Source organism: Variovorax sp., assembly GCF_965279555.1.
GTDB lineage: Bacteria > Pseudomonadota > Gammaproteobacteria > Burkholderiales > Burkholderiaceae_C > Variovorax.
Genome location: NZ_OZ257247.1, coordinates 224,841 through 333,984 on the forward strand (window position 1 = coordinate 224,841; position 109,144 = coordinate 333,984).

114 protein-coding genes and 4 pseudogenes (2 of these 118 only partly in view) are annotated in these 109,144 nt (G+C 66.1%); 55 read left to right on the forward strand and 63 right to left on the reverse strand.

The features are described 5' to 3' along the window. The 3 genes in view from ACQY8B_RS01055 to ACQY8B_RS01065 are tightly spaced (at most 28 nt apart) and all read left to right on the forward strand, a layout consistent with a single transcriptional unit that may run on beyond the window. A protein-coding gene (locus tag ACQY8B_RS01055; protein WP_422085006.1) for a peptidase domain-containing ABC transporter crosses the window boundary here: on the forward strand, nt 1–1,083 show its 3' portion. 735 nt of this gene lie to the left of the window's left edge; only the last 1,083 of its 1,818 coding nucleotides appear in the window; its start codon lies off the left edge, out of view; it ends in the stop codon at nt 1,081–1,083. 28 nt (nt 1,084–1,111) lie between these two features. Further along, a complete protein-coding gene (locus ACQY8B_RS01060) occupies nt 1,112–2,428 on the forward strand; it encodes an HlyD family type I secretion periplasmic adaptor subunit (protein WP_422085007.1) in 1,317 nt (438 codons plus the stop codon). Between the two features lie 11 nt (nt 2,429–2,439). Continuing rightward, on the forward strand, nt 2,440–4,011 hold the full coding sequence (locus ACQY8B_RS01065; protein WP_422085008.1) for a TolC family protein: 1,572 nt from the start codon (nt 2,440–2,442) through the stop codon (nt 4,009–4,011). 21 nt (nt 4,012–4,032) lie between these two features. Here ACQY8B_RS01065 and ACQY8B_RS01070 read toward each other — a convergent pair whose 3' ends face one another. The 17 genes from ACQY8B_RS01070 to ACQY8B_RS01150 all read right to left on the reverse strand — a co-directional run bounded on the left by ACQY8B_RS01070 (nt 4,033) and on the right by ACQY8B_RS01150 (nt 21,030). After that, nucleotides 4,033–5,460: a sigma 54-interacting transcriptional regulator gene (locus ACQY8B_RS01070; RefSeq protein ID WP_422085009.1), complete on the reverse strand. Its 1,428-nt coding sequence runs from the start codon at nt 5,458–5,460 to the stop codon at nt 4,033–4,035. A gap of 48 nt (nt 5,461–5,508) precedes the next feature. After that, a complete protein-coding gene (locus tag ACQY8B_RS01075) occupies nt 5,509–7,497 on the reverse strand; it encodes a TadG family pilus assembly protein (RefSeq protein ID WP_422085010.1) in 1,989 nt (662 codons plus the stop codon). A gap of 82 nt (nt 7,498–7,579) precedes the next feature. Further along, nucleotides 7,580–8,044: a TadE/TadG family type IV pilus assembly protein gene (locus ACQY8B_RS01080; protein WP_422085011.1), complete on the reverse strand. Its 465-nt coding sequence runs from the start codon at nt 8,042–8,044 to the stop codon at nt 7,580–7,582. 44 nt (nt 8,045–8,088) lie between these two features. After that, nucleotides 8,089–8,562: a TadE/TadG family type IV pilus assembly protein gene (locus ACQY8B_RS01085; protein WP_422085012.1), complete on the reverse strand. Its 474-nt coding sequence runs from the start codon at nt 8,560–8,562 to the stop codon at nt 8,089–8,091. Between the two features lie 18 nt (nt 8,563–8,580). Continuing rightward, on the reverse strand, nt 8,581–8,979 hold the full coding sequence (locus ACQY8B_RS01090) for a DUF3613 domain-containing protein (protein WP_422085013.1): 399 nt from the start codon (nt 8,977–8,979) through the stop codon (nt 8,581–8,583). Continuing rightward, nucleotides 8,976–9,911 carry a hypothetical protein gene (locus tag ACQY8B_RS01095; RefSeq protein ID WP_422085014.1) on the reverse strand — a complete coding sequence of 312 codons (936 nt, stop codon included), beginning with the start codon at nt 9,909–9,911 and terminating at the stop codon, nt 8,976–8,978. Before ACQY8B_RS01095 ends, ACQY8B_RS01090 begins: the two co-directional genes overlap by 4 nt. Nucleotides 9,912–9,958: 47 nt before the next feature. Further along, a complete protein-coding gene (locus ACQY8B_RS01100) occupies nt 9,959–10,921 on the reverse strand; it encodes a type II secretion system F family protein (RefSeq protein ID WP_422085015.1) in 963 nt (320 codons plus the stop codon). Next, nucleotides 10,918–11,916: a type II secretion system F family protein gene (locus tag ACQY8B_RS01105; RefSeq protein WP_422085016.1), complete on the reverse strand. Its 999-nt coding sequence runs from the start codon at nt 11,914–11,916 to the stop codon at nt 10,918–10,920. Before ACQY8B_RS01105 ends, ACQY8B_RS01100 begins: the two co-directional genes overlap by 4 nt. After that, on the reverse strand, nt 11,909–13,222 hold the full coding sequence (locus ACQY8B_RS01110) for a CpaF family protein (protein ID WP_422085017.1): 1,314 nt from the start codon (nt 13,220–13,222) through the stop codon (nt 11,909–11,911). Before ACQY8B_RS01110 ends, ACQY8B_RS01105 begins: the two co-directional genes overlap by 8 nt. A gap of 4 nt (nt 13,223–13,226) precedes the next feature. Continuing rightward, complete coding sequence (locus ACQY8B_RS01115) at nt 13,227–14,510, reverse strand: AAA family ATPase (protein ID WP_422085018.1); 1,284 nt, start codon at nt 14,508–14,510, stop codon at nt 13,227–13,229. 40 nt (nt 14,511–14,550) lie between these two features. Then, nucleotides 14,551–15,948 carry a type II and III secretion system protein family protein gene (locus tag ACQY8B_RS01120; RefSeq protein ID WP_422085019.1) on the reverse strand — a complete coding sequence of 466 codons (1,398 nt, stop codon included), beginning with the start codon at nt 15,946–15,948 and terminating at the stop codon, nt 14,551–14,553. 39 nt (nt 15,949–15,987) lie between these two features. Continuing rightward, nucleotides 15,988–16,995: a Flp pilus assembly protein CpaB gene (cpaB, locus tag ACQY8B_RS01125; RefSeq protein WP_422085020.1), complete on the reverse strand. Its 1,008-nt coding sequence runs from the start codon at nt 16,993–16,995 to the stop codon at nt 15,988–15,990. Nucleotides 16,996–17,076: 81 nt separating this feature from the next. Next, nucleotides 17,077–17,556: an A24 family peptidase gene (locus ACQY8B_RS01130; RefSeq protein WP_422085021.1), complete on the reverse strand. Its 480-nt coding sequence runs from the start codon at nt 17,554–17,556 to the stop codon at nt 17,077–17,079. Nucleotides 17,557–17,595: 39 nt separating this feature from the next. Next, nucleotides 17,596–17,784 carry a Flp family type IVb pilin gene (locus ACQY8B_RS01135; protein ID WP_422085022.1) on the reverse strand — a complete coding sequence of 63 codons (189 nt, stop codon included), beginning with the start codon at nt 17,782–17,784 and terminating at the stop codon, nt 17,596–17,598. Nucleotides 17,785–17,845: 61 nt separating this feature from the next. Further along, complete coding sequence (locus ACQY8B_RS01140) at nt 17,846–18,031, reverse strand: Flp family type IVb pilin (RefSeq protein WP_422085023.1); 186 nt, start codon at nt 18,029–18,031, stop codon at nt 17,846–17,848. Between the two features lie 414 nt (nt 18,032–18,445). Beyond that, nucleotides 18,446–19,921 carry a L,D-transpeptidase family protein gene (locus ACQY8B_RS01145; protein WP_422085024.1) on the reverse strand — a complete coding sequence of 492 codons (1,476 nt, stop codon included), beginning with the start codon at nt 19,919–19,921 and terminating at the stop codon, nt 18,446–18,448. Next, nucleotides 19,921–21,030 (reverse strand): tetratricopeptide repeat protein, encoded by a 1,110-nt coding sequence (locus ACQY8B_RS01150; protein WP_422085025.1) that lies wholly within the window; start codon nt 21,028–21,030, stop codon nt 19,921–19,923. Before ACQY8B_RS01150 ends, ACQY8B_RS01145 begins: the two co-directional genes overlap by 1 nt. Nucleotides 21,031–21,168: 138 nt before the next feature. Between ACQY8B_RS01150 and ACQY8B_RS01155 the strand changes: the two genes are divergently transcribed. The 9 genes from ACQY8B_RS01155 to ACQY8B_RS01195 all read left to right on the forward strand — a co-directional run bounded on the left by ACQY8B_RS01155 (nt 21,169) and on the right by ACQY8B_RS01195 (nt 30,191). Beyond that, complete coding sequence (locus tag ACQY8B_RS01155; RefSeq protein WP_081269988.1) at nt 21,169–22,131, forward strand: LysR family transcriptional regulator; 963 nt, start codon at nt 21,169–21,171, stop codon at nt 22,129–22,131. A gap of 120 nt (nt 22,132–22,251) precedes the next feature. Next, complete coding sequence (locus ACQY8B_RS01160) at nt 22,252–22,773, forward strand: hydroxyquinol 1,2-dioxygenase (RefSeq protein ID WP_422085026.1); 522 nt, start codon at nt 22,252–22,254, stop codon at nt 22,771–22,773. A gap of 28 nt (nt 22,774–22,801) precedes the next feature. Continuing rightward, nucleotides 22,802–23,809, forward strand: a complete 1,008-nt coding sequence (locus tag ACQY8B_RS01165) for a hydroxyquinol 1,2-dioxygenase (RefSeq protein WP_301507997.1) — start codon at nt 22,802–22,804, stop codon at nt 23,807–23,809. A 132-nt stretch (nt 23,810–23,941) separates the two neighbouring features. Further along, a complete protein-coding gene (locus ACQY8B_RS01170) occupies nt 23,942–25,405 on the forward strand; it encodes an aldehyde dehydrogenase family protein (RefSeq protein ID WP_422089127.1) in 1,464 nt (487 codons plus the stop codon). A 44-nt stretch (nt 25,406–25,449) separates the two neighbouring features. Further along, on the forward strand, nt 25,450–26,703 hold the full coding sequence (locus ACQY8B_RS01175) for an ABC transporter substrate-binding protein (protein WP_422085027.1): 1,254 nt from the start codon (nt 25,450–25,452) through the stop codon (nt 26,701–26,703). A gap of 1 nt (nt 26,704) precedes the next feature. Further along, a complete protein-coding gene (locus ACQY8B_RS01180; RefSeq protein WP_422085028.1) occupies nt 26,705–27,424 on the forward strand; it encodes an ABC transporter ATP-binding protein in 720 nt (239 codons plus the stop codon). 145 nt (nt 27,425–27,569) lie between these two features. Next, complete coding sequence (locus tag ACQY8B_RS01185) at nt 27,570–28,286, forward strand: ABC transporter ATP-binding protein (protein WP_422085029.1); 717 nt, start codon at nt 27,570–27,572, stop codon at nt 28,284–28,286. Beyond that, nucleotides 28,279–29,145 (forward strand): branched-chain amino acid ABC transporter permease, encoded by an 867-nt coding sequence (locus ACQY8B_RS01190; protein ID WP_422085030.1) that lies wholly within the window; start codon nt 28,279–28,281, stop codon nt 29,143–29,145. The genes ACQY8B_RS01185 and ACQY8B_RS01190 overlap by 8 nt, the downstream gene beginning before the upstream one ends. Before the next feature lie 14 nt (nt 29,146–29,159). Then, a complete protein-coding gene (locus ACQY8B_RS01195; protein WP_422085031.1) occupies nt 29,160–30,191 on the forward strand; it encodes a branched-chain amino acid ABC transporter permease in 1,032 nt (343 codons plus the stop codon). On the opposite strand, the gene ACQY8B_RS01200 is transcribed toward ACQY8B_RS01195, so the two are convergent. Further along, a complete protein-coding gene (locus ACQY8B_RS01200; protein WP_422085032.1) occupies nt 30,169–30,567 on the reverse strand; it encodes a hypothetical protein in 399 nt (132 codons plus the stop codon). The genes ACQY8B_RS01195 and ACQY8B_RS01200 overlap by 23 nt on opposite strands. Before the next feature lie 174 nt (nt 30,568–30,741). Between ACQY8B_RS01200 and ACQY8B_RS01205 the strand changes: the two genes are divergently transcribed. Continuing rightward, complete coding sequence (locus ACQY8B_RS01205; RefSeq protein WP_422085033.1) at nt 30,742–31,746, forward strand: Bug family tripartite tricarboxylate transporter substrate binding protein; 1,005 nt, start codon at nt 30,742–30,744, stop codon at nt 31,744–31,746. Nucleotides 31,747–31,776: 30 nt separating this feature from the next. Here the strand turns inward: ACQY8B_RS01205 and ACQY8B_RS01210 are convergent, their stop codons facing one another. Further along, nucleotides 31,777–32,562: an IclR family transcriptional regulator domain-containing protein gene (locus ACQY8B_RS01210; protein ID WP_422085034.1), complete on the reverse strand. Its 786-nt coding sequence runs from the start codon at nt 32,560–32,562 to the stop codon at nt 31,777–31,779. Nucleotides 32,563–32,685: 123 nt separating this feature from the next. Between ACQY8B_RS01210 and ACQY8B_RS01215 the strand changes: the two genes are divergently transcribed. The 4 genes from ACQY8B_RS01215 to ACQY8B_RS01230 all read left to right on the forward strand — a co-directional run bounded on the left by ACQY8B_RS01215 (nt 32,686) and on the right by ACQY8B_RS01230 (nt 36,465). Continuing rightward, a complete protein-coding gene (locus ACQY8B_RS01215; protein ID WP_422085035.1) occupies nt 32,686–33,387 on the forward strand; it encodes a 3-oxoacid CoA-transferase subunit A in 702 nt (233 codons plus the stop codon). A 60-nt stretch (nt 33,388–33,447) separates the two neighbouring features. After that, a complete protein-coding gene (locus ACQY8B_RS01220; RefSeq protein ID WP_422085036.1) occupies nt 33,448–34,089 on the forward strand; it encodes a 3-oxoacid CoA-transferase subunit B in 642 nt (213 codons plus the stop codon). 34 nt (nt 34,090–34,123) lie between these two features. Beyond that, a complete protein-coding gene (pcaF, locus tag ACQY8B_RS01225; protein ID WP_422085037.1) occupies nt 34,124–35,329 on the forward strand; it encodes a 3-oxoadipyl-CoA thiolase in 1,206 nt (401 codons plus the stop codon). A 122-nt stretch (nt 35,330–35,451) separates the two neighbouring features. Further along, nucleotides 35,452–36,465, forward strand: a complete 1,014-nt coding sequence (locus tag ACQY8B_RS01230; RefSeq protein ID WP_422085038.1) for a Bug family tripartite tricarboxylate transporter substrate binding protein — start codon at nt 35,452–35,454, stop codon at nt 36,463–36,465. 38 nt (nt 36,466–36,503) lie between these two features. Here ACQY8B_RS01230 and ACQY8B_RS01235 read toward each other — a convergent pair. The 3 genes and pseudogenes from ACQY8B_RS01235 to ACQY8B_RS01245 form a co-directional block, all read right to left on the reverse strand. Beyond that, nucleotides 36,504–36,842 (reverse strand): annotated as a pseudogene (locus ACQY8B_RS01235) (ribbon-helix-helix domain-containing protein); the annotation flags it as partial. A 25-nt stretch (nt 36,843–36,867) separates the two neighbouring features. Continuing rightward, nucleotides 36,868–37,446 carry a DJ-1/PfpI family protein gene (locus ACQY8B_RS01240; protein WP_422085039.1) on the reverse strand — a complete coding sequence of 193 codons (579 nt, stop codon included), beginning with the start codon at nt 37,444–37,446 and terminating at the stop codon, nt 36,868–36,870. A gap of 146 nt (nt 37,447–37,592) precedes the next feature. After that, nucleotides 37,593–38,015 (reverse strand): hypothetical protein, encoded by a 423-nt coding sequence (locus tag ACQY8B_RS01245; RefSeq protein WP_422085040.1) that lies wholly within the window; start codon nt 38,013–38,015, stop codon nt 37,593–37,595. Between the two features lie 315 nt (nt 38,016–38,330). On the opposite strand from ACQY8B_RS01245, the gene ACQY8B_RS01250 reads away from it, so the two are divergent. Beyond that, nucleotides 38,331–38,747 (forward strand): hypothetical protein, encoded by a 417-nt coding sequence (locus tag ACQY8B_RS01250; protein ID WP_422085042.1) that lies wholly within the window; start codon nt 38,331–38,333, stop codon nt 38,745–38,747. Nucleotides 38,748–38,769: 22 nt separating this feature from the next. Here ACQY8B_RS01250 and ACQY8B_RS01255 read toward each other — a convergent pair whose 3' ends face one another. Further along, entirely contained in the window at nt 38,770–39,279 is a 510-nt protein-coding gene (locus tag ACQY8B_RS01255) for a DinB family protein (RefSeq protein WP_422085043.1), read from the reverse strand. 122 nt (nt 39,280–39,401) lie between these two features. Between ACQY8B_RS01255 and ACQY8B_RS01260 the strand changes: the two genes are divergently transcribed. Next, the gene (locus ACQY8B_RS01260; protein ID WP_422085044.1) at nt 39,402–40,013 is read left to right on the forward strand and encodes a TetR/AcrR family transcriptional regulator; all 612 of its coding nucleotides are present in this window, start codon (nt 39,402–39,404) and stop codon (nt 40,011–40,013) included. Here ACQY8B_RS01260 and ACQY8B_RS01265 read toward each other — a convergent pair. From ACQY8B_RS01265 to ACQY8B_RS01295, 7 genes are all read right to left on the reverse strand, one after another. Further along, nucleotides 40,004–40,270 carry a hypothetical protein gene (locus ACQY8B_RS01265; RefSeq protein ID WP_422085045.1) on the reverse strand — a complete coding sequence of 89 codons (267 nt, stop codon included), beginning with the start codon at nt 40,268–40,270 and terminating at the stop codon, nt 40,004–40,006. The genes ACQY8B_RS01260 and ACQY8B_RS01265 overlap by 10 nt on opposite strands. Before the next feature lie 135 nt (nt 40,271–40,405). After that, on the reverse strand, nt 40,406–41,365 hold the full coding sequence (locus ACQY8B_RS01270; RefSeq protein WP_422085046.1) for an ornithine cyclodeaminase family protein: 960 nt from the start codon (nt 41,363–41,365) through the stop codon (nt 40,406–40,408). Next, nucleotides 41,362–42,225 (reverse strand): alpha/beta hydrolase, encoded by an 864-nt coding sequence (locus ACQY8B_RS01275; RefSeq protein WP_422085047.1) that lies wholly within the window; start codon nt 42,223–42,225, stop codon nt 41,362–41,364. The genes ACQY8B_RS01270 and ACQY8B_RS01275 overlap by 4 nt, the downstream gene beginning before the upstream one ends. Continuing rightward, entirely contained in the window at nt 42,222–42,797 is a 576-nt protein-coding gene (locus ACQY8B_RS01280) for an exonuclease (protein WP_422085048.1), read from the reverse strand. The genes ACQY8B_RS01275 and ACQY8B_RS01280 overlap by 4 nt, the downstream gene beginning before the upstream one ends. 16 nt (nt 42,798–42,813) lie before the next feature. Next, complete coding sequence (locus tag ACQY8B_RS01285) at nt 42,814–43,338, reverse strand: 2'-5' RNA ligase family protein (RefSeq protein ID WP_422085049.1); 525 nt, start codon at nt 43,336–43,338, stop codon at nt 42,814–42,816. 35 nt (nt 43,339–43,373) lie between these two features. Then, on the reverse strand, nt 43,374–44,993 hold the full coding sequence (gene rtcR, locus ACQY8B_RS01290; protein ID WP_422085050.1) for an RNA repair transcriptional activator RtcR: 1,620 nt from the start codon (nt 44,991–44,993) through the stop codon (nt 43,374–43,376). A gap of 39 nt (nt 44,994–45,032) precedes the next feature. Beyond that, nucleotides 45,033–45,287 carry a hypothetical protein gene (locus ACQY8B_RS01295; RefSeq protein WP_428744994.1) on the reverse strand — a complete coding sequence of 85 codons (255 nt, stop codon included), beginning with the start codon at nt 45,285–45,287 and terminating at the stop codon, nt 45,033–45,035. Between the two features lie 397 nt (nt 45,288–45,684). Here ACQY8B_RS01295 and ACQY8B_RS01300 point away from each other — a divergent pair, with 397 nt between their 5' ends. The 7 genes from ACQY8B_RS01300 (at nt 45,685) to ACQY8B_RS01330 (ending at nt 52,939) form a co-directional block, all read left to right on the forward strand. Continuing rightward, nucleotides 45,685–46,836 carry a slipin family protein gene (locus ACQY8B_RS01300; protein WP_422085051.1) on the forward strand — a complete coding sequence of 384 codons (1,152 nt, stop codon included), beginning with the start codon at nt 45,685–45,687 and terminating at the stop codon, nt 46,834–46,836. 120 nt (nt 46,837–46,956) lie between these two features. Beyond that, complete coding sequence (locus tag ACQY8B_RS01305; RefSeq protein ID WP_422089128.1) at nt 46,957–48,174, forward strand: RtcB family protein; 1,218 nt, start codon at nt 46,957–46,959, stop codon at nt 48,172–48,174. 98 nt (nt 48,175–48,272) lie between these two features. Next, a complete protein-coding gene (locus ACQY8B_RS01310; protein WP_422085052.1) occupies nt 48,273–48,935 on the forward strand; it encodes a zinc-ribbon domain-containing protein in 663 nt (220 codons plus the stop codon). Nucleotides 48,936–48,937: 2 nt separating this feature from the next. Then, the gene (locus ACQY8B_RS01315) at nt 48,938–49,891 is read left to right on the forward strand and encodes a ribonuclease Z (RefSeq protein WP_428744995.1); all 954 of its coding nucleotides are present in this window, start codon (nt 48,938–48,940) and stop codon (nt 49,889–49,891) included. Nucleotides 49,892–49,917: 26 nt separating this feature from the next. Next, a complete protein-coding gene (locus ACQY8B_RS01320) occupies nt 49,918–50,769 on the forward strand; it encodes a nucleotidyltransferase domain-containing protein (RefSeq protein ID WP_422085054.1) in 852 nt (283 codons plus the stop codon). After that, on the forward strand, nt 50,762–51,799 hold the full coding sequence (gene rtcA, locus ACQY8B_RS01325) for an RNA 3'-terminal phosphate cyclase (protein WP_422085055.1): 1,038 nt from the start codon (nt 50,762–50,764) through the stop codon (nt 51,797–51,799). The genes ACQY8B_RS01320 and rtcA overlap by 8 nt, the downstream gene beginning before the upstream one ends. A 75-nt stretch (nt 51,800–51,874) precedes the next feature. Then, on the forward strand, nt 51,875–52,939 hold the full coding sequence (locus ACQY8B_RS01330) for a maleylacetate reductase (protein ID WP_422085056.1): 1,065 nt from the start codon (nt 51,875–51,877) through the stop codon (nt 52,937–52,939). Nucleotides 52,940–52,966: 27 nt separating this feature from the next. Here the strand turns inward: ACQY8B_RS01330 and ACQY8B_RS01335 are convergent, their stop codons facing one another. Together ACQY8B_RS01335 and ACQY8B_RS01340 are read right to left on the reverse strand one after the other, a co-directional pair. Continuing rightward, entirely contained in the window at nt 52,967–53,332 is a 366-nt protein-coding gene (locus tag ACQY8B_RS01335) for an alpha/beta hydrolase (protein ID WP_422085057.1), read from the reverse strand. A 117-nt stretch (nt 53,333–53,449) separates the two neighbouring features. Next, nucleotides 53,450–55,111 (reverse strand): adenylate/guanylate cyclase domain-containing protein, encoded by a 1,662-nt coding sequence (locus ACQY8B_RS01340; protein ID WP_422085058.1) that lies wholly within the window; start codon nt 55,109–55,111, stop codon nt 53,450–53,452. A 65-nt stretch (nt 55,112–55,176) separates the two neighbouring features. Here ACQY8B_RS01340 and ACQY8B_RS01345 point away from each other — a divergent pair, with 65 nt between their 5' ends. Next, a complete protein-coding gene (locus ACQY8B_RS01345) occupies nt 55,177–55,905 on the forward strand; it encodes a Crp/Fnr family transcriptional regulator (RefSeq protein ID WP_422085059.1) in 729 nt (242 codons plus the stop codon). Between the two features lie 12 nt (nt 55,906–55,917). Here the strand turns inward: ACQY8B_RS01345 and ACQY8B_RS01350 are convergent, their stop codons facing one another. After that, nucleotides 55,918–56,391: a DoxX family protein gene (locus ACQY8B_RS01350; RefSeq protein WP_422085060.1), complete on the reverse strand. Its 474-nt coding sequence runs from the start codon at nt 56,389–56,391 to the stop codon at nt 55,918–55,920. Nucleotides 56,392–56,506: 115 nt separating this feature from the next. Next, complete coding sequence (locus tag ACQY8B_RS01355; protein ID WP_422085061.1) at nt 56,507–57,436, reverse strand: LysR family transcriptional regulator; 930 nt, start codon at nt 57,434–57,436, stop codon at nt 56,507–56,509. A gap of 166 nt (nt 57,437–57,602) precedes the next feature. Between ACQY8B_RS01355 and ACQY8B_RS01360 the strand changes: the two genes are divergently transcribed. Both ACQY8B_RS01360 and ACQY8B_RS01365 read left to right on the forward strand, forming a co-directional pair. After that, complete coding sequence (locus ACQY8B_RS01360) at nt 57,603–58,448, forward strand: intradiol ring-cleavage dioxygenase (RefSeq protein WP_422085062.1); 846 nt, start codon at nt 57,603–57,605, stop codon at nt 58,446–58,448. A gap of 93 nt (nt 58,449–58,541) precedes the next feature. Next, nucleotides 58,542–59,300: a sulfite exporter TauE/SafE family protein gene (locus ACQY8B_RS01365; RefSeq protein ID WP_422085063.1), complete on the forward strand. Its 759-nt coding sequence runs from the start codon at nt 58,542–58,544 to the stop codon at nt 59,298–59,300. Nucleotides 59,301–59,400: 100 nt separating this feature from the next. On the opposite strand, the gene ACQY8B_RS01370 is transcribed toward ACQY8B_RS01365, so the two are convergent. From ACQY8B_RS01370 to ACQY8B_RS01390, 5 genes are all read right to left on the reverse strand, one after another. Then, entirely contained in the window at nt 59,401–59,760 is a 360-nt protein-coding gene (locus tag ACQY8B_RS01370; RefSeq protein ID WP_422085064.1) for a DUF1428 domain-containing protein, read from the reverse strand. 70 nt (nt 59,761–59,830) lie between these two features. Further along, entirely contained in the window at nt 59,831–61,294 is a 1,464-nt protein-coding gene (locus ACQY8B_RS01375) for a DHA2 family efflux MFS transporter permease subunit (RefSeq protein ID WP_422085065.1), read from the reverse strand. A gap of 5 nt (nt 61,295–61,299) precedes the next feature. Continuing rightward, entirely contained in the window at nt 61,300–61,719 is a 420-nt protein-coding gene (locus ACQY8B_RS01380; protein WP_422085066.1) for a VOC family protein, read from the reverse strand. A gap of 14 nt (nt 61,720–61,733) precedes the next feature. Continuing rightward, complete coding sequence (locus ACQY8B_RS01385) at nt 61,734–62,261, reverse strand: SRPBCC family protein (protein WP_422085067.1); 528 nt, start codon at nt 62,259–62,261, stop codon at nt 61,734–61,736. Nucleotides 62,262–62,299: 38 nt separating this feature from the next. Further along, nucleotides 62,300–62,743 (reverse strand): VOC family protein, encoded by a 444-nt coding sequence (locus ACQY8B_RS01390; RefSeq protein ID WP_422085068.1) that lies wholly within the window; start codon nt 62,741–62,743, stop codon nt 62,300–62,302. A gap of 132 nt (nt 62,744–62,875) precedes the next feature. Here ACQY8B_RS01390 and ACQY8B_RS01395 point away from each other — a divergent pair, with 132 nt between their 5' ends. Beyond that, entirely contained in the window at nt 62,876–63,529 is a 654-nt protein-coding gene (locus tag ACQY8B_RS01395) for a TetR/AcrR family transcriptional regulator (RefSeq protein WP_422085069.1), read from the forward strand. Nucleotides 63,530–63,543: 14 nt separating this feature from the next. Here ACQY8B_RS01395 and ACQY8B_RS01400 read toward each other — a convergent pair whose 3' ends face one another. The 10 genes from ACQY8B_RS01400 to ACQY8B_RS01445 form a co-directional block, all read right to left on the reverse strand. Beyond that, on the reverse strand, nt 63,544–64,035 hold the full coding sequence (locus tag ACQY8B_RS01400; RefSeq protein WP_422085071.1) for a MarR family winged helix-turn-helix transcriptional regulator: 492 nt from the start codon (nt 64,033–64,035) through the stop codon (nt 63,544–63,546). Nucleotides 64,036–64,071: 36 nt separating this feature from the next. Then, nucleotides 64,072–65,817 (reverse strand): acyl-CoA dehydrogenase family protein, encoded by a 1,746-nt coding sequence (locus ACQY8B_RS01405; protein ID WP_422085072.1) that lies wholly within the window; start codon nt 65,815–65,817, stop codon nt 64,072–64,074. Nucleotides 65,818–65,831: 14 nt separating this feature from the next. Then, nucleotides 65,832–67,565, reverse strand: coding sequence for a tannase/feruloyl esterase family alpha/beta hydrolase (locus ACQY8B_RS01410; RefSeq protein WP_422085073.1), 1,734 nt, complete (start codon nt 67,563–67,565; stop codon nt 65,832–65,834). A gap of 53 nt (nt 67,566–67,618) precedes the next feature. After that, complete coding sequence (locus ACQY8B_RS01415) at nt 67,619–68,353, reverse strand: ABC transporter ATP-binding protein (protein ID WP_081269946.1); 735 nt, start codon at nt 68,351–68,353, stop codon at nt 67,619–67,621. Nucleotide 68,354: 1 nt separating this feature from the next. Next, nucleotides 68,355–70,166, reverse strand: coding sequence for an ABC transporter permease subunit (locus ACQY8B_RS01420; RefSeq protein ID WP_422085074.1), 1,812 nt, complete (start codon nt 70,164–70,166; stop codon nt 68,355–68,357). 210 nt (nt 70,167–70,376) lie between these two features. Further along, the gene (locus ACQY8B_RS01425) at nt 70,377–71,417 is read right to left on the reverse strand and encodes a branched-chain amino acid ABC transporter permease (RefSeq protein WP_422085075.1); all 1,041 of its coding nucleotides are present in this window, start codon (nt 71,415–71,417) and stop codon (nt 70,377–70,379) included. A gap of 31 nt (nt 71,418–71,448) precedes the next feature. After that, on the reverse strand, nt 71,449–72,585 hold the full coding sequence (locus tag ACQY8B_RS01430) for an ABC transporter substrate-binding protein (protein ID WP_422085076.1): 1,137 nt from the start codon (nt 72,583–72,585) through the stop codon (nt 71,449–71,451). Nucleotides 72,586–72,641: 56 nt separating this feature from the next. After that, nucleotides 72,642–73,418, reverse strand: a complete 777-nt coding sequence (locus ACQY8B_RS01435; protein ID WP_422085077.1) for an SDR family NAD(P)-dependent oxidoreductase — start codon at nt 73,416–73,418, stop codon at nt 72,642–72,644. A 21-nt stretch (nt 73,419–73,439) separates the two neighbouring features. Further along, nucleotides 73,440–75,290: a feruloyl-CoA synthase gene (locus ACQY8B_RS01440; protein ID WP_422085078.1), complete on the reverse strand. Its 1,851-nt coding sequence runs from the start codon at nt 75,288–75,290 to the stop codon at nt 73,440–73,442. 55 nt (nt 75,291–75,345) lie between these two features. After that, entirely contained in the window at nt 75,346–76,119 is a 774-nt protein-coding gene (locus ACQY8B_RS01445) for a crotonase/enoyl-CoA hydratase family protein (protein WP_422085079.1), read from the reverse strand. Nucleotides 76,120–76,225: 106 nt separating this feature from the next. Here ACQY8B_RS01445 and ACQY8B_RS01450 point away from each other — a divergent pair, with 106 nt between their 5' ends. After that, on the forward strand, nt 76,226–77,092 hold the full coding sequence (locus ACQY8B_RS01450; protein ID WP_422085080.1) for an amidohydrolase family protein: 867 nt from the start codon (nt 76,226–76,228) through the stop codon (nt 77,090–77,092). Between the two features lie 36 nt (nt 77,093–77,128). Here ACQY8B_RS01450 and kefC read toward each other — a convergent pair whose 3' ends face one another. Both kefC and ACQY8B_RS01460 read right to left on the reverse strand, forming a co-directional pair. After that, nucleotides 77,129–78,994 carry a glutathione-regulated potassium-efflux system protein KefC gene (kefC, locus tag ACQY8B_RS01455; RefSeq protein ID WP_422085081.1) on the reverse strand — a complete coding sequence of 622 codons (1,866 nt, stop codon included), beginning with the start codon at nt 78,992–78,994 and terminating at the stop codon, nt 77,129–77,131. Then, complete coding sequence (locus ACQY8B_RS01460) at nt 78,995–79,720, reverse strand: NAD(P)H-dependent oxidoreductase (RefSeq protein ID WP_422085082.1); 726 nt, start codon at nt 79,718–79,720, stop codon at nt 78,995–78,997. Nucleotides 79,721–79,812: 92 nt separating this feature from the next. Between ACQY8B_RS01460 and ACQY8B_RS01465 the strand changes: the two genes are divergently transcribed. Together ACQY8B_RS01465 and ACQY8B_RS01470 are read left to right on the forward strand one after the other, a co-directional pair. Further along, nucleotides 79,813–80,433, forward strand: a complete 621-nt coding sequence (locus tag ACQY8B_RS01465) for an AAA family ATPase (protein WP_422085083.1) — start codon at nt 79,813–79,815, stop codon at nt 80,431–80,433. Between the two features lie 80 nt (nt 80,434–80,513). After that, nucleotides 80,514–80,975: a MaoC family dehydratase gene (locus ACQY8B_RS01470; RefSeq protein ID WP_422085084.1), complete on the forward strand. Its 462-nt coding sequence runs from the start codon at nt 80,514–80,516 to the stop codon at nt 80,973–80,975. A gap of 16 nt (nt 80,976–80,991) precedes the next feature. On the opposite strand, the gene ACQY8B_RS01475 is transcribed toward ACQY8B_RS01470, so the two are convergent. From ACQY8B_RS01475 to ACQY8B_RS01485, 3 genes are all read right to left on the reverse strand, one after another. Then, entirely contained in the window at nt 80,992–81,285 is a 294-nt protein-coding gene (locus ACQY8B_RS01475; protein WP_422085085.1) for a DUF4148 domain-containing protein, read from the reverse strand. Nucleotides 81,286–81,421: 136 nt separating this feature from the next. Then, nucleotides 81,422–81,883 carry a tRNA (uridine(34)/cytosine(34)/5-carboxymethylaminomethyluridine(34)-2'-O)-methyltransferase TrmL gene (gene trmL, locus ACQY8B_RS01480; RefSeq protein ID WP_422085086.1) on the reverse strand — a complete coding sequence of 154 codons (462 nt, stop codon included), beginning with the start codon at nt 81,881–81,883 and terminating at the stop codon, nt 81,422–81,424. 31 nt (nt 81,884–81,914) lie between these two features. After that, nucleotides 81,915–82,640, reverse strand: a complete 726-nt coding sequence (locus tag ACQY8B_RS01485) for a phosphoribosyltransferase family protein (RefSeq protein ID WP_422085087.1) — start codon at nt 82,638–82,640, stop codon at nt 81,915–81,917. A 22-nt stretch (nt 82,641–82,662) separates the two neighbouring features. Here ACQY8B_RS01485 and ACQY8B_RS01490 point away from each other — a divergent pair, with 22 nt between their 5' ends. From ACQY8B_RS01490 to ACQY8B_RS01525, 8 genes are all read left to right on the forward strand, one after another. Beyond that, the gene (locus ACQY8B_RS01490; protein WP_422085088.1) at nt 82,663–83,577 is read left to right on the forward strand and encodes a biotin synthase; all 915 of its coding nucleotides are present in this window, start codon (nt 82,663–82,665) and stop codon (nt 83,575–83,577) included. Nucleotides 83,578–83,801: 224 nt separating this feature from the next. Then, nucleotides 83,802–84,278: a DUF2244 domain-containing protein gene (locus tag ACQY8B_RS01495; RefSeq protein WP_081269930.1), complete on the forward strand. Its 477-nt coding sequence runs from the start codon at nt 83,802–83,804 to the stop codon at nt 84,276–84,278. Between the two features lie 60 nt (nt 84,279–84,338). Next, on the forward strand, nt 84,339–85,517 hold the full coding sequence (gene coxB / locus ACQY8B_RS01500; protein ID WP_422085089.1) for a cytochrome c oxidase subunit II: 1,179 nt from the start codon (nt 84,339–84,341) through the stop codon (nt 85,515–85,517). Between the two features lie 43 nt (nt 85,518–85,560). Continuing rightward, nucleotides 85,561–87,201 carry a cytochrome c oxidase subunit I gene (gene ctaD, locus ACQY8B_RS01505; protein WP_422085090.1) on the forward strand — a complete coding sequence of 547 codons (1,641 nt, stop codon included), beginning with the start codon at nt 85,561–85,563 and terminating at the stop codon, nt 87,199–87,201. A gap of 31 nt (nt 87,202–87,232) precedes the next feature. Then, complete coding sequence (locus ACQY8B_RS01510; protein ID WP_216639236.1) at nt 87,233–87,346, forward strand: cytochrome oxidase small assembly protein; 114 nt, start codon at nt 87,233–87,235, stop codon at nt 87,344–87,346. 29 nt (nt 87,347–87,375) lie between these two features. Beyond that, nucleotides 87,376–88,002 (forward strand): cytochrome c oxidase assembly protein, encoded by a 627-nt coding sequence (locus tag ACQY8B_RS01515; protein WP_106936887.1) that lies wholly within the window; start codon nt 87,376–87,378, stop codon nt 88,000–88,002. Further along, entirely contained in the window at nt 87,999–88,235 is a 237-nt protein-coding gene (locus ACQY8B_RS01520) for a DUF2970 domain-containing protein (RefSeq protein ID WP_422085091.1), read from the forward strand. The genes ACQY8B_RS01515 and ACQY8B_RS01520 overlap by 4 nt, the downstream gene beginning before the upstream one ends. A gap of 52 nt (nt 88,236–88,287) precedes the next feature. Continuing rightward, on the forward strand, nt 88,288–89,169 hold the full coding sequence (locus tag ACQY8B_RS01525; RefSeq protein WP_422085092.1) for a cytochrome c oxidase subunit 3: 882 nt from the start codon (nt 88,288–88,290) through the stop codon (nt 89,167–89,169). Nucleotides 89,170–89,246: 77 nt separating this feature from the next. Here the strand turns inward: ACQY8B_RS01525 and ACQY8B_RS01530 are convergent, their stop codons facing one another. Then, nucleotides 89,247–89,477: a twin transmembrane helix small protein gene (locus tag ACQY8B_RS01530; protein WP_081269924.1), complete on the reverse strand. Its 231-nt coding sequence runs from the start codon at nt 89,475–89,477 to the stop codon at nt 89,247–89,249. A gap of 27 nt (nt 89,478–89,504) precedes the next feature. Here ACQY8B_RS01530 and ACQY8B_RS01535 point away from each other — a divergent pair, with 27 nt between their 5' ends. Genes ACQY8B_RS01535 through ACQY8B_RS01560 form a run of 6 tightly spaced genes read left to right on the forward strand, consistent with a single transcriptional unit; the run spans nt 89,505 to nt 94,687 of the window. Next, complete coding sequence (locus ACQY8B_RS01535; protein WP_422085093.1) at nt 89,505–90,377, forward strand: SURF1 family protein; 873 nt, start codon at nt 89,505–89,507, stop codon at nt 90,375–90,377. Next, nucleotides 90,364–91,044 carry an SCO family protein gene (locus ACQY8B_RS01540; RefSeq protein WP_422085094.1) on the forward strand — a complete coding sequence of 227 codons (681 nt, stop codon included), beginning with the start codon at nt 90,364–90,366 and terminating at the stop codon, nt 91,042–91,044. The genes ACQY8B_RS01535 and ACQY8B_RS01540 overlap by 14 nt, the downstream gene beginning before the upstream one ends. 33 nt (nt 91,045–91,077) lie before the next feature. Next, the gene (locus ACQY8B_RS01545) at nt 91,078–92,316 is read left to right on the forward strand and encodes a COX15/CtaA family protein (RefSeq protein ID WP_422085095.1); all 1,239 of its coding nucleotides are present in this window, start codon (nt 91,078–91,080) and stop codon (nt 92,314–92,316) included. Next, a complete protein-coding gene (gene cyoE / locus ACQY8B_RS01550; protein ID WP_422085096.1) occupies nt 92,313–93,218 on the forward strand; it encodes a heme o synthase in 906 nt (301 codons plus the stop codon). The genes ACQY8B_RS01545 and cyoE overlap by 4 nt, the downstream gene beginning before the upstream one ends. Nucleotides 93,219–93,231: 13 nt before the next feature. Then, nucleotides 93,232–93,849 carry an SCO family protein gene (locus ACQY8B_RS01555; RefSeq protein WP_422085097.1) on the forward strand — a complete coding sequence of 206 codons (618 nt, stop codon included), beginning with the start codon at nt 93,232–93,234 and terminating at the stop codon, nt 93,847–93,849. 13 nt (nt 93,850–93,862) lie between these two features. Continuing rightward, entirely contained in the window at nt 93,863–94,687 is an 825-nt protein-coding gene (locus ACQY8B_RS01560; RefSeq protein WP_422085098.1) for a DNA alkylation repair protein, read from the forward strand. 47 nt (nt 94,688–94,734) lie between these two features. Here the strand turns inward: ACQY8B_RS01560 and rpoH are convergent, their stop codons facing one another. From rpoH to ACQY8B_RS01575, 3 genes are all read right to left on the reverse strand, one after another. Next, nucleotides 94,735–95,676, reverse strand: a complete 942-nt coding sequence (gene rpoH, locus ACQY8B_RS01565) for an RNA polymerase sigma factor RpoH (RefSeq protein ID WP_422085099.1) — start codon at nt 95,674–95,676, stop codon at nt 94,735–94,737. 256 nt (nt 95,677–95,932) lie between these two features. Further along, the gene (locus tag ACQY8B_RS01570; RefSeq protein WP_422085100.1) at nt 95,933–96,799 is read right to left on the reverse strand and encodes an ImmA/IrrE family metallo-endopeptidase; all 867 of its coding nucleotides are present in this window, start codon (nt 96,797–96,799) and stop codon (nt 95,933–95,935) included. Next, nucleotides 96,796–97,122, reverse strand: coding sequence for a helix-turn-helix domain-containing protein (locus ACQY8B_RS01575; protein ID WP_066113304.1), 327 nt, complete (start codon nt 97,120–97,122; stop codon nt 96,796–96,798). The genes ACQY8B_RS01570 and ACQY8B_RS01575 overlap by 4 nt, the downstream gene beginning before the upstream one ends. Before the next feature lie 174 nt (nt 97,123–97,296). On the opposite strand from ACQY8B_RS01575, the gene ACQY8B_RS01580 reads away from it, so the two are divergent. From ACQY8B_RS01580 to ACQY8B_RS01610, 7 genes and pseudogenes are all read left to right on the forward strand, one after another. Further along, a complete protein-coding gene (locus ACQY8B_RS01580; RefSeq protein WP_422085101.1) occupies nt 97,297–97,461 on the forward strand; it encodes a hypothetical protein in 165 nt (54 codons plus the stop codon). A 57-nt stretch (nt 97,462–97,518) separates the two neighbouring features. Then, the gene (locus ACQY8B_RS01585) at nt 97,519–98,778 is read left to right on the forward strand and encodes a nucleotidyltransferase domain-containing protein (RefSeq protein WP_422085102.1); all 1,260 of its coding nucleotides are present in this window, start codon (nt 97,519–97,521) and stop codon (nt 98,776–98,778) included. 47 nt (nt 98,779–98,825) lie between these two features. Next, nucleotides 98,826–99,233 (forward strand): hypothetical protein, encoded by a 408-nt coding sequence (locus ACQY8B_RS01590; protein ID WP_422085103.1) that lies wholly within the window; start codon nt 98,826–98,828, stop codon nt 99,231–99,233. 57 nt (nt 99,234–99,290) lie between these two features. After that, the gene (locus ACQY8B_RS01595; RefSeq protein WP_422085104.1) at nt 99,291–100,199 is read left to right on the forward strand and encodes an S-4TM family putative pore-forming effector; all 909 of its coding nucleotides are present in this window, start codon (nt 99,291–99,293) and stop codon (nt 100,197–100,199) included. Between the two features lie 15 nt (nt 100,200–100,214). Beyond that, nucleotides 100,215–101,657 carry an SMODS domain-containing nucleotidyltransferase gene (locus ACQY8B_RS01600; protein ID WP_422085105.1) on the forward strand — a complete coding sequence of 481 codons (1,443 nt, stop codon included), beginning with the start codon at nt 100,215–100,217 and terminating at the stop codon, nt 101,655–101,657. A 97-nt stretch (nt 101,658–101,754) separates the two neighbouring features. After that, complete coding sequence (locus ACQY8B_RS01605; protein WP_422085106.1) at nt 101,755–102,102, forward strand: transposase; 348 nt, start codon at nt 101,755–101,757, stop codon at nt 102,100–102,102. Between the two features lie 164 nt (nt 102,103–102,266). After that, nucleotides 102,267–102,506 (forward strand): annotated as a pseudogene (locus ACQY8B_RS01610) (IS3 family transposase); the annotation flags it as partial. A 171-nt stretch (nt 102,507–102,677) separates the two neighbouring features. On the opposite strand, the gene ACQY8B_RS01615 reads toward ACQY8B_RS01610, so the two are convergent. The 3 genes and pseudogenes from ACQY8B_RS01615 to ACQY8B_RS01625 all read right to left on the reverse strand — a co-directional run. Next, nucleotides 102,678–104,387, reverse strand: coding sequence for a HEPN domain-containing protein (locus ACQY8B_RS01615; protein ID WP_422085107.1), 1,710 nt, complete (start codon nt 104,385–104,387; stop codon nt 102,678–102,680). A 341-nt stretch (nt 104,388–104,728) separates the two neighbouring features. Next, nucleotides 104,729–105,580, reverse strand: coding sequence for a helix-turn-helix domain-containing protein (locus ACQY8B_RS01620; RefSeq protein WP_422089194.1), 852 nt, complete (start codon nt 105,578–105,580; stop codon nt 104,729–104,731). A gap of 36 nt (nt 105,581–105,616) precedes the next feature. Beyond that, a pseudogene (locus ACQY8B_RS01625) lies at nt 105,617–105,688 on the reverse strand (hypothetical protein); the annotation flags it as partial. Between the two features lie 180 nt (nt 105,689–105,868). Between ACQY8B_RS01625 and ACQY8B_RS01630 the strand changes: the two are divergent. Next, nucleotides 105,869–106,238 (forward strand): annotated as a pseudogene (locus ACQY8B_RS01630) (transposase); the annotation flags it as partial. A 906-nt stretch (nt 106,239–107,144) separates the two neighbouring features. Here the strand turns inward: ACQY8B_RS01630 and ACQY8B_RS01635 are convergent. Together ACQY8B_RS01635 and ACQY8B_RS01640 are read right to left on the reverse strand one after the other, a co-directional pair. Further along, nucleotides 107,145–108,296, reverse strand: a complete 1,152-nt coding sequence (locus ACQY8B_RS01635) for a hypothetical protein (protein WP_422085108.1) — start codon at nt 108,294–108,296, stop codon at nt 107,145–107,147. Further along, nucleotides 108,293–109,144, reverse strand: the 3' portion of a protein-coding gene (locus ACQY8B_RS01640; protein WP_422085109.1) for a hypothetical protein. Its footprint extends 213 nt past the window's final position; the window shows 852 of its 1,065 coding nt (coding positions 214–1,065); the start codon falls outside the window, past its right edge; its stop codon occupies nt 108,293–108,295. Before ACQY8B_RS01640 ends, ACQY8B_RS01635 begins: the two co-directional genes overlap by 4 nt.

Consider the following 109,144-nt stretch of genomic DNA (forward strand, 5'->3'; position numbering starts at 1 on the left):
GCCTGGCTCACCGAGAGCTTCACCAAGAACGGCCAGATCGAGACCGCGCGCGACGGCACCACCGTGCTGCTGACCGTGTTCTCGGTCATCGTCGTCACCGTGGGTGCGGTGTCGGTGATGGAGCAGTGGATGACGGTGGGCGGCCTGGTCGCTTCCAACATGCTGGCGCTCAAGGCACTGCAGCCGGTGGCCGGCCTGGTGTCGAACTGGCGCTCGCTGGCCACCGCGAAGGAAGCCGCCAAGCGGCTCGAAACCGTGCTGCGCGAGCCGGTCGAGAAGCCGCCCACGGGCATGGAACTGCCGCAGCCGCTGGGCCGCGTCACGCTGCGCGACGTGAGCTTCAGCTTCACGCAGAACGCGCAGCAGCAGGTGCTGGAGAACGTCGACCTCGACATCGGCCCCGGCGGGCTGCATGTGATCGTCGGACGCAACGGCGCGGGCAAGTCGACGCTGGTGAAGCTGGTGTCGGGCCTGTACACGCCCACGCGCGGCACCGTGAGCATCGGCGAATACGACCTCTCGCAGTTCGGCCGCGAAGAGCTGTCGCGCTGGATCAGCTATCTGTCGCAAGAGGTCTACTGGTTCGGCGGCGCGCTGGTCGACGTGATGCGGCGCGGCGCGCCGGGCCAGAGCGACGAGCAGATCGTCGCAGCCTGCAAGCTCTCCGGCGCGCACGACTTCATCTCGCGCCTGCCCGACGGCTACCGCACCGTGGTGGGCGAGGGCGGCACGGGCTTCTCCGTCGGTGAGCGGCGCAAGCTCGCGCTGGCCATGAGCTTCCTGCGCAAGCCCTCGGTGCTGGTGCTCGACGAGCCCAGCAACGACCTCGATTTCCAGAGCGAGCGCAACCTGCTCGCCACCATGCTCGCGGTGGCCAAGGTGCGCACCGTGGTGGTGGTCACGCATTCGCTGCGCATCGTCTCCGCGGCCACCGTGGTCTACCACGTGACCGGGCAGGGCAACGTCGAACAGGGCTCCGCGGCGGTGATGGTGCCCAAGCTGTTCGGCGTGAAGAAGCCGCTGGTGGCGGTGGGCGATACCGAAGACAGCGCGGGGGCCGCGGCCTCCCGCTCCATGGCGTGAACACGACGAGCGACGGGGGCCGCAAATTTTGAAATCAGACCTTCCGCAAATACTGCAGGACGAGCAGGACAAGCGCGCGGCCCAGACATCGCCGCAGGGACGACGGCGGCAATGGATCATCGGCGGGGCGGTCGCGGTGCTGGCACTGGTCGGCCTGGGCTTTCCCATGGAGACCGTGGTCGTCGCGCCGGGCCGCGTGATCCCTTCTGACCGCGTCAAGTCCATCCAGCATCTGGAAGGCGGCATCGTCAGCAACGTGCTGGTGAAGGAAGGCGACAAGGTCAAGACGGGCCAGCCGCTGGTGGAGATCGACTTGGGCGGCAGCGGCCTCAACCTCGAGGAACTCACGGCGCGCTACGCGGCCACGCAGGCCACGCGCGTGCGCCTCATGGCCGAGAGCCGGGGCCAGCCGCTGCGCCGCGATTCCTTTGCCAAGGACATCGACGAGGGCGTGTTCGAAGGCGAGACCGGCGCCTACCAGGCGCGCACGCTGGAGCAGCGCGGCGTCATGGCGGGCGCGGTGTCGGGGCTGGAGCAGGCGCGCAGCAAGAAGCTGGAACAGCAGGCCAAGGTCAAGGGCCTCGGCGACCGGCTCGAACTGATGCAGAAGGAACTCGAGATTTCCGAGCAACTGCTCAGCGAGAAGCTGGTGGGCCAGGTCGAGGTGCTGGAGAAGCGGCGCCAGGTCGAGAGCGTGCGCAGCGAACTCGCGGTGGCGCGGCAGGGCGTGGTCTCGGCCGACGCCGCCATCACCGAGGCGCAGGCCAAGATGGCCGAGGCGGAAGGCCGCTACAGGCGCCGCGCGTCGGACGAACTGGCCACCGTCGAGCGCCAGTTCGCAAGCCTGAGCGAAGACCTCGCACGGGCCCGCACGCAGCGCTCGCGCACGGTGGTGAAGGCGCCGTCGGACGGCATCGTCAAGGGCCTGCGCAACTCCAGCCCCGGCTGGGTGGTGAAGCCGGGCGAGTCGATTCTCGAAGTGGTGCCCGACGAAGACGAGATCATGGTCGAGGCGCGGCTCAACCCGAACGACCGCGGCTTCATCGAAGTGGGGCAGACGGCGCGCGTGAAGATCACCGCCTACGACTACCTGCGCTACGGCGCCGTCGACGGCAAGGTCAAGCTGGTGGCCGCCGACGCCGACCGCGACCCCGCCATCTCGAACGGCGCGCCTTACTACCGGCTGCTCATCAGCATGTCGCAGTCGCACGTGGGGCGCGACGAGAACCGCATCACCGCCGGCATGGAGTCGGAGGTCGACCTGCGGGTCGGCACCGATCCGTTCATCTGGTACATCCTGCGGCCCGTGCTCAAGCTGCGGCGCGAAGCCTTCCGCGAACCATGAGGAACGCACCCTTGAACAGCCGGCGCCGCACGGGCACCGGTGTGGTGTGCGCGGCGCTGTGCGCCAGCTTCGCGCTGCCGCCCGCCGCCTTCGCGCAGGAACAGCAACAACAGGAATCGCAGCAGGCGCCGCAGGAGCCGTCGTTGCCGCTCACGCTTGCGCGCCGCCTGTCCCCGCCGTCGCTGGGCGCGGCCAGCTATGCGCAGCAGGTGAAGCAGGCGTTGGTCGCGCTGTCCCAGGACTACCCCGAGGTGCAGACGGCCCAGGCCGCCGCCAACACCAGCAGCTACGGCGTCGATGCGGCCAAGCAGGCGCGCTACCCGCGCTTCAGTTTCGGCACGACATCGGGCAACTACAACAGCGGCGCGACCGGTGCCAAGACACAGGGCTACACCGTGCTCACCGCCCAGGCCCGCATGAGCCTGCTCGACGGCGGCGGCATGAGCGCCGCGCAGCGTGCCGCGGAGGCCGGCAACCAGGCCGACGACGAGGCCGTCGTCACCACCTCGCAGAAAGTGGTGCTCGACGCACTGACCGCCTACCTGCAGGTGCAGCGCTACGACCTGAAGAAGCAGATCGCGCACAAGGCCACCGAGGTGGTCGCCGAGCTCTCCAAGGCCGAAGCCCGCCGCGTCGCGCTGGGCGTGACAGGCGACAACGACCTCAACATGGCCGCGTCGCGCCGCGCGCTCGTGGCTGCACGCGAGTCCGACTTCGAGGCGCAGCGCGACGAGGCGATGGCCAAGTTCCGCAATTACTTCAAGTTCTCGCCCAACGCCGAGTCGCTGCCCGTGCTTGCCGCACCGCCGCAATGGCGTATCGGCTCGCAGGAAGAAGCGTTGCGCCGCGCCGAGGCGCGCAGCACCGAGATTGCCGAAGCCCAGGGCCGCATCGATCGCGCCAGGGCGCTGGCGGACCAGCAGGACGCGAGCCTGTATCCGACCCTCGACGCCGTCGTCGTCAAGACCAGGGACCCGAGCGACGTGACGCAGAACCCGACGCGCGCGGGCTTCGAACTCAACTGGAACTTCGGCAACGGCTTCGACCGGCAACTGCGGCTGAAGTCCGCGCTGGCCGAAGTGGCCAACCAGGAAGCCAAGCTCGAAGGCGTGAAGCTCAACCTGTTCGAGCTCACCTCCGCCTCATGGGCCCGCACCGTGTCGGGCCGCGAGCGCGAGCGGCAGCTGATGGAAGCCGTGAGCACGTCGGGCCAGGCCTTCCGCGGCCGCCGCCGTCTCATGGAATTCGGCCGCGAGACCCTGCCCAAGGTGCTCGACGCGCAACTCGACTACTACACGCTGCTGTTCGACTACATCGACGGCGTGTTCGACCTGCGCATCTCGGAGCTGCGCCTGGCGCGCACCACTGGCGAACTTCGCATCGACCCGGTGGGACCGAACGGATGGATCGACCGGCTCTTCGGCTCGCCGAGCCGGCCTGCGTTGACCGAGGACGGCCTGCTGGGCGCGCTGTGCATCTCCAGCAACACCGCATGCGCGAGCGAACCGGTGGTCGAGCGCGCCGCCGGCCCGGCAGGTGCGAACCCGCTGCTGCGCAAAGCCCCGCGCCTTTCGATCCCCTGACCGGCGTCGTGGCGGTGCCGCTCAGGCGTCTTCGGGGATGCCCGGTTCGCCGTCGAGGATCTGGTATTTGCGCATCTTCTCCCACAGCACCTTGCGGCTGATGCCCAGGTGCTGCGCGGTGTCCTGGCGCTTCCAGTCGTTGACCTCGAGCGCCGCGATGATGCGGTTGCGCTCGCTGCTGTTCCAGCCCTTGCGGTCGCTGCTGCCGTCGAGCCCGATCCCGCCGCCGCCACCCGCGCCGTTGCGGTCCGCCGAGATCGTCGGTGTCGGCGTGCCGCGCGTCAGCGCAATTGCGCGCTGGATCAGGTTCTGGTCCCAGCTGTGCAGCTGCCGCGCGATCACGCCCACGCGCTCCGCGAGGTTGCGCAGCTGGCGCACATTGCCCGGGAAGTAGGTCTCGGCCACCGCGTCGCTCAGCCAGTGCGGCGTTTCGCCGAGCGTCTCCAGCTCGTCGCCGAGCACGTTGCTCAGCAGGGCCTTGAAGATCGCGATCTTGTCGACCTCGCCGCGCTCCTCGAGGCTGGGCACATGAAGCTCGATCACCGCGAGCCGGTAGAAAAGGTCGGCGCGGAACTCGCCGCTCGCCACCATCTCGCGCAGGTTGCGGTTGGTCGCCGCCACCAGGCGGAAGTCGACGCGGACCGGCGACGTCGCGCCGAGGCGCGTCACCGCGTTGTCTTCGAGCACGCGCAGCAGCTTGACCTGCTGGTAGCGCGGCAGGTCGCCGATTTCGTCGAGGAACAGCGTGCCGCCCGTGGCTTGCTCGAAATAGCCGCGGTGCGCATGCACCGCGCCCGTGAAAGAGCCCTTCGTGTGGCCGAAGAACAGCGACTCGAACAGCCCGTCGGGAATCGCGCCGCAGTTCACCGCCACGAAAGCGCCCTTGCTGTAGTGCTGATGGCCCAGGTGCAGCTGCTGCGCGATGCGTTCCTTGCCCACGCCGGTTTCGCCGCGCACCAGCACGCTGTGGTCGCAATCGGCGAAGGCGTTCACCTCGGCCAGCAGCGACTTCATCGCGTCGGAATGCGCCACCAGCACATCGGGCGCCTGAGGCGCCACCTCGCGCGCGCGCAACTGCCGCACCAGCTTCGCGACCATCGTGCGCAGCTCGGCGCAGGTGAAGTCGTAGGGCAGCACGTGCAGGTACTCGGGCGGATAGGTCCGCGAGTCCCGCTCGCGCGAACCCGCCGCGACCCAGATCACCGGCATGCCCTGCAACAGCTCCGTCGCATGCGCCAGCCCGCCGCCGTCAATGACCGTGACGCTGATGATCGCCACCGAAGGCCGCAGCGCCACCCCGCGCTCGGGCGCCGGCGGCGGCAGCCCGTCGGCCCGGATCACCTCCACGTCGAAGCTCGCCATGCAACGCGCGATGCGGTCGAGGATGTCGGCTTTGCCCTCCCAGACAAAGAGGTCGAGTTCGTCGAAGTTGGCGGCGGGGGAATTCATCGGGGTTCGCAGTCTCTGTGTGCCGGAAGCATCGCGCGGCACTGTCTCTCAATACACCAGCATGGGCAGGGCTTTGCAGTCGAGCGACTTCAGGTTCACGTCGACTTGGCCAAGGTTGATGCCGAGCACGTTTTGCAGAAGGGGCGTCAGGACCGAGGCGCCGATGGCGTTGAGTAGGGGTTGTAGCAAGCCGGCCAGAAACGACACCGCGTTGGAGATAACGCCACCGCCAGTGCTGTTGCTTTGATCCGCAAGAGCGTCTCTGATCATGTTTTTGCAACCTTGCTCGCCTTGGCTGAACAAGCCAGTGCATTGATTCAACAGGCCAGAAACCAAACCGAGGACACCGTTGAGTAGCCCCGTCAGCAGGCCACTCTGCCCCGCATTTTGGTTGATGGTATTGATCGCGCTGTTGTAGCGCTGGCCCAAGCAGGTCAAGGTGCTCGCCGTGCAGATGCTCGCGGTGTTGTTCCAGAGCTGGTTAGTAAGACTGTCCAGGTCTGTCGGTAACGGCTGCGTGCCCGTCGGGGGCCGGCTTGCCGGGCCGAAGAGCACCTGTGTGAGCTGGGTCAGGAGGGTCGATACGAGCGTTCCCAACTGCAGGTTGTTGGCGGACGATGTGCCTGTTTCTCCTTGGGCAAGGACCAGCACCGAGTCCGGGCCGGCCAGTGAGTTGTTGAGGTTGATGGAGGTGTTCGCCTTGAGCAGCCCCAGAATATTAATGAGCTCCGTGGATTGCACCGTGTTGCAGGCATTCACGTTGGAATAAATATCCGCTTGTGCGACCTTCCCTACGCATGCATTGAGGATGCTGCTCTTGACAAGGAACTGCACACGATCCTGTCCGGTCGACGATTGAAGCGCGGGGGTGCACATGTCGGTGATCGTGCCCGTGCCCGTCACTGCGTCGAGCACGATGGGCAGATTGAGTTTGACCAGAGCCTCCAACACCGAGCCGAGCGGGCCGGCCGCGGTCGTCACTTGGATGTAGGTGCGCACCTGCGCGTTGTAGGCCGTGGCACCGATGCCGCCGATACCGATCGAGGGTGGCGATATCACTATCGCCTGGGCCGAGACCTTCGCCAGCGACAGAAGGTTGATGTTGAGGGAACTGATGTCGATGGCATGCTGCGCCGTCGCCACGCCGATCGAGGTGTAGAGCAGGTCGAGAGCGCTCACGCCGACGTTCAGCGCGCCGCTTCCGCTGCCAGCCGGCGAAATGATCTGCGCGAACAGCCCGCGCGGCCCGTTGGCCACCGAACCCAGTTGCACCATGAGGTTGGTGAGGCCGAGCTTGGCCTGGATGGCTTGCAGCAGAGCGATGTTGCTGCTGAGCAGGCTGTTCTGTCCGGCCAGCGTCACGACGGCATTGAGCAGGTCGCCCAGCGCCACGGAGCGGCCCGCGAGAAGGGTGTTCAGTTCGCCGACGCCTATGTCGGCGGCGACAGGAATGCCCAGCGCCGCCAGTAGGCCGCCCGGTGTGATCTTGGCCTGTGCCAATCCGTTGTAGCCGACCAGCGAGGTACCCGAGAGGTCTAGCCCGATGCCCTTGAGCAGGCGGCCGAGCGTTGAGTCGCCATTGACGGCGATGAGCGTGCTCCCCACCGAGAATTGGGCGAGCGGCGCGCTCAATGCCGCCACGGCGGTGACGGTTATGGCCCGGTTGCCCACGAAGAAGGACAGCAGCGTGGGTGAGTTACGCGTGAAGCTCACGCGCACCGCATTTGCCGGGCCTGTAGCAGCCGGCGTCTGGAAGCTGGTGTTTTGATCCCAGTAGCCGCACTGGATCTCGCCTTGCGCACCTAAGGGTGTGAGCCCGACCGGCATGTTGCGGCCGGTGTCGGAGCTCGACGCGCCGTTGGCATTCAATTGCGCCGCCGTGGTCGCCGCGGTGCAGCCGCTGCGGATCTGCTGTGCGCCGGCCAGCGCCGCGAGGTCTGCCGTCTTCTGAAACTCGCGCTTCATGAAGTACATGAAGCCGATTTCGGTGCCGATCAGCGTGATGATGATCAAGCTCAGGGCAATGGCCGTGTTCACGAGGATGGACCCACGCGCGCGAGCAGTGCTTTGTGCGCAGCGGCGATGGGAATGGACGAATGCGTGCATGACCAACGAGACCTCAAGATGACCTTAGCGCCGCGCTGGCCCGGCTTCTCAGTTGATCGGGCATCCAGCGGCTGCTGTCCAGCAACAGCATCGAGGGCAGCAGGCGGTTCGCGCTGTAGGGGTAGGTGACCGTGACGACGTAACGGATGTAGGCCCCGGGCGCGCTCGCCGTGCTGGGAGTGACGTCCACCGTGACCTGCGAGACGATCCAGCTGCGTCGGCTCGTCACGTTGCCGCTGGACGCGGCAGGCACGACCAGCGAATTGGCCAGCGAGTCGTACACCGCATCCTTGACCCGGGAGTCCTGGGCCGTTGGGGCGGGCGTCAGCAGGCCCACGGCGCGCGCGCCTTCTTCCGCGGCGCGGGTGACGGCCTGCTGCGTGTAGAGCACGGCGCCAAAGGTGGCCAGCCCATAGAGCACGCTGAACAGCACCACGAAGACCAGCGCGAACTCGGTAGCCGCTACACCACGCTGCAACGCGCGTGCATGCAACCGCAGGCTGGCGCTTGAGCGCCCGGCGTTCATGGCGATCTCCCGTCGAGCAGCATGGCAGCGCTGCCTACGATCTGGGACGGTACGGCGAATGCGGGCAATGGGGGGAGTAACTGCTGCAGATTGCTTGCTGTCACCGTTACAACCATCTGGCAGCGCGTGTCCCAGGTGGCGCCGCAAGTCGGGTTGGTGCAGTTGTTCCCCACCACGCCGCAGACCGTGGCGCTGACGTTGCGAGTGACGATGGGAGGCATCCAGCTGCTGCTCTGCGTCGCGGTGGTCTGGGCCTGTGCGGCACGCGCCGGCAAGGTGGACTGGTAGCGCAATGCGGCGCGTGCGCCGTCTTCGGCGGCGTTCTGCAGACCGAGGCGGAACGCGAACACCATGCCGTAGCTGATGATTCCGTAGAGCAGGGTGAAGAAGATAAGGAACACCAGCGCGAACTCGACCGCGTACGCGCCGCGCTGTTTGCGCGCGCCGGGTCGAAGTCGTGGGGTGTTCATGATCAAGCTTGCGCCTGGTTACTTGGGCGCGTCCGAGCCCGAACCGGAGCCGGAGCCTGAAGACGCCTTGACGATCGAACTCATGCGCTCCGGGATCGGGAACTCGAAGCTCTTCAGGTAACGCGCATAGCTGCGACTCGCCACGTCGCCGGCAATCGGACGTGGCGTGGGAGAGGCAATTTCGCCGCTGCGCTGCCATGCGAGCAGGCCACGTGTGGCGTCGCCGACCTGCAGCCGCTCGTAGACGACTTCTCCTGCCGCGTTCATTTCTTCCGGGCCGGCTTGTGCCGGGTGGGCGGCGGCCGGCGGTGCTTCCGTCTGGACAGGCTTCGCAGCCTCCTGTGCCACTGCAGCGGGCGCAGCGATCACCAACACGGCGGCCAGCAGGGCGAGGCGATGGGCGTGTTCTTTTTTCATTGGGTACCTTGTGGGGTGGAGTTCGGTGGCATCGACAGCGCGGAGTCGGCGACGGACGGGTTCAGCTGGCTGGCCGTTCGCAGGCCGCCCATGCTGGCCCAGCGCGACGCCTTGAGCATCAACGGGGGCGGTACGGTGTCGTCACGCACGGGCTGCGGAGTGCTCGCAAGCGGCCGCAGTGCGGTGACGACTGGCGCCGCGCCGGTAGCCGCGAGCGGCTGATTACCGCCTGCGCGCATCTGCTGCGCGGCCTCGCGCACGGCTGCGCGCGAGGCCGCGGGCATGCGGTTGACTTCCATCAAACGGTCTGCCTGCTCGCGCTGGCCGGTGACTTCAAGATAGAGCGCAAGGTTGGATTGGGCCTGCGTGCTGTCCGGTCGCAACTGCAACGCCTGCATCAACGGGAGCCGGGCTTCCTCGATCTGTCCGGCGCGCAGGCTGGCGTAGCCCAGGTCGCTGAGCAGGAGGGCATCGGTCGGTGTCTGGCGCCGCGCCTTTCCCAGGAACTGCACGGCCTCCGCGTAGCTGCCACGCGCGCCAGCCAGCAGGCCGAGGCCGCGGTAGCCGGCACTTTCCAGCGGTGTGCCGATCAGGCGCTTGTAGGCCTGCTCGCTCAACGCGGCCTGATCGGTCTGGCGCAAGGCATCGGCGCGCACGCGAGTGGATTCCGGCGACACGCCCCAGCGTTGCTCGAGCGCGTCGATATGCGCGAGCGATGCAAACCACAGGCCATCCTTCTGCATCTGCTCGACGAGCTTGAGGTAGGTGGCCTTGCTGTCGATGTTCGCGCTCGACTTGGTTTCCGCGGACGCCTCGGCGGCCGCGCGTTCCTGGGCGTTGGCGCTGGCGACATAGGACGAGGACGTGTCCTTGAGGAGGTTGCATCCGCTGACGAAAAGGGCCGAGGCCATGATCGCGCCAAAGGTGAGCATGCGAGCCGCGCGGTGCGAGCACGGGGGCATGGAGGGGTCAAAGTGAGTCATTTACTGATCGCTCCCAATGAACGGAATATCGCGATGAAGCCCGGACCCGCCGTGACGATGACCAGCGCCGGCAGCAGCGAAACCACCATGACGCCGGTCATCTTCACGGTGATCTTGCCGATGCGTTCCTTCATCTGCGAACGCCGGCTCTCCCGCAAGCGGTCGCTGAAAACGCGCAGCGGCTCCTGCACGGCGCCGCCGTGGCGGTCGACCTGTACCAGCAGCGAGACGAGGCCTCGCAGGTTCTCGTTCTTGTGCAGCGTTGCCAGGCGATGCAAGGAGTGCTCGCGGGTGCGACCCTGGCTGTACTGCGCATTGGCGATACCCAACTCGTAGCCCAGCACATGAAGCACGTGAGAAAAATCAGTCGCCATGATCTGCAGGCTCTGGTCGAGGCTGAGGCCGACGCCCTGCAGCAGGCGCAGCAGGTCGATGAAAAGTGGCAGCTCCCGGGCTGCTCGCTCGCGGCGGCCGGCGGCGAAGCGGCCGAGCACCCACTTGGGCGCCATGAACCCAAGCACGGCGCAGGCCGCCAGTACGGTGACGATGGTGCCCTGCTCGTGCCCGCTGCTCCAGAGCAGGTAGGCCAGCAGCGGAAAAATAAAGGCCAGGCTGATGCGGGTTACCAGGAAGATCAGCTGCGTTCGCTTCGACGGCAGGCCGCATTGGTCGATGAGGTTGCGGTCTTCATCCGCCACGAATGCTCGTCCGAGCCTTGAGTCCAGCCAATGGAAGGGCAGGTCGAGTTCGGGTTTGAATGCGCCCTCGGCTTGCGCCTCGGCTGTCGTCACGGACTGCGATCCCGGCGTGAGCGCAGCCTGCCGGATGGCGCGACCGATGACCTGGCCGCTGCGCGCGCGACGGAGTTCGGCCGCGATCAGCGCGCCGGCGCCGACGATCAAGCCCAGCGCTAGCAGCACGAGGCTGAAGATGGCCAGTTGGTTGGAGGTGAACGTCATGCCAACCTCGCCAGACGGTAGAGAAGCGCTGCGCCCACCACTTGCAGGGTTGCGGAGGAATAAATAAGGATGCGCCCCGTCTCGTCATTCCACATTCCCATGAAGTAGCCGGGGTTGGTGACGATCAGGAAGCCGCCCACGCCGATCGGCAGCAGGCCCAGGATCCATGCCGACAGGCGCGTCTCCGCGGACATTGCATTCAGTTCCTGCTCCGCCTGTTCGCGGTCGCGCATGAAGTTGCCCACGCGCTCGAGCAACAGGTCGGCGCGACCGCCGTAGCGCACGCCAAGACCGAGGATGGATGCCAGCAGGAACATTTCCTCGATGCGCACGTTGGTGGCGGTCTGGTGCAGCGCGCGGTCGAGGTCCACGCCTGCGCGGACCAGCGCGGCCGAGCGTTCCAGATGGCCGCGCAGCGGGGCTTCCGTGGTGGCAATTGCAAGCTGGAAGGCCGCTTGCGTGGAGTTGCCGATCGTGATGAGGCGAACCATCGCGTCGATGTAGCCCGGCAGCTGGTTGACCAGCTTGCGGCGAAACTTCTGCAGCCGCCACCACAACAAGAAGCTGCCGGTGAGCAGCAGCACGAAAAGAATGCTTGCCGCCGCCAGCCAGCCGACCAGTACGCCCACCAATATGCTGAGCACGACGGCGGCCGCCAGTGCGAGCGCGATGGTGCGCGGCTCGACGACGCCTACCAGCCAGCCTGGCATTGCCCGCTCCAGCAGGCTGACATGCGCGGCTTCGGTGGTCGCGGGGCCGGTGTCGAGCCACGGGTCCGTCGTCAAGGTCGACGACATTCCTTCTCCCGGAAGCTCCCTGTCCCTCACTGGCATCGGTATCGGCGTGGTCGCCGTGCTGGTCGCGAGGATCTGCTGGCTCAGGTGCCGCTCGGTGGCCAGCCGCACCTGCCTGTTCTTCGCCCACTGCCACAGCATGAGCCCCGCCGCCGCCATCAGCAGCGCGATGCACGCCACGACGAGCAGGGCTTCACGCACGGTTGTCTCCATGCGCGCGCGACATCGACTGGCGGAAGCGCGTGATCTTGGGCGAGTGAGGCGCGATGCCCAGCGACACCCAGCGGTCGCGTTCCTCGCCATCGGGCGAGACGACCGGCTCGTAGCGGTACAGCTCCTGCATCGCGACCACGTTGTCGTTGACGCCCGTGACCTCGCTCAGCGAAATGATGCGGCGCTGGCCGCCCGACAGGCGCCCGATCTGAACGATGAAATCGATGGCGTTGGCGATCTGCCGGCGCAGGCTCACCTCGCTGCCCTGGTAGCCCGCGAAGCCCGCGAGCATTTCGAGGCGGTAGAGGCATTCGCGCGGCGAGCTGGCGTGGATGGTGCCCATCGAGCCTTCGTGGCCGGTGTTCATGGCCTGCATCATCTCGATGACCTCGGCACCGCGCACTTCGCCAACGATGATGCGGTCGGGCCGCATGCGCAGGCTGTTGCGCAGCAGGTCGCGGATCGACACCACGCCTGTGCCGTCGAAGCCGCCGGGGCGGCTTTCGAGCCGCACCACGTGGCTGGTGCCCAGCGAGAGTTCGGCCGTGTCCTCGATGGTGATGACGCGTTCGCGCGCGGGGATGTAGCTCGCGAGCGCATTCAGCAGCGAGGTCTTGCCCGAGCTGGTGCCGCCGCTCACGAGGATGTTGCAGCGCGCGCGCACCGCAATCTCGAGCAACTGCGCCATGCCGGCGTCGAAGGTGCCGAGCTTCACCAGGTCCATCGGCGTGAGCGGTTCCTTGCGGAACTTGCGGATCGACACAGAGAGGCCGTCGATGGCCAGCGGCTCGATGATCACGTTGATGCGGCCGCCGTCGGGCAGGCGCGCGTCGACCATCGGGTTCGACTCGTCAAGCCGGCGGCCCAGCGGCGCGAGGATGCGGCGCACGATGCGCATCACATGCTCCGAGTCGGCGAAGCGCACCGTCTCGCGTTCCAGCATGCCGTGGCGCGACACGTAGACGTTCTGGTAGCCGTTGATCAGGATGTCTTCCACGGCAGGGTCGTTGAGCAGGTCTTCCAGCGGCCCGAAGCCCGCGAGCTCCTTGGTCAGCGCGTCGGAGATGAGCTGCATCTCGCGGTCGTTGATCGGCACGCGGCGCAGCCGCACGAAGCTGTCGACCTCCAGTTCGACGAACTGCTGGATCGAGGCGCGCGACCAGCGGCCGAACTCCGCGCCCAGCTCCTCGATGCGGCTGAGCAGGTGGTCGTGCGTCCAGCTCTTGATGTCCTGGAACTGCTGGGAGTTGATGAACGCCTGGTCGTCGTCGGCGAATTCGATATCTGTGGACATGGGTTCAGCCTTCGTGTGAACTCTTCCAGAGGCCGGTGACTTGCGACATGAGCGCAACCCAGCGTGGATCCTTGGCCGGAGGTTGGCCCGTGGCAGACATGTATTCCTGGTGCAGGCTGCGGGCCAGGCCCGTCACCGCCTGCGCGTAGGGGTCGCTGCGCGAGGTGCGCACCAGCATTTCTCCGCGGCTCGCGGCCGCCATCAGCTGCGCGCTGCGCGAAGGCAGCACGTGGCGCAGCGGCAGCTCGAGCCGTTCGGCGATGTCCTTGGCCGTGAGGCCGACATGGCTGTCGAACTTGTTGACTACCAGGGAGAGGCGTTCGGTCTCGACGTTGCGCGCGCGCAGTTCCTTGAGCATGTTGGCGGTGGACACGATGCCGCCGATGCTCTGGTCGCACACGACCCACGCCTGCTGTGCCTCGCGCACCGTCTGCGCCATGAAGTCTATGGTCGAGAAGCCGCCGAGGTCGGCGACCTGGAAGTCGAAGAAGTCGGCCAGCCGCTTGATCAGCGCGACGGAGTCGGCATGCGAGATCTCGCGCACCTGCGCGAGGCTCGCGGGCAGCGGCAGGATGGCCACGCCGCTGGTGTGGTGCGCCAGCGCCGTGTGCAGCAGGGTCTGGTCGAGCCGGCGCAGGTTGCGCACGCCGTCGACGAAGCTGAAGCCGCTTTGCGTGTCGAGGTAGAGCAGGCCGTCGCGTGCCGGCAGGCCCAGGTCGAGCAGCGCAACGCCGTGCCTGGAGCTGCGGCCCGGCGGGCGCGCGGGTGCCTGCGCGAGCTGGTCGTGCAGCGTGAGGGCCAGGCTGGTTGCCAGCGTGGTCACGCCGAGTCCCGCACGCGCGCCAAGCAATGCCAGCGTGCTGCCGCGTGTGCCGCCTTGCAGGGTGCTGCGGCGGTCGAGCAGGGCGCGCAGCGTCGTTACCGCATCGGTGGGCGGTGCGGCCATGTCGATGAAGTCGTCCACCCCCGCGCGCAAGGCAGAGAGCATGGCGGCGGGTTCGGCCGAAACACCGGTCGCCAGCACCGGAAGCGTCGGCCAGTCGCGCTTCAGGCGCTGGTGGAGCTGGATGGCGTTGGCGCCCTGGTCGGGCGAGAAATCGATGAACACCGCCACCGGCCCGAGCAGGGCGATGCGCTCGTCGATCGACTTGGTGTCCGGCGCGAGGATCACCACCGACCCCAGCGTGCCGAGCGCATCGGTAAGCCACGTGATGTGGCTGCCATTGCTCGACGCGAACAGGTAGGTCTCGCTGCCTGTCTCGGGAATGCTGTCGCGTGGAGCGTTCATGGGGCCTGCCTGCTGCGATGCATGGTCCGCGTCATCGTGCTCAGCGGGAGAAGCCGGGAACCGGCGTATCGATCAAGCCGCCGAGGAAGTACGAGCGCCACACCGCACCGTCGCGTTGTTCGGCGCCGCCGGGCAGGTACGGTGCGAGGTCGGTGCCGCGCGCAATGGGCTTCACCAGGTGCGGCGTGACCAGGATCACCAACTCCTTCTCGCTCATCTGGTAGTTGTTCTTGCTGAAGAAGGTGCCGATGATCGGCAGGTCGCCGAGCAGTGGCACCTTGCTGGCGTTCGAGGAGGTGGTGCGGCTGACGAGGCCGCCGATGATGAAACTCTCGCCGTCACCCAGTTCCACCGTGGTGTCGGCGCGGCGCGTGGTGATGGCGGGCACGGCGATGCCGTTCAGGTTGAGTGCGTTCGTGTAGTCCAGGTCGCTGGCCTCGGGCGCGACCTTGAGCACGATGCGTTCATTGGAAAGCACGGTCGGTGTCAGCGTGAGGCCGATGCCGAAAGGCTTGTATTCGATGCTCGTGGTGCCCAGTCCCTGCGGCACGGGAATCGGCAACTCGCCGCCGGCCAGGAAGCTGGCGCTCTGGCCCGACAGAGCCACCAGCGTGGGCTCGGCAAGCACCCGGGCCATGCCGTTGCCTTCGAGGAAGCCGACGTTCAAGCCGATGCCGGCCTTGCTGAAGTTGAAGAGCAGGTCGAAGGCCTGCGCCAGCGGGTTGTTGTATGTGCCAGTAATCTGGCCATTGGCGGCGAAGCTTGCGGACGAGAGGGAGGACGGCGAGAAAACGCCGAAGCTGAATCCGCTCGAATTCGGGCGGGTGCTGAAGATGTTCAGCCCTGCCTGCTTGAGCACGCTGCGGTTGAATTCCACCACCTTGACTTCGACCTGCACCGTGCTGCTGCGCACGTTCACCACCGAGCGGTCGATCAGCTCCGTCTTTTCAGGGGTGCTGGCCAGTGCGGTCTCTCGTGCGGCCTGGTGCGTGATCATGTTGTCCATGGTGCCGGTGAGCGTGGACGAACGGCGCCGCACTTCAATGGGGTAGGTGGTGGCGACGGTGCTGCCCTTTTCCCAGACCATCAGCGAGGTGCGCCCCGCGGCCTTGCCGGTCACGATCAGCCGTGCCGCGGCAGAGCTCGGTGTCTTGCGGGTGATGGTGACGTTGGCCACGGCCTCGTCGCCGATCGCCATGCGGTCGATGCCCTTGTCGAGCAGCAGCTCTTTCTGCGTACCGGCATCGAGGACGAGTGCCCGCTGCACTGGCTGCTGCATTGCGGTCTGTGCATCGGCGGCGGTGGATGCCAGCGGCCAGACGGCTTGCGTCATCGCGCACAGGGCGACCAGGGACGGGCGCAGCAGCCACGATGAAACCTGGACGGGGCTGCTGCTGGTAGCGGCTCGGGTCGATTGCGCGCGAGGCGTGTGGTGCATGTGTTCTTCCTGGAAGGCGGGTATCTGCTGGCTGTTCGATCAGTAGTTCACGGTTTCGCTGCGCTCGCCGCGAATCACTTCGACCTGGAGGCCGCCGCGCGTGCCAGTACCTGTCGCGGCGCGCCGGCTGGTGGTGGCGGCGACCGCGCGCGCTTCGACGGCCGCGGGCTTGACGCTCGACCCCTTGCCGCCGGTGGACAGGTCGAGAGCGGTCAGGCCGGCCTGTGCGAGATCGAGTCCTTCGAGTGGCGCGCGGCGCGCCTCGCCCGCCTTGGACGACACAGGTTGCAATGCGGTGGGAAGTTCGGCAAAGAGCTTCGGGTCCGGCTGCGACATGTCCGTGGGATTGCGCAGTGCCAGCATCAGTCGGCCGCTGGCGTCGCCGATGGTCAGCTGGTTCACCTCGTCCACCGACACCGCCAGCACGGCGGTGCGCGCCATCTCGTTGCGCTGGGCCTGCTGGGCGGCCGCCTTGTCGGGTGCCTTGGACGGCATGCCATCGACGGATGCGCTGCCGAAGGCCAGCACGCGCTTGCGGGAGAGCAGCAGGCGCGCCTGGCTGCGGTCGACGTCCTTGCCGTCCGACTTGAGCGTGATGAACACGTCGACGAAGTCGCCGGGCTGGATCTTGTTGCCCGCGCCCATGATCTCGTCGGTCTTGATCGCGACCGCGCGCTCGCCTTCCGCGACGCGCAGCGCAAGGCCGGAGACGAGCTGGTTTTCCGTCAGCGGAGTGCCTTCGGCGAGATCGATCACCGGCACGCGGCCGGCCGCCACGGATGCGTCCTGGAATGCGCCCGCCGGGTTGATCGTCAGGCGCTCCACGCGCAGTGCATCCGCGGGAATCGCCTCGCCCGCGGGCAGTGTCTTGGCTGCCACGACGACCGGGTAGACCAGCACCTCCTTGGCCTTGGTGGGGGCTGCGGCGGGGCCCGTGGCCGCTGCGACGGGAGCGGGTGCCTGGCGGCTCAGCATCCAGGCGTAGCCACCGAGTGCGATGGCCAGGAGCACGAGGATGGCGGCGAGGATCTTGGTGAGGTTGATCATGGGCGGCGGATGAAGATATGGGGGCAAGCGATCATGGGATTGGAGGAATGAAGGGCCTGCTGTGACAGAGGCAGGTGACTGCTAACCCTGTCGCCCCCAGACCATCCAGGCCGCGGTGGCCAAAGAGAGATAGGCCGCGTAAGGAACGATGCGCCTGCGCGCCGTTGCGGGCGCTGCGCCGTTGCTGGCCGCCGACGAGCGCCCCAGCAACATCAGCGACAGCCGCGGTGCCACGGGCCAACGCTGCAGCGCGAGCCAGAGCGCGCTGTGAAGGCCTGCCAGCAGGCTGGCCACGACCCAGATCGGCAGCAATGCCTGCAGGCCCACCCAGAGTCCGAGCGCGCCTGCGAATTTCACGTCGCCAGCTCCCATGAGGCCAACGGCGTACAGGAGCAGCAAGGCGCCGAAGCCGACGGCCGCTCCCGTGAGTGCGGTGGACCATTCGATGCCGAAGGGCTGCATCCCGAGGGCGAGTGCGGCAAGCGCCACTGCGGCGCCGGCAAGCACGAGCCAGTTGGGGACGCGGCGTTGACGGAAGTCATAGACGGCGACGAACAGCAACCACAGCAGACACGCCAATCGCATTGCTTGGTCGGACGCTCAGCTCGCTGCGGGGATGACCAGCTTGGTGTTGATGCTGTTGAAGACAGCAGCGAGCTTGGCGCCGAGGCCGGTGCTTCCCGAGAGGGCCCCAACGATGGCGATGGAGATCAGCCCGGCAATGATTCCGTACTCGATGGCGGTAGCGCCTTCTTCGTCACGGAGGAAGCGGGTAATTGCATTGGTCATGATGAACCTTTCAGAAAGTGTTAGCGGAAATGGCTGAGAAGAGCGCTGCGGCGAAATTGCACTAGCTGGTGGCAGTCGTGAGATAACCGGTGATCGTGGTGAAGACAGTGGAAAGCTTCGCGCCAAGGCCGGTGGTCCCCGAGAGAGCCCCAACGATGGCAATTGAAATGAGGCCCGCAATAATTCCGTACTCAATTGCGGTCGCACCCTCCTCATCCTTTAAAAAACGAGTAATTAGGCTATGCATGATTTACCCCTTTCCGGAAGTGTTAACAAAGGCTGTCGAGGTGGATGTTATACAGAGTAACTCCGTGTATCAACAAGAGAAACCCGCAAGACTCGCACTCGGCTGTGCTAGCCAAAAGGTGTAAGCAGGATGGCGGCCAGCTCCTCTCCAGCCGGGTCCCGGGGAAGGACGATCGGCCGGGTAACACTTTGAAAATCTATTTTTCCCTCTGACGGCCACGTGCGACCTCCCATGAAGTGGGGAGGGGAACGTTACGGCGCCGGGAACGCGCGAAAGGGTTACGTTACGGGTACAAACCCGTTACGCGTTACGTAGCACGGGGCCGCAAAGCACTATTTGTAACGCTGAAAAAAGGCGGAAAGCGTGAGCAAAATGTCACGGCTCAGAGGCCGTGACCGCGTCGCCAGCAGGGGATCAGCCCAGGATTTCTTCGTGGAAGAGCTTCCACTCGCTGCCTTGGCGCAGCCAGTACTGGCGCCGCGAGCGCCCGCTCTTCTCGCCTTCGAACACTTCCCCGAAGGTAACAACCATCGTGTCGTCACCGTCCCGCCAGTGGAGGTACGACATGTCCTTGAGCTGCACGCGCTTGCCCTGCGCGTATTTCACTTCGTCGTCGACCACCGAAATGCCTTCGGTGGACTTCTTGCTGATGCGCTGGAAATCAGGCAAATAGAATTTCTTCAATTGCGCTTCATTTCCATTGGCCCGCGCATCTTTCCAGCCATTGATTGCGCTGGAAATGGATTGCGATTCTTTTTCGGCCTGCGGCTGCGAAATCCATTGCAGGCTGCGCGCGGTGACCACCGGCGTTGCGCCGATTTGCACTTTTCGCAAAAGCTGCTTCAAGTCGGGGTTAGCCATGACCACGCAGCCGTCGCTGGCCAGCGGCGCCCGTGCGAACTGCTGGGGCGGGGTACCGTGCAGCCAGATGCCGCCGCCGGTCTTGCCGCGCCGCACGTCGTACGGGTTGGGGTAATTGATGGGCAGGGCGCCCGCGCCGTAGAAGTCCTTGAGCGACTTCGGGTCGAGGCTGCTGGTGATGTAGTACACGCCCAGCGGGGTACGGGCATCGCCTTCGGTGGCCTTGTCGGTGCCCGACTTGCCGACCGAGATGTAGTAGTCGGCCGTGAGCTTCAGGCCCTTGTCGCTGTTCTCGAACAGGTACAGGCGCGAGCGCGAGGCATCGACGGCAATGGCGTAGCGGCTGCGCGTGGAGAGCGCCAGGAACTGCGACGGCACGGTGTTGGCCGGCGGCCGCTCGCGCAGGGCCTGCAGGCGGCGGCGTGATTCTTCGTGCAGTTCGGCCATGGCCGGGTTGCCACGCATCTTGGCGATGCTGGCGGTGTCGGGCAGGCTGTTCGACGGGGGCACCTGGGCTGCGAGCAGGTCGCCGTAGACGAGCTGCGCGAGCTGGAAATTCGGGTAGTCGCGCACCAGGTCGCGGGCCTTGGCGAGCGCGGGGCGGGCCTGGCCGCGGCCGAACATCTCGTAGACGGCGATCAGGCGGGCCTCGGCGTTGCTGGCTTCTTGGATGGGCGCCGCGGCGCGCGCCGGCCTGCGGGCGGGCTTGGCGGCGGCGGCCTTGGTTTCGGCCACCGCGGCCTTCCTGCCGCCCTTGGCTTCCTTCGCCTCCTTGGCGGAAGCACGTGCACCGTGCGCGGCGGAAGCGCGGCTGCTGCCACTGCTGCTCGCGGCCTTGGTCTTTGACTTGGAAGTGCTGTTGCCGCTACTGGATTTCGCGTTGCTCTGCTTGGCCGCAGCCGATGCCTGCGCGGCACCCGGTGCCGCGAGCATCAGCGCCGACGCGGCCATCAGCGCTGCCAGCAGGTGTCCGCTGCGCGGACGGAACGGGGGATTCTGAAGCCGGCCGTGCCGGACGATGTCTGTCACTAGCCGCCGACGCTTTCCTTGCGAATGTGCCACTGGTTGCCGGAGCGCTGCATGTCCAGCGTCTTGCGGCTGGAGACGTTGAGGTTGTCGGCGCGGTAGATCTGGCGGAACTTGGCCGTGGCGTTGTCGCCGTCGACCTTGATGACCAGGTTCTCGATGTTCACGCTGATGCTGGACTTGCCGACGATGCGGGCGCGGCGGTCCTGCTCCCAGCTCTTGCGGCTCTGGCCGCCGCCGGGTGTGAAGTCGCTGCCGTAGGCGGCGAGGTAGCGGTCCATGTCCTGGCTGGCCCAGGCCGAAGCCCAGGCGCGCACGGCCGATTCGACCTCGGCATTGGAGGCCGGGCTTGCGGCCGGTGCGGGTGCTGGCGCAGGGGCAGGCGCTGCTTCCGGCGCCTTGGGCGCGGCAGCCACCGGTGCGGGCGCGGCCGCGACCTTGGCGGGCGGCGGCGCGGCGGGTGCTGGGGCCGGTGCAGCGGCCTTCACCGCCGGAGCTGGCGCCGGGGCAGGCACCGGCGCAGCCGACGCGACCAGCGTGCCCGACTTGCCGCCCGCCAGTGCAGGCGTCGGCGTGAAGAGGGTGCGGATCACCGCCAGCTTGGGCTGCACGGCCGTGTTGTTCTGGTCGAGCTGCAGTGCCTTGCTGTAGGCCTGGCTCGCAAGCCGCGCATACACGTCGCCGAGGTTTTCCTGGGCGGTGGCGTAGCTGGGGTTGGTGCGGATCGCGCTTTCGAGCGCGGCGCGCGCCTTGTCGAACTGGTTCTGGCTTGCGTAGATCACGGCCAGGTTGTTGAACGGCTCGGGCAGCTCGGGTGCGTCCTGCGTGAGCTGCGTGAAGGCGGCGATGGCCTCGGCGCGCTTGCCGGTGTCGAGCTGGATCACGCCCTTGAGGAAGCGCATCTGCGGATCGCGCGGCTTGTCCTTGAGGAAGGCGTCGGCCTTCGTCATGGCTTCGTCGAGCTTGCCGGCCTGCATGAGCTTGTCGACTTCCTCATGTTCGACGGCGGACAGCGCGGGGAGCGCCACGCCACAGGTCGCAGCGGCCAGGAAGAGGGCGCGCACGGTGGGGGAGAAGCTGAAACGGGCGCGTGGCCGGGGGCTCTTGGGCATTGCGGACAAGACCTCGTAGGGGTGGGTGATGCGGCAGGGATTGTAAGTGGGGCAGGTAACCCCCCGATACAGGCCTGACGGTCTTTCGAAGCCTTTCAGGTTTGCCCGCAACAGACGGCTCCGCAGTACAGTGCCGCCGTGGACCGCCTCCAAAGCATTGAAACTTTCGTTCGTGTCGCGCAGACCCAGAGCTTCGCGGAAGCGGCTCGGCAACTGCGGGTGGCCAATTCGGTGGTGACCACGCGCGTCAAGCAGCTAGAGGAATTCCTGGGGGCGCCGCTGTTCCACCGCAGCACGCGCGTGGTGCGGCTCAGCGACATGGGCCAGGCCTTCCTGCGCGACTGCACCGAGCTGGTCGTGCGTGCCGACAACATCGTCGACCAGATGCGCGACGCGCGCGGCACGCCTTCGGGCACGCTGCGCGTGCATGCGCTGACCGGCATGGTGCTGGGCCGCTTCGCCTCGCTGCTGCGCGAGTTCCAGACCACCTACCCCGACATCCACCTCGAACTGATCGTGAGCGACGCGGTGGCCGACCCGGTCAAGGCCGGCGTCGACTGCGCGCTGCAGATTTTTCCGGCGGCCTCGCAGGAACTGGTGTCGCGCCCGCTCTTCCCGGTGCGGCGCGTGCTCTGCGCCACGCCCGCCTACCTGGAGGCCCACGGCACGCCCGCCACCCCGCGCGAGCTGCACCGGCACAAGCTGGGCCTGTATTCGGGCTATCCCACGCGCGACCGCTGGACCTTTCATCACAACGGCGAGCAGACCACCATCTACCTCGCCGCCGCGCTGCTGACCAACAGCGTGCACCTGCTGCGCGAATATGCGCTGGAGCATGCCGGCATCGTCTGCCTGCCGACGCTGGTGGCGGGCGACGCCATCGCCCGGGGCGACCTGCAGGTGGTGCTGGCCGAGCACCAGCTGTCGTCTTTCTCGCTGAGCGCGGTGTATGCGGGCACCTCGCGCAATGCGCTGAAGCTGCGCCTGTTCATCGAGCACATCGCCACGCGCTTCACCCGCGTGCCGCCGTGGGACGCCACGCTGATCGAGCGCGGCCTCATTCCTGCCGAACTGATCGAGTTCAGCCGCTCCAGCGGATAGCGCACGAACAGGGGTAAACCCGGCTGATTATTCGGAGTCTCCGAATAATCCTCTCCCAATCTGCTCCCTACCGGGGGTGGCCATTGGCTCCTAGAGTTCGCTCATACAAGGAGACAAGCCATGACAGCCGCTACTTCGACCGCCTACCGGACCCGCTTCGGGTCGCTCAAGCACTTCGAGAAGGGCCACGTAGAGCCCATCGACGACGACGTGCGCCACTACGCGTTTTCCAACTGCTTCGAGATCGCGAGCATCAGCAAGCCTTACGAGAAGGTCGTGTTCGGCCAGAACCAGATCTATGTGCTGGAGACGCTGCGCGCGGAAGGCACCTCGCCCTGGTACACCTGCGCGCACGACGAGTTCGCGCTGGTGATGGACGGCGAGGTCGAAGTGCACCTCGTGCAGCTCGATGCCGCGCAGACCGTGAGCGACAAGGAAAAGAACGGCGCCGTGCTCGTCGAGGGCGAGCCCAAGGGCAAGAAGATGGGCTGGATGAAGCTCTCGCGCGGCCACCAGGGCCTGCTGCCGAAGAACACCGCCTACCAGTTCCGCGCCGCTGGTGAGCCGGGCGTGGTCGTCCTTCAGAGCTGCAAGGGCGACCTCTCGGTAGAGAAGTGGGCCGACATCTGCCAGGCACATTGACCGCGCCCGAACCCAGGAGCCACACACCATGAACGCGCCCGCAGAACTCGCCAAGGTGATCGCATCGCAGCCCGACGCCACGCTCGGCTACAAGGACTTTTCGCTCGGCAGCTTCAGCTTTCGCCGCGACGAATACTTCGTTCACATCGGCTGGAAGACCCGCGACGGCCGCCCCATGAGCCACACCATGGACGCCGGCAGCTACCTGCGCGCATTGATGCGCGACGTGGCCTGGGGCTTCTTCTACGGCTGGGTCAACTTCGACGACGTGTTCGGCACCGTCAACCACTACGAGTCGGTCGACCTGTATGCCGGCAGCTTCAACGGCACCATGAAGGATGCGGGCATCGACCTGCTCGAGAACTTTCCGACCGCGCAGATCCGCGCCACCTTCGAGGCCATGCTCGACGACTGGACCAACGAGAGCTTCGACCCCTTCGCCGCGCCGCAGGAAACCGGCTCCCCCTACGGCCGCAAGAACGGCAACAACACCGCCAAGATCACGAGGGCGCGCGAACTCGCCAAGCGTTGCGTGGGCCTGAAAGGCGACCTCGACCTGCGCAGCGACGAACGCGGCGCTCCGGTGAACCGCGCCTTCGCCGACGTGCCGCAGGGGCAGCCCGAGCTGCACCCCGAGCCCGGCTTCGAGAACGAGGTGCACGCCTTCAATCTCTTCGGCTTCCTGAGCCGTTCGCAGGTCACGTGGAACCCGAGCTTCACCTCGGTGGTGAAGCACAGCTACATGTGCCCCACGACCGAAGAACACATCCTGCCGATCATCCACGGCAACGACCGCGTCGAGTGGTTCTTCCAGATGACCGACGAGATCCATTGGGACTGCGGCGACAAGAACACCGGCAAGCCGATGGCCCGCGTGATCATGAAGGCGGGCGACATGGCCGCCATGCCAGCCTACTGCCGGCACCAGGGCTTCAGCCCCAAGCGCTCGATGCTGCTGGTGTGGGAGAACGGATCGCCGAGCCTGGTGTACGAGATCCAGAAGGGCGAATCGCCCGAGATTCCCGTGCAGTTCTGATGCATTTCTCCCTCCCCCGCTGGGGGAGGGCAGGGGTGGGGGCTCTCCAGGCCCGCGCCCTCTTTGAAGAAGCCCCCACCCCAACCCTCCCCCAGCGGGGGAGGGAGAGGAACGACCATGCCTGCACTGTCCATCCGCCACCAGCTCTTCATAGACGGCCGCTTCGTCGACGCCGAATCCGGCGAAACCCTCGCCACGCTGAACCCGCACGACAACACGCCCATCGTCGATGTCGCGCTGGCCGGCAAGGCCGACGTCGACAAGGCCGTGGCCGCGGCAAAGCGTGCTTTCCCCAAATGGAGCCGCATGGCCGCCGCCGATCGAGGCCGCATCCTGCTGAAGCTCGCAGACCTCATCGAGGCCAACGGCGAAGAACTCGCGCGCCTCGAATCGCTGGACACCGGCCACCCCATCCGCGATTCGCGCCGGCTCGACGTGCCGCGCACGGCAGCGTGCTTCCGCTACTTCGGCGGCATGGCCGACAAGTTCCAGGGCGAGACCATTCCGGTGGAAGAGGGCTTTCTCAACTACACGCTGCGCGAGCCGGTCGGCATCGTCGGCCAGGTGGTGCCGTGGAACTTTCCGCTGATGTTCACCAGCTGGAAGATGGCGCCCGCGCTCGCGGCCGGCAACTGCATCGTGATGAAGCCGGCGGAGATCACGCCGCTGAGTTCGCTGCGCATCGCCGAGCTGATGGCCGAGGCCGGCCTGCCGCCCGGCGTGGTCAACATGCTGCCGGGGCTGGGCAGCGTGGCGGGCCAGTACATCGCCGAGCATCCGGAGATCGCGAAGATCGCTTTCACGGGCAGCACCGCCACCGGCCGGCGCATCGTGCAGGCCAGCGCGGGCAACCTGAAGAAGGTGCAACTCGAACTTGGGGGCAAGGGGCCGAACATCGTCTTCGAAGATGCGAACCTGCAGGCGGCCGTCAACGGCAGCGCGTGGGCCATCTTCCACAACCAGGGGCAGGCCTGCATCGCGGGCTCGCGGCTGATGCTGCACGAGAAGATCGCCGATGCCTTCCTCGAGCAGTTCATTCCGCTGGCCAAGTCGATCCGCCTCGGCAACCCGCTCGACGAGGCGACGGAGATGGGACCACTCACCAGCGCACAGCACCGCGAGCGCGTGCTGAGCTACGTCGATGTTGCGCAGGGTGAGGGCGGCGAACTGCTCGCTGGCGGCAAGTCGCCCGGTGGCGATCTGGCGAAGGGCTGCTATGTCGAACCGACGGTGATGCGCGCCAGGTCATACAAGGACCGCGTTGCACAGGAAGAAGTCTTCGGCCCCTTCGCCACCGTGCTCACCTTCAAGTCCGACGAAGAGGCGATGCAGATCGCCAACGGCACCGACTACGGCCTCGGCAGCGGCCTGTGGACCCGCGACCTGCAACGCGCCCACAAGGTCGCGCGCGACCTGCACGCCGGCATGGTCTGGATCAACAGCTACAAGCGCGTGAACCCCGGCTCGCCCTTCGGCGGCGTCGGCCAGAGCGGCTACGGCCGCGAGATGGGCTTCGATGCGATGCGCGAATACACGCAGGTGAAAAGCGTGTGGGTGAACGTCGACGCGCAGATACCGCCGCACTTCGCGCGCTGACCCCTGATCGGGCGGCATCAAGAACACAAGAGACGGAGACAACCATGACATTCAATCGCAGGCAGTTCACGCAGGCCACGGCCGCGCTGGTGGCATCGGGCGCGGCACCTCTGGTGTTCGCGGCCGACACGCTGAAGATCGGCTATGTGTCGCCGCAGACCGGGCCGCTCGCGCCTTTCGGCGAGGCCGACAAATGGGTCATCGACCAGATGAAGACCGCCTTCAAGGATGGCATCACGGTTGGCGGCAAGAAATACGCGGTGCAGATCGTGCTGAAGGACAGCCAGTCGAACCCCAACCGCGCGGGGGAAGTGGCGAACGACCTGATCCTGAAGGACAAGGTCGCGCTGGTGCTAACCGCCGGCACGCCTGAAACCGCCAACCCCGTGAGCGACGCGTGCGAACTCAACGAGGTGCCCTGCATCTCCAGCGTGGTGCCGTGGCAGCCCTGGTTCTTCGGCCGCAAGGGCGACCCGGCCAAGGGCTTCAACTGGACGTATCACATGTTCTGGGGGCTCGAAGACGTCATCGCCAACTTCACCAACGGCTGGAAGACGCTGGCCACCGACAAGAAGGTGGGCGGCCTGTTCCCGAACGACGGCGACGGCAACGCCTGGGGCGACAAGGAGCTGGGCTTTCCGAAGCCGCTCGCGCAGATGGGCTTCGCGCTCACAGATCCCGGCCGCTTCCAGAACGGCACGCAAGACTTCAGCGCGCAGATCGCGGCCTTCAAGAGCGCGGGGTGCGAGATCGTCACCGGCGTGGTGATTCCGCCAGATGCCAAGACCTTCCTCACGCAGGCGCGGCAGCAGGGCTTCAAGCCGAAGATCATCACGCTGGGCAAGGCGCTGCTGTTCCCCGGTGCCATCGAGGCACTCGGCGATCTGGGCGACGGCCTGTCGACCGAGGTGTGGTGGAGCCCGTCGCATCCGTTCACTTCGAGCCTCACGCAGCAAAGCGCGAAGGCGCTGGCCGATGCCTACGAGGCCGGCGTGAAGAAGCAGTGGACGCAGCCCATCGGCTTCGCGCATGCGCTGTTCGAAGTGGCGGCGAATGCGCTGGGGCGCGCGAAGTCGCTGAAGGCTCCGGATGTGCGCGATGCCGTGGCGTCGACCTCGATCAACTCGGTGGTCGGCCCGGTGAAGTGGGGCGGCCAGGGGCCGTTCAAGAACGTCAGCAAGACGCCGCTGGTGCTCGGCCAGTGGGGCAAGGGCACGAAGTACAAGGTGGAGCTGACCATCGTCAACAACGAGGCGGCGACCAACATTCCCACCGGCGGCAAGCTGCGGCTGCTTTGACATGGCACTGCTGGCACTGCATGCCGTGAGCAAGTCCTACGGCGCGCTCAAGGTCACGGACGACATCACGCTGTCGGTGGCCGAGGGCGAGACGCTGGGCATCCTCGGGCCGAACGGCGCGGGGAAGACCACGCTGTTCAACCTGATCTCGGGCGACGTGCGCGTGGATGCGGGGCGCGTCGAGTACGCGGGCCGCGACGTGACGCGGCTCAGGCCGCACCAGCGCTGCCATGCGGGTATCGGGCGCAGCTACCAGGTGCCGCAACCCTTCGGCAACATGAGCGTGTTCGAGAACCTCGTGACCGCCGCCTGCTTCGGCGGGCAGCAGACCGAGCGCGAGGCATGGCAGACGGCACACGAGGTGCTCTCGCAGACGGGCCTGATGGCGCATGCGAACAAGCCCGCGGGCGGGCTGACGCTGCTCGATCGCAAGCGGCTGGAGCTGGCGCGTGCGCTCGCGACGCGGCCGCGCCTGCTGCTGCTCGACGAGATCGCGGGCGGGTTGACCGAGCCGGAGGCGGCCGTGCTTGTTGCGGAGCTCAAGCGCATCAAGGCGCGGGGCGTGACGATGATCTGGATCGAGCACGTGGTGCATGCGCTGCTGTCGCTGGCGGACCGGTTGTTCGTCATCAACTTCGGGCAGAAGCTGGCGGAGGGGGCGCCGCGCGCGGTAATGAACGATGCGGAGGTGCGGCGGGTGTACATGGGGATGGAGGCATGAGCGGGCCGACTCTTTGCCTTGCTCCTTCCACCTCTGGGGGAAGGTTGGGATGGGGGCACGACGGCGCTGGTTTCACCGCGGCGCCTCATCGAACGCCGCTTGCCCCCACCCCGGCCCTCCCCCAGCGGAGGAGGGAGAAAAAGCCATGAACACCCTGCTCTCTACCCACTCCCTCAAAGCCTTCTACGGCGACGCCCAAGCCCTCTTCGGCATCGACTTCTCCCTGGTACAAGGCGAGCTCGTCGCCATCATCGGCGCCAACGGCGCGGGCAAGTCGACCTTCCTCAAGAGCCTCACGGGCCTGGTGCGCGCGCCGCGCGAAGCCATCCGTTTCAAGGGCCAGCCCATCGGCGGACTTCCGCCCGGCGACATCGTGCGCCGGGGCCTTGCGATGGTTCCCGAAGGCCGGCGCCTGTTTCCAAGCCTCAGCGTGGAAGAGAACCTGCTCATGGGCGCCACCGCCGCGCGCAAGGGCCCGTGGAACCTGCAGCGCCTGTATGCGCTGTTTCCGATCCTCGCCGAGAAGCGGCACCAGCCGGGCACGTCGCTCTCGGGCGGCCAGCAGCAGATGGTGGCGCTGGGCCGCGCGCTCATGAGCAACCCCGAGGTGCTGCTGTGCGACGAGCTTTCGCTGGGCCTCGCGCCCATCGTCATCCGCGAGATCTATGCGGCCATGCCCACCATCACCGGCGAGGGCATGACGGTGGTCATCGTCGAGCAGGACGTGACGATGGCGCGCCAGGTCTCTCAGCGCATCTACTGCTTCCAGGAAGGCCGCGTGTCGCTCGAAGGCGACTCGTGCGACCTCACGCGCGAGCAGATTTCGCAGGCCTATTTCGGCATCGAGGCCGCCCATGCTTGAAACCATTGTCCAGGGCGTGCTGCTCGGCGGCCTCTACACGCTGTTCGCGCTGGGCCAGTCGCTGATGTTCGGCGTGATGCGGCTCACCAACACCGCGCAGGGCGACTTCATCATCCTCGGTGCGTTCGCGGTCATCGCGGGCGTGTCGCTGACGGGCGATGCGGTGGCGCCGTGGCTGGTAGCGCTCGCGGTGCTGCCGGTGGCCTTCGGCTTCGGCTATGCGCTGCAGCGCTACGTGCTCAACGGCACGCTCGGCAAAGATCCGCTGCCTTCGCTGGTCGTTACCTTCGGCCTGTCGATCGTGATCCAGAACCTGCTGCTGGAGCTGTTCTCGGCCGACCCGCGCGCCATCGATACGGGCGGGCTCAGCACGCAGGGTATTGCGCTGGGCGGTGCGATGTCGGTCGGCGTGCTGCCGCTGGTCGTGCTGGCGATCGCACTGGTGGCGACGGGCGCGCTGCAATGGCTCTTCGCGCGCACGGCGCTGGGGCGGTCGTTCCGGGCCGTGTCGGACGACCGCGAGATCGCCGAGCTGATGGGCCTGAACGCGAAGAAGGTCTACGCCTTTGCCACCGCCATTGCCTTCGTGCTCATCGCCATCGCAGGCGCCTTGCAGGGCATGCGCACGACGGTGTCTCCATCGGACGGGCCGCTGCTGCTGCTCTTCGCCTTCGAGGCCGTGATCATCGGCGGCATGGGCTCCTTCTGGGGCACGCTGGCCGGCGCGATGATCCTCGGCATCACGCAGCAGATCGGCTTCAGGATCGACCCGGGCTGGGGCATCTGGTTCGGGCACATCGTGTTCCTGGTGGTGCTGGTGCTGCGGCCGCAGGGGCTCTTTCCAAAAACGCGCGGATGAAGCGAATGACGAACATGCCCCCCACACTCATCGCCGTGGAGCGTGCCACCGCCGCGAGCCGCGCCGCGCTGGCCGTCGGCATTGCCCTCGTGCTCGTTGCGGCCAGCCTGCCGTGGTGGGGCGAGTCGAGCTGGATGCGCGAGTTCGTCGAGATTGCCTGCTATTTCATCTTCGCGATGATGTGGAACCTGCTCGCCGGCTACGGCGGCATGGTGAGCATCGGGCAGCAGGCCTTCTTCGGCTTCGGCGGCTACGTGATGCTGATGCTGGGCAACTTCGCGGGCGTCAATCCGTTCGTGGCGATACCGCTGGGGGCGCTGGCGGCGGGGCTGGTTGCCATTCCGGTGTCCTTCGTCGCGTTCCGGCTGTCGGGCGGCTATTTCGCCATCGGCACCTGGGTCATCGCGGAGGTGTTCCGGCTGAGCTTCGCGAACGTGTCGGCGGTGGGTGGCGGCTCTGGCACCACGCTCACCGCTCTGCGCGGCATCGAGAAGGCCACGCGCGAAAGCACCACCTACTGGATGGCGCTGGCCTGCGTGGTCGCGGCCGTCGCACTGGTCTACCTGTTCCTGCGCAGCAAGCGCGGCCTGGCGCTGCTGGCCATACGCGACAACGAGGTGGCGGCGGAGTCGCAGGGCATTCCGGTCGCGCGCATGAAGCTGGCGGTGTATGTGGTCGCGGCCTTCGGCGCGGGGCTCGCGGGCGCGCTGTACTTCGTGGGCAACCTGCGCATCAGCCCGGACGCGGCCTTCAGCGTCAACTGGACGGCCTTTGCCATCTTCATGGTGGTCATCGGCGGCATCGGCCGCATCGAGGGGCCGCTGGTGGGCGCGCTCATCTTCTGGGCGCTCAACAAGTTCCTGAGCGACTACGGCACCTGGTATCTGCTGGGGCTGGGGCTGCTCGCGATTCTCGTCACGCTGTTCTTCAAGCAGGGCCTGTGGGGTTACGCGCAGCAGCGCTGGGGCTGGTCGCTGTTTCCGACGCAGCGCAAGCTGCTGCTAGTGCACGCGCCGGTCGGTGCTACGGCTTCTTCACGGGGTTGATGTAGTACTCGATCTTCGTGCGGTCCTTGTAGGGATCGTTGTCGAAGAACCTGGTCTCTTGAGAGATCCTGATCTCGTAGCCGTCGCGCACGCCCTCCAGCGAGGTCGCGCTGTCGGCAGTCACGTTCACGTCTGTCATCGCGGTGTTCGGCGGCACCGAGAGCAAGGCGGCCAGCGGCGGTGGCAGGGTCTTGGCGCCGCTTTTTTCCTGGATGCGGTAGCTCAGGCCGCCCTGCGCGTTGGGCTCGCCCCTGGCGGCGGCGGCGTCTTCCATGCTGCTCACGACCCATGCACTGATGAGCAACAGCGGCGCCGCAATGGCGCCCACATACAGCAGAAAACGCAGGCGGTCCCTGGTGTGGAAAAACTCGATCATCGGCGTGCGCTCCCTCTGCTGGTATGTAACGGCATCCGGTCGATGCGACCTGTCCACCCATGCTAAAGCCCTGCCAAGCGTTCGTTCAGACTTGATTAATACCGCGCCATCATGTAACGTTGTGTAAACGAAACGTTAGCAGTTTCCCCGGATTTCATTCTTCCTGGAGTCATCTTGACGATCACCAAACGCCGCTTGCTCGAAGGCGGCGCGGCAGCCGTCGCCGCCTCGCTGCTCGCGAAGGCTTCCTGGGCGCAGCAGCGCGGCACCGGCAGCGATGCCTGGCCTACCAAGCCGCTGCACATCCTGGTGGGCTTTCCCGCCGGCGCATCGCCCGATCTCGCGGCCCGCGCCATCGCGGAGCCACTGTCGAAGATCCTGCGCCAGCCGGTCACGGTCGAGAACAAGCCCGGCGCCAGCGGCAACACCGTGGCCGACCAGGTGGCCAAGGCCACCGACGACCACACCATCGGCGCGCTGATCAACGGCAACCTCACCATTGCCAAGCTGCTCAACCCGTCGCTGCCCTTCGACCCCGAAAAAGACTTTGCCCCAGTCGGCCTGATCGGCACCGCGCCGCTGGTGCTGGCGGTGTCGGGCAACGCCGAAGGCAAGACCGCGGCCGAGCAGCTATTGTGGGTGCGCAATCTCGGCGCCGGCGGCAAGTACGGCACGCCGGGAGTGGGCACCGTGGGCCACCTGGGCATGGAACTCATCAAGAGCCGCGCCGCCATCACCGCGCAGCACAAGCCCTACACCGGCAACCCGCAGGTCATCGCGGGCCTGCTGGCCAACGAGATCCAGCTGGCGTTGCTGCCGCCCGGCCTTGCCATGCCGCACATCAAGTCGGGAAAGATCAAGGCCATCGGCGTGACCTCGCCCGAGCGCAGCCCGCTGGCGAGCGAACTGCCCACCATCCGCGACGCCGACGTGCGCGGCGCCGACCTCGAGATCTGGACCGCGCTCGCCGCGCCCGCCAGCATGAAGCCCGCCGCCGTGGCAAGGCTCAACGCCGCGCTGGTCGAAGTGATCAGCTCGCCCGAGGTGAGCCAGGCGCTGCTCAAGACCGGCTGGCAGGCGCAGCCAGGCTCGCCCGACACGCTGGCCAAGCGCATGCGCGCCGACACCACGCGCCTGGGCGGCGTGATCCTGATGAAGGGCATTCACTCCGACGCCTGAGCGCGCGCCGACGCGGCCGCGGGTGGGCGCTCAGAGCAGCTGAGACACCCGCTTCGCCGCATCCACCAGAGCAGGCAGCATGGTCTCCTGCATCACCTTCGCGCTGGTGCGGTTCGCCTGCCCGCTGATGTTGAGCGCGGCCACCATGCGCCCCTGCCGGTCGACGATGGGCGCGGCCACCGAGATCAGGCCTTCTTCCAGCTCCTGGTTCACCAGGCACCACTGCTGCTTGCGCGCCTGCGCCACCTTGGCCATGAGCGCGTCGATGTCGGTCAGCGTGTGCTTGGTCAGCATCTGGATGTCGGAGGCTTCGAGGCGCGTGCGAACTTGGTCGTCATCGAGGTCGGCCAGCAGCAGCCGCCCGAGCGACGTGCAATAGGCCGGCAGGCGGGAGCCCACGCCCAGGTTGATGTGCATGATCTTCTTCGTCGGCACGCGCAGCACGTAGACGATGTCGGTCGCATCGAGCACGGCGGCCGAGCATGACTCCTGCACCTGCTGCACCAGTGCTTCCATCACCGGCTCCGCGCGGTTCCAGATCGGCATCGACGACAGGTACGCGAATCCCAGGTCGAGGATGCGCGGCGTGAGCGTGAACAGCTTGCCGTCGGTCACCACATAGCCCAGCGTCTGCAGCGTGAGCAGGATGCGCCGCGCGCCTGCGCGCGTGAGCCCGCTGCCGGCGGCCACCTCGCTCAGCGTCTGGTGCGGCGCGTTCGCGCTGAACGAGCGGATGACCTGCAGGCCGCGCGCGAAAGACTGCACGTAGCTGTCGCCGGGCGCGGGTGCGGTGGGTTGTGTCGCGTGGGTTGCCATGGTGAGCGATCCTCTCTAGAATTCATTATACGAACAAATGTTCTTTAGACGAACAAATTGGCGGTTCGCAGAATCGGGCGGATCGCGGTTCGGTTTCTTTCCCCTCACCCGGAGACAAGCTTCATGATCAACAAGATCGCGCGCTCGGTCGCCGATGCCCTGACGGGCATCCAGGACGGCGCCACGGTTCTCATCGGCGGCTTCGGCACCGCCGGCATCCCCGGCGAACTCATCGACGGCCTCGTCGAGCAGGGCGCCAAGGACCTCACGGTCGTCAACAACAACGCGGGCAACGGCGAGACCGGCCTCGCGGCGCTGCTCAAGACGGGCCGCGTGCGCAAGATCATCTGCAGCTTCCCGCGCCAGGCCGACAGCCAGGTGTTCGACGGGCTCTACCGCAGCGGCAAGATCGAACTCGAGCTCGTGCCCCAGGGCAACCTCGCCGAGCGCATCCGCGCCGCGGGCGCAGGCATCGGCGCCTTCTTCTGCCCCACCGGCTACGGCACCCAACTCGCGGGCAACCGCGAGACCCGCGAAATCGACGGCAAGCAATACGTGCTCGAGTACCCCATTCACGGCGACGTGGCGCTGATCAAGGCCGAGCGCGGCGACCGCTGGGGCAACCTGGTCTACCGCAAGGCCGCGCGCAACTTCGGCCCGGTGATGGCCATGGCCGCGAAGAAGACCATCGCCACCGTGCACGACATCGCCGAGCTCGGCACCCTCGACCCCGAGACCATCGTGACCCCGGGCATCTTCGTGCACCAGGTGGTGCGCATCGAACGTGTCGCCACGCAAGCCGGCGGCTTCAAGAAGGCAGCTTGAGCTGCCGGGCCGCCCCAAAGCGAAAACCGTAGCGCGAAAGCGCGGAGGAATCTAATTCTTATGACCTACACACGTCGCACCAAGGACCAGCTCGCCGCCCGCGTGGCGCAGGACATCTTCGACGGCGCCGTCGTCAACCTCGGCATCGGCCAGCCCACGCTGGTGGCCAACCACCTGCCCAAGGGCCGCGAGGTCATCCTGCAGAGCGAGAACGGCATCCTCGGCATGGGCCCCGCGCCCGAGGCCGGCGAAGAAGACTACGACCTCATCAACGCCGGCAAGCAGCCCGTCACGCTGCTGCCGGGCGGCTCGTTCTTCCACCACTCCGACAGCTTCGCGATGATGCGCGGCGGCCACCTCGACATCTGCGTGCTCGGCGCGTTCCAGGTGTCGGCCACCGGCGACCTCGCCAACTGGCACACCGGCGAGAAAGACGCCATTCCCGCCGTCGGCGGCGCAATGGACCTGGCCATCGGCGCCAAGCAGACGTGGGTCATGATGGACCTGTTGACCAAGCAGGGCGCAAGCAAGCTGGTGAAGGAATGCTCCTATCCGTTGACCGGCATCGCCTGCGTCAAGCGCGTGTACTCCGACCTCGCCACGCTCGAATGCACGCCGCAGGGCCTGAAGCTCATCGACGTGGTCGACGGCCTGAGCCGCGAAGAACTCGAGAAGCTCGTCGGCCTTCCGATCGCCGCCTGATCCCTTTCAAGCCATTACAGAGACACACCACACCATGACCAACCAAGCCTTCATCTGCGACGCCGTTCGCACTCCCTTCGGCCGCTACGGCGGTTCGCTCAGCAGCGTGCGCGCCGACGACCTGGGCGCCGTGCCGCTCAAGGCGCTGATGGAACGCAACAAGAACGTCGACTGGCAGGCCGTGGGCGACGTGCTCTACGGTTGCGCCAACCAGGCCGGCGAAGACAACCGCAACGTCGCGCGCATGTCGGCGCTGCTGGCGGGCCTGCCGCTCGAACTCGGCGGCGCGACCATCAACCGCCTGTGCGGTTCGGGCCTGGATGCCGTGGGCACCGCGGCGCGCGCCATCCGCGCCGGTGAAGCCGGCCTGATGATCGCCGGCGGTGTGGAAAGCATGAGCCGCGCGCCCTTCGTCATGCCCAAGGCCGAAAGCGCCTTCAGCCGCAACAACGCGGTGTATGACACCACCATCGGCTGGCGCTTCGTCAACAAGCTCATGAAGGCGCAGTACGGCGTCGACTCGATGCCCGAGACCGCCGAGAACGTGGCCACCGACTACAAGATCGAGCGCGAGGCGCAAGACCTGATGGCCCTGAACTCGCAGCTGCGCGCCGTGGCGTCGCAGAAGTCCGGCTTCTTCGACTCTGAAATCGTGCCCGTGACCGTGCCGCAGAAGAAGGGCGACGCCATCATCGTCAACAAGGACGAGCATCCGCGCGAAACCAGCCTCGAGTCGCTCGCCAAGCTCAAGGGCGTGGTGCGCCCAGATGGCACCGTGACCGCCGGCAACGCCAGCGGCGTGAACGACGGCGCCTGCGCGCTGCTGCTGGCCGACGAAGCCAGCGCCGCCAGGCACGGCCTCACGCCGCGCGCCCGGGTGGTCGGCATGGCCACCGCCGGCGTCGCGCCGCGCGTGATGGGCATCGGCCCCGCGCCCGCCACGCAGAAGGTGCTGGCGCTCACCGGCCTCACGCTCGACCAGATCGACGTCATCGAACTGAACGAAGCCTTCGCAGCCCAGGGCCTCGCCGTGCTGCGCCTGCTGGGCCTGAAGGACGATGACGCACGCGTCAACATCAACGGCGGCGCCATTGCGCTGGGCCACCCGCTGGGCGCCAGCGGTGCCCGCCTGGCCACCACGGCGGTGAACCAGCTGCACAAGGGCGGCGGCCGCTATGCGCTGTGCACCATGTGCATCGGCGTGGGGCAGGGCATCGCGGTGATTCTCGAACGCGTCTGACGCCGCACCGCGAACGAACACACAACAACAAGAAGAGAACCAACAAGCCATCGGAAGCCGCACGCATAGCGGCCCGATGGCTTTTTTTCAATCAATGAGGATCTAGAAAAGAGGATCAGAGGATGAAGAACACAACGAAGCCGACGCGCCGCAATGTCGGCCTGGCCGCACTGGCGCTCGCCGCCGCCGCGCTGGTGCCCGCCACCGCATCGGCGCAGCAGCAACAACAGCAGGCCTTTCCCACCAAGCCAGTGCGCATCATCACGCCGTTCCCGGTGGGTGGCGGCCCCGATGGCGTGGCGCGCCTGGTGGCCGACAAGCTTTCGCGTGCGTGGGGCCAGCCGGTGGTGGTCGAGAACCGCCCGGGCGGCAACGGCTTCATCGCCATCGATGCCTTCAAGCGCGGCGCCAGGGACGGCCACGACATCATCGTGCTCGACAACGTGCACCTGGCCGCGTACCCCGCGCTGTTCAAGAAGCTGCCCTACGACACAAGCAAGGACTTCGACGCGCTGCTGCCGCTGTTCAAGACCTACTTCTTCTTCACCGTTGCCACCAACAGCAAGTACAAGACCATCGGCGACCTGATCGCCGATGCCAAGGCCAACCCCGGCAAGCTCGACTACGGCTCGTGGTCGGTCGGCAACCCGGTGCACCTGGGCTCGGAGCTGTTCGAGTCGGCCACCGGCACGCAGATGGAGCACATCGTCTACAAGGAAACCACGCAGCTCTACACCTCGGTAGCCACGGGCGAACTGGCCTTCGCGCTGGGCAGCAGCGCCACCGCCGGCCCGCTGCAGCGCGCGAACAAGCTGCGCTTCCTGGCCGCAGCCGCGCCGCAGCGCGTGGCCGCATTCCCGGACGTGCCGACGGTTTCCGAGTCGGGCGGTCCCAAGGGCTTCGAGGTCATCGGCTGGAACGCCATTGCCGTGCCGAAGGGCCTGCCGGCATCGGTCACCGAGAAGATCAAGCGCGACATCGAGAAGGGTCTGGCGGAACCCGACGTGCTGGAGAAGTTCAAGAGCTTCGGCTACGAGCCGTTCCCGACGACCCGCCCGCAGTTCGATGAGTTCGTGGCGAGCGAGACGAAGCGATTCACCGAGGTGATCCGCAAGGCGAACGTTTCGCTGGATTGAGCGCCCGCGCGCCCGTCGGGCGCCGGCCGTCCCCACCCCTGCGGCAATTCATGCAGCACGGCCTTCGCATCGAGCGAGCGGATCGCCACCGAGGTGTCCGCCGGAATGCGCCCTTGCGCCACCATCGCCTCGTAGCGCAAGGCGCTGACCCGCAGGAACGAAGCGAAGTTGCCGACCTCGCCGCGCGCCGCGACAAGCTCGTCGTAGAGCCGCTCGATGAGCTGCACCACGACCATGCCGTCGCGCTGCGCGATTTCCTCGAGCACCTGCCAGAACAGGTTCTCGAGGCGGATGCTGGTGACCACGCCGTGCAGCCGCACCGAGCGCGTGCGCGCGTCGTAGCTCTGCGGATCGGCGCTGATGAAGACTTCGCACATGGGCTGTCTCCTTTGGGTGAATCGATCAGTGCTCGATGCGCGTGCCGAGCACCACCAGGAACTGCGACAGCCACGCCGGGTGCGCCGGCCATGCGGGCGCGGTGACGAGGTTGCGGTCGGTCACCGCCTGTTCGACCGGAATCCCCATGTACTCGGCGCCGGCGAGTTCCACCTCGACCTGGCAGGCCGGGTAGGCAGAAACCTTGCGGCCCTTGAGCAGGCCGGTGGCCGCGAGCAACTGCGCGCCGTGGCACACGGCGGCCAGCGGTTTGTCGGCGGCCAGGAAATGCCTGGCGATCTCGACCACGCGGGTGTTCATGCGCAGGTACTCGGGCGCGCGGCCGCCGGGAATGACGAGCGCGTCGTAGGCCTCGGGGTGCACGTCGGCGAAGGTGGTGTTCAGCGTGAAGCGGTGGCCGGGCTTCTCGCTGTAGGTCTGGGCGCCTTCGAAGTCGTGGATGGCGGTGTGCACCCAGTCGCCGGCCTTCTTGTCGGGCGCCACCGCGTGCACCGTGTGGCCCACGGCCAGCAGGGCCTGGAAGGGCACCATGGTTTCGTAGTCTTCGGCGTAATCGCCGCAGAGCATGAGGATCTTGCGAGCCATCTGTTTGTCTCCTTCGGATGAGGTTGTTGGAATGCGGTGCGCGTGCGGGCGACCGTCACCGCATTATTCGAAGGAGGTGGGCGCCGCGGGTAGCAGCCGGCTGTGACCGTGCTTTGCCGCGGTCATCGTTGCAACGAGCGCCGTCCTCAGATGAGCGTGGCGCTCGCACCGCGCGCTACGGCGGGTGCGATGCCGGCGTAGAAGAAGCCCAGGTCGTCCTCGGGGCCGTTGACTGCACGCCCGCGCACCTTGCCCATCACGCATACGCCTACCTGGGCGTCTCCCTGGCCGATCACCAGAACGAAGGGGTTGTCCTCGTCGCCCCGCAGGTAGCGTCCGCCGAATTCGCGGCGCGCAACCTCGAAGACATATGCCGACGCGAGGAAGTGAAGATCATCCGGCAGGGGTGCCCGCTGCTTGAAGAAGTCGTCGAGCACCTGGTCGACCAGCGACAAGGAGGACGCCGTGTAGTCCAGCCGCGATCCGTCGATGGGTGCGCCGGGCCGCGAGAACGCGCCGACGAAGTCGGTGGCCTGCGAGGCCATGCCTTCCTCGATCGTTTCAGGCATGGCGGGCTTCTTTTTCTTCAGGAGGTCGAACAGTCCCATGGTTGCGGCTTTCCTTTGCTGGATGTGCGTGCTGTGACGCGGTCTGGATCGGCTGACTGTGTCAGAACCCGCCATGCGCGTGCAAGCAGGAAATTCGAAATGCCCAGAAGCTGTTAACAGAAGTTCGCAGAGGTTGCAGCGCTTGCGAAAGAGCTACTCCGCACCTCGGGGCCGTCACGGATCTGCCTTCTGATGTTAATAGTCTTGCTCAGGGTTTTCCCGAATCACAGAGGCAAGACCCCATCCAGACAGACAACCCACAGAAAAGACGGAACCATGAAGACCTCCCAACTCGCCCTCGCCGCCGCACTCACCGTGCTGGCCGTCGCTTCCGCCAACGCCCAGCAACGCACCCGCGAAGCTGTCGAAGCAGAAGCCATCGCTGCCGCCCACGCGCCGAACCAGAACGTCACGCGCGGCTCGCGCGGTGCCGATCCGTTCACCTCCACGGCCGACCCCGCAGCCGTGTACAAGCAGGCCGTCGACACGGCCCATGCGCCGAACCAGAACGTCACCCGCGGTTCGCGCGGTCCCGATCCCTTCACCTCGAGCCGCGACCCGGCCCAGGTCTACCGGGAAGCCATGGCCACCGCCGCGGCGCCCGACCAGAACGTGACCGGCGGCTCGCGCGTCAACAGCAAGGTGATCTCCACCATGGAGAACCCGGTGCTGAAGGCCGCGCAAAGCAAGTAAGCAAGGCAAGCTCGCCGGGCCCTCAAGCGCGCATGCGGCGCGCGGGCTCGGCCTGATGCAGGAAGCCGGTGAACGTGTCGGGAGGCGACGAGCCCATGAGCCGCCACATGATCCGGCCGACCTCGCCCCGGTGGTAGCCGGCATGGGTCACGACGTGGCCCAGCATCTCCTGGCGCGACATCCTGCCGGCGGCACCATCGGTGAAGGTGAAGTCGATGCTCTGCGCAAGCTCTTCCGTGCTCACGCGCGCTGTGTAGGCGACATACCAGCGGTCCGTTTCCCTCACTGCTCCAGCCAGTTCCCGCAGAGGCGGCGCAGTGTCCGACCCTGTCGCGGTGCAGCCGTGTTCCATGCGCTGCAGGTTCGCCACGAAGATGCGATCGACGATGCATGCGTGGTTGAAGACGCGAACTGCGGCTTGGTACTCGGCCTGCGGTGCTCTTTCGGCCAGCGTGGCCAGGCCCGCCAGCAGCCCCTCGTCCGCCCATGACTTGTAGCGGAACAAGGAATTCAAAAGTGTCTGCGTGGTCATCGTGGTTCCCTTGGATAAAAACGGCACACTTCGCAGCCATCGGCCGACGGCGGGTGCGCGCGGTCTTATTCTTGAGTGGAGCCTCGAACTTGGGTACTCGCATTCCTTCGCAGCACAAGAGCATGCGCAAAGCACCGCGGCAGCAGCGTTCGCGCGCCACGGTCGATGTGATCGTCGAAGCCGCTGCTCGCGTTCTGGGCCGCCGAGGCTGGGCCCGATTCACGACGAATGAGATCGCGGCGGTCGCTGGCGTCAGCGTGGGCTCGCTGTACCAGTACTTTCCGAACAAGCTGGCCATCGCCGAGGCGATCCGGCAGCGGCATCTGGACGAGGTGCTGCGGGTGTTGTCCGCAGCAGACCAGCTGAGCGAGACCCTTGCCCTCGAGCAGCGGGTTGCCCGGTTCGTCGACGGCGTCATCGCTGCCCATTCCATCGACCAGGCGCTGCATCACGTCCTGGTCGACGAGGTGCCGCTGGGGGCTCGCTCGAGTTACGTGGCGTTCGAGGCCGAGTACCAGCGACGCTATCAAGCGCTGCTGGCTGCCGCCGACGGCCGTGGTGGCGAGGACGGCGAAGGCCAGGCCATGGCCGCGCGGATGCTCTCGTCTGCGGTCGAAGGCGTTGTCCACTCGGCGGCGGGCCGCAATGAACTCGGTGCGGCGGCATTCAGGACCGAGCTGGTCCGGCTGATCCTTGCCTATTTGCGCGACCGGGGCGCGATGGCTCAGGCGTAGGCCTTGGCCGAGCGCAGTTGCAGCATCGCCAGCATCCGCGCTTCTTCCGCATCGCGCAGGCTCTTGGCTGCGCGGGCCGCGGCGTAAGACACATACATGGTGTCGATCGCCTTGCCCCAGGCTTGAGGCGTCTGGTGCACCGTGTCGGCGGGAAGGCTTGCCGCGTACGCCCCTGGCGCGCCGGGCTCCATCGGACATGCCGGCACGTCGTACCCCGCCTTGCGCAGGATGTTTGCTTTGTGGTTTGTGCTGAGCATGCGGGCGCCTCCTCTGTATGTCGTGCAAAGAAGATAGCGGCATGTGCCAGGGCGCGCTATTAGCTGCTTGACGTATGCGGATGTAGGAAAAAGCCCTCCGGAACCGGCTTTGCGGCGGGCACCAAGCCGGAAGCGTTAGGCCGTGGGCGCCGCGGCCTGCCACACCAGCGTGGCGGCGGTCAGGTCTTCGAGTGCGCTGCCCACGGCCTTGAAGACCGTGCGCTCCTCGTCGCTGGACCGGCCGGTTCGCTCGCCGCGGCACAACTCGGCCAAGGTGCCCTGGACATCCCGCGCACGCAGCGTGCCCGCCGCCATCGCGTCGAGCAGGTCGCCGGATTTCTGCAGCGCTTCCGGGGTGTCGACAAAGGTGCGCGCAGCGGAGAAGCAATGTTCGTCGGTCTCGCGCATCGCGGGCGTGAAGCTGCCGATCAGGTCCAGGTGCGAGCCCGGCGCAAGCCATTCGCCGCGAACCAGCGGTGCGGTGGCCAGTGTGGCGCAGCTCACGATGTCGGCGTGCCCGCGCACGGCGGCCTCGAGGTCGGTGGCGGCTCGCGCATTCCAGCCTTCGGCGCGCCATTGCGCCGCCAGCGCCTCGGCGCCTTCGGGCCGGTGGTTCCAGACCCATACCTCGTCGATGGGCCGCACGCTTGCATGCGCGGCCGGCAGCATTCGAGCGATGCGGCCCGTGCCCAGCACCAGCAGCCGGCGTGCGTCCTCGCGCGCAAGGAACGACGCACCCAGCGCGGACGCGGCCGCCGTGCGGCGCGCGGTGATCTCGTTGCCGTCCATCATTGCCAGCGGCACGCCGGTGCGCGCGTCGTACAGCACGTAGGTCGCGTGCAGGCCGGGCAGGCCGCGCCCACCGTTGCCGGGGAAGATGTTGATGGTCTTGATGCCCAGGAAGCCCGCGTCGCTCCACGCCGGCATGATGAGCACCGTGCCCTTGCAGACGGCGCCGTCCGCGCCGGCGGTCTCGATGGCGTGCACATGGCGCGGCGGCACCTGGGCCTCGGCCGCGAACGCCGAGCGCAGCGCGGGCACCAGCCGCTCGAAAGCCAGCGGAGCGCGTGTGGCGGTTTCGTCGAAATGCTTCATTGCTGCAGCGGCTGCATGGACGATTCGAAGAAGGCCGTCAGCGCCTTGCGGTAGGCGCTTCCGAAGCGCAGGGTCGTCATCGGCTCCAGATGCCCCGCGCCCTGCACCTCGATCAGTTGCTTGGGCTCGCGCGCGTCGGCCAGCAGCCGCTTCGAATGCTCGACAGGAATCACCTGGTCGGCGGTGCCGTGAATGAACAGCAGCGGAATCGGCGAGACAGCCGCCACGTACTTCGACGCCGCATATTCGTCGCTCACCAGCAGGCCGGCTCCCTTGAACTTGTCGTTGGCAATCGAGGAATACGAATAGAAGGTCGACTCGATGGCCGCCGCCTTCACGCCTGCGCGGTTGCCCGAGCCCACCACCGCGATCGCATTGGTGCCCCCCAGGCTCTGCCCGAAGACGAACAACCGCTCCGGGTCGACGTCCTGGCGCGAGCGCACGTAGTTCAGCGCGGCATTGGAATCCTCGAACACTCCCTTGGGCTCCGGCTTGCCTTCGGACTGGCCGTAGCCTCGGTAGTCGAAGACGAGCACGTTGTAGTCCTGCTTGGGCAGCCAGGCCACGAAGCGCCAGTGCGTGCTCATGTTCTGCGCGTTGCCGTGGAAATGCACCACCGTGCCCTTGGCCTCCTTCGGGTTCTTGCGGTCGGCGGCGGGCAGGAACCAGCCGCTCAGGCGCGTGCCGTCGGCGCTGGTGAACTGCACGGGTTCGTAGCGCATGCCCAGTACGTCGGGTGTCTCGTAGCGCACGTTGTCGGGGTAATAGAACATCGACTGCACGCAACCTGCCAGCAGCAGAGGCAGTGCGCACAGCGCGAGCTTTGCGCACCATCGGCGGATCAGGCCGGTGTCGGTCATGGCTTTGCACCGTTGGTGGCCGCGCGGTTCTCCGCGAGCATGTTGCAGAAGAGGGCGCCCTGCTCGATCGCGTCGTCGAGCGCCACATGCGTGTGCGGCATCCCGGGGTCGAACCAGCGGCGCGGCATCGCGCGCTTGGTGCTGTCGCGGTAGTCGAGCTGGAGCATCGCCATCGCGAACGACTTCACGTCGAGCGCCGAGTGGCTGAACGGGCTCTCGCCTGCGAAGCGCATCAGGTACCAGTAGACGAACAGGAAGTCGAAGCCTGCCGGGTACGCGACGAACACGGGCCGCGCGGGCAGGCCCTTGAGCCAGCCCAGGTAGTTCTTCATGGCGTGGGCTGGGTCCTGCGGGTCGGTGCGGCAGGCGGCCCATGCCTCAGGTTGGGTCTTCCACCAGGCGGCGGTCTTCGGGTCGGCTTCGGCGCCGGGCAGCGTGTGCAGGTTTGCGCTGAAGGTGGAAAGCAGTTGCTTGTCGGCCGTATAGGCGGCCGAGCCGAAGCTGAGCATCGAATGCGGGCCGGGAATGGGGCCGTCGGATTCGACGTCTGTGCTTATGTAGATTTCTGGCATGGGTGTTCGTTTTTCTTCAGGCCGCCTCGGGCAACGCAAAGACATGCAAGTCCCGCCAACGTCCTGACGAGTTCTCTATCAGCGCGACCTCGGTGCAATGCGCATGCACAGCGCCAGATGCAAGAAGCCGAGTGCCCAGTTCGACGGCAGCATCTTCAGCATCGCGCACGTTGCCGTGTGCCACTGAAAGATGCTGAACGACGCCTTCATGCTCGCCGCCATATGGCGGGAAATCGGGAAAGGCCTTCGCGAGCGCCAGCGTCATCTCTATGAAAAGGGCGGCGGGCTCGGGCGCCAGATACGCGGTCTCGGGAAACCGCCCGACCTTGCCCAGCGAGAACGCGAACGACGGCGTCTGCGCGAGCACGTGCCGCGCACTGTCCAGCACGTCTGCCGTGATCAGCGCGGGAGCCATGAAGGGAACAAGAAGCGTGATGTGTGCCGGCACGCCGAGCGCCACGGTCGGGTCGTAGCGGCGGCGCAGATCACCGGCGATGGGCTCGGCGGCGGGAACCTTCACGACGAATGCGGAGATGGCCATCGGGCGGAGGATAGCCCATCGATGGCGCACTCCGATCAGCGCCTCGGCCCGCTGGAAACCTGCCCCCAATCGAGACCCAACTTGGCCAGGTACTTGCGCAGCCGGTCCGCATCGTTCACCACGCTGCGCTGCGCACGCGAGGCCTGGAACAGCTGCCGCCCCGCGTCGGAGAGGCTGCGCGACTGGCGGCACACACGCACTACCGCTTCGAGCTGCAGCCGGTCGAACAGGTCGAGGGCCTGCGCCCGCTCTTCGCCCAGAAGTGCATCCAGATCCACGCCGTCGCCGCCGCGGGCCATGGGCACCGCGCCCGCATGCTTCCACAGCCATCGCAGCCGTGCAATCTCCGCTTCGACCAGCGCGACCGGAATGCGGCCGCCGTCGGCCAGCGTGGCCAGCCGAGTCACGCTGGCCGACAGATCGCGGAAGTTGCCGCTCCAGACCGCCCCGCCGCTCTGCGCGAAGCGCAGGTAGGCCGTGCGCGCTTCGGCGTTGAAGCGCACCACGCGGTGGTTCTCGGCGGCGTGGATGGCCAGCAGGTGGTCGACGTTGGGTTCGATGTCCTCGGGCCGCTGCGCAAGGCCCGGCAGGTCGTAGGTCCAGAGGTTGATGCGCGCAAACAGGTCTTCTCGGAACCGTCCTTCGGCCACGTCGCTGCGCAGGTCGCGGTTGGTGCCGGCGATGAGCTGGAAATCGCTCTCCACTTCCTTGTCGGCGCCCACCGGGAAGAAGCGCTTCTCCTCGATCGCCTTCAGCAGCATCGCCTGCTCGTCGAGGCCGAGTTCACCGATCTCGTCGAGGAAGAGCGCGCCCTGGTGCGCCGTGCGCAGCAGGCCCGCGCGGTCGCTCGCCGCTCCGGTGAAAGAACCCTTTCTGTGCCCGAACAAGGTGGACGCCGCCCCGTCGCCGCGCAGCGTGGCGCAGTTCACTTCCACGAAGGGTCCGGTCATCTGGTGCCGCGCCTGCTTCAGCTCGAACATGCGCCGCGCCAGGAAGGACTTGCCCGCGCCGGTCGGCCCGACCAGCAGGATCGGCGCGCGCGAGCGCACGGCCACGCGCTCGATCTCGTCGATCAGCGCATTGAAGCGCGCGTTGCGCGTGGCGATGCCGCTCTTCAGGAACGCGACCGCGTCGCGCTGCTCGGCGTCGAAGCGCCGCGCGATCACGTCGTAGCGCGAGAGGTCGAGGTCGATCAGCGTGCATTTGCCGGCCTCGCCCTGGCGCTGCTTGCGGGGCGGCGAGGTCTGCGCGAGCACGCCCGGCACCAAGCGCGACTCCGACAGCAGGAACATGCAGATCTGCGCGACGTGCGTGCCGGTGGTGATGTGCGTCCAGTACTGCTCGCGTTCGGTGTCGAAGCTGTAGCCGCGCGCCCAGTCGTACAGGCGCGTGTAGACCTCGCCGAAATCCCACGGGTCCGCGAGCTCGATCGGCACGAGGTTGACGGTGGTCTCAGGCGACACGGTGGCGATGTCGGCCTTCACGAGTTCGGCCAGCGCCTTGTGCCTGAGCGTGTAGAGCAACTCCATGCGCGAGACGACCATGTCTTCGTGCTGGGCGAGCGAAACAGTGGGTCGCCACTTGTTCCAGCGACCCGCGCCTTGGCCGGCGTCGAGTTGAGTGCCTAGAAAGCCGATGACGACGATTGGCTTCATGGATATAAAACTAGCTGAATTTATAGATTATGAGGAATTTTATAGGTACGAATACGGCTCACAAAGGAGCCAGGCAAGGAATTTCTCCTTTCCTGTCAATGACTTGCGTTTTTGCTCGTGGAAACAGTCAAAAGCTGGCACGCCGGCTGCAATGGATATCCCGTCAGGATGCAGTTCATCCACTCGCAGGTGCCGCGTAAAAGCGGCCCGGTGCAGCAAGCCAGGCCTGTCCTTGGGTTTGCCGTATGCCGTGGTTGGGCTGTTTGGCAACTGAACTTGATTCAGTCCGCTCATGGTTGAGCGCCGTGCTAACCACATGGAGTTGCGGGTTCGATTCCCGCGAAAAACCCGGCGGTGCCTGCACCGCCATCTGATGGGGGCGAAAGCCCCTCCGCCCCGGCACACCGGAGCGATGGCGCAGGGCAAACATGCCCTGCGGCGCGCGACACAGTGCCAAGCGCAGGCGGCTTGCGCACCGCGTGCGTGGCAAGGAACTGCGTGTGGCCATCGACGGCGAGGCAGGTGACGGCGTTGCAGAAAAAAGCGACGAGGGAGGCACCTGCCGAGCCAGGCGAACGCCGCACGTCAGGCCTTGGCTGCCGCAGTGCCCGCCGCCTGCCCTTTCGAGGGCCTGGACCGAATGACTGAAGACTGAACGAAGAAACGAACCGAATAACGAGTGGGAGAAAAAATGCTGGGCTTCAACCGAATCACGATCAAGAAGAACGAACGCGCGCTGCTGCTTCGCAACGGCGATTTCGAGCAACTGCTGGGCGCCGGAAAGCACTGGGTGTTTTCGCGTTTCGACAAGATCCAGCTGCAGCGCTTTGCCCTGACCGAGCCGGCTTTCGAGCACGAGCTGGTCGACTACTTCCTGGCGCAGGAGCCTGAGCTGGTCGAGCGCGAGTTCGTGCATGTGTCCCTCGGCGAAACCGAAGTCGGCCTGCGCCTGGAAGACGGTGTGCTGGTGCAGATCCTGCCGCCCGCCACCCGCAAGCTTTACTGGCGCGGCCTGCGCGCGCAGCGTGTCGATGTGATCGACGCGGCCGAAGACGTGCGCCTGCCGGCCGAACTGGTGTCGAAACTGCAGAGCGTGGCATTGCGCCCGCGTGCGGTGGCCGGCCTCGAAGGTGTGCTGCTGGTGCAGGTGCCGGAGTTCCACGTCGGCGTGCTGACGCTGCAGGGCCAGATGCAGGACCTGCTGGCACCTGGCAACCATGGTTTCTGGCGCTTCAACCGGCAGGTGGCGGTGACCTGCGTGGACATGCGTTCGCAGATCGCCGAAGTGAGCGGCCAGGAAATCCTGACCCGCGACAAGGTGGGCCTGCGGTTGAACATGTCGGCGGTGTGGCGCTTCACCGACGTGCGGCGGGCGATGGCACAGATGCCGAAGCCGGCCGACCATGTGTATCGCGAGCTGCAGTTCGGGCTTCGCGCCGCCGTGGGCGAGCAGACGCTCGATGCGCTGCTGGAGAACAAGGCGGCCATCGACCAGACGGTGCTGGCGCAGTTGCGCGAGCGGTTGGAAGGCTCCGGCATTGCGCTGGAAAGCGTGGGCGTGAAGGACATCATCCTGCCCGGCGAGATGAAGACCATCCTCGCCCAGGTGGTGGAGGCCGAGAAGTCGGCCCAGGCCAACGTGATCCGCCGCCGCGAGGAAACCGCGGCCACGCGCTCGCTGCTGAACACCGCCAAGGTGATGGAGGGCAATCCCGTCGCGTTGCGGATGAAGGAACTCGAAACGCTGGAACGGGTGGCCGAGCGGATCGACAAGATCTCCGTGATCGGCGGTCTGGACCAGGTGCTCAACGGGCTGGTGACGCTTCGGCCGAACGCCCAATGAACAAAGAAGAAATTCGCGAGCACGACTTCCCGCTGCGGTACTGTGAACTACTGTCGATCGCGCTGCACAAGCGCGCGATGACTTGAACAGAGGAGTGAAACGATGACGAAAGAAGAAAAAATGAACTACAACCTGCACGAAGTCGAGAACGGCGTGCCCGTGAAGATGTGGACCCGCGGCGTGCCCGTGGAGCCCGAAGCGCAGAAGCAGCTGGAGAACGCGGCGCGCCTGCCCATCGTCTTCAAGCACATCGCGGCCATGCCCGACGTGCACTACGGCATCGGCGCAACGGTGGGTTCGGTGATCCCGACCTTCAAGGCCATCATTCCCGCCGCGGTGGGCGTGGACATCGGCTGCGGAATGATGGCGTGCAAGACCACGCTGCATGCCAACGACCTGCCCGACAACCTGGGACCGCTGCGCGGCGCGATCGAGAAGGCCGTGCCGCACGGCTCGAACCCCAAGCGCATGGGCCGCGACAAGGGCTCTTGGGAGACGCCGCCGAACGAAACCGACGTGGCATGGGGTGCGCTGAAGGACGAGTTCGACGCGATCTGCGAAGACTACCCTCGCCTGAAGAACACCAACAACCACAAGCACCTGGGAACGCTGGGTACGGGCAACCACTTCATCGAGGTATGCCTGGACGAGGCGGGCTCCGTGTGGTTCATGCTGCATTCGGGTTCGCGTGGCGTGGGTAACGCCATCGGTACGCACTTCATCGAGCTTGCCAAGAAAGACGCCGAACTGCACCAGCGCAACCTGCCCGATCAGGACCTGGCGTACTTCGAGGAAGGCGCCCAGTACTTCGGCGACTACGTGCGCGCCGTGGGCTGGGCCCAGAAGTTCGCGCGTGCGAACCGCGAAGTGATGATGCAGCGCGTGGTAGCGGCCGTGCGCAAGGTCATCACCAAGCCCTTCGAGGCGCATGTGGAAGCGGTGAACTGCCACCACAACTACGTGAGCCGCGAAACGCACTTCGGTGAGGACGTGCTCGTCACCCGCAAGGGCGCGGTGAGCGCGAAGACCGGCGAGCTGGGGATCATCCCCGGCAGCATGGGCGCCAGGAGCTTCATCGTGCGCGGAAAGGGCAACCCCGAGAGCTTCATGAGCTGCAGCCACGGCGCCGGTCGAAAGATGAGCCGTACCAAGGCGAAGAAGCTCTACACCGTGGCCGACCAGATCGCCGCGACCGAAGGCGTGGAATGCCGCAAGGACGCCGACGTGATCGACGAGATCCCGATGGCCTACAAGGACATCGACGCGGTGATGGAGGCGCAGCAGGACCTGGTGGAGGTGGTTTACACGCTCAAGCAGGTGGTATGTGTGAAAGGGTGAAAACGTGGCCGTCTCGTGGCCTCATGAGTACGGTGTTGTAAAAGGAAAGAGCTCTGGCCTGCCTTCGTGACACCGTACGTATTGCGAAGGTTTGAGAAATGAAAAAAAGCAACAAGCAACGCCGTGCGGAAATCAAGGATAGGCGCCTTGCACGGGCCGTTGCTTTGGAAGCACGCCTGAGCGCGACGGATGCACGGCTTCTGCTTGCCGAAGGGCGATTGCCCGGATTGGAAATTGTCGACAAGTCGAAGCTCGAACGCCATCAGCTTGCTCATTGCCAGGAGCTCTCCGACTTCTATCTTGATCGCCCTTTCATCTGCTCCGACTGCGGTTCCAATGAAATGTGGACTGCCAAGCAGCAGAAGTGGTGGTACGAGGTCGCACAAGGCTGCGTCTACAGCCGCGCTGTTCGCTGTCGTGCGTGTCGACAGACGCGCCGGCTGCAGCGTGAGGCAGCCAGCCTGCATGAAGGGGCGAATCTGTTGCGTGAAGAGGTCGCGCGTTTGCGGGCTCTTGCTGCGGCAGCGCCGAACGCCGCGGCGCGGGCAACGGTCGATGCTGCCTTGCAAAGCAAGTGGCGTAGCCTTCGCGTCGTTGCCATCGAAGTGATGGGGCGCTGGGGAGGTGCGGAGCAGGTCGAGAGGCTCAAAGCGTTCGTCGCGGGCCATCCAGGGGGCAGCAACCATCGCTGGTGGGAGCGTGAGGCCGCGGACGCCGCGAGAAAAGCGTTGACCCGCATAGAGAGCGAGAAGAAAAAATGATGATGAAACTGACTTTCCTGGGTACCTCCTCCGGTACCCCCACGCGCCACCGCAACGTCTCCGGCCTTGCCGTGCAGACGGTGCTCGGCCCGGACTGGTTCCTGGTCGACTGCGGTGAAGGCACGCAACATCGCGTGCTGCAGACACCGCTGTCCCTGAACGACCTGGCCGCCGTCTGCATCACGCATGTGCACGGCGACCACTGCTACGGCCTGCCGGGCCTGCTTGCGAGCGCGGGAATGAACAAGCGCACGAAGCCGCTGAAGCTGATTGCGCCGCTGCCGGTGTGGGAGTGGTTCGAGGCTACGCGCGCGTTGACCGATCTGCATCTGCCCTACGAAGTCGAGCATGTGGATATCGGCGGACCGTCACTGGTGTACGAGGTGCCGGGCCTGCGCATCGAAAGCCATGCGCTGCTGCATCGTGTGCCCAGCCACGCCTATCGCATGCAAGTCGAGACGCGGCGCGTGCGGCTGAAAGCGGACGCATTGCGCGCCATCGGCCTGCCACCCGGTCCCGCATGGCGTGCGCTGCAGCAAGGTGAGGACGTGCCCTTCAACGGCGGCGTGCTGCGCAGTGCCGACTACACCGAGACCCAGGTCGAAACGGTTGCCGCGGTGATGGGCGGCGATAACGCCGAACCCGCATTGCTGCACGACGCCTGCAAGGGCGCGCAACTGCTGGTGCACGAGGCCACCTTCACGCAGGAGGCACTCGACAAGGTCGGCCCCGGGCCGATGCACAGCTCCGCACGCCTGCTGGCCGAATTCGCGCAGGCGGCCGAAGTGCCCAACCTGATCCTCACGCACTTCAGCGCGCGCCATCAGAACGAAGAGGGCATGGCCGCATTGATGGCAGAGACGCAGGCGCACTACCGCGGCCATGCGTTCCTGGCCAGCGACCTGGATGTTTACGAGCTCGACAGTGCCGGCAATGTGACCGTCACCCGGGCCTGACGAAAGAAGAAGAGAAGAAGAAAGACATGAGTACCGAGGAATTCCTGCGCTCCGCCCACCCGATCGAACCCGCCATGCGCGCGCAGATCATGGAAGCCCTGCGCAACATCGAATTGACGCATGACGTGACCGTGCTGTTCGCCTGCGAATCCGGCAGCCGCGGCTGGGGCTTCGCCTCGCCCGACAGCGACTACGACGTGCGCTTCATCTACGTCAACCGCCTGCCGTGGTACCTCACGGTGGCACCGCGTCGCGACGTGATCGAGGTGCCGATCAGCGGCGACCTCGACATCAACGGCTGGGACCTGCGCAAGGCGCTGGGCCTGATGCGCGAGTCGAACCCGACGCTGCTCGAGTGGCTGCGCTCGCCCATCGTGTACCGCGACGACGCGGTGGCGATGCCGCGCTTTCGCGCGCTGTCGGAGGCCGTGTTCTCCAACGCGCGCAGCTGGCATCACTACAGCTCGATGGCGAAGAAGAACTTCCGCGAGCATCTGCAGGCCGACGAGGTGCGCTACAAGAAGTACCTCTACGTGCTGCGACCGCTGCTGGCCGCGCGCTGGATCCGCTCGCGCGCCGGCGTGCCGCCCATGCGCTTTGCCGACCTGGCGCAGCACACGATCGACCCGGTGCGCGACGAGGCGCTGATCGCCGAGATCAACGCGCTGCTCGAGGTGAAGATGCGCGCCGGCGAAGCCGCGACCAGCCCGCGCTGGCCGGGTATCCACGCGTTCATCGAAGCCGAGCTGGCGGCCAATGCGGCAGAGCCGGTGACGCCCCTGCCGTCGGCCGATGGTTCGGTGCTCGATGCGTTTCTTTGCGAGACGGTGCTGCTTTGCGAACTGGAGAACAAAGAGAAGGAGGCTGCCCATGATTGAACTCGACGGCTCCCAAGGCGAAGGCGGCGGCCAGATCCTGCGCACCAGCCTCGCGCTGTCGGTGGTCACCGGCCAGCCGCTTGCCATCGAGAAGATCCGTGCGGGCCGTGCCAAGCCGGGCCTGATGCGCCAGCACCTGGCATGCGTGAACGCTGCTGCGGCGATCAGTGGTGCACAGGTCGAAGGCGCCGAGCTCGGCTCGCAGTCGCTGCGCTTCAAGCCCGGCGCGGTGCGCGCGGGCGAGTACCGCTTTGCGATCTCGGGTGCGGGCAGCTGCATGCTGGTGCTGCAGACCGTGCTGCCGCCGCTGCTGCTGGCCGGCGCGCAGAGTCGGGTGCATTTGAGTGGCGGCACGCACAACCCGATGGCGCCGCCGTTCCATTTCCTGGAGCGCGCTTTCGCGCCGCTGGTGCGCCGCCTGGGTGCGGACCTGCAACTGACGCTGCGCCGCTGCGGCTTCTATCCGGCCGGAGGAGGCGAGGTGGAGGCAGTCATCGTGCCGGCGGCCGGTCCGCTGCAGCCCTTCGACCTGACGGCGCGCGGCGCGCACCGGGCCGGCCATGCGGAGTGCCTGGCACCGGGCCTGCCGCGCCATGTGCCGACGCGCGAACTCGACACGCTGGGCGGCGCGATGGGCTGGTCCGGCGAGCAGCTGCGCCTGGGCGCGGTGCGCCAGAACGAAGGCCCCGGCAATGCGCTGATGGCCACGCTGGCCTACGAACACGTCACCGAGGTGTTCACCGCCTTCGGCGAAAAATCGACGAGTGCAGAGCAGGTGGCGCATGGCCTGGCCAAGGAGCTGCGTGCGTTCCAGAAGAGCGAGGCGGCGGTCGGACCGCACCTCGCTGACCAACTGGCCCTGCTGCAGGCGCTTGCCGCATGGCAGGGCAGGAAGGCCTGCGCCTTCACCTGCAGCGAGGTGACGGAGCACACGCGCACCAACTGCGCGGTGATCGAGCGGTTCCTGCCGGTGCGCTTCGCGATTGCCGAGGGCCGCGATGCCTGCGGGGTGCAGATATCGCCGGCCTGAGGAAAACTCCTTTCCGCTGCCGCGGTTGAAGGCAGCGCTGGCCGGCGGGAAACTCGGGAGAAAGACAGGAACGCCATGACCACATCCTCATTCGTCTACAACAGCGTGCCCCAGCGGGTGGTGTTCGGCGCGGGGTCGCTGCGGCATCTGGCGCGCGAGATCGATGCGCTGGGCGCAAAACGCGCGCTGGTGCTCTCCACGCCCGAGCAGCGTCCGCAGGCCGAGCGCGTGGCGGCCGTGCTCGGCGGCCACGCAGCCGGCGTGTTCGACCGGGCAGTGATGCATGTGCCCATCGAGACCGCACGCGAGGCCAGGGAAGTGGCCCGACGCCTGGGTGCCGATTGCGCCGTGGCCATCGGCGGCGGCTCGACCACCGGTCTTGGCAAGGCGATCGCGCTCGACTCCGGCCTGCCGATCCTCGCGATACCGACGACCTACGCAGGCTCCGAAATGACGCCGATCTACGGCATCACCGAAGCCGGCATGAAGAAGACGGGCAAAGACATCCGGGTGCTGCCGCGCACCGTGATCTACGACCCGGAGCTGTCTTTGAGCCTGCCCGTGGGCATGAGCGTGACGAGCGGCATCAACGCCATCGCGCATGCGGCCGAGGGGCTCTATGCGGTCGATTCGAATCCTGTGATGGACCTGATGGCGCAGGAAGGCATTGCCGCCCTGGGCCGGGCGCTGCCCGCCATCCGCGCCACGCCGCAAGACCCGGGCGCGCGCAGCGATGCGCTCTACGGTGCGTGGCTTTGCGGCACGGTGCTGGGCAATGTCGGCATGGCGCTGCACCACAAGCTGTGCCACACGCTGGGCGGCAGCTTCAACCTGCCGCATGCCGAGACCCACACCATCGTGCTGCCGCATGCGCTGGCCTACAACGCCGAAGCGGCGCCGCAAGCCATGGCGCGCATCGTGAAGGCACTGGGGGGAAGCGGCAGCGCCGCGCAGGCCGTGTACGACCTGGCGCGCGACAACGGCGCGCCGGTCGCGTTGCGCGACATCGGCATGAAGGAGTCCGATCTCGACCTGGCCTGCGAGCATGCGCTCAAGAACCAGTATCCCAATCCGCGCCCGCTGGAGCGCGATGCGATCCGCGCCCTGCTGCAGAACGCCTGGGAAGGCGTGCGGCCCTGAACCTGTGGGGCAGGGCCGCGTCCGGCTTTACAGGCCGGCCTGGCGGGTGAAGGACACGCTGGGCTTCTTGTAGGCCTGCGGCACTTCGTCGCGGTAGAAGGCGCGGCGGTCCAGGCTTTGCAGCGGGTTGTGCGCGGCGGCCACGGCCTGGTCGCGGACCGTGCCGCGGTCGAGCGTGGAGTTGAAGGCCACGGCGCCTTCGGCGGCGGTGTCCGAATAGGTGTTGCCTGCGCGTGTGGCGGCCACGGCTTCGGCCTTCACGTCGGCGCGGCTGGCGGACGAGGTGATGGCGTGCACGCCGTCATAGGTTTCTGCATGTGCTGCACCGGCGGCGCCCAGCAGGGCGAAGGCGGTGGCAAGAGCGGAAGCGGCGATGCGTTGCTTGGTGTTCATGGTGAGAGTCCCTTTGGATCACTGTGTGGGCGGCGGACATTCGTCGTTGCCACAGGATGCAGTGTGAAACCACAGTGCGGTTTGCGATGTGCGTTTGCGCACCGCATTCGGCATCTGCTACGCGGAGACGGCACCCGTGGATGCGTAAAGCACCGCAAGAGGTTCGGAGCGCCCGCGCACCGCGAGCGTTTCAGGCGTGCCCAGGGTGTCCGCCACGCCCGCCTGCTCGGCCGCGAACAGCGACACGACAAGGCGCGACGCCGCGGTCTTCGAGTGGTCCTGCAGCCGGCTCGCCGTGTTCACCACTTCGCCGATGGCGGTGAAGGTGGTGGTTTCCAGGTAGCCCACTTCACCCACCGCGGCGCGGCCCGCATGCAGGCCCATGCCGAACTCCAGCCGCTGGCCGAACTGCGCCTCGAAGCCCTTGCTCCATGCGTCCATGCGCTCGCCGATCAGCTCGGTCGCCCGCAAGGCCTGCCGGCAGGCGGTGGGCAGGTCGCAGTCGAGCCCGAAGATGGCCATCACGCTGTCGCCGATGAACTGGTTGGGCACGCCGCCGCTCTCGCGCACGGCCGCGCCGACGGTGGCGAAGTAGCGGTCGAGCACATAGGCCAGGTCGAAAGGCCACTGCCGCTCCGACAGGCCCGACCAGCGCCGCAGGTCGACGAACAGGATCGCCACGTCGCGCTCGCGCCCGAAGCTGCCGACCGGCGCGGGCCGGCCTTCATTGGGCAGCGGGGCGAACAGCGGCGTTACCTCGATGTCGCCGCGCGGGCGCAGCTGGCAGGCCAGGCGCACGTCGGCGGGAGCGCGCACACGCTCCAGGGTGCGCTGCTCGTCGCGGCCCGCCTCGCCGATGTGCTCCGCCGGGCCGACCACGCGCACCCGGCAGGTCGAGCAGCGCGCCCGGCCGCCGCAGATCGACAGATGGTCGATGCCGTGCGAACGGCTCGCCTCCAGCACGCTCCAGCCGCGCGGCACCTGCACCGTGCGGTCGGGATAGCGCAGCGTGATCGAGGGCTGACGCGACCAGCGCGAAAAACCGTTGCGTCCCCAGCGCGCCAGCAGCAGCAGGGCCAGCGCCAGTCCGTAGAACCACTTGATGCTGTCTTCGGCCGTGCCGAGCGCCTTGCCCTGCTCGGGCGTCGGCAGCACGACGGGCGGCACGCCGGTCCACTGGAACTCGCGACCCATCGACACGAAGCCCATCGCAGCCGTCAGCGGCAGCACCACCGCCACGGCCAGCAGCAGGTAGGAAAAGCGCCGGTACGCCGGCTGCGCTCGCAGCGCGAAATGCAGGCCGAGGCAGCCGTGGGTCCAGGCCGCCAGCATCATCACCAATTGCGCGGCCGCGCCCTGCCAGTCCCACAGGCCCCAGACCACCCGCACGTACGAGCCCTCGATGCCGAAGGCCTGGTAGGCGCCGCGCATGGCCGTGAGGTGGGTGGCCAGCAGCAGCGGCAGCGCAAAGCCCAGCAGCACCCGCAGGCCCTCCAGCGGCGGCATGCGCAGGGTGCGGCGCTCCCACAGGGCGACCACCGCCAGCACGAGGTGGGTGGCGGCGGCACCGTACAGCAGCGCGGTGCCGGGCAGGCTGTGCCAGAACTTCTGCACGCCGCGCAGCACCGTCTCGGCGGCGGCGAACGAATAGATGCCAAGGGAATGGTTCAGGAGGTGAACCGTGATGTAGGCCATCAGCACCAGCCCGCTCACCCAGCGGAGATTGCGCCGTGTCGGCGTTCTCGGGGAAAAGTGCGGTTGGGGGGAACGTCTGTCCATGAACGGGTTCGAAGCGGCTCCCGAGCATAATCCGCGCGCTCATCCCCCTGACCACAGACCCCGGCATGGACAAACCAGACCCTGTCCCCCGTTCCAGCCTCGCACTGCGCCAGATCGCACTGTTGGAAGGCCTCTCCGACCAGCGCCTGGACCTGCTGGCCCGGCAATGCCTGTGGCACAGCGTGGAAGCCGGCAAGCCCCTGCTGCTGCGCGCCGAGCAGCAGGGCGAGGTGTTTCTGCTGGTCTCGGGCCGGGTGCGGGTGACGACCTATTCGGCCAACGGCCGGCAGGTGACCTTCCGCGACTCGGAGGCCGGGGAGCACTTCGGCGACATCGCCGCCATCGACGGCGGCCCGCGCTCCGCCGACGTGGTCACCCTTGCGCCCAGCGTGCTCGCTAGCCTGGACCGTGCCGCCTTCATGGCCCTGCTGCGCGACGAGCCGCTGGTGGCCGAGCGGGTGATGCTGCGGCTGGCGTCGCTGGTGCGGCAGCTGTCGGAACGGGTGATCGACCTGAGCACCCTGGGCGTGCAGAACCGGCTGCATGCCGAATTGCTGCGCCTGGCCCGTGCCGCCGGCGCGCATGGCGGGGACGCCAACCAGGCCCGGCTGGACCCCGCGCCCAAGCATGCGGCGCTGGCCAGCCAGATCAGCACCAACCGCGAGCAGGTGACCCGCGAACTGAATGTGCTGGTGCGCAGCGGCGTGCTGCGCAAGGACGACAAGGCCCTGCTGGTGGCCGACATCGCCCGCCTCGAGACGATGGTCTCGCAGGTCAGGGGGGATGCCGGCTGAGCCGGCTGGCCGTCAGTTGAAGCGGCCGTTGCGGCCGCCGATGCTGAAGCGGCCGGCGCCCAGCAGCACCACCGTCAGCGCGCCGAACAGGTACAGGCCCTGCAGTTCCAGCGCCCAGCCGCCCTGCTTGCCCAGCGCGAACAGGTCGGCCATGTGCACGAGGCCGAAGGCCACCAGCATGTTGATCACCACCACGCCGGCGGCGGCGCGAGTGAAGAGGCCCGCGATCATCAGCAGCGGCGCGACGATTTCGCCGACGTACACCAGGTAGGCGATCCCGCCCGGCAGCCCGGCCTTGGCCAGCATGCCCGCAATGAAGCCGACGCCCGCCGACAGCTTGAAGATGCCGTGCAGCAGCACCAGGAAGCCGACCGCCACGCGGATCAGCAGCTTGCCGGAGTCGTCCAGCGTGGTGGGGGAGACGGCGGAAAGCGGCGATGCGATCGGCGCACGCGGGGTGTCGGCGGCTGCGGCCTGGGTGTTCATGGCGGATCCTTGGAAATTGAAGGCCGCCGCGAAATGCGACGGTTGCGGTTCCAGTGTGCGCAGCCGCCGGAAAGCGGGATGTGCGTAAACGCACATGTTTTGCCGGAAAGCCGCCTCAGCGCACGCCGAAGTGGCCGGTCCACTTGCGCTCGTAGTCCATTTTTTCGAAGTGGGCCGCCATGAAGTCGATGAAGCTGCGCACCTTGGCCGACAGGTGCTTGCGGCTCGGGTACGCCAGGTTGATGGTCAGGTGCGGCAGGTCCCAGTCGTCCAGCGTGGGCACCAGCCGGCCGGCCACGATGTCGTCGTAGACGATGTAGGTCGGCTGCACCAGGATGCCCATGCCGTCGAGCGCGGCGGCGCGCAGCACCTGGCCGTCGTTCGACTCGAGCAGCCCCGTGACCGACACCGTGCGCGTCTCGCCCCGGCGGCTGAAGCGCAGCTCGTTCGGGTTGTTGGCGTGGGTGTAGATCAGCAGCTTGTGCCGCGCGAGTTCGTCCAGCGTCTTCGGAAAGCCGTGCTGCGCAAAGTAGCGCGGCGACGCCACCAGGATGCGCCGCGTCTCGCCGAGCCGGCGGATCGTGACGTTCGAGTCGGGCTCGTATTCGCGGGTGCGGATCGCCACGTCGATGTTGTTGTCGATCAGGTCGAAGTACCGGTTGGCGGCTTCCACGTGCACCGTCACGCCCGGATAGCGCTGGGTGTATTCGCGCAGCAGCGGCGCGATGTGGTGGATGGAGAACGAGAGCGACGCCGTCACCCGCAGCGTGCCGGTCGGGTTGAACGCGGTGGCGTTCACCGTCGATTCCGCATCCGCCAGGTCGCTCAGGATGGCGCGGGCGCGGCCGCAGAACTCGCGGCCCGTGTCGGTCAGGTAGAGCCGGCGGGTGTTGCGCTCCACCAGCCGCGCGCCCAGCCGGTCCTCCAGCGCGCTCAGGTGCCGGCTCGCGGCGGCGTTGGAAAGGCCCAGCGCCTCGGCCGCGCGGCTCAGGCTGCCGGCATCGGCGATCTGCACGAGCAGTGCGATTTCGGTCCAGCGGTCCATGGGCGGTGTCTCCGGGTCTTGTCTTTTGCCTGTCCGGAGGATTTTGGCGCAGCCGCGCGGCGACCGTTCCGCTGGGCGGAAAAATCATTTGCTCCGGGCGGCTTTCAGGGCGGTGGCGCGCGGCCTAAAGTGCGCGGTACCGAAGAGACGAAATGGAGACACCGCGATGCGCAACCTCAACCAGGACAACATCACGCAGGCCGTGCTTGCGCGCTTCGCCGACACGCCCGACCCGCGCCTGCGCGAGATCATGACCAGCCTGGTGCAGCACCTGCACGCCTTTGCGCGCGAGGTGAAGCTCACCGAGGAAGAGTGGTTCCAGGGTATCCAGTACCTCACGGCCACCGGCCAGAAGTGCGACGACAAGCGGCAGGAATTCATCCTGCTGTCGGACGTGCTGGGCCTGTCGATGCTCACCATCGCAATGAACAACGACAAGCCCGCCGGCTGCACCGAGGCCACGGTGTTCGGCCCCTTCTACTTCGACGGCGCCCCTGAGTACGAGCACGGCGACGACGTGGCCAACGGCGCCGAGGGCGAGCCCTGCGACGTGTACGCCACCGTGCGCGGGCTCGGCGGCGAGCCGGTGCCCGGCGCGGTCGTCGACGTGTGGCAGGCCGACGCCGGCGGGCATTACGACGTGCAGCACGCCGGACTCGACCATGCGGAGAACCGCGGCACCCTGCGCACCGGGCCCGATGGCGGCCTGAACTTCCGCAGCGTGGTGGCGGTGGCCTATCCGATTCCGGTCGACGGCCCCGTGGGCGATCTGCTGCGTGCCACGAAGCGCCACCCCTGGCGGCCCGCGCACCTTCATTTCAAGATCGAGGCGCCGGGCTACGAACGGCTCATCACCCACGTGTTCCGCGACGGCGACGAATGGCTGGACTCCGACGCCGTGTTCGCGGTGCGCCAGTCATTGGTCGCGCCGTGGAAGAAGCAGGGCAACGGCCGCTGGCGCCTGGACTTCGACTTCGTGCTCAATCCGCTGAAGCAGCCGGCCCGGCAGTAGGAGGCAAGGCAGGCGGCGCCGGGCGCGTTTTCCGGCATCCTGCTACGCTCGGAAGGCCCGCCCGCATGGCGGGTTTTCTTTTGCCTTCCGCCCATGGTTTTCCCCCTGATCACCGACCCGCATTTCTATGCGGTCGCCATTCCCGCCGTGCTGCTGCTCGGCATCAGCAAGAGCGGTTTCGGCGCCGGCTTCGGGTCGCTCGCGGTGCCGATGATGGCGCTGGCCGTCACCGTGCCGCAGGCAGCCGCCATCCTGATGCCGCTGTTGCTGCTGATGGACGTTCTGGGCCTGGCCGCATTCCGGCGCGACTTCGACCGTTCGCTGCTCAAGTTCCTGATTCCGTTCGGCCTGCTGGGCACGGTGATCGGCACGCTGCTGTTTCGCATGTTGCCGGCGCACACGGTGGCGGGCATCGTCGGCGTGTTCACGCTGCTGTTCCTGGCGCAGCGGCTGCTGTTCCCGCCCAAGCCCGACGACCCGTTGCCCTCGCGCCGCGTGGGCGCGGTGCTGACCACCGTGTCGGGCTTCACCAGCTTCATCGCGCATGCGGGCGGCCCGCCCATCAACGCCTACGTGATTCCGCTGCGCCTCAAGCCGGTGATCTTCACGGCCACCATGGCGTATTTCTTCTTCGTGGTGAACCTCAGCAAGTGGATTCCCTACGCGTGGCTGGGCCTCATCGACTTGCGCACGCTGGCCACCTCGCTGGTGCTGATGCCGATCGCGCCTTTCGGCGTGTGGGTAGGCATCCGCATCGCACGGCGCATCGATGCGACCTGGTTCTATCGCTTCGTGTACCTGGGCATGCTGCTCACGGGGCTCAAGCTCTTTTACGATGGGTTTATTGGCTAACCCCCAGGCTTCGCGCACTTCGTGTCGCTGCGCCAACCCCCTTGCAGGGGGCAACACCGGCGGCCCGGCGAAGCCGGTTCCGCGGTGTTCCTGAGAAGACTCAGAACTCCACGATGCTTTTGAAGCCGCCGAAGATCATGCGCTTGGCATCGAAGGGCATGGTCTTGGGGTCCATCGATGCGATGCGCGGGTCTGCCATCACCTTGGCGTTCACCGTGTCGCGGTGCTTGCGCGACTTGTAGGTGATCCACGAGAAGGCCACCGTCTCGTCGGCCTTCTGCTTCACGCTCTGAGGAAACGAGGTCAGCTTGCCGGGCTTCACGTCGTCGGCAATGCACTCCACGTATTCGAGCGCGCCGTATTCCATCCAGACCTTACCGGCCTTGCGCGCCAGCTTGCGGTAAGCCTCTACGTTGGCACTGGGAACGGCGACGATGAAACCGTCTACATAACGAGCCATGGAAGTTCTCCTGAACAAAGCGTGGAACCGTTGAAGAAAAAAGACCGGCGGTTGCATGGCGCCTCTTGGCTCACGACGCCGCCGTTCCCCGGGGTGCCGCCTCTTCGTCGTTGTTCTGCGTCTGCCCCGGCATGGTGGAGCGAAGCAGCAACGCGCCGATGAGGCCCGCCGCCGCCGCGAACACGGCGCCCACGAGAAACGCGAGGTTGTAGCCACCGGTGAGCGCCAGCGGCATTTGCGCGCCGGCGGCGTCCATCGACGCGGTGCGTGCCGCCGCGGCGCTGGCCAGCACGGCCAGGCCCAGCGCGCCGCCCATCATGAAGGCGGTGTTGACCACGCCCGAAGCCAGGCCCGAATCGGACGGGCCCACCTCGCTCATGGCCGCCAGCAGCACCGGGTTGAACGCCATGCCCGCGCCCAGGCCGAGCAGCATCATGCCGGGCAGCACGTCGACCACGAAGCTGCCGTTGACCGGTGCCCGCGCGAACAGCGCCAGCCCGATGGCCGCGAGCCAGAGCCCCACCGCCAGCGGCTTGCGGATGCCGAAGCGCATCACGATCTTCGCCGACAGGCCCAGCGAGAACACCGCCATGATGATGTTGGCCGGCAGGAAGGCCAGGCCGATCTGCATTGGCGTGTACTGCAGCACCAGCTGCATGTAGAGCGCGGAGATGAAGAACCACGCGAACATGGCCGCCGCCCACAGCACGCCCACCACGTTGGCCACCGACACGCTGCGCAGCCGGAACAAGCCCAGCGGCATCAGCGGATGCTGCACGCGCGCCTCGATGGCGATGAATACCGCCAGCAGCACCACCGCGGCGCCGAGCAGGCCCACGGTCTGCGTGGAGCCCCAGCCGGCCTCGTTGCCGTTGACCACGCCGTACACCGCGAGCATGAGCGACAGCGTGACAGTCACCGCGCCGGCCACGTCGAGCTTTTCGCCGTGCGCATGGCCGCGCGCGCTCGGCAGCAGCGCCACGCACAGCGCATACACCGCCACGCCGATCGGCAGGTTCACCAGGAAGATCCAGTGCCAGCTCAGCGTGCTCGTGAGCAGGCCGCCCAGCAGCACGCCGATGCTGCCGCCGCCCGCGCACACGAAGCCGTACACGCCCATGGCCTTGGCGCGCTCCGCCGGCTCGGTGAAGAGGTTCATGATGAGCGAGAGCGACACGGCCGACACCACCGCGCCGCCCAGCCCCTGCACCGCACGGGCCGCCACCAGCAGCACCTGCGAGTTGGAGATGCCGCAGGCCAGCGAGGCGAGCGTGAACAGCACCAGGCCAATGAGGAAGAGTTTGCGGTGGCCGTACAGGTCGCCGAGCCGGCCCCCCAGCAGCAGGAAGCCGCCGAAGGTCAGCATGTAGGCGTTCACCACCCAGACCAGCGATGTCTCGGTGAAGCCGAGGTCGGTGCGGATCGAGGGCAGCGCGACGTTCACGATGGTGGTGTCCAGCACGATCATCAGCACGCCGAGGCACAGCACCATCAGCGCGAGCCAGCGCTTGCGGCTGTCGAGTGTGTCGGTCATGCGCGTCACACCAGCGGCTTGCCGCCGTTGACGAGCCAGGGCGTGCCGAAGCGGTCGGTCACCATGCCGAAGCCCTCGACCCAGAAAGTCGGGCCGAACGGCATCGTGACCTTGCCGCCTTCTGCGAAGGCGTCGAACACGCGCTGTGCCTCGGGCACCGTGTCGAGCGTGAGCGCCACGCCGAAGCCCTTCATGCCTTCGTAGGCCATGCCTGGCATGGAGTCGGAGGCCATCAGCAGGCCGTCGCCATAGGCGAGGGCGGCATGCATGATGCGGTCGGCCGCGCCGGGCGGGAACTGCTCGGCGCCGGGCGCCTCGCCCATGGTCATCATCATCTGCATCTTGCCGCCGAGCGTCTTCTCGTAGAAGCGCATGGCCTCGGCTGCATTGCCGTCGAACGTGAGGTAAGCGTTGATGGGGGACATGAGAGTTTCCTTGGTTACTTTGCGGTGGCTGTCTTGAGGTTGGCGAGGCCCGTTTCGAAGTCCTTGCCGATCATCTGGTCCATGTTGAAGAAGATGCCCATGAGCTTGGCGACATAGGGGCTCGGGCCGTGCATGGACCAGGTGACCTGTGTAGCGTTGCCTTGTGGCTGCAGCGTGAACTCGGCCACGTTGTGGCCCTCCATGGGGCGGGTGAAGTCGAGGTCGATCGCGATCTTCGAGGAGGGCGTCGACTCGGTGATCTCCATGCGGCCCGCGCCTGCCTTGCCCTTGCTCTCCCAGGCATAGGTGGCGCCCTTGCCGCTGGTGCTGCCGCCGAAGCTGCGCTGCATGTCGGGGTCGAGCTTCTCGTAGGGCGACCACGTGCCCCAGCGGTGGAAGTCGTCGATCAGCGGAAAGATCTTCTCGGCCGGTGCGTCGATGCGCGCGGTGCGCTCCACGCGGAAGGTGTCGGGCCGGGTGGCCGCGAAGATCAGCAGCGCCGCGATGGCCGCCACGACTGCGAGGGCGATGGGCTTGAGCATGTAGAAAATTTCCTGGAGACGAAAGAAAAGATGCGCGGTCAGGCCGGGTGTGCCGCGACCAGCAGCCAGCCCACGCCGAAGCGGTCGGTCAGCATGCCGAAGCTGGAGGTGAAGAAGGTCGGGATCAGCGGCTGCATCACCTGGCCGCCTTCGGCCAGAGCGTTGAACCACCTGACGGCTTCGGCGTCGGTGCCGGCGGTGAGGGCCAGCATGATGCCCTCGAACTTCGGCTGGCCCGAGCAGCGGCCGTCGGAGGCCATGAGCTCGGTCTCGCCGACGCGGACCACCGCGTGCATCACCTTGTCGGGCGAGGGCGCTGCGCCGCCGCAGCTGGCGTCGGCGTTGTCGGGCGGGGCGGGTGGCGAGGGGGGCGCGTCGGCGTAGCGCATGAGCTGGATCACTTCGGCGCCGAGCGCCTTCTTGTAGAAGCCGAGCGCTTCGTCGCAGCGGCCTTCGAACGAGAGGTAAGACTGGACTTTCATGGCGATTCCTTCGGGCGGATGAGGATGAGTCGCGGGACCCCGGTGTATCGGGCCGCAAACAATCGGATTACTTTGTGTACACCGTCCACAAAGAATAGCAGGGATAATGGACGGTGTCCACATGGAAGTGCAATGAAGCTCAACAACGTCCCTGAAAGCCTGCCGCCTGCCCGCAGCACCTACCGCCATGGGGACTTGCGCCGGGCGCTGCTGGATGCGGGCATCGAGCTTGCGCGCGACGGCGGCCCCGACGCCGTGGTGCTGCGCGAAGCCACGCGGCGCGCGGGGGTGGTGCCCAACGCCGCCTACCGGCACTTCGGCAGCCGGCAGGAACTGCTGTGGGCCGTGCGGGAAGCGGCCCTGGCCGCGGCAGCGGGTGCGATGGAAAAGGAACTGGCCGTGCTGCCTTGCGACCAGCCGCCCGCCGACTTCGCCCGCGCGCAGGTGCGCGCCATCGGCACCGCCTACCTGCGGTTCGCGCAGGCCGAGCCCGGGCTGTTCCGCACCGCCTTCGTGGTTTCCGCCGAGGGCGACGGCCAGCTCGGTCCGGACAAGGCCGGCGCGAGCGGGATGGACCCGTTCCAGCTGCTGGGCAAGGCCATCGACCGGCTGGTGGATGCCGGCGTGCTCGATCCGGCGCGGCGCCCGAATGCCGAATACCTCGCGTGGTCGTCGGTGCACGGGCTGGCGCTGCTCATCATCGACGGGCCGCTGCGCGCCATGCCGCCAGGCGAGATCCACGCGCTGGGCCAGCGCCTCATCGACATGGTCGAGCGAGGGCTGTAGGCGCCCTCAGGCCCTCAGAGATAGATCTTCTGCAGCAGGCGGATCAGCGTCTCGCGCTCGCGCGCCGTGAGCCTGGCGCTGGCATCGGCCTCGAGCTGCATCACGGTCTGCTCGGCTTCATGGATCAGCGCCTCGCCGGCCGGCGTGAGGTACAGGCCCACCGCGCGGCCATCGTGCGGATGCGGACGGCGCTCGATGAGGCCGCGGCTGTCGAGCGTGGCGACCAGGCTCACCAGATTGGGCGGCAGGATGTCCAGCGTGCTGCACAGCTGCCGCGACGTGGCGCCCGGGTTGTGCGCCAGCAGCGAAAGCACCGAGAAATCGATCTGCTTGAGCCCATAGGGCGCCATGCGTTCCGCGAAGAAGTCGCTGACGATCAGCCATGCGCGCCGGGCGTTGTAGCCGACGAGGGTTTCGAGCATGCGCGCGTCGAGCCGGTCCGCCTTGCCCGGCGGCGCAATGCTCGGTTCGCTTTTCGCGGGAGCGGATTTCGAAGAGGAAGGCATGGCCCGAGCGTAACCGCGTGAAAGCTGCCCGGCAGCCTAGCGCGCGACACCTTGCGGCTGCGCCGCGTGGGTCAGCGCGACCGTTTCGCAGGCCCGCTTGACGATGCCCAGCCGCATCTCGAACTCGGGCAGCACCCAGCGCCGAAAGGCCGCCGCCACCCTTGCCCTGGCGCCGTCTTGCGGCGCCGCCGCCTCGATGCGCGCCCAGGCCCAGGCCAGCATCGTGAGCATCGCCACGCGCAGGTATTCGTCCGCCACTTCGTAAGGCAGCACCGGGTTGGCGTGCGCGGCCATCGCGACCGTGGTGCCCAGGTAGCGCAGCTGAGCGAGCCGGCGCTGCACGTCGGCATCGGCCTCGCGCGAGGCGTCGAGCGTGTCGCGCAGCTCGAGCAGCACCGCCGACATGCCGGCGCCGCCGTCGGGCAGCACCTTGCGCACCAGCAGATCGATGGCCTGGATCTCGTTGGTGCCCTCGTAGATCATGGTCACGCGCGAGTCGCGCACGATCTGCTCGATGCCCCATTCGCGCACGTAGCCATGCCCGCCGAACACTTGCAGGCACTCGCTCGCGCCGTGGAAGGCCTGTTGCGTGCACGCGGCCTTGAGCACCGGCGTGACGAACGAGCACCAGCGCTGCGCGCGCTCGCGGGCCTTGGGGTCGGCGTCGTGCGTGGCCACGTCGAGCATCAGCGCGCTGCGGTAGGCGAGGGTGCGCGCGCCGTCGATCCAGGCGCGCTGCGTGTCGAGGATGCGGCGCACCGCCGGGTGTTCGGCGATCAGGTCGGCGCTCTCGCCGCCGCGGCTCGCGGGCACGGGGCCGGGCGCGCGCATCTGGCGGCGCTCGGCGGCATAGGCGTCGGCCTTCTGCCAGGCGGCGTCGAGCAGGCCGATGCCCTGCAGCGCCACATGCAGCCGAGCCGAATTCATCATCACGAACATCGCGGCCAGCCCGCGCCCCGGCTCGCCGACCAGCCAGCCGGTGGCGTCGTCGAAGCGCATCGTGCAGGTCGGGCTGCCGTGCAGGCCCATCTTTTCCTCGATGCGTTCGCAGTGCACCGCGTTGCGCGTGCCGTCGGGCAGCAGCTTGGGCACGAGCGCCAGCGACAGGCCCTTGGGGCCGGCGGGCGCGTCCGGCAAACGACACAGCACCAGGTGCACGATGTTCGGCGTCAGGTCGTGCTCGCCGCCGGAAATGAAGATCTTGCCGCCGCTCACCCGCAGGCTGCCGTCCGCCTGTGGCACGGCGCGCGTGCGCACCTGTCCCAGGTCGCTGCCCGCATGCGCTTCGGTGAGGCACATGGTGGCCAGCCAGTCGCCGGTCGCGATCTTCGAGAGATAGCGCTGCTTCAGCTCGTCGCTGCCGTGGTGCTTGAGGCAGGCATAGGCGCCGTGCAGCAGGCCGGGCGCCATCGTGAAGCCGTGGTTGGCGGCAGCCAGCCATTCGTAGAGTACGGCCTCGAGCACGGCGGGCAGGCCCTGGCCGCCGTCATCGGTCGCGGCCGAAAGAGCGGGCCAGCCGCCATCGACGAAGGCCTGGTACGCCTCGCGAAAGCCCGGCGGGCTGGTCACTTCGCCGCCGGCAAAGCGGCAGCCGATCTCGTCGCCATCACGGTTCAGCGGCGCGACCACCTCGCCGACGAAGCGCCCCGCCTCCTCCAGCACCTGCGACTGCAGCGCCTCGTCGACCTCGGCGAAAGGCGCGAGCGCGGCCAGGCGCGCGGGCGCATCGAGCACCGCGTTCAAAAGGAATCGGACATCTTCGGGGCGGGGCTGGTAATCCATGGGGGCTCGGGAATCTAGGGAGAAGGCGGCTTGCAGGCAAAGCTGCTCGCGCGCTCGGTATCGCCGCCGGTGTAGGTGGCGACTTGCGGATAGGGGCACAGCGGCCTCGTGCGCTGCGGCGACCAGCTGGCCGGCACTTCGGCGTTCGGCACGGGTGCGCCGGCACCGCGCGCGGAAGCGGTGATCGACGCAGGTGCCTTGCCCTGTTCGACCCAGTCGACCAGCGCACTGAGCATGTCGAACTGGTCGGTGGCCGGGCCGCCCGAACAGTGGTTCATGCCCGGCACGGGGAAGTAGCGCGCGAACGACGAGGCGTCGCCGCCGTTCGCGGCCTGCACGCGTTCGTACCAGGCGGCCGTGTCGTCCGACGAGAACACCGGATCGCTGGTGCCGTGGTAGACGATCATGCGCCCGCCCTTGTCGCGCAGCGCGCCCAGGTTGGCCGCGTCCGGCGGCGTCATGAACGACAGCGCCGACTCGCGGAACACCCCGTCCGTCGCGGCAATGCGCGGCGCGTCGCGGTCCATGTCGAAGCCCAGCGCAAACGGCAGGCCCTGCGGCCGGTCGGCCAGCGGTGGCGTGCTGAAGATGAAGGCCACGGCGCCCGCGTCGCGCGTCGGCGGGCTCGCGAACTTCCATTCGCGCCAGTTGCTGCCGCTCACGCCCGCGTCGAAGGGGAAGCTGCTGTAGATCGGCTGGCCCGCGCTGTTGCGCACACCCTTGAACACGTTGGCCAGCGCATTCTTCTGCGGCGCGCTGAGGCACATGCCGTCGCGCGTGCCGGCGGCGCAGGTGGGCACGTCCCGCTGGATGTCGAAGCGCGTCTTGCAGGCCTGCACGTTCGACACGATGCCGTCGGCCAGGCCGTCGAGCGCGTCGCAGCGCGCCAGCACCTTGTCGGCCACCAGCTTCAGCTCTGCCGGGGTGAAAGCGCTCTGCAGGTCTGGCTGGCCGGCCGGCGTCTTCGCGCTGGCCACCGCGGCGTATTGCTGCGCGCCATAGAGCTGCGCCACGGCCGCCTTCGGCAGGTTGAAGCCGGGGTCGCCCGCGAGGATGCCGTCGTACTGCTGCGCCGAGCGCACCGCGGCCACCATCGCATGCCGCCCGCCGTTGGAGCAGCCGCCGAAGTAAGAGCGGTCAGGGCCGCGGCCGTAGGCCTTGGCGATCAGGTTCTTCGCCATCGGCGTGAGTTGCGCGACCGCGTTGTAGCCGTAGTCGAGCCGCGCCTGCGGGTCGAGCCCGAAGCGCGGGCCCATCGAACCCGCATGGCCGGCGTCGGAGCTGATGACGGCAAAGCCCATCTGCAGCGCGCTGCTGCGCGGGCCGCCGCCGCCGATGCCGCCGAGCGCGGGCACCACCACGCCGTCGAGCCCGCCGTTGGCCTGGTAGAAGAAGCGGCCGTTCCATGCCACCGGCAGCCGCATCTCGAAGCCGACGGCGTAGCGCTGGTTGTCGACCGGGCTGGTGCGTTCGTTCATGCGTCCTTGCACCAGGCAGTGCGCGGGTGCCGCCATCGCGACGCCGCCGACCGTGACGGTGCCGGCCGGCACGTCGGTGACGGAGGTGTAGACCGTGCCCGGCAGCGCCGCGCGCGTGGCGAGGTCGGCGCAGGCCTGCAGCGTGCCGGGCCGCGCGGCGGCCAGCGGCGCGTGCGAGGCGGGCGGGCTTCCCGCGCAAGCCGCGAGCAGCGTGGCAACGCCGAGCGCGCTTGCGCACAGGCCGAATGTGAAGTGACGCTGTCTCGTCATGTCGTCTCCTTGCCGCGTGCGCGGCGGGTGTCGCGGTCGATCTTCTTTTCTCGTCAGGCGGCCTTGCGTGCCGCGCCCAGGTAGGTGTCGATCACGCGCGAATCGACCGCGAGCTTGCGTGCCTCGCCCTCGAGGCTCACGCTGCCCATCTCGAGCACATAGCCGTGGTCCGCCACTTCGAGCGCGGCGCGCGCGTTCTGCTCCACCAGCAGAATGGTCACGCCCGTGGCGCGCAGCGCATCGACCGTGCGGAAAATCTCCTGCACCACCAGCGGCGCCAGCCCCAGGCTGGGTTCGTCGAGCATCAGCAGGGTGGGGCGCGACATCAGCGCGCGGCCCACCGCCAGCATCTGCCGCTCGCCGCCGGAGAGCGTGCCGGCCAGCTGCGCGCGCCGTTCCTTCAGGCGCGGGAACAGCGTGTAGACCTCGTCGATGCGGTCGCGCCATTGCTTGTTGCGCAGCCGCACCTGGCGGAACGCGCCGAGCACGAGGTTGTCTTCGACCGGCATGGTGCCGAACAGCTCGCGCTTCTCGGGCACCAGCGCAATGCCGAGCATCACGCGTTCCTCGAGCGTCATCGCCGAAATGGGCTGGCCCTTGAACTCGATGACGCCCTTGGAGGGCAGCACGCCCATCAGCGCGTTGAGCAGCGTCGACTTGCCCGCGCCGTTCGGGCCGATCACGGTGACGACGCGGCCCTGGTCGGCCTGCAGGTCGATGCCGTGCAGCACCTCGGCGCGGCCGTAGCCGGCGTGCAGGTCGCGTATGCGAAGCAGGGGTGTCGTCATGTCAATGTTCCGTTCCCAGGTACGCGGCGCGCACCTTGTCGCTGTTCTGCACCTCGGCGGGCGTGCCCTCCATCAGGTGCGTGCCGAACTCCATCACCACGATGTGGTCGCAGATGTCCATCACCAGCCCCATGTCGTGCTCGACCAGCAGGATGCTCATGCCTTCGTCGCGCAGTTGACGCAGCACCTTGCCCAGCGCTTCCTTTTCCTTGTGGCGCAGGCCGGCCGCGGGCTCGTCGAGCAGCAGCAGGGCCGGGTCGGCGCACAGCGCGCGTGCAATCTCCAGCAGGCGCTGCTGGCCCATCGCGAGGTTGCCCGCCAGTTCGTGCAGGTAGTCGCCCATGCCCACGCGCCGCAAATGGCGCTCGGCCTCGCGGAACAGCGCGCGCTCTTCCTGGCGGTCGATGCGCAGCATGGCCGCGATGGCGCCCTTGCGGCCGCGCAGGTGCGCGCCCAGCGCCACGTTTTCCAGCACCGTCATGTCGGCCACCATCTTCACGTGCTGGAAGGTGCGCGACACGCCACGCTGCGCGATCTGCCGCGCACCCAGCCCGCCGACGGCCTCGCCGCGGAAGCGCACCGCGCCGCCCGAGAGGCCGAGCACGCCGGTGATCAGGTTGAAGGTGGTCGACTTGCCAGCGCCGTTCGGCCCGATCAGGCCGACGATCTGGCCGGCGCGCGTCTGGAAGCTGATGTCGTTCACCGCCACCAGTCCGCCGAAGGTCTTGCGGATGGCCTGCACATCGAGCACCACCTCGCCGGCGGCCGGCTTGGCGCGCGCGGGCAGGTCTTTCGCGTCCTGCCAGTCGACGCTGCGGCGCGGACGCGGCAGGCGCCGGTCGACGAAGGCCCAGAGGCCCTCGGGCAGGTACTTGAGCACCAGCACGATCATGATGCCGAACACGATCAGCTCGTAGCTGCCGGCCGTGCCGATGAGCTTGGGCAGCAGCACCTGCAACTGGTCTTCGAGCAGCTTGACCACGCCCGCGCCGGCAATGGCGCCCCACACGTGGGCCGCGCCGCCGAGCACCGCCATGAACAGGTACTCGATACCCATCTTCAGTCCGAAGGGCGAGGGGTTCACCGTGCGCTGGAAGTGCGCGAACAGCCAGCCCGAGATCGAGGCCAGCATGGCCGCCAGCACGAAGATGCCGATCTTGAAGCGCAGCGTGTTCACGCCCATGGCCTCGGCCATCTGCGAGCCGCCGGCCAGCGATCGGATGGCGCGGCCGCTGCGCGAATCGAGCAGGCGTATCACCGCGAATGCCGCGACGATCGCAAAGACCCAGACCACGCCGTAGAAGAACCGCTGCTGGCCGAACTCGAAGCCGAACAGCGACAGGCCCTTGACGCCCAGGATGCCGTCGTACTTGCCCAGCGCATCGAGGTTGCCCATCAGGTAGTACAGCGACAGCGCCCAGGCGATGGTGGCCAGCGGCAGGTAGTGGCCAGACATCCGCAGCGTGATGGCGCCGATGATCGATGCGCTGATGCCGGTGAGCGCCAGCCCGATGAAGAGCGTGACCCAGGGCGACAGCCCTGTGTTCACCGTCAGGTAGGCCGTGGTGTAAGCGCCGATGCCGACGAAGGCTGCCTGCCCGAACGAGGTGAGGCCGCCCACGCCGGTGAGCAGCACGAGGCCCAGCACGGGCAGGGTGTAGATACCGATGTAGTTGAGCTGGATGATCCAGAAGTCGGGCAGCGGCAGGAACGGCAGCACGGCCAGCACCAGGATCAGCGCGAGCGGGCCCCATGTGCGCAGCGCGCTCTTGTCGGGGGCCTGTGGCGTTGTTGTGTTGAGTAGCGCTTCCATGTCAGTGATCCGTTGCGCGTTGTCTTTGCTTGCTTGTCGTTCTTGTCGCGGGTTTTTTCGGGGCGAGCGCACAGGCCACCGGGTACTCTCCTCCGCGAATGTCCCCCGCCCTTCGGGCTCCTCCTTTATTTCGCTGCGGGGAGCACCCGGTGCCCTGTGCACGACGAGTGCGGCTCTCGTGCGGGCTGATAAGCAAGAGGAAGGAGTACATCAGTGCTCCTCGTCCGAATGCCCACTGCGCAAAGAACGCCACAGCAGCACAGGCAGGATGATGGTGAACACGATCACTTCCTTGAACGAGCTGGCCCAGAAAGAGCCGAAAGCCTCGATCACGCCCACCGCCAGCGCACCGAGCAACGCGCCCGGGTAGCTTGCAAGACCGCCGATCACAGCGGCCACGAAACCCTTCAGGCCGATCAGAAAACCCGAGTCGTAGAACACCGTGGTCGTCGGCCCGATCAGCAGACCCGACAACGCACCGATCAGCGCCGCCATCGCGAACGTGAGCTGCCCCGCCGCCTGCGTCGAGATGCCCATCAGCCGCGCGCCGAGCCGGTTCACCGCCGTCGCGCGCAGGGCCTTGCCATACAGGCTGCGCTCGAAGAACAACCACAGCAGCACGATCAGCGCCGCCGACACGCCGAAGATGATCAGCGCCTGCCCGCTCACGTTCAGCGGCCCCAGCGCCATGCGCTCGTCCCAGAACGGCGGATTGCGAAAACCCTCGGCGCCGAAGAACAGCAGGCCCAGCCCCGTCATCGCGAAATGCACGCCGACCGAGACGATCAGCAGCACCAGCGAACTCGCGCCCGCCAGCGATTGATAAGCCACCCGGTACACCAGCGGCCCGAAGGCCGTGACGATGAACACAGTGAGCAGCGCCTGCACGCCGATCGGCAGGTTGCGCGGGCCGGCCCAGGCCGATACCGCGCAAACCACGGCCGGCAGAGCGAAGGTGCGCAGCGCCGCCTTCAGCCCGGCCGCCGCGCTGCCGCTGTGGCGCCAGATGCTCACCAGGTCCATCAGCGCGGCGACGCCGGCCAGGATGAGCAGCAGCCACACCGTGCCCGGCGTCTTGCCGGTCTGGAAGATCGCCAGCGTCAGCGCGCCGTACGCCACGAATTCGCCCTGCGGGATGAAGATGACGCGGGTCACCGTGAAGACGAGCACGATGCCCATGCCCAGCAGGGCATAGATCGCGCCATTGGTGAGTCCGTCCAGCGTCAGGATGCTGGCGATCGAGAGATCCATGGCGTGTGTGTGATGCGGCTGGAGAAAGGGTTTACTGCTCGACCTTGAACGCGCCGTTCACCACCTTGAGCATCACGCCGGTCTCGGTCGTGTAGCCCCAGTGGTCCTGCGCCGTCCAGTTGAGCACGCCATGCGCGATCACCGTGCGGCCCATGCTTTCGAGCGCGTCGCGCAGCGCGGCGCGGAACTCCGGCGTGCCGGGCTTGGCCTTCTTGAGAGCGACCGGCACGGCCTTCTCCAGCACCGTGAGCGCGTCGGCCGCGTGGCCGGCGAACTGGTTGCGCGAGCCGGGGCCATAGGCCTTCTCGTAGCCCTGCACGAAGGCGACCGCGGCGGCCTTCGACGGATGGCTGTCGGGCAGTTGCTCGGCCACCGTGGCGGGGCCCGACACCACGAAGGTGCCTTCGGCGTCCTTGCCGGCGGTGCGCATCAGGTCTTGCGTGGCGGCGGCGTGCGTCTGGTAGACCTTGCCCTTGTAGCCGCGCTCCATCACCGCCTTCTGCGGCATGCCCGCGCCGCTGCCCGAGGCCACGATCAGGATCGCGTCCGGGTTGGCCGAGGTGAGCTTGAGCACCTGGCCGGTCACGCTGGTGTCGGCGCGCGCGAAGCGCTCCGTGGCGACGATCTTGATGCCGTTCTTGGCGGCCTCGGCCGTGAGCGCCTTGAGCCACAGTTCGCCGTAGGCGTCGGTGTAGCCGAGGAAGCCGACCGTCTTCACGTTCTGCTTCTTCATGTGCGCGACCAATGCGTACGCCATGACGTCGTTCGACTGCGGCAGGCGGAAGAACCACTTGTCCTTGCCCGGCGGCAGGCCGGCCGGGGCGGTGGCGATCTGCGGCGTGCCGGCTTCGGCCGTCACGTCGGCCATGGGAATGGCGACCGGCGTGGCGCTGGAGCCGATGATGACGTCGGCCTTGTCTTCGGTCACCAGGCGCTGTGCGTCCTTCACGCCCGTGGTCGGGTCGGTCGCGTCGTCGAGCACCACCACCTTGAGCGTTTCGCCCGCGATGGTCTTGGGCCAGATCGCGATGCCGTTCTTCACCGGAATGCCCAGGCCCGAGGCGGGGCCGGTGAGCGGCTGCACCACGCCAATGGTGATGTCGGCATGGGCGAAGCCAGCGGCCATGAGCGCCAGCACGGCGGCGAGAGTGGTCTTCCTGAAGGTCATCGATGTCTCCTGATACGTTGTGGGGCGGGAACTCGGATACGCGAAAAGGATTCGGCTTAGCGCGGCGCCATGCGCAGCGCGCCGTCGAGGCGGATCACCTCGCCGTTGAGGTGGCCGTTGGTGACGATGTGGCAGGCCAGTTCGGCGAATTCCGAAGGCTTGCCCAGGCGCGGCGGGAACGGGATGGACGCGGCCAGCGACTGCTGCACCGGCTCGGGCAGTTCCAGCAGCAGCGGCGTGGCAAAGAGGCCCGGCGCCACGGTGCACACGCGGATGGCGTGCTGCGCCAGGTCGCGTGCCATCGGCAGCGTCATGCCGACCAGCCCGCCCTTGGAGGCGCTGTAGGCCTGCTGGCCCACCTGGCCGTCGAAGGCCGCCACCGATGCGGTGAAGAGCATCACGCCCTTCTCGCCTTTTTCATCGCCGTTGTCGAGCGCCGCGAGCTTCGCGCAGCGCGCCGCGAACAGGCGCGCCATGTTGTAGCCGCCGATCAGGTTGATGTTGACCACGCGCACGAAGTCTTCGAGCGGCGCGGGGTTGCCATCCTTGCCGACGATGCGCTTGGCGCTGCCGATGCCGGCCACGTTCATGAGGATGCGCGCGGTGCCGTGCGCGGCCTGGGCCTTGTCGAGCGCGGCGTTCACGCTGTCGGTGTCGGTGATGTCGCAGACGCAGGCGACGCCGCCGATCTCGGCGGCCACTTTTTCAGCGAGTGCGGAATTGCGGTCGAGCACGGCGACCTTGGCGCCCAGCCGCGCGAGTTCGCGTGCGGTGGCTTCGCCAAGGCCCGATGCGCCGCCGGTAACGAGGGCGGCTTGTCCTTCGATCTTCATTCTTGTGTCTCCTGGATGGTGTTAGCGGGGCTTGAGGGTGAAGGGCAGCGTGCCGTCGTGCATCGCGTCGGCCAGCGCGGCGCGGTGCTTGAGCACCGAGCGCTGGTTGATGGAGCCCTTGTCGGTCACTTCGCCCTTGTCGATGGACGGCGGCTCGGCCATCAGGTGCAGCCGTGCGATGCGGTTGGCGCTGCCGGTGGCGCTTGCGGCCAGCGTGTCGACCACCTGCTGGAAGTGCGCCTGCACCGGCGCGCTTTCGAGCACCTGCTGCATCGGGGCGTCGGCGGGCAGGCCTGCGAGCTGCCGCACCTTCTGCGTCGGGAAGATCAGCGCGCCCACTTCCTTCAGGTTGATGCCGGTCAGCACCGCGTCCTGCACATAGGGCGCGCCGGCCGCGATGATCTTCGCGCGCATCGGGCCCACGCTCACGAAGGTGCCGGTGGCGAGCTTGAAGTCTTCCGCGATGCGGCCGTCGAAGCGCAGGCCGCGGTGGATGTTGCCGTCGTCGATCCACTTCACCGCGTCGCCGGTCGAGAAGAAGCCTTCTTCGTCGAAAGCCTCGGCCGTGGCATCGGGTGCGCGCCAGTAGCCGGGCGTGATGTTGGGGCCGCGGTAGCGCACTTCGGTCTTGCCGTCGACGTCGATCAGCTTCAGTTCGATGCCGGGAGCGGGCAGGCCCACGTCGCCCGACTTCACGTCGGGGCCGGTCACGTACAGCGCAAAGGGGCCCGACTCGGTCATGCCCAGGCCTGTGCCCATGACGATGCGCTCGCCCACTTCCGACTCCTGCGTCTTGTGCAGGCTGTCCCACACGGGCTGCGACAGCGCGGCGCCCGAGTAGAAGAACATCTTCACGCGCGACAGCAGGTTGCGGCGCAGCACCGCGTCGCTTTCCATCGCATGCGCGATGGCCTCGAAGCCGGTGGGCACGTTGAAGTAGATGGTGGGCGCGATCTCGCGCAGGTTGCGCAGCGTCTCGGCCATGCCCGCGGGCGTGGGCTTGCCGTCGTCGACGTAGAGCGTGCCACCGTTGTCCAGCACGATGCCCACGTTGTGGTTGCCGCCGAAGGTGTGGTTCCACGGCAGCCAGTCGACCAGCACCGGCGGCTCGTCGCCCAAGGCGGGAATCGACTGGCGCAGCTGCTGCTGGTTGGCGCACCACATGCGGTGCGTGTTGATGACGGCCTTGGGCATCTTGGTGGAGCCCGAGGTGAAGAGGAACTTGGTGATGGTGTCGGGGCCGGTCGCGCGCATCGCTTCATCGATGGCCGGCGTGGCGGGCGTCGAGGCCAGTGCGTCGAGCGAGGTGGTGGCGCGGCCTTCGAGCTGGCCTTCTGCAATGACGACTTCGGTTCCGGCCGGAACGACCGCCGCAATGGCGCGGCCGTAGCGCGCGGCATCGGTGGCGAACACGAGGCCCGGTGTCAGCGTGTCGAACACGTGGCGCAGCTTCTCGAAGTCCTGGCTCACGAGCGAGTAGGGCGGCGACACGGGGCAGTAGGGCACGCCGGCGTAGAGGCAGCCGAGCGCGAGCAGCGCATGCTCGATGCCGTTCTCGCTGAGGATGGCCACGGGCCGCTCCGCGCTCAGGCCGCGATTCAGCAGGGCTTGTCCGATACCGCGGGCCTTCTGCAGTGCCTCGGCGTAGCTCACGCGGATCCAGTCGCCGGTGCTGCCGTCGGCCAGCCGTTCGCGGCGGGCAATGAAGGTGCGCTCGGGCGCCTGCTCGGCCCAGTGCGCGAGGCGGTCGGTCATGCGCTCGCGGTAGGTTTCGAGCTGCGTCTCGGCGGTGAGGTACTGCGTGCCCGGTGTGCCATCGCGCAGCACGGCGCGCGTCACGCCGAAGGCCAGCGGGCGGTATCGAACGGTCATTGGAAAGTCTCCCCCATGCTGCGCCACTGCGTGGCTTCGCTCGCCCGTGCGGCGCTCATCCCCTGCTCACCTTCGCGCCCCGGCCTTCGAGGAAATCGCGCACGCGTTCCTTGGCTTCAGGGGCGGCCTGTGCGATGCCGGCCATCAGCGCTTCGGTGAAGAAGCCGTGGTCGGCCGACTGCTCGGCGATGCGCGGCAGCGCATGCATGAGCGCGTAGTTGGTCAGCGGCGCGTTGGTGGCCACGCGCTTGGCGAGCTCGAAGGCCTTGTCGAAGGCCGTGCCCTCGTCGACCAGGTACTGCGCGAAATTGGCGCGCTCGCCGTCCTCGGCGTTGTAGACGCGGCCGGTCATCATCATGTCGGTCATGCGCGCCACGCCGATCAGCTTGGGAATGCGCACCGAGCCGCCGCCGCCCACGAAGATGCCGCGCGAGCCTTCGGGCAGCGCGTAGAAGGTGCTGCGGTCGGCCACGCGGATGTGGCAGGCGCTGGCCAGCTCGAGCCCGCCGCCGACCACCGCGCCGTGCAGCGCGGCGATCACAGGCACCGGGCCGTGCTGGATCAGGTCGAGCGCGGCGTGCCACATGCGCGAGTGCTGCATGCCCTGGCCGGCGTCGCGCTCCTTCAGCTCGCTGAGGTCGAGGCCGGCGCAGAAGTGCGGGCCTTCTCCGTCGATCACCGCGGCGCGCACGCTGGAGGGCAGCTTCTCGAAAGTGTCGCGCAGTGCGAGGATCAGGCCGTCCGACAGTGCGTTGCGCTTGGAGCCGCGCGTCAGGCGGACGATGGCGACTTCGTCGCGGATGTCGAGTTGGAGGTCTGGATTGGTCATGGGAAGGTGTTCGGGGTTGCGTTGGATTATGGTTATGAGAAATAATCAATTCAAGGCATTCGAGCCTGCCCGAAGCTAGGGACTTACCCGCACTGGAGACAAACACATGGACCACGAGAACCTCGTTGCGATCGACATCCACACGCATGCCGAAGTGAGCTGCTGGAACCCGTTCGACAACTATGGCGAGGAGTACGACCGCGCCGCCGACAAGTATTTCGGCTCCAGCGGCCGGCCCACCATCGCGGAAAGCGTGGCGTATTACCGTGAACGCAAGATCGGGCTGGTGATGTTCATGGTCGACGCAGAGTCGAACATGGGCCGCCGGCGCATTCCGAACGAAGAGATCGCGGAGGCGGCCAAGAACAACAGCGACATCATGATCGCCTTCGGCAGCATCGATCCGCACAAGGGAAAGATGGGTGCGCGCGAGGCGCGCCGGCTCATCGAGGAACACGGCGTCAAGGGCTTCAAGTTCCACCCCACGGTGCAGGGCTACCACCCCTACGACAGGATGGCCTGGCCCATCTACGAGGTGATTGCCGAATACGGCCTGCCGGCCATCTTCCACACCGGCCACAGCGGCATCGGCTCGGGCATGCGCTGCGGCGGCGGCCTGCGGCTGGAGTACAGCAACCCGATGCACCTGGACGACGTGGCCATCGACTTCCCCGACATGCAGATCGTCATGGCGCACCCCAGCTTCCCCTGGCAGGACGAGGCGCTGAGCGTGGCCACGCACAAGCCCAACGTGTGGATCGACCTCTCGGGCTGGAGTCCAAAGTACTTTCCGAAGCAGCTGGTGCAGTACGCCAACACGCTGCTGAAGGACCGCATCCTGTTCGGCAGCGACTACCCGCTGATCACGCCCGACCGCTGGATGCGCGACTTCGAGAACGCCGGCTTCAAGCCCGAGGTGATGCCCGGCATCCTCAAGGGCAATGCGGTGCGGCTGTTGAAGCTGGCGGCCTGACGGCAGTGCAGGAAAAGCTCGCGGGGCGAGCTGTCGCTACGCGTCCGCTTCTTCCTTCGGTGCGGTTTCCTCGCCGTCGAGCCGGTCCCAGTCGCGCCCCGAGCGGCGCTGCCGCTCCTCGCGCTCGCGCGCCATCTGTTCCTCGAACTGCTGGCGGCCGGCCTTGTTGGCGGCGATCAGCTTGGCGCGGTCCTTGTAGTGGGGATAGATCTCGTCGCCGAGCTTGATGTTCCGGAGGCGAAAACGCATGGTCGATTCGCGCGCCTCGTGCGCCGGCCAGCCTAGCGCTTCGAGCGTCGCGCGGGCGCTGCGCAGCGACGACTCGAACACCTCGCGCTCCACATCCGTCACGCCACGGTCGCGCAGCTGGAACAGGTGCGTCACGTTGCGAGCCCGCGCGATGATGCGGGCCTGCGGGAAGTTCTCTCTCACCAGATCGACGATTTCCAGCGACTGCTCGATGTCGTCCACCGCCACCACGATGGCCTTGGCCGTACCCGCGCCCGCGGTGCGCAGCAGGTCGAGCCGGGTGGCGTCGCCGTAGAACACGCGAAAGCCGAACTGGCGCAGGCCTTCGACGGTGTCGGCGTCGTGGTCGAGCACGGTCACGCGCAGGCCCTGCGACATCAGCATGCGCCCGACGATCTGACCGTAGCGGCCGAAGCCGCAGATCAGCACCTTGGCGTCCTGCTGCTCCGAAATCTCTTCGAGCTGCGGCCCCTGGTTGCGGCTGTAGCGCGGCAGCACGAACTTGTCGAGCAGCACCAGCAGCAGCGGCGACAGCAGCATCGACAGCGCCACAGCGCCGATCAGCAGCGACGTGATCTCGGGCGGCAGTACGTCGGGCCCCGCGGCCTGGAACACCACGAACGCGAATTCGCCGCCTTGCGCGAGCAGCAGCGTGAACACCGGCCGCTCCTGGTAGGCGATGCCCATCGCCTTGGCCAGCGCATAGATCACCGCCAGCTTGACGACCATGAAGCCGACCACCAGCGCCGCCATGATCCAGGGGCTCGCAATGAGCACGCCGAAGTTGATCGACATGCCCACGGCAATGAAGAACAGGCCCAGCAGCAGGCCCTTGAAGGGCTCGATGTCGGTCTCCAGCTCGCGCCGGTATTCGCTCTCGGCCAGCAGCACGCCGGCGAGGAAGGCGCCCAGCGCCATCGAAAGGCCCACCAGCTGCATCAGCGCCGCGATGGCCACCACCAGCAGCAGCGCCGCGGCGGTGAAGATCTCGGGCGTGTCGCTGCGCGCGATCCAGCGCAGCACCGGGCGCAGCAGCAGCCGGCCGCCGAGGATGATGCCGCCGATCACGCCGATGATCTTCGCGGCTTCAAGCGCGCGGTCTAGCCCGCTGATCGACTGCTCGGCGGCGGTGGCGCCGGCCAGCAGCGGCAGCAGCGCGAGGATGGGAATGGCCGCCACGTCCTGGAACAGCAGGATCGAGAAGCCGGCCTGTCCGCTGGGTGTTTTCAGCAGGTTGCGCTCGCCGAACACCTGCAGCGCGATCGCGGTGGACGACAGCGCCAGGCCCAGCGAGGCCACCAGCGCCACGCGCCATTCCGCGCCCACCGCACAGCCCGCGGCGAACAGCACTGCGGCGCAGCTGACCACCTGCGCGGTGCCCCAGCCGAAGATCGGGCGGCGCAGGTTCCACAGGCGCTTGGGCTCGAGTTCGAGGCCCACCAGGAACAGCATCAGCACCACGCCGAACTCGGCGAAGTGCAGCACGTCCTGGACGCTGGACACCAGCCCAAGCCCCCAGGGGCCGATGGCGATGCCGGCCACGAGGTAGCCGATGATGGAGCCGAGGCCCAGGGCCTTCGACAGCGGCACCACCAGTACGGCGGCGCTCAGGTAGATCAGGCTGCTGGTCAGCCAGGCGGGTGCGTGTTCCATTCAGGTGGCCTTGCTCGTGGAGGCGGCTGCCAGCCCGTGGGTCATGGCGGAGTGGAAGGCGCTGGATACGGCCTTGCCGATGTCGTCCGGATCGGCCGGGCGATCAGCTTCGGGCACCGGACAGGCGATGCAGGTGTCGAGTTCCTCGATCTCGGGCCAGTCGGGGTAGCTTCCCAGGCGCTGGGCGAAGGTCTGGACGTGCGCCTCCACCTCTGCCTCGGGGGCGCTGCGCGCGCCGTGGAAGATCAGCGGCGGCAGGAAGCGCATGCCGCACAGCGCGGCGGTCTGCTCGTAGGGCGGCAAGAAGGCGTCGAAGAAATAGCGGTGGTAGCTCTGCGGGTGGTAGCTGGGCTCCGGGCTGCCGGTGGTGGCCACCAGCCAGAGGTCCTTGCCCTGCAGCGCCGTGCCCCCGGGGCCGTACGCCCAGCCGTAGGCGAGCACGTCGTCGAGCCAGAGCTTCTGCAGCGCGGGCATGGAATACCACTGGATCGGGTGCAGCAGCACCACCAGGCTGGCCTTGGCGAGCCGGGCCTGCTCTTCCTCGACGTCGATGGAGAAGTCGGGGTAGCTGCCGTAGAGGTCGTTCACCTCGACGCCCGGCACTGCGCGGGCGGCGGCCAGCATGCGGCGGTTGACGCGCGAATCGCGCCAGTGCGGGTGCGCCGCCAGCACGTAGATGCCGCCAGGACCGGCGGCGGTGGTTCCCGTGGATGTTGTTGTCGTCATGCCGAGAACATATCTCAGTCAGGGCCGGCGCGTCGGGCAAAAACGCGCCAGCGACTACCATTCCGGCTGTCCCAGTTCTGGAGGAGTGCCTTATGCCGGTGGTTCTGGTCGCCAATCCCAAGGGCGGGGTCGGCAAGTCGACGATCGCGACGAATGTCGCGGGCTATTTCGCAAGCCGCGGCCATGCCGTGATGCTGGGCGACGTGGACCGCCAGCAGTCCTCCCGGCTGTGGCTGGGCCTGCGCCCGCCCCAGGCCCGGCCCATCGCCACCTGGGAAGCCACCGGCGACAGCACCGTGGTGCGGCCGCCGCGCGGCACCACGCACGCGGTGCTGGACACGCCGGCCGGGCTGCACGGCTGGCGCTTCAAGGAAGTGCTGGCGCTGGCCGACCGGGTGATCGTGCCGCTGCAGCCGAGCATCTTCGACATCTACGCGACACGCGACTTTCTCGACCGCCTCAAGGAACAGCGCCGTGCCGAAAAAACCCAGATCGGCCTCGTCGGCATGCGGGTGAACGCCCGCACGCTGGCCGCGGACCGGCTGCACGAGTTCATCGAGGGGCTCGGCGTGCCGGTGATCGGCGAATTGCGCGACACCCAGAACTACGTGCAGCTCGCGGCGCGCGGGCTCACGGTGTTCGACATCGCCCCGGGCCGGGTGCAGCGCGACCTGGAGCAATGGCAGCCGATCTGCCAATGGCTCGACGCCTGAAGGCGCCTCCCGGTTTTCCCTGAGCCCGGTTGTCGCGAGCCCGACAGCCGGCCGCCCACCCTTGACTCCAGAATGCCCGCATGACCAAAAAGACATTCCAGACTCTTCAGGATCTCTCCGCCTGCGTCGGCCAGGAAGTCGCCGTGAGCGACTGGATCACCATCACGCAGGAGCAGGTCAACCAGTTCGCCGAGGCGACGGGCGACCACCAGTGGATCCATGTCGATGTGGAGCGGGCCAAGGCCGGCCCTTTCGGCGCGCCCATTGCGCACGGTTTCCTCACGCTGTCGCTGCTGCCGCGATTCTTCGAGACGGCCATCGACGTGGTGGAGTCGCGCATGGGCGTGAACTACGGCATGAACCGGGTGCGCTTCATGTCGCCGGTGCCGGTGGGCAAGCGGCTGCGTGCGCGCATGAAGCTGCTGAGCTCCGAGCCCATTGCCGACGATGGTTTCCAGATGACCTGGGAAACCACCATCGAGCTGGAAGGCGCGGCCAAGCCGGCCTGCGTGGCGGAGTCGGTCGCGCGGCGCTACCGCTGACCTCCCCCCCTTTTTCTTACATCCGGCGGTCGGTCACTTCGCCGTAGGTGGCGGCGCCCTGGCGCGTGATGCTCAGCGCGCTCTGGCGTACCGAGCCGCGGTCGGTGCTGCCGTCGCGGGCCTGGAGTGCGCCCGTGCCGCCATTCGTGACCCTGAACGGCTGGCGCGCGTCGGCCTGAACCTGCGCCCGCGACAGCGTCGACTGGAAGGGGGCCGGCGGCAGCGGGTTCTGCTCGCCCTGGAAGGCTTGGGCGCTGCCGGCAAATGCCAGCGTGGCGAAGACGGCAAGGGCGATCGGCTTGGTGTTCATTGCAAGACTCCTGGCTAACTGGGTTGATGGACCTGATGCCGGGGCGTTTCGCGTCCGGCATGCTTTCCATACGGCCCGCATCCCCGATCAGATGCGTTCCCGCCGTGCCTGGAGCCTGCGACTTTGTTTCTTTATGTCACCCGAAGCCGTTTTGCCGCCAGGCTTCGAACACGGTGACAGCCACCGCGTTCGACAGATTCAGGCTGCGCTGCCCTTCGCGCATCGGCAGCCGCAGGCGCTGGGCTTCGGCGAAGCCGTCGCGCACGGCGGGCGGCAAACCGCTGGTTTCCGAGCCGAAGACCAGCCAGTCGCCGGGCTGGAAGCGCACGTCGTGCACGGCCCGGGTGCCGCGGGTGGTGAGGGCGAACATCCGGTCGGCCGGGGGCTGCTCCGCGGCGAGCAGGGCCTGCCAGTCGGCATGGCGCTTGACCTCGGCGTACTCGTGATAGTCGAGCCCGGCGCGGCGCAGCAGGCGGTCGTCCATCGAAAAGCCGAGCGGCTCGACCAGGTGCAGCGTGCAGCCTGTGTTGGCGGCGAGCCGGATGACGTTGCCGGTGTTCGGCGGAATCTCGGGGTGGACCAGGACGATATGGAACATGCGCCGATTGTCGGCGCCCCAGGGCGCGGGCTCAGCGCGGCGGGTCGGTGCGGGCCAGCACCACCGCCGTGATGTGGGCCGCGCCGGCCAGCCGCAGCGCTTCGGCAGCCGTGAACAGCGACGCGCCGCTGGTCATCACGTCGTCGACCAGCACGACGCGCCGGCCACTGACTTTTTCCGCGCACAGCGGCTCCACGGCGAAGGCGCCGCGCAGGTTGAGCAGGCGTTCGGCGCGCGCGAGGCCGCTCTGTGCCGGCGTCTCGCGGGTGCGCAGCAGCAGGCGCGCGTCGGTCTTGCCGGCGGACAGGCGTCGCGCGAGTTCATGTGCCTGGTTGAAACCGCGTTCGCGCAACCGGCCGGGCGCCAGCGGCATCGGCAGCACCAGGTCGCATTGCTCCAGTGCCGGTTCGACCCAGGGCGCGCTGCGCATCAGCGTGGCGAACGGGGCGGCCCAGCCTGCCTCGCCGCGGAACTTGAAGGCGGCGATGGCGTCCGGCCACGGCCAGGCGTAGGTGCAGGCGGCAAGGCAGGCGTCGAGCGGCGGCGGATGCGCAACGCAGTCGCCGCAGCGGGTCACTCCCTCGGGCAACGGCAGGGCGCAGCCGCCGCAGCGTGCCGCGGGAGGGGCGAAGCGGGCCACGCAGGCGTCGCACACCGCGCGCGAGGGCCATGCGCGGCAGACCGCGCACTGGCTCGGCAGCCGCGCGAGCAGGGCGGTGAAAGGACGGAAAGGCCACAGGGCGTGCTGGCTGGACATCGCTCAATATACTCACTGCCCCATGGCCACCGACCCCTCACGACGACCGCCGACCATCGATGCCACGGCGGCTGCCCGCTGGCGTCGCCTTGCACCCGCCGACGGCTCCCCCTGGCTGCACGAGGAAATCGGCCGCCGCATGGAAGACCGGCTGCAGTGGATCAAGGCACAGCCCCGCACCTGGGCCAATTGGGCGCCGCTGCGCGGCGGCCTCGAAGCCCATGAACTGGTCGCTCGCCGCTACAAGGACGCCGCCTCCTTCGTCATCGAACCCGAGCCCGCGCTCGCGGCCGCCACCGGCCAGGCGCTGGCCGCGCCGTGGTGGAGCGCACGCCGCTGGCAGGCCGGCAAGGCACGTTTCGACGCGCCGCCCGAAGACGGCGTCGACCTGCTCTGGGCCAACATGTCGCTGCACATGGCGGCCGACCCCGAGGCACTCATCGCGCACTGGCACAAGCTGGTGGCCACCGACGGCTTCCTGATGTTCTCGTGCCTCGGCCCCGACACGGTGCGCGAGCTGCGCGCGCTGCATGCCCGCCTCGGCTGGCCCGCCGCGGGCCACGAGTACACCGACATGCACGACTGGGGCGACATGCTGGTCCATGCCGGCTTCGCCGAACCCGTGATGGACATGGAGCGCATCGTGCTGACCTGGGCCACGCCCGAGGCGGCACTGGCCGAGCTGCGCACGCTGGGCCGCAACCTGCACCCCGGGCGTTTTCCGGCGCTGCGCGGCAAGGCCTGGCACCAGTCGCTGAAGAAGGCACTGCCCGACCTCGCGCCGGCCGAAGAGGGTGGCGGGCGCATCGCGCTGACCTTCGAGGTCATCTACGGCCATGCGTTCAAGCCGGCGCCGCGCGTGTCGCTGTCGGCCGAAAGCGCGGTGTCGCTGCGCGAGATGCGATCGATGCTGCAACGGGGTCGTCCGGGCGCCTGATCGCTGGCCGGCCGGTGGCCGAAAACGCTAGGCGCAGAGGCCGTTTCTTGCCTACTAGTAGTGACCCGTAGGCGTCCCACAGGGCACTCTGGCGCAGGTATCTACCCGCTACAATCCGCCGTTGCGTGGAACTCGCGGGTATTGTCCCGCGATCGAGGGGTGTCGGATCCTGTTTGTACGAGGGGTTTGGCGACCGTCGACGCACCGATTTGCTGAACTCGCCCGTGTCGAATTCCGTGTTTCGATTTGCCACCGTTTCAGGCCAGAGCATTCACTGGTTCCTGAAGCGGAACTGCTCGGTGACGCCGAGCCAGCTTGGCTGGCTCTACGCTTCGCTGTGCGTGGTATCGCTCGGCATCGGCACCCTGTTCTGGCTGCACGGTGCGCCGCTGGTTCTGCCTTTCGCCTGGCTCGAACTGGCCGCTGTCGGATTCGCGTTCATGGTCTACGCGCGGCACGCGACCGATGGCGAAAAGATCGCGCTGCAGGAGGGACGCCTCGTCGTCGAGCTCGAGAACGGCGGGCACTACGAGCGCACGGAATTTCTTCCGCACCAGGTGCGGGTCGAACCCCAGGCCGGCGATCGTTCGCTGATCGAGGTCTCGGGGCAGGGTCGATCGGTCAGGGTGGGGCGCTATGTACGCCCGGAGTTGCGTGCGGCTTTGGCCCGCGAGATTCGCATGGCGTTGCGTGGCGCCTGAGGGGGCTCGCGCAGTGCTGCACGGTTGGGTTTGTCGAAAAATTGAAGAAACGTGAACACGATGAAGAGCATTTGGCGCAATAAGTACAGGCCGGCGAATCTGTTGCTGGCGGCCGGCGCGGCTTTCAGCAGCGCGGCGCACGCAGTCAACGATCTGCCCGGCGGCCCTTCGGTGCGCCAGTTGAATCTTCCGGTCGGCGTGACCAAGATCGCGCAGGAGCAGCATCTGCTCCACACGATCATGATGATCCTGTGCACGGTCATCTTCGTCGGCGTGTTCGCGGTCATGTTCTATTCCATCTGGAAGCACCGCAAGTCGGTGGGCCACAAGGCCGCCAACTTCCATGAGTCGGTGGTGGTCGAGGTCATCTGGACCATCGTGCCCTTCCTCATCGTGATCGTCATGGCGCTGCCCGCCACCAAGGTGCTGGTGGCCCAGAAGGACACCACCAACGCCGACCTCACGATCAAGACCACGGGCTACCAGTGGAAGTGGGGCTACGACTACCTGAACGGCGAAGGCGAGGGCCTGGCCTTCATCTCCACGCTCGACAGCTCGCAGCGCGCCATGTCCGACGCCGGCGCCAAGGGCGCGATGCCCGACGACTACCTGCTCAAGGTCGACTACCCGCTGGTGGTGCCGGTCAACAAGAAGATCCGCATCATCACCACCGCCAACGACGTGATCCACGCCTTTGCAGTGCCGCAGCTGGGCCTCAAGCAGGACGCCATTCCCGGCTTCGTGCGCGACACCTGGTTCCGCGCCGAAACCATCGGCACCTACTACGGCCAGTGCCAGGAACTGTGCGGCAAGGAACACGCCTTCATGCCGATCCAGGTGAAGGTGGTCTCGGCCGCCGACTACACCGCCTGGGTGGCCGACCAGCGCAAGATCGCCGCGGCCAAGCTCGACGACCCGACCAAGGTCTGGACGCTGCCCGACATGATGGTTCGCGGCGAGAAGGTCTACGCTGCCAACTGCGCCGCCTGCCACCAGGCCAACGGCAAGGGCGCGGGCCCGATCAAGGCGCTCGACGGCGACCCGAAGGTGCTCGACGCCGACCACACGGTGCAACTGCATGTGCTGCTCAACGGCCAGAACAACGGCGCCATGCCGTCCTGGAAGCAACTGAGCGATACCGACCTCGCGGCCGTGGCCACGTACACCAAGAACAGCTGGTCGAACAAGACTGGCCAGCTGGTGCAGCCGGCCGAAGTGCTCGCCCTGCGCGGCAAGTGATGCGACAGCGTCCCGCGACGAAGAAATTGCAAGGAACAACGAAATGAGTGCAGTCCTCGACCCCCACGGTCACGCAGTCCCAGGCGACCACGCACACGACGAGCATCACGACCACCACGCGCCCACCGGCTGGCGCCGCTGGGTGTTCGCGACCAACCACAAGGACATCGGCACGCTATACCTGCTGTTCAGCTTCACGATGCTGATGGTGGGCGGCGTGCTCGCGCTGCTGATCCGCGCCGAGCTGTTCCAGCCCGGCCTGCAGCTGGTGAACCCCGAGCTGTTCAACCAGTTCACCACCATGCACGGCCTGATCATGGTGTTCGGCGCCATCATGCCGGCCTTCGTGGGCTTCGCGAACTGGATGATCCCGCTGCAGGTGGGGGCCTCCGACATGGCCTTCGCGCGCATGAACAACTTCAGCTTCTGGCTGCTGATCCCGGCGGCGCTGATGCTGGTGGGTTCGTTCTTCATGCCCGGTGGCGCACCTGCCGCGGGCTGGACGCTGTACGCGCCGCTCACGCTGCAGATGGGCCCCTCGATGGACGCCGGCATTTTCGCGATGCACATCATGGGCGCTTCGTCGATCATGGGTTCGATCAACATCATCGTCACCATCCTCAACATGCGCGCCCCCGGCATGACGCTGATGAAGATGCCGATGTTCTGCTGGACCTGGCTCATCACCGCCTACCTGCTGATCGCCGTGATGCCCGTGCTCGCCGGCGCCATCACCATGACGCTGACCGACCGCCACTTCGGCACCAGCTTCTTCAACCCCGCCGGCGGCGGCGACCCGGTGATGTACCAGCACATCTTCTGGTTCTTCGGCCACCCCGAGGTCTACATCATGATCTTGCCGGCCTTCGGCATCATCAGCCAGGTGGTGCCGGCATTCGCCCGCAAGAAGCTCTTCGGCTATGCCTCGATGGTGTACGCCACCTCGTCGATCGCCATCCTGTCGTTCATCGTGTGGGCTCACCACATGTTCACGACCGGCATGCCGCTCACCGGCCAGCTGTTCTTCATGTACGCGACCATGCTGATCGCGGTGCCTACGGCCGTGAAGATCTTCAACTGGATCGCCACCATGTGGCAGGGCTCGATGACCTTCGAGACGCCCATGCTGTTCGCGGTCGGCTTCATCTTCGTGTTCACGATGGGTGGCTTCACCGGCCTGATCCTGGCCGTCGCGCCCATCGACACGCAGCTGCAGGATACCTACTACGTGGTGGCCCACTTCCATTACGTGCTGGTGGCCGGCTCGCTGTTCGCCATGTTCTCGGGTTTCTACTACTGGGTGCCCAAGTGGACCGGCGTCATGTACAACGAGACGCGCGGCAAGGTGCACTTCTGGTGGTCGCTGATCTCGTTCAACGTGACCTTCTTCCCGATGCACTTCCTGGGCCTGGCCGGCATGCCCCGACGCTACGCCGACTACCCCATGCAGTTCGCCGACTTCAACGCCGTGGCTTCGGTCGGTGCGTTCTTCTTCGGCTTCGCGCAGGTGTACTTCTTCCTTTTCGTCGTGTTCCCGACCATGCGCGGCAAGGGCGAGAAGGCTGCGCAGAAGCCGTGGGAAGGCGCCGAAGGCCTCGAGTGGGAAGTGCCGTCGCCGGCGCCGTTCCACACCTTCGAGAACCCGCCCAAGCTCGACGCGACCGCCACCAAGGTGATCGGTTGACCGGCTTCGCGGCAGCAACAGCCACCAAGCGATGACACCCGAACAGAAACGCAACAACCGGCGCATGGGGCTCACGCTGGCTTCCATCGCCGTGGTGTTCTTCATCGGCTTCATCGTGCGCATGGTCTGGTTCGGCGCGCGCTGAGCCGCCGGCCACTGAACGGGAGCACCAGCATGAGCATCGGTCAACGCATCCGCCGCGCCAATGTCCGCATGGTCGGCAAGCTGGCTGTCGTGGCCTGCGGCATGTTCGCCTTCGGCTATGCGCTGGTGCCGATGTACCGCGCCATTTGCGAGATGACGGGCATCAACATCCTCGCGCTTTCTGAACTCGAGGTGCCCGGCGGCGCCAGCGGCGGCAAGAAGGTGCGCGTGCCCGACAACACGCAGGTCGACATGACCCGCACGATCACGGTCGAGTTCGACTCCAACGTGCGCGGTGGCCTCTGGGACTTCAAGCCCGCGGAGCGGACCATCCAGGTGCATCCGGGCCAGCTCAACACGGTGATGTACGAATTCCAGAACGTGCAGAACCGCCGCATGGCCGCGCAGGCCATTCCGAGCTACGCGCCGCAGCAAGCCGCGCCCTATTTCAACAAGCTCGAGTGCTTCTGCTTCAACCAGTACACGCTCGATCCGGGCGAGAAGAAGCAGTGGCCGGTCGCCTTCGTGATCGACCCCAAGATTTCCAAGGACGTGAAGACCATCACGCTGTCGTACACCTTCTTCGAGGTGGGCGGCAAGACGCCCGCGGCGCCGGTCGCCGCTGTTTCGAATGCCCCGAATGAGCCGCGCTCGTGACCACGTCGCCCGAACGGCCGAAAGCTTCGAAAGCTTCGAAGGCTTCGAAGGCTTCGCTGTGGGACACCGTGAAGGCGGTGGCGTGGTCGTTCTTCGGCGTTCGCAAGAACAGCGCCTACCAGGAAGACCTGGGCAAGCTGAATCCGCTGCACATCATTGCGGTGGCGTTCGTGGCCGTGATCGTCTTCGTGGTCGCGCTGGTGCTGCTGGTGCGCCATGTGGCCGCGGCCTGAACGAGCAGAATCCACTGAATCGAGAGAAGAAAGAAAGCCAGGAGCAGCTGATATGAGTTCAACCACCCACGGCGCCACGCCCTACTACTTCGTGCCCGGACCGTCGGCCTATCCGGTCTCGGCCGCGATCGGCCTGTTCTTCGTGATCCTGGGCGCCGCGCAATGGATCAACGGCCATGCGTGGGGCGCCTGGTCGCTGCTGGCGGGCATGCTGATCTGGCTCGGCACGCTGTTCGTGTGGTTCCGCGCCGCCATCGGCGAGAGCGAGAGCGGGCAGTACGGCCACAAGGTGGACCTGTCGTTCCGCTGGAGCATGAGCTGGTTCATCTTCTCCGAAGTGATGTTCTTCGGCGCCTTCTTCACCGCGCTGTGGTGGGCCCGCACCCATGCGCTGCCGACGCTCGGCAGCCTGGACAACGCAATCCTCTGGCCCGACTTCAAGGCCGTGTGGCCCAGCATGGCTGCCGGCGCCACCGGCTCGCCCGCCGGCATCGTCGAGCCCTTCCAGACAGTCGGCCCGTTCTGGCTGCCCACGATCAACACCGCGCTGCTGCTGAGCTCGGGCGTGACCCTCACCATAGCCCACCACGCGCTGCGTGCCGGCCATCGCGCGCAGACCATCCGCTTCATGTGGATGACCGTGCTGCTCGGCCTGGTCTTCCTGGGCGTGCAGGGCTACGAGTACCACCACCTGTACACCGAACTGAACCTCAAGCTCAGCTCGGGCACCTACGGTTCGACCTTCTTCATGCTGACCGGCTTCCACGGCCTGCACGTGTTCATCGGCATGCTGATGCTGCTGTTCATCACCCTGCGCCTGCGCAAGGGGCACTTCACGCCGGAGCGCCACTTCGGCTTCGAAGGCGCGGCCTGGTACTGGCACTTCGTCGACGTGGTCTGGCTCGGCCTTTACATGCTGGTCTACTGGCTTTGATCGAAGCACCTCGCGGCATTCCACAAAAAAGGCGCCGGAAGGCGCCTTTTTCATGGTTCTCGTGGAACGAGCACCACCTACTTGCCGAGCGGGAGTCCGGTGGGCTGGATGTAGCCGAGTTTCCAGGCGAGCAGCATGCAGAGGAACAAAAATACCGAGAGCCCGATCCGAAAGGTGAGGGCGCGCGCCATGCCGCCGCTCTTGGCGCGCCCGTTGCGCCCGTCCTTCAGCATGAAGAACAGGGCAAACGCGAGGCTCGCGAAGATGCCCACGAACACCAGGGCGACGAAATATTTCATGACCCGCATTATCGGCCGCACGCTCCGCTTCCTCCAGTGACTCCCCAACCCCTGTATTCCGAAGACCGGCGCCGTCCCGGTCGTTTCTGGCTGATCACCATCGCCGCCGTGCTGACGCTGGCGGCCACCGTTTCGCTGGGCCGCTGGCAACTCTCGCGCGCCGCGCAGAAAGAGGCGCTCCAGGCCAGCATCGATGCCCAGAAGCAGAAGCCCCCGCTGACCCAGGCCGAGTTCCTGGCGCTGCAGCAGCCTTCCGACGAACTGCATCGCCCGGTGCGCCTGCGCGGCCTCTGGCTCACGCCGCAGACCGTGTACCTCGACAACCGCCAGATGCATGGCGTGCCCGGCTTCTACGTGCTGACGCCGTTCGCGCTCGAGGGCACCGAGCAGACGGTGATGGTCCAGCGCGGCTGGGTGCAGCGCAATTTCGTCGACCGCACGAAGCTGGGCGCGGTCGACACGCCGGCAGGCATCGTCGAGGTCACGGGCCTGATCGAGCCGCCGCCGAGCCATCTGCTGGAACTGGGCACGTCCGCTCCCGCCCCCGCGGCACCGGCAGCCGCGCCCGCAACAGCGGCGACGCCGGAAGCCGCCACGCCGGCCGCGCCAGCCGCGCCGACACCGGCCGTCGAAGGGTATTCGCCCATCCGGCAAAATCTCGACCTGGAGGCCTTCCGCGCCGAGACCAAGATGCCGCTGCGTACCGACGTGTCGCTGCAGCAGACCGGGCCGGCCTCCGAGGGGCTGCAGCGAGACTGGCCGGCCCCGGCGCTGGGCCTCGAGAGGCACTACGGTTACGCATTCCAGTGGTTCGGCCTGTCGGCCCTCGTCGTCATCCTCTATGTCTGGTTCCAATTCATCACACCCTTCCGCCGCGCGAGACGCCGCGCACGCGATGGCCGCTTCTGACGAGCCGCTGGGCCTGACGGTCCATTCCATGCCGTCGCCGAACCAGGCACTCGACGGCGCCGAGGGCCGGCGCACGGTCGTCGGGCGCTGGAAGATGATCGCGGTGATGCTGATGTGCGCGGCGCCGGTCATCGCCTCGTACTTCACCTACTACGTGATCCGGCCTGAGGGGCGCAGCGTCTACGGCGAACTGATCGATCCGCAGCGCGAGCTGCCGAAGTTCATTGCCACTGATCGCAATGGCGCGCCGGTCGACCTGGCCACCCTCAAGGGGCAATGGCTGCTGGTCGCGGTGGCCGATGCCTCTTGCGATGCGCTGTGCGAGCAGCAGCTCTACCTGCAGCGGCAACTGCGCGAAAGCCTGGGCCGCGAAAAAGACCGCATGGACCGCGTCTGGCTCGTGAGCGACGCCGCGCCCGTGCCTGAACGCCTGAACAACGGCCTGCACGGCGCTACCGTGCTGCGCGTGCCGGCCGACGAACTGGCCAAGTGGCTGGTTCCCGTGTCGGGCCATACGCTGGCCGAACACCTCTACGTGGTCGACCCGATGGGCCACTGGATGATGCGTTTCCCGGCGCGCATGGACGCCGCGGGCGCAAGCCGCGCCAAGCGCGACCTCGACCGCCTGCTGCGCGCCTCGGCGTCGTGGGACAAGCCGGACCGCTGACAGGCCGGCAGATAGACAGACAAGTAGCACAGCATGGACACGACGAGCTCGCTCTACGACCTCACGCCGATCGCGTGGCTCATGGCCGCGGGCGTGCTGATCGCGCTCGGCCCGCTGCTCTGGGTGTGGCGGCGCAACGCAGGCGCAGGGCCGGCGCGCCGGCTGCATGCGCTGACCGTGCTCACGCTGTTCCTGACCTTCGACCTGACCCTGTTCGGCGCCTTCACCCGGCTCACCGATTCGGGCCTCGGTTGCCCCGATTGGCCCGGCTGCTACGGCAACGCCAGCCCGCACGGTGCGCGCCACGAGATCGCGATGGCGCAGAGTGCGCAGCCGACCGGTCCGGTCACGCATGGCAAGGCATGGGTCGAGATGGTTCACCGATACCTGGCAACGGGCGTCGGCGTGCTGATCCTCACGCTCGCAGGCGCGACCTGGATCGTGCGCCGCCGCCAGCGCCGCGTGCCGCAGCCGTCGTCTTCGTCGTCGAAAGATGGCGATCACCACGCCACGCTCAGCGCCTGGTGGCCGGCTTTCACGCTGGTGTGGGTCTGCCTGCAGGGCGCCTTCGGTGCGCTCACCGTGACCTGGAAGCTGTTCCCCGCGATCGTCACGCTGCACCTGCTGGGCGCCGTGGTGCTGCTGGCGTTGCTTTGCATCCAGGCCGTGCATTACCGGCAGGCGGCCGCGCGCCGGCTGCCGACGGCGGTGTCGCCGGCACTGCGCAACGGGCTCATCGCCACCACCGTGCTGCTCGTGCTGCAGATCGCCCTCGGCGGCTGGGTCAGCACCAACTATGCGGTGCTCGCATGCACGCAGTTCCCGACCTGCCAGGACAGCTGGTGGCCGCCGATGAATTTCGCGCAGGGCTTCGAGATCTGGCGCCACCTCGGCGTGACCGGCGAAGGCCAGCCGCTCGACTTTTCGGCGCTCACCGCCATTCACTATGCGCACCGGCTGATGGCCTATGCCGTCTTCGTCGCCCTGGGCGTGCTGGCATGGCGCCTGCGCCGCATCGACTCACTGAAACCGCAGGCCCGCTGGCTGGCAGGTCTTGCGCTGCTGCAGCTGGCCACTGGCCTGGGCAACGTGCTGCTCGGCTGGCCGCTGGCGGCGGCCGTGCTGCACACCGGCGGCGCCGCGGCGCTGGCCGTGGTGCTGACGTGGGCGCTGTGCGAGAGCCGGCGCGCCGTGCCCGAGGCACGCATGGCGCGCGCCAGTGACAATGCAACCGGTCGCGACAACAACAACCAGAGGAAGGCCGCCGCGTGAGTACCCCGATTTCCGTTCAGCAAAGCAGCACCGCCAACGTGCTGCGCCAGTTCTACGCGCTGACCAAGCCGCGCGTGGTGCAGCTGATCGTGTTCTGCGCCTTCATCGGCATGGTGCTGGCCGTGCCCGGCATGCCGTCGTGGGCCGACGTACAGCGCGGCGCGCTGGCCTGCGTCGGCATCTGGCTGGTGGCGGGGGCGGCGGCGGCGTTCAACTGCCTGGTCGAGAAGGGCATCGACGCCAAGATGAAGCGCACCGCCTGGCGCCCCACCGCGCGCGGCCAGCTCAGCGACCTGCAGGCGCTGGTTTTCTCGGCGGTGCTGTGCGCCGTCGGCTCGGCGCTGCTGTGGTTCACGGTCAATCCGCTGACCATGTGGCTGACCTTTGCCACCTTCGTCGGCTACGCGGTGATCTACACCGTGATCCTCAAGCCGCTGACGCCGCAGAACATCGTGATCGGCGGTGCATCGGGCGCCATGCCGCCCGTGCTGGGCTGGGCCGCGATGACGGGCGACGTGGGCCCGGAGGCGCTGATCCTTTTCCTCATCATCTTCCTGTGGACGCCGCCGCATTTCTGGGCGCTGGCGCTCTACCGCGTCGAGGACTACCGCAAGGCGGGCCTGCCGATGCTGCCGGTCACGCACGGCAACGAGTTCACGCGGCTGCAGGTGCTGCTGTACACCTTCATCCTGTTCGCGGCCTGCCTGATGCCCTTCATCTACGGCATGAGCGGCTGGCTGTACCTTGCGGTGGCCGTGGCCGTGAGCATCGGCTTCACCGGCTATGCGTTCGCGTTGTGGCGCAACTACTCCGACGCCCTGGCGCGAAAGACCTTTCGCTTCTCGCTGATCCACCTGAGCGTGCTGTTCCTGGCGCTGCTCGTCGATCACTACATCCACTGAACACGTCTTTTCCATGAACAAGCGGAACGCTCTCAGATTGATCGCCGGAAGCGCCGGCTGGGTGGGCGTTGCCGCGACCCTGGGCCTGGGGCTTTCCGCCTGCAGCGAACAGAAGCAGAGCTTCAATGCGGTGGACATCACCGGCGCCGACTACGCGAAAGACTTCTCGCTGAAGGACGCCGACGGCAAGGTCCGCACCATGGCCGATTTCAAGGGCAAGGTGGTCGTGATGTTCTTCGGCTACGCACAGTGCCCCGACGTCTGCCCGACCACCATGACCGAGATGGCGCAGATCAAGCAGCAGCTCGGCAAGGACGGCGACAAGCTGCAGGTGCTGTTCGTCACCGTCGATCCGGCGCGCGACACGGCCGAGGTGCTCAAGGCCTACATGGGCGCGTTCGACCCGAGCTTCGTGGCGCTGATCCCGACCGCCGACGAACTGGTCGCGCTCGCGAAGGACTACAAGGTCTACTACAAGAAGGTCGAGGGCAAGACGCCGACCAGCTACTCGATGGACCACTCGGCCGCGAGCTACGTGTACGACACCCAGGGCCGCCTGCGGCTCTACGCACGCTATGGCGCCGGCGTGCCGGCCATGGTGTCGGACCTGAAGACCTTGATCGCTTCCTGAGCGGGGCAGGCGGATGCAAGCCGCGGGCTCGGTCGAGCACTTGAAGGCGCGCAAGGGCGCCTTCCGAATCGCGCTGATTCCGCCGGAAGTGCTGAGCGCGCTCAACGACGGGCTGCTCGAGACCGTCAACCTCAACGAATTCATGGCGCTGGAGCTGCCGCAACTGGCACGCAGCGTGGCAGGGCACATCGGGCTCGACATGCAGAGCGAACGGCTGGCCGACACGCTCGCGATGCTGGCGGCGTTCAAGCCGATGCAGCGGCACGGGCACATCGCCCGCGCGCTCTACGACCTCGCGGCGCTGCATGCCGAGCGCGACGCCGTCGCCCACAGGCTGGCCACGCATGCGAGCGATGTGGCGCGCTGCTGGGCCGCGCAGTGGGTCACGCTCTCGGGCCTGCCGCTGCCGCGGCAACTGGAGGCCGTGCGCCGCTTTGCCGCCGATCCGCATTTCGGCGTGCGCGAGATCGCCTGGATGGCGGTGCGCGACGCGGTCATCGCCTCGCTCGACGAAGCACTCGCGCTGCTGCAGCCCTGGGTGTTCGATGCCGACCCCAACATCCGCCGTTTTGCCAGCGAACTCACGCGGCCGCGCGGCGTGTGGTGTGCCCAGATCGAGGCGCTCAAGACCGAGCCCTGGCGCGCGCTGCCGCTGCTGGAGCCGCTGCGCGCCGATCCGAGCCGCTACGTGCAGAACTCGGTGGCCAACTGGCTCAACGATGCGAGCAAGAGCCAGGGCGAGTGGGTCGACAGGCTCTGCGCGCGGTGGCTGGCCGAGTCGGACACGCCTGAAACCCGCTACATCGCCAAACGGGCGATGCGCACGCTCTCCAAATGAAAAAAGCCCGGGCGACCGGGCTTTCTTCATTCTGGGAGGAGAGAGACTTACGCGTAGTCCGCGAGGGCCTTCTTCATCTTCTTCATGGCGGCGACTTCGATCTGGCGAATGCGCTCGGCGCTCACGCCGTACACGGCCGCCAAGTCGTGCAGCGTCATGCCGCCCGAGCCGTCGTCGTTCACCTTGAGCCAGCGCTCCTCGACGATGCGGCGGCTGCGGTCGTCCAGCGCTTCGAGCGCGGTGGCAATGCCGTCGCTCGACAGGCGGTCGCGCTGCTGCGATTCGAGCAGCGCGGTCGGTTCCTGCGTGGCGTCGGCCAGGTAGGCGATGGGGCCGAAGGCTTCTTCGCCGTCGTCCGACGGGCCCGGATCGAGCATGACGTCGCCGCCCGACAGGCGGGTTTCCATCTCGAGCACTTCTTCAGGCTTGACGTTGAGCCGGGTCGCCATCTGCGACACCTCGTCCGGGCTCAGCGTGTCGCGGTGCGTGCCGTTGTCGGCCGCGGCCGAGTCGGCCTTGAAGCCTTGCTTCATCGAGCGCAGGTTGAAGAACAGCTTGCGCTGGGCCTTGGTCGTCGCGACCTTGACCATGCGCCAGTTCTTCAGGATGTACTCGTGGATTTCGGCCTTGATCCAGTGCATGGCGTAGCTCACGAGCCGCACGCCCTGGTCGGGGTCGAAACGCTTCACGGCCTTCATCAGGCCGACGTTGCCTTCCTGGATCAGGTCGCCGTGCGGCAGCCCGTAGCCCAGGTACTGGCGGGAGATGGAGACCACGAGGCGCAGGTGCGACAGCACGAGCGCGCCGGCGGATTCGAGGTCGTTGTGGTCGCGCAACTTGCGTGCGAAGCCCTGCTCTTCTTCGAGCGTGAGCAGCGGCAAGCGGTTGGCGGCCGAAATATAAGCATCCAGGTTGCCCAGCGGGGGAACCATCGACCATGGGTTGGCGACGGCCAGCTGGTTGGCAGAGACTCCGGACAGGGTTGTCATCAGGGGAAACTCCTTTGTGTTGGCCATATTAGCACTCGGTTAGAGGGAGTGCTAAACCAAGGGTTCCCTTGAGTTTCTATCGCGCTGATAGCCCCAGGCTACCTGTCGATCGTCACTGAGTTCTGAACTTCTTTCACTGAGTTCTGAATAGTAAATCATTAAAAATCAATAACTTACATCGCATTCGGACGGCAAGCTCATTTGACAACGCCGCCTTAGCACGAGCGGTCGGAACTTTTGGCCTGATGGCGGGAGTTCAGAACGTGGGCGGTGCGGTCGTCATGTCGTCGTCAGGCGCATCCGGATGCGCCACTCCGGGCGAGTCAAGGATCAGCAAAGAGATGGACATGTCGTACCGGTCTGAGAGCACGACCATCTCACGCACAGGCAGCCTGATGGGCCAGACGCCTTCGGGGTGCTCTATGCCCAAGCGATAGTCCGCGGTTGAACGAGCTTGGTCCGGGCTCATAGCGAGCGAGCCCGACGGCAGTTCTATACCCTCCTGCAGCGTTCCGAACGTGTATTTCTTCGCGCTGTCACTGGCCTTCCACCAGTGCAGCATCCCCTCCCGTCCCATGACGGCGACGGCAGCCTGATCGGTGAACTCCAACCACTTGAGGATCGCGGCCGTCAAAGAGACGCCGTAACGGTCGGCGCACTCGCCCAGGAGATCAAGAGTGATCCGACGCCCACGTACCTGCTGGCTGTAGTCGTCGATGGGCATGAGTAGATACGACGCGAACTGGTCTGCCTCACGTTCGATGCGGGCGCCCGTGATGCCCAGTGTCGCGCTCTGGGAGCACTGGAACGCCTCCTGTAGCTTGCGATGCAGGACGTAGTGCCCGAACTCATGCGCAACGGTGAAGTTGGATCGTCCTGGCAGGTCGGGGTGCGGGTGGTACAGCAGCGCCCAGACTTTTCGCTCCTTCAGCCAGAACAACCCGCCCTCGAAGCCTTTTAGCTCTCGGGCTTGCAACTCCCCGATGGGCGCCTCGGGCGCCACGTTCCTGGACCATTCCTGTGCCAGCGCTCCCGCGTTGATCGGAAAGGTGAGGCCATGGACGGCGCGCCACAGCTGCGCCATCTTGATCGCCTCGCGCGCTGGGGAAAGCGCCTGGATCAAGAGCCGGCCTTCTTGTCGAGGACGCTGAGGATCTCCTGCAACTGTTGCTTCACCCCGTTGTCCAGCGACTGATATTTGCGGAAGAAGGCTTCGTCAGCCACGTCGATCGAGGGTTCGGCGACGTCGTCATTCATCAAGAACTCGGGCGTCACGCCCAGGACCTTCGCCACCTCATTGATCCGGTCAGCGGACGGGCGGGCCTTTTCCTTGTTCTCCAGTTCCCATACGGATGACTTGGACGCGCCGATCTGCTCGGCGAACTGTTCCAGTGTTAAGCCTGCTTTCTTCCGCAGTGTGCGGACCTTCTCGCCCAGTGTTGGCATGCTTGTTCGGATTTCCGATAAAAAAAATACTTGACTCCAGAAGTTCGGGAGTCCACAATTTTTATTGTGATAGTTCCGAACTTCCTGCGCAACCCCGATTTGGTAACACAGCCACAGGGGAAGAGGGGAGGTCGAGATTTCGCAATCCACCAACTGATCCTGGGAAGGAAGACCATGAGCAAGACGTTGAAGCCCGGTACGCCGGCACCGAAGTCCGGCCAGTACCAGAACCCGTGCACTGGCAACGAAGTGACCGGCGTCAAGGGCAAGCCGCTGCCGCCGACGCCGCGACCCGGCCAGGGCTACAAGCTGGTGGACCCCACCAAGCACCAACGCTGAGCTTGGACGAGTCCAGGTGAGGCCGGCAGTCATCAACAAGAATTTCAAGGAAACCCTGTGATCCGCGAACCTGTGACTCTCCCTCAGCGCCCCCGCGTCTCCACGCGCTCGTCGGCGCGCTTCTTCCGCCTGGCGGACGTCATCGCACGCGCCCACGAGCCCACAGCCACCCAGTTGACGGCGCTGGAGCGCTCTTACAACAGCACCGGTGAGTTCCTTTCGGCATGTCCGGAGTTCCAGGGCGACCTCATCCAGATCCACGCCCACGGTTCCCGGCAGTTGGGCACCATCGTGCGACCGCGTGATGACTCCCGGGAGGGCTTCGACATCGATCTGATCGCGCGCCTGGCGTCAGGGGCGGGTCGCAAATACGAGGGCGAGCACGGGCCAGCCCTACTGCTCGACCGCCTGCATCGCGCCTTGTCCCGCTACGCCGATGCGCATGGGCTCCGGCTGCATCGCTGGGAGCGTTGTGCGACGTTGGAGTATGCCGAAGGCATGTGCGCCGACATCGCGCCGGTCATTGACTCTCCGTTGTTGACAGCGCCGCTCGGCGAGACGCATGGCCTCATCCCTGATCGTGAGCTGCGGCTTTTCGACTCCACGAACCCGCGCGGGTACGCGAAGCATTTCGATCTCGCCGCCACGATTTCGCCGAATTTCACAGCCGTGATGAGCTTTTCGGAGGCGATGGATTCGGTGACGCGCGCGGAAGTGGCGCCGTTGCCTGATGCGCAAGAGGTGTTCGACCGGCTGCTGTGCCGGCTGGTGCAACTGCTGAAGCTGCATCGCAATGTGGCCTTCGGCATTGCGCAGGGGAGTCAGGACCTGGCACCTTCCTCTGTTTTCCTGACGACGCTGGCCGCGATGGCGTATGCGGTGGAGGCGCCGCAGCCGCACGAGAGTCCCCTGGAATTGCTGCTCGATATCGTTGAGCGGATGCCGCTGCACTTTGAGCGGATTTCCCGGTCCGACGGTTCCGAAGAATGGGTCTTGCCGAACCCATCGGCGCCCCGGGACAACTTGGCCGGCGGCATGAATTCCCCGGCCAGGCAGGAGGCATTTTTCTTTTGGCACAACCGCTTGATCGGGGATCTGAAGCGCATCCTGCACGCGATCGAGAACCATGAAGGCCTGGATGTTCTGATCAAGGCGCTGGAGGGCGCATTTGGCCCCCGCTGCGCAAGCGCCATCCAGCAGGACCAGACCCAGCATCGGCAAAGCAACCGCGTCGCGGGCCGGGTGGCGTTGATCTCGTCGGCGGCAGCCGCGCCGGTCAGCGTCGCAGCGCGGCCCCATACGTATTTCGGCCGCTGATGACACCGTACCCGGCCCCGCCCGTACTGACCTTGGCCCAACGAGCCATGGAACTGCGCGCCCTGCCTCTCGATGGCGCCCGGCTGATGTTTCTGTCGGGCCGTGCCTTGCGCTATCGATTCCGTCTGGCGCCGAGCGACTTTGGTCGCGTCTACGAATGTGAACTTCGGCTGACACCCGATTCGCGCCCACCGGAAATGTTCGTGCTGAGTCCTGACCTGACGACCCTGGCGAACGAAGCCGCGCTGCCGCACATCTACTCCAACAACGGTGTCGGCACCAAGCTGTGTCTATGGTGGCCGAAGCGGCGCGAGTGGCTGCCACAGATGAAGCTGATCGATACCTACATTGCCTGGACTGCGGAGTGGCTGTGGCATTTCGAGGACTGGTTGACCACAGGGGTGTGGGCAGGCGGCGGCGAACATCCGGAGCAACGCAGGAAGCGTTGGGCTTGAGCCAGCGACGATCTAGACCGCAAGACAACAGCAATGATGCAAGGAGCAGAGAAACGCATGAATGAAATCGACAAGAAGCAGGTGGAGCCGCGAATGCTCAATTTGCTGCGTGCCAGGACATTGATCTACCGGCGAGCCAAGAATGTTCAAGCGGCGGGCCTCGTGATCTCACTCGTTTTCCCGATCGTCGGCCTGATCGTGTCAGCGCTGCTCCTCCCGTCGAAGCCGTTCATCGCGTTCGCCGCCCTGATGTTCAGTTTCCTGGAGGTTCTGCTTCTCGATCGTTGGCACCGTGCGCAGCTCAAGAACGCAGCGAAGCTGCAGGAGGATTTCGACTGCACGGTGTTGCAGATGGACTGGAACACCTTTCTCGTCGGCAATCGCATTGACCCTGAGGATGTCTTTGCCGACGCATGCAAGACGCTCAGCGAGAAGGACGAGCAACGGCTGATCAACTGGTATCCGCTCGCCGTCAAAGAACTGCCGCTCCATTTGGCAAGGCTGGTATGCCAGCGCACCAATCTCTGGTACGACAGCGCTTTGCGCAAGCGCTACAGACGCGTTCTGTTTACAGGCTGCGTGGTGCTGATCGCGGGGGCTGGGGTCGTATCACTTGCCATCGATCACACCATGACGACCTTCGTCCTCTCCACCCTGGCTCCGATGACGCCGGTGATCATCTGGGCGCTCAGGGAATGCAACCGGCAGGCCGCGACCATTGAGTTGCTGGACCGTCTGAACGATGAGGTTAAGAAGCTCCTTGATCGCGCGCGCAGCAGCGCAACGGAACAGGAAATCAGCACGCGTTCGCGCGAGCTGCAAGACGCCATCTTCAACCACCGCGCCTCCAGTCCACTGATCTTCGATTGGGTTTACAACCTCTTGCGCAGGCGTATGGAAGAGCAAATGAACGCTGGTGCCGACCAGTTAGTGAGTGAGCTGCGCACGGCCGGCAAAGTGCGCTGAAGGTGGGGTAGACGAATGAAACTGGTCCAAGACTTCAACGCCTTCCTAAACGACACCGTCAACCTCAACAGCACGCGCTTCGATCAGCTCGAAAGCAGCATCGAAGCCATCAAGACGGCGGTGCGAGGGCTGGACTGGAAGCCGTCCATCGTCGGTTTCGCCGCACAAGGGTCATGGGCTCACAAGACCATCATCAAACCACTGCCTGGCGATCCGTTCGATGCGGATCTGCTGGTTTACGTGAAGCCGGTCACGGGCTGGGAGGCGAAGGACTACATCAACGAGCTGTATGAGGAGATGAGCAAGCTCGGTCTGTACAAGGACAAGATCAGGCGCTACTCGCACTGCATCACTATCGAGTACGCCGGCGAGCGCAAGATCGACGTGGCACCTTGCGTGAAGGAGCGCCTCGACACGGGTACCTGGGAGGTCTGCAATCGCGACACCAATCTTTTCGAAAAATCCAACCCGCTCGACTACACGGAATGGTTGATCGAGCGCAACAGCATCTGCGGGAACAACAACTTCCGCAAAGTCACCCGGTTGCTGAAGTACCTCAGGGACATCAAGACCACCTTCACCTGCCCCTCGTTCCTGCTGACGACGTTGCTCGGCAAGCATGTGTACGCCTCCGACAAGGGGGCTGCGGTGTTCGTGGATGTTCCCACGACGCTCAAGACGCTGATTGATCGGCTAGATGACTGGTTGCAGGCCAACCCGAGCAAGCCGACGGTGCGCAATCCCGTGCTGGTCGAGGAGATCCAAAGCACTGCCTGGGACGACACCAAGTATTCGAACTTCCGTTCGAAGATCAATCTGTACCGCGGCTGGATCGATGACGCTTACGATGAGTCAGACAAAGAGGAAAGCATCGGGAAGTGGCAACGTGTATTCGGTGAGGACTTCGCCGTGCGCGAAGTTGTCGAGAAGGCCAGCAATGTCAGTGAAGCAGCACTGTCTGTAGTCCGGGGCAGTCTGGTGTCCGCTGGCGTGGCTGATCTGGTGGCGCTGGTGAAGAAGATCGGGCGTGCGGCTCTACCAAGTGGCTTCGATCGCTTGCCACACATGCGCCGGCCGCGATGGCGGGTGGCTACCGGCACACGGTTGACGGTGAACGTTGGCGCGCAACTCTGGACATCCCGCTACGGGCAGCAGGTCGGACCGCTCGCCTCGCTCGCGCCCACCCACCCGGGATACTGGATCCGCTTTAATGCGAGCAACAATTTCGGGCTTCCTTTCCCCGAGACCTACAAGGTCGAATGGCGCGTGACGAACACGGATGAAATCGCGCGGCGTGCCAACGCTCTGCGCGGCGACTATTACCGCTCAGATGAGCCATTGGTCCGGTGGGAGCGCTTGTCGTACCGGGGCGTCCATATGGTTGAGGCATTCCTCATCCGCAAGGCCGACGACTCCCTTTTGGGAAAGAGCGATCCGTTCTACGTGGTGATCGAGTAGCGGTTGAGCGGAACAGCCGGCTTGCGCAGCCCGACGTTGGTAAGCGCACGGTGAAGTCATCTTGATTGCCTGAGAGGCGACAGGCATCGTGTCCGCGATGAATGATGTGGACGCAATAGATGGTGTGGTTAAGCGGGCGACCCGTCGCAAGCCCAGCGCGCGGTTCAAGGCTGAGGTCCTTGAGGCGTGCCGGCAGCCGGATGCTTCTGCCGCGGCGATCGCGAGGCTGTACAACCTGAATGCGAACGTGGTGCACCGGTGGCGTGCCGACGATCGCAAGGCTGCGTCGCCGAAGGCGACTGGCGTTCCGACCTTGCCGATGCCCGACTTCATCGCGCTCGATGTGCAGCCCGAAGCCGAGATGCCGGCCCGTGACATCCGCATCGAACTGAAGCGAGGCAGCGCCACCGCAGTGGTGCACTGGCCGGTGGAGTCAGCGTCGTAGTGCGCAGCGTGGCTGCGCGAGTGGCTGCGTTGATCCGCGTCGACGCCGTGTGGCTGGCCACCGAGCCGATCGACATGCGCGCTGGCACCGAGACGGCGCTCGCGCGCGTCGTGAAGGTGTTCGGCGCAGCGCAGCCGCACCACGCTTACTTATTTGCCAATCGACGCGCCATCCGCTCGATGTCCCGGAAGGCATGCTCACCTGACAACGCAGCTTGCGAAGGCTTCTTCGGTCGGCTGAAGAACGAGCTGTTCTATCCTCGGGACTGGAAGAACGCCACCACTGACCAATTCATCGAGGCAGTCGACTCGTACATCCGCTGGTACAACGAGAAGCGGATCAAGATATCTCTTGGCTCTCTCAGCCCCATCGAATACCGGGTGAGCCTTGGACTTGCGGCGTAAACCAGTCCAAGTTTTTATCCGCACCCCCCGCGGGTCAGCATTCCATGGAAATCAACAACCTCGATTCAACCTGCCGTGGCGGCGCTTGAAGAGCCCGGATGCCATCAGGCCCTACGCCTGAGGCAGGCTCGTGAATCACCTGAAGACAGCCGCTCAAGCCGCCTTGATCGATCAAGTCACCGAGTCACCTTTGTGAGCTGCCGAGAGGGCCGCCTCGTCGAAGACGAAGACCTGAAGGAGTGCTAGCCGGTCGTTGGCCGACTCAATGTACGCCTCGGAAATCGTTCTAACGACGCCTTCGGGCACTCCAAAAATGCTCGAGTGCGAGAAAACCCCGGGCTCTCTCGTTCGATCTGCTTGCCAATCGCGATAGGCATTGGTGTACTTCTCGGAAAACTCCAACCCCCCGTTCTCGCCTTGCACAAAGCACGCGGAAACTCTTGGAACCGGCTTCGCGATGAGTGATTGAAGCTTCGCCTCGGAAACAGCGAAAAACTCCGCGGTCTGTGTGACACGAGCAAGATGAACTTGGTCGAGCTCGGCGTCAAAGCGGAGACGGTGGTGCGTCCTGCGTAAGCACATCGTGAAATCATCGTTGGTCAGGCCGATATCCAGGAATGCCCAGTAGGTCAGGAGCAATGCGAGTCTCGCGACGATCGTATTGATCTTCTGAAATTCGTTCTGTTGGATCTCAACGTCGTCTCCGTGAGCGATCTTGTCGCGCATCCGCTTCACCAATCTGAAGTCTTCGTCAGAAAGATTGATGATCTTGGAAATGTCGCTGTCGGTATGTCTGAGTGCTATTTCATATTTTTCGACGAACGTCAAGCCGCGCTCTTGTTCGAAGACCGTTTCTGCAATGGCACTCACCTCATCGATTTGCGCTGCCGTAAGTGGATTCGACAGCTCCCTGATCTTCTCGTCGAACGTGATCAGTTTCGCTGTGTGGGCTTCTATCTTCAAGGAGCCATTCACACTCTCGGCAAGTTGCGTGACATAGCGGTCCAGCAGGCTGACGTAGGCAAGGGCTTTGTGTTCCCAGAACCCGGAAAATCGCTTCATTCCTGCGAGGCGCATCCAGGAGAGCTTGCGGAAACTGGACCGGTAGTAACGCTCGAAAATCGTCTGCCACCGCTCCTCGATGTTGCGCTTTGCGAGCAGATATCGCAGCACGCTCGCTTGCTGCAAGTCAACCTCTGCCCTTTTCGCCGAGGGGAAGTACGCCGCGTGGCGGCGCCCTTGCGGAGTTCCTATGTCCAAAGAGACCAGAGAGACCGGATGCCCGATCAGAATGGAAAGTAAGCTGGAAAGCAGAAGCGTCTTGGACTTGAGATCGCGCAACTTGAACAAGCCGTTTGTTCGTTCGAACGCGAACTGGATGTGCTGGTGCAACGTCCGATCTTCACCGCTTCCGCTGAGGGTGCCGTAATACTCGCTCTTTACAGAGAACTGTTCTCGACCCTCTTGGATGCGTGCAACAAGCGGTACGAGTTCCTCGGACCATTCCAGCTTTTCTCCGACCTCGCCGTCAATCCTCTGCCATTGGAAAAACCACGCTGAAACCTCGTCGTACCGGGCGTGGATGTGCCTGAATTCGCTGGTTGGCACATCTCCATCGATGAGGTAGCTCGAAAGCAGCGTGTGGCTGAGGTACTCGCATTCGAAGAGACTGAAGCAGCGTCCATTCTCCGTCTTGGCCTGTACGAGATGGAGCTTCTGATTCTCAGTCAGACTCTTCGCCGGAGAAGTCATCCTGAAGGTCACCTGCGGCATTTTTTCCGCACCGAAGGAAAGCCTTCCACGCCCCAAGGGCCCCAGTTCCTTGTGGAACAGGTCCACGTCGTAGGTTTGCGATTCGGAGAGCTCGAAGCTTTTGTACATTTTTCCGATTCATTGAGTGACTCCATGCGGGATTGCTCGCTTCAGCACCGACCGGCAGCGGAGTTTTCTCCGCTGCCGCGTGGCGATGATTGCTTGGCACGACATTGTGAGCGCGGTAGTTGCCGCATCTGTGGCCGGGAACATACATGGGTACTCTGGTCAGGAGGAACAGTGGGATTCAGGTGCCCGTTGTCGAAGGAGTTGAGGCGGACTCGGCTGCCTGGCATCAGCACAGCCGAGTCATGTTGGGCGCGATATGCCTGTCAGAAGTCGAAAGACGCGGACACCATTGGGCAATTCATCGAGGCGCTCGACTCGTACATCCGCGCCCGCGAAATTCGTCAGGCCGTATGGGCTTCGCCGGGCATCGCGGCCGCCATGTCGCCTCGCTTGATTGCATCCAGCTGCGTGCTCAACCGATCATTGCGCGCGATGGCTCTGGCGATGCGCTCGCAAAGTTCCTTCCAGCCCTTCCAGTAGGTGTTTTTCGCGTACATCGACTGGTCCCATGCGTCCTCCCACCAAGGCGTCTTCTCGCAGTCGCGCAGGAGGGTTAGTGCGTTGACCTGACCCGACGTCATCTGTTTGTATGTGTTGGGCTGTGCGAGGTAGCTGAACACCATGAAATGGCGGCTTCCGCGGGTATAGCGCTTGTAGAGAAGCGCTAGCGTGACCCACAGGTGGGTCAGCATGGATTCGCCGCCGTTGCCGATTTCTTCGCTGACGTGGATGCCGGTGGCAAAGACCTTGAACTGGTGCCGCGTGCTTTCCTTGATGACCAGCAGCGAGCCGGTTTTGGAGGCTTCGCGCACCAGGTGGATGGCGTCGACGGGCTCACTGTCTTCCCATTCGCTCAGCCAGGTCGCGGCTTCGACGGCGTCTTCGGGTAGCCGGTGATTTTCGATGGGAAACATGGTGTTATTCCCGTGCTTGATCCATCCCGGCGACACGGCGAAGAGCTTGGCCAGCGCGTCCAGCTGCGCAAATGTTGGCTCGGCTCGGCCGAGGAACCACTTTTCGACTTCGCCTGCACGTTCCTCGCCCATCTGCTCTGCGATCTCGGAGGGTCTGAGGGTCTTGCCGGTGTTCTCATCGTTCAGTTGCTCGAGGAGGCGCATGAGCCGGCTTCCGACTTCGGCGGATCGCTTGCTCTGCTCGGCCTCGATCGCGATCGGTTCGACCCAGGCGCTCAACGCTTGGCGGGCCTCTGCTTCAATGGACCTGTCGTGTCGCACGGCGGAGGCCTCCAAGTTGTCTAGGACGCTTTTGGGGATGCCCCGGATTGCCATTCTTCCAAGCATGATTGTTCGATGTGGTTGCAATGCGTTCAGTCTAGTTCATTTTGATATCGTTTTGTCAATTTTTCGGTTGGTCGAATTTCGCGGGCGAGAAATTTAGGGGCGTCGCCGGCAAGCTGGCCGTGCCGTGGTGCTGCGCGTCTCTCCCATTCGGCTTCCATCCATGGCACGCTGGCCGCAGCACTGTCCAGCGTCAAGGGCGTGGGGCGCGGCAACGGTCTCCACGCGGTTGGCAGAGCTGCCCGAACTGGGTCAACTCTGTCGCAGACGCATCGCTGCCCAGGTGGGCGTTGCTCCGCTCAATCGCGACAGCGGACAGATGCGCGGGCAGCGCTCGATCTGGGGTGGTCGGGCCGACGTGCGAAAGACGCTCTACATGGCCACTCTGGTTGCCGTGCGGCACAGCCATGTCTTCAAGATCTTCTACGAGCGGTTGGTCGCCGCGGGCAAGCCCAAGAATGTCGCCCTGGTCGCGGCAATGCGCAAGCTGCTGACCACGCTCAACGCAATCGCCAAATCTGGAAATTGGCAGGATCATGTTCGTGTCGCTTGACTTTTAAGACGGTTGCTCAGCGGTGCCTCCGTGGTTCGGCGGCGAAGCCAGCATGAAGTCAGTCAAAGTGCGGCAGCGCAAAACTTTCGCTTCGCAGAAATTTCAGCATGCGCCTCTGAACACCTATCGATCCCCTGCGGCCCCAATAGATCCAGTAGTGCTGGCTCGACCGATTGCAAAGTCACCAGCATCCAAAAGTGAGCGTAAGGGGAACTGGGATTGGCATCGATCCAGTGCAGCTAGGTGCAAGCGCATCGCATACTCTTGCTCGCTCATCGCTGGGTCGCAAAGATATCGCTTTACAAGAAGGCACTCGAAAAGGGCTCTCGCCAAAGCAGCAACTGGCGCAAAATCGTAAACAGTGCGTTCTAGATTGGCTGGTGTCCCTGGCATCAATTTGTGCATTGCAATGGCGAAACCACAACAGTGGGAATGCAAAACTGATGCCCAATAGTAGCGACCGGTCGGTGCTGGAATATTTTGCGTTGAGGATGACGCCGAGATTGCATCGATTAAGCTTTGGGTAAGGCTTGTAGTTGCCTGCTTGTAGAGGGGGTTTACCAACTCCTCCTCCTCAGGGTCGGCGCCCTTTCCCGATAGATCCATACTAGTCGCCATATAGAAATTCTCAGAATACAGCCCAACTCAGTCAAGTGTGTTCGGATTAATCTGGAGGCACCGCAGGAATGCTCATCTCCGCTGGCCGCCAAGGCCGAACTGGCGTACATCAGCTGTTACTAAACAACAGAGTCGATGCCAGTTCGCTACCCGCGCGCAGCCCGCTACGATGCGGCAGCCGCGCCATCGATCGGGGGCACGAGACACCGTTCGATTTCTATGCGCAGCTGATGGACAGCGCGGTGCGGGGATCACGCGGTGTTTTAACAGCCCTCCAAACCGTACGATTCAATCCACGTTCCGTTCGATTTTCATTCGCGGAGGCGGAGCAGGAACGATTTCATCTTTCTCGACTTGACTCTCCGCGCCGTCTTCGTTCGCCGCAGCGTCGACCTTGTCGCGGGAAAGAATTCTCATTTTCGTATTGCTGTAGCGCATCGCCGCGAACTTCTCCGCTCTTTCCTTTCGCAAGGTCGATTCATCACTTTTTTTCAGCAAAAGATCAAGCTCATCCGCCTGCCAGATGGTTCGCACAAGCTTTTCAACTCCGTCCGGGCCGATCTCGGAGGTCATCTCGCAAAGCCGTGTGCGCGCTTCATCACTTTTGCTGTCCTTGAGATTCGCGTCAATAGCGCGGTCATAACCTAGCACCACAAGGTTGCGCCCCATTCGTACTTTGTCGATGACCACTCCGGCAGTCCCGCAGCGCGAAACGTCGACAAGCAGCGCAGGAAGATAGTCACGAAAAACACGATCTCGATCGGACAGCAAATTCTTTTGAAGCTCCGAGTCCCAAGAATTGATGCGCAACGCTTCCGCCTTCAGATGAACGCTGACCTTGTTGACGCCAAATACCCGCTCAAGAGCCTTCGCCCTGTTGATCAGGGTGCCTTTGATCGCTAGCTTTCTTGATATGTCGTCGGCTTTTTCCTTCGCCTCTGCACCGCTTTGCAGGCCTTTGAAACGATCGGCGTAGTCCAGCAATTGCTGCTTTGCGGAATATAGATCGCCCAACGCCAAGTCTGTGTAGATTCGAGCCCTGATTTCGCTTCGATACCTCGGGAAAAGTACATCGCGCCCGAAACTGTAGACGTTTCGAGCGAGGTAGAAGGTTTGAATCAACGCCGCCAGCAGGACAATGGAAAAGGCAATCTTTGAAAAGAAACTGTAATTCTTTGCAGCTCTTGGCAATGCAGAAATATTTTTGTCTGGCAATTGCGACAATTTGCCCATCGCAACGGAGGCACCCGGCACCAAACACAGCAAAAAAACCAGAGCCGCGAAGGCGCCGACCAATGCAATCGGCGTCGCAAGCACGGAGAAGGCATATTCGATAAATGAATAATTGTCGTTGAAAACCGACTCCGGCTTAAATGCCAGCAGAGTGCCACAAAGAGAAACTACAGTTCCTATCGCGGCACCTATCCAACGGGTTTTCATTTTGAGGCTCGCTCTCTGCTCTTAGGGGGCTCACTCAATATATCGACATATCTTTTCGCATCCGGTCCATACCTCTCTGTCAGAAAAACCCCGGACGTCTTGATGATCCTCGTCTTCGCCATCAAGGTGTTTAATTTTCCGTTGCTGACGCTCCAGAATGCCGATCTGACGACACCTAGGGCAGCAAGCTCTTTCAGACGGCGATTGTCGGAATTCAATGCGGCCTCGAACCGTTCGCCTGCCGTCACTGCATCGAGTTCTTCTAGAAGCCGGGCTCCCTCGAAATAATCAGCCCACGCCACAAGCTCTTTGTTTGAAGATTTCCTGAAAAACTGAATTGTACCGAGAGGTAGGGTCGAACTCTTGTAGATGGCCTGCAGAATGAGATCCGATTCGGCTTTTTTCCCGTACAGTAAATTCAAATCGTTCAATGCAGCCTCTAATCTGCGAAACAGATTGAAGTAACCTTGCAATCTTGGCGAATGCCAGGCCATCGTCGGCTCCGGCTGCATGGCATCGATCGCCTTATTCAGATCGAATACGAGGCGTCTCGCGCTTGCATAGTCGGATCTTTTGATGAATTCGACTAGTGGCGGCAATATCCGTACATCGAAATAATCACAAAGTGCCGCTTTCTGAATCGGCATCGAAAAATAAACGGAAGTTCCATACAAGGCATAGGTTTGCAACACCAGCGTGTCATTGCCCATGAGATAGGCTTCATCCAAAAGATCCCATAATTTCAAATGGTTTGCGGCATAGTCCAATTTCGGCTTCAGTTTTTCATTGATCAGTTCCAGAACTGGCGTTGGTTTGAAGGTGTCGTGACTCGGAGTGATGAATTTCCA

What these genes read in the sequence shown, in the direction of transcription:
- ACQY8B_RS01255 (WP_422085043.1), bottom strand. Translation starts at nt 39,279, where the DNA reads ATGACCACGCAGACACTTTTGAATTCCTTGTTCCGCTACAAGTCATGG.
- ACQY8B_RS01555 (WP_422085097.1), top strand. Translation starts at nt 93,232, where the DNA reads ATGAACAAGCGGAACGCTCTCAGATTGATCGCCGGAAGCGCCGGCTGG.
- ACQY8B_RS01540 (WP_422085094.1), top strand. Translation starts at nt 90,364, where the DNA reads ATGGCCGCTTCTGACGAGCCGCTGGGCCTGACGGTCCATTCCATGCCG.
- ACQY8B_RS01350 (WP_422085060.1), bottom strand. Translation starts at nt 56,391, where the DNA reads ATGAACACCCAGGCCGCAGCCGCCGACACCCCGCGTGCGCCGATCGCA.
- ACQY8B_RS01245 (WP_422085040.1), bottom strand. Translation starts at nt 38,015, where the DNA reads ATGCCTGAAACGATCGAGGAAGGCATGGCCTCGCAGGCCACCGACTTC.
- ACQY8B_RS01195 (WP_422085031.1), top strand. Translation starts at nt 29,160, where the DNA reads ATGCCCCCCACACTCATCGCCGTGGAGCGTGCCACCGCCGCGAGCCGC.
- rtcR (WP_422085050.1), bottom strand. Translation starts at nt 44,993, where the DNA reads ATGAAGCCAATCGTCGTCATCGGCTTTCTAGGCACTCAACTCGACGCC.
- ACQY8B_RS01365 (WP_422085063.1), top strand. Translation starts at nt 58,542, where the DNA reads ATGGTTTTCCCCCTGATCACCGACCCGCATTTCTATGCGGTCGCCATT.
- ACQY8B_RS01175 (WP_422085027.1), top strand. Translation starts at nt 25,450, where the DNA reads ATGACATTCAATCGCAGGCAGTTCACGCAGGCCACGGCCGCGCTGGTG.
- ACQY8B_RS01090 (WP_422085013.1), bottom strand. Translation starts at nt 8,979, where the DNA reads ATGAAAAAAGAACACGCCCATCGCCTCGCCCTGCTGGCCGCCGTGTTG.
- ACQY8B_RS01270 (WP_422085046.1), bottom strand. Translation starts at nt 41,365, where the DNA reads ATGAAGCATTTCGACGAAACCGCCACACGCGCTCCGCTGGCTTTCGAG.
- trmL (WP_422085086.1), bottom strand. Translation starts at nt 81,883, where the DNA reads ATGTTCCATATCGTCCTGGTCCACCCCGAGATTCCGCCGAACACCGGC.
- ACQY8B_RS01635 (WP_422085108.1), bottom strand. Translation starts at nt 108,296, where the DNA reads ATGAAAACCCGTTGGATAGGTGCCGCGATAGGAACTGTAGTTTCTCTT.
- ACQY8B_RS01380 (WP_422085066.1), bottom strand. Translation starts at nt 61,719, where the DNA reads ATGTCCCCCATCAACGCTTACCTCACGTTCGACGGCAATGCAGCCGAG.
- ACQY8B_RS01390 (WP_422085068.1), bottom strand. Translation starts at nt 62,743, where the DNA reads ATGAAAGTCCAGTCTTACCTCTCGTTCGAAGGCCGCTGCGACGAAGCG.
- ACQY8B_RS01070 (WP_422085009.1), bottom strand. Translation starts at nt 5,460, where the DNA reads ATGAATTCCCCCGCCGCCAACTTCGACGAACTCGACCTCTTTGTCTGG.
- ACQY8B_RS01250 (WP_422085042.1), top strand. Translation starts at nt 38,331, where the DNA reads ATGAAGACCTCCCAACTCGCCCTCGCCGCCGCACTCACCGTGCTGGCC.
- ACQY8B_RS01275 (WP_422085047.1), bottom strand. Translation starts at nt 42,225, where the DNA reads ATGACCGACACCGGCCTGATCCGCCGATGGTGCGCAAAGCTCGCGCTG.
- ACQY8B_RS01150 (WP_422085025.1), bottom strand. Translation starts at nt 21,030, where the DNA reads ATGCCCAAGAGCCCCCGGCCACGCGCCCGTTTCAGCTTCTCCCCCACC.
- ACQY8B_RS01415 (WP_081269946.1), bottom strand. Translation starts at nt 68,353, where the DNA reads ATGACGACACCCCTGCTTCGCATACGCGACCTGCACGCCGGCTACGGC.
- ACQY8B_RS01460 (WP_422085082.1), bottom strand. Translation starts at nt 79,720, where the DNA reads ATGACGACAACAACATCCACGGGAACCACCGCCGCCGGTCCTGGCGGC.
- ACQY8B_RS01545 (WP_422085095.1), top strand. Translation starts at nt 91,078, where the DNA reads ATGGACACGACGAGCTCGCTCTACGACCTCACGCCGATCGCGTGGCTC.
- ACQY8B_RS01510 (WP_216639236.1), top strand. Translation starts at nt 87,233, where the DNA reads ATGACACCCGAACAGAAACGCAACAACCGGCGCATGGGGCTCACGCTG.
- ACQY8B_RS01340 (WP_422085058.1), bottom strand. Translation starts at nt 55,111, where the DNA reads ATGGACAGACGTTCCCCCCAACCGCACTTTTCCCCGAGAACGCCGACA.
- ACQY8B_RS01450 (WP_422085080.1), top strand. Translation starts at nt 76,226, where the DNA reads ATGGACCACGAGAACCTCGTTGCGATCGACATCCACACGCATGCCGAA.
- ACQY8B_RS01180 (WP_422085028.1), top strand. Translation starts at nt 26,705, where the DNA reads ATGGCACTGCTGGCACTGCATGCCGTGAGCAAGTCCTACGGCGCGCTC.
- ACQY8B_RS01120 (WP_422085019.1), bottom strand. Translation starts at nt 15,948, where the DNA reads ATGCACCACACGCCTCGCGCGCAATCGACCCGAGCCGCTACCAGCAGC.
- ACQY8B_RS01410 (WP_422085073.1), bottom strand. Translation starts at nt 67,565, where the DNA reads ATGACGAGACAGCGTCACTTCACATTCGGCCTGTGCGCAAGCGCGCTC.
- ACQY8B_RS01385 (WP_422085067.1), bottom strand. Translation starts at nt 62,261, where the DNA reads ATGCTCAAGCCCATCGCCCTCGCAGTCGTGGCGGCCATCGCGGCGCTG.
- ACQY8B_RS01265 (WP_422085045.1), bottom strand. Translation starts at nt 40,270, where the DNA reads ATGCTCAGCACAAACCACAAAGCAAACATCCTGCGCAAGGCGGGGTAC.
- rtcA (WP_422085055.1), top strand. Translation starts at nt 50,762, where the DNA reads ATGATTGAACTCGACGGCTCCCAAGGCGAAGGCGGCGGCCAGATCCTG.
- ACQY8B_RS01260 (WP_422085044.1), top strand. Translation starts at nt 39,402, where the DNA reads ATGCGCAAAGCACCGCGGCAGCAGCGTTCGCGCGCCACGGTCGATGTG.
- ACQY8B_RS01335 (WP_422085057.1), bottom strand. Translation starts at nt 53,332, where the DNA reads ATGAACACCAAGCAACGCATCGCCGCTTCCGCTCTTGCCACCGCCTTC.
- ACQY8B_RS01310 (WP_422085052.1), top strand. Translation starts at nt 48,273, where the DNA reads ATGAAAAAAAGCAACAAGCAACGCCGTGCGGAAATCAAGGATAGGCGC.
- ACQY8B_RS01575 (WP_066113304.1), bottom strand. Translation starts at nt 97,122, where the DNA reads ATGCCAACACTGGGCGAGAAGGTCCGCACACTGCGGAAGAAAGCAGGC.
- ACQY8B_RS01530 (WP_081269924.1), bottom strand. Translation starts at nt 89,477, where the DNA reads ATGCGGGTCATGAAATATTTCGTCGCCCTGGTGTTCGTGGGCATCTTC.
- ACQY8B_RS01595 (WP_422085104.1), top strand. Translation starts at nt 99,291, where the DNA reads ATGAATGAAATCGACAAGAAGCAGGTGGAGCCGCGAATGCTCAATTTG.
- pcaF (WP_422085037.1), top strand. Translation starts at nt 34,124, where the DNA reads ATGACCAACCAAGCCTTCATCTGCGACGCCGTTCGCACTCCCTTCGGC.
- coxB (WP_422085089.1), top strand. Translation starts at nt 84,339, where the DNA reads ATGAAGAGCATTTGGCGCAATAAGTACAGGCCGGCGAATCTGTTGCTG.
- ACQY8B_RS01355 (WP_422085061.1), bottom strand. Translation starts at nt 57,436, where the DNA reads ATGGACCGCTGGACCGAAATCGCACTGCTCGTGCAGATCGCCGATGCC.
- ACQY8B_RS01110 (WP_422085017.1), bottom strand. Translation starts at nt 13,222, where the DNA reads ATGTCCACAGATATCGAATTCGCCGACGACGACCAGGCGTTCATCAAC.
- ACQY8B_RS01210 (WP_422085034.1), bottom strand. Translation starts at nt 32,562, where the DNA reads ATGGCAACCCACGCGACACAACCCACCGCACCCGCGCCCGGCGACAGC.
- ACQY8B_RS01095 (WP_422085014.1), bottom strand. Translation starts at nt 9,911, where the DNA reads ATGCTCACCTTTGGCGCGATCATGGCCTCGGCCCTTTTCGTCAGCGGA.
- ACQY8B_RS01140 (WP_422085023.1), bottom strand. Translation starts at nt 18,031, where the DNA reads ATGCATAGCCTAATTACTCGTTTTTTAAAGGATGAGGAGGGTGCGACC.
- ACQY8B_RS01230 (WP_422085038.1), top strand. Translation starts at nt 35,452, where the DNA reads ATGAAGAACACAACGAAGCCGACGCGCCGCAATGTCGGCCTGGCCGCA.
- ACQY8B_RS01315 (WP_428744995.1), top strand. Translation starts at nt 48,938, where the DNA reads ATGAAACTGACTTTCCTGGGTACCTCCTCCGGTACCCCCACGCGCCAC.
- ACQY8B_RS01240 (WP_422085039.1), bottom strand. Translation starts at nt 37,446, where the DNA reads ATGGCTCGCAAGATCCTCATGCTCTGCGGCGATTACGCCGAAGACTAC.
- ACQY8B_RS01220 (WP_422085036.1), top strand. Translation starts at nt 33,448, where the DNA reads ATGACCTACACACGTCGCACCAAGGACCAGCTCGCCGCCCGCGTGGCG.
- ACQY8B_RS01345 (WP_422085059.1), top strand. Translation starts at nt 55,177, where the DNA reads ATGGACAAACCAGACCCTGTCCCCCGTTCCAGCCTCGCACTGCGCCAG.
- ACQY8B_RS01215 (WP_422085035.1), top strand. Translation starts at nt 32,686, where the DNA reads ATGATCAACAAGATCGCGCGCTCGGTCGCCGATGCCCTGACGGGCATC.
- ACQY8B_RS01295 (WP_428744994.1), bottom strand. Translation starts at nt 45,287, where the DNA reads ATGAGCGGACTGAATCAAGTTCAGTTGCCAAACAGCCCAACCACGGCA.
- ACQY8B_RS01100 (WP_422085015.1), bottom strand. Translation starts at nt 10,921, where the DNA reads ATGACGTTCACCTCCAACCAACTGGCCATCTTCAGCCTCGTGCTGCTA.
- ACQY8B_RS01165 (WP_301507997.1), top strand. Translation starts at nt 22,802, where the DNA reads ATGAACGCGCCCGCAGAACTCGCCAAGGTGATCGCATCGCAGCCCGAC.
- ACQY8B_RS01465 (WP_422085083.1), top strand. Translation starts at nt 79,813, where the DNA reads ATGCCGGTGGTTCTGGTCGCCAATCCCAAGGGCGGGGTCGGCAAGTCG.
- ACQY8B_RS01435 (WP_422085077.1), bottom strand. Translation starts at nt 73,418, where the DNA reads ATGAAGATCGAAGGACAAGCCGCCCTCGTTACCGGCGGCGCATCGGGC.
- ACQY8B_RS01445 (WP_422085079.1), bottom strand. Translation starts at nt 76,119, where the DNA reads ATGACCAATCCAGACCTCCAACTCGACATCCGCGACGAAGTCGCCATC.
- ACQY8B_RS01360 (WP_422085062.1), top strand. Translation starts at nt 57,603, where the DNA reads ATGCGCAACCTCAACCAGGACAACATCACGCAGGCCGTGCTTGCGCGC.
- cpaB (WP_422085020.1), bottom strand. Translation starts at nt 16,995, where the DNA reads ATGATCAACCTCACCAAGATCCTCGCCGCCATCCTCGTGCTCCTGGCC.
- ACQY8B_RS01590 (WP_422085103.1), top strand. Translation starts at nt 98,826, where the DNA reads ATGGAACTGCGCGCCCTGCCTCTCGATGGCGCCCGGCTGATGTTTCTG.
- ACQY8B_RS01200 (WP_422085032.1), bottom strand. Translation starts at nt 30,567, where the DNA reads ATGATCGAGTTTTTCCACACCAGGGACCGCCTGCGTTTTCTGCTGTAT.
- ACQY8B_RS01405 (WP_422085072.1), bottom strand. Translation starts at nt 65,817, where the DNA reads ATGGATTACCAGCCCCGCCCCGAAGATGTCCGATTCCTTTTGAACGCG.
- ACQY8B_RS01280 (WP_422085048.1), bottom strand. Translation starts at nt 42,797, where the DNA reads ATGCCAGAAATCTACATAAGCACAGACGTCGAATCCGACGGCCCCATT.
- ACQY8B_RS01525 (WP_422085092.1), top strand. Translation starts at nt 88,288, where the DNA reads ATGAGTTCAACCACCCACGGCGCCACGCCCTACTACTTCGTGCCCGGA.
- ACQY8B_RS01560 (WP_422085098.1), top strand. Translation starts at nt 93,863, where the DNA reads ATGCAAGCCGCGGGCTCGGTCGAGCACTTGAAGGCGCGCAAGGGCGCC.
- ACQY8B_RS01580 (WP_422085101.1), top strand. Translation starts at nt 97,297, where the DNA reads ATGAGCAAGACGTTGAAGCCCGGTACGCCGGCACCGAAGTCCGGCCAG.
- ACQY8B_RS01300 (WP_422085051.1), top strand. Translation starts at nt 45,685, where the DNA reads ATGCTGGGCTTCAACCGAATCACGATCAAGAAGAACGAACGCGCGCTG.
- ACQY8B_RS01320 (WP_422085054.1), top strand. Translation starts at nt 49,918, where the DNA reads ATGAGTACCGAGGAATTCCTGCGCTCCGCCCACCCGATCGAACCCGCC.
- ACQY8B_RS01135 (WP_422085022.1), bottom strand. Translation starts at nt 17,784, where the DNA reads ATGACCAATGCAATTACCCGCTTCCTCCGTGACGAAGAAGGCGCTACC.
- ACQY8B_RS01285 (WP_422085049.1), bottom strand. Translation starts at nt 43,338, where the DNA reads ATGGCCATCTCCGCATTCGTCGTGAAGGTTCCCGCCGCCGAGCCCATC.
- ACQY8B_RS01490 (WP_422085088.1), top strand. Translation starts at nt 82,663, where the DNA reads ATGGCCACCGACCCCTCACGACGACCGCCGACCATCGATGCCACGGCG.
- ACQY8B_RS01400 (WP_422085071.1), bottom strand. Translation starts at nt 64,035, where the DNA reads ATGCCTTCCTCTTCGAAATCCGCTCCCGCGAAAAGCGAACCGAGCATT.
- ACQY8B_RS01160 (WP_422085026.1), top strand. Translation starts at nt 22,252, where the DNA reads ATGACAGCCGCTACTTCGACCGCCTACCGGACCCGCTTCGGGTCGCTC.
- ACQY8B_RS01615 (WP_422085107.1), bottom strand. Translation starts at nt 104,387, where the DNA reads ATGTACAAAAGCTTCGAGCTCTCCGAATCGCAAACCTACGACGTGGAC.
- ACQY8B_RS01395 (WP_422085069.1), top strand. Translation starts at nt 62,876, where the DNA reads ATGAAGCTCAACAACGTCCCTGAAAGCCTGCCGCCTGCCCGCAGCACC.
- ACQY8B_RS01375 (WP_422085065.1), bottom strand. Translation starts at nt 61,294, where the DNA reads ATGACCGACACACTCGACAGCCGCAAGCGCTGGCTCGCGCTGATGGTG.
- ACQY8B_RS01485 (WP_422085087.1), bottom strand. Translation starts at nt 82,640, where the DNA reads ATGTCCAGCCAGCACGCCCTGTGGCCTTTCCGTCCTTTCACCGCCCTG.
- ACQY8B_RS01600 (WP_422085105.1), top strand. Translation starts at nt 100,215, where the DNA reads ATGAAACTGGTCCAAGACTTCAACGCCTTCCTAAACGACACCGTCAAC.
- ACQY8B_RS01330 (WP_422085056.1), top strand. Translation starts at nt 51,875, where the DNA reads ATGACCACATCCTCATTCGTCTACAACAGCGTGCCCCAGCGGGTGGTG.
- ACQY8B_RS01425 (WP_422085075.1), bottom strand. Translation starts at nt 71,417, where the DNA reads ATGGATCTCTCGATCGCCAGCATCCTGACGCTGGACGGACTCACCAAT.
- ACQY8B_RS01470 (WP_422085084.1), top strand. Translation starts at nt 80,514, where the DNA reads ATGACCAAAAAGACATTCCAGACTCTTCAGGATCTCTCCGCCTGCGTC.
- ACQY8B_RS01085 (WP_422085012.1), bottom strand. Translation starts at nt 8,562, where the DNA reads ATGAACACCCCACGACTTCGACCCGGCGCGCGCAAACAGCGCGGCGCG.
- ACQY8B_RS01370 (WP_422085064.1), bottom strand. Translation starts at nt 59,760, where the DNA reads ATGGCTCGTTATGTAGACGGTTTCATCGTCGCCGTTCCCAGTGCCAAC.
- ACQY8B_RS01420 (WP_422085074.1), bottom strand. Translation starts at nt 70,166, where the DNA reads ATGGAAGCGCTACTCAACACAACAACGCCACAGGCCCCCGACAAGAGC.
- ACQY8B_RS01305 (WP_422089128.1), top strand. Translation starts at nt 46,957, where the DNA reads ATGAACTACAACCTGCACGAAGTCGAGAACGGCGTGCCCGTGAAGATG.
- rpoH (WP_422085099.1), bottom strand. Translation starts at nt 95,676, where the DNA reads ATGACAACCCTGTCCGGAGTCTCTGCCAACCAGCTGGCCGTCGCCAAC.
- ACQY8B_RS01515 (WP_106936887.1), top strand. Translation starts at nt 87,376, where the DNA reads ATGAGCATCGGTCAACGCATCCGCCGCGCCAATGTCCGCATGGTCGGC.
- ACQY8B_RS01185 (WP_422085029.1), top strand. Translation starts at nt 27,570, where the DNA reads ATGAACACCCTGCTCTCTACCCACTCCCTCAAAGCCTTCTACGGCGAC.
- ACQY8B_RS01115 (WP_422085018.1), bottom strand. Translation starts at nt 14,510, where the DNA reads ATGAACGCTCCACGCGACAGCATTCCCGAGACAGGCAGCGAGACCTAC.
- kefC (WP_422085081.1), bottom strand. Translation starts at nt 78,994, where the DNA reads ATGGAACACGCACCCGCCTGGCTGACCAGCAGCCTGATCTACCTGAGC.
- ctaD (WP_422085090.1), top strand. Translation starts at nt 85,561, where the DNA reads ATGAGTGCAGTCCTCGACCCCCACGGTCACGCAGTCCCAGGCGACCAC.
- ACQY8B_RS01430 (WP_422085076.1), bottom strand. Translation starts at nt 72,585, where the DNA reads ATGACCTTCAGGAAGACCACTCTCGCCGCCGTGCTGGCGCTCATGGCC.
- ACQY8B_RS01440 (WP_422085078.1), bottom strand. Translation starts at nt 75,290, where the DNA reads ATGACCGTTCGATACCGCCCGCTGGCCTTCGGCGTGACGCGCGCCGTG.
- ACQY8B_RS01605 (WP_422085106.1), top strand. Translation starts at nt 101,755, where the DNA reads ATGAATGATGTGGACGCAATAGATGGTGTGGTTAAGCGGGCGACCCGT.
- ACQY8B_RS01190 (WP_422085030.1), top strand. Translation starts at nt 28,279, where the DNA reads ATGCTTGAAACCATTGTCCAGGGCGTGCTGCTCGGCGGCCTCTACACG.
- ACQY8B_RS01475 (WP_422085085.1), bottom strand. Translation starts at nt 81,285, where the DNA reads ATGAACACCAAGCCGATCGCCCTTGCCGTCTTCGCCACGCTGGCATTT.